At 66.7% G+C, this 102,155-nt stretch carries 86 protein-coding genes and 3 pseudogenes; 30 read left to right on the top strand and 59 right to left on the bottom strand.

Features of this window, described 5'->3' with window-relative positions:
- Both LJE61_RS01065 and LJE61_RS01060 read left to right on the top strand, forming a co-directional pair.
- The coding region (locus tag LJE61_RS01065) for a DNA polymerase III subunit chi (RefSeq protein ID WP_296917133.1) at positions 1–247 on the top strand (247 nt) is incomplete at its 5' end.
- Positions 248–500: 253 nt separating this feature from the next.
- A complete protein-coding gene (locus LJE61_RS01060) occupies positions 501–845 on the top strand; it encodes a TusE/DsrC/DsvC family sulfur relay protein (protein WP_296914067.1) in 345 nt (114 codons plus the stop codon).
- 299 nt (positions 846–1,144) lie between these two features.
- Here the strand turns inward: LJE61_RS01060 and parC are convergent, their stop codons facing one another.
- Together parC and LJE61_RS01050 are read right to left on the bottom strand one after the other, a co-directional pair.
- A complete protein-coding gene (gene parC / locus LJE61_RS01055) occupies positions 1,145–3,394 on the bottom strand; it encodes a DNA topoisomerase IV subunit A (protein ID WP_296910857.1) in 2,250 nt (749 codons plus the stop codon).
- 77 nt (positions 3,395–3,471) lie between these two features.
- Positions 3,472–3,978, bottom strand: coding sequence for a GNAT family N-acetyltransferase (locus tag LJE61_RS01050; protein WP_296910859.1), 507 nt, complete (start codon positions 3,976–3,978; stop codon positions 3,472–3,474).
- Between the two features lie 176 nt (positions 3,979–4,154).
- On the opposite strand from LJE61_RS01050, the gene LJE61_RS01045 reads away from it, so the two are divergent.
- Together LJE61_RS01045 and LJE61_RS01040 are read left to right on the top strand one after the other, a co-directional pair.
- Entirely contained in the window at positions 4,155–4,751 is a 597-nt protein-coding gene (locus LJE61_RS01045) for a uracil-DNA glycosylase (RefSeq protein WP_296910874.1), read from the top strand.
- 111 nt (positions 4,752–4,862) lie between these two features.
- Positions 4,863–5,519, top strand: coding sequence for a protein-tyrosine phosphatase family protein (locus LJE61_RS01040; RefSeq protein WP_296910861.1), 657 nt, complete (start codon positions 4,863–4,865; stop codon positions 5,517–5,519).
- Positions 5,520–5,561: 42 nt separating this feature from the next.
- Here LJE61_RS01040 and LJE61_RS01035 read toward each other — a convergent pair whose 3' ends face one another.
- The 5 genes from LJE61_RS01035 to LJE61_RS01015 form a co-directional block, all read right to left on the bottom strand.
- A complete protein-coding gene (locus tag LJE61_RS01035) occupies positions 5,562–7,733 on the bottom strand; it encodes a cation:dicarboxylate symporter family transporter (RefSeq protein ID WP_296910863.1) in 2,172 nt (723 codons plus the stop codon).
- Positions 7,734–7,753: 20 nt separating this feature from the next.
- Positions 7,754–8,863, bottom strand: a complete 1,110-nt coding sequence (locus tag LJE61_RS01030) for an NTP/NDP exchange transporter (RefSeq protein ID WP_296910865.1) — start codon at positions 8,861–8,863, stop codon at positions 7,754–7,756.
- 448 nt (positions 8,864–9,311) lie between these two features.
- Positions 9,312–9,719, bottom strand: coding sequence for a metallophosphoesterase family protein (locus LJE61_RS01025; protein WP_296910867.1), 408 nt, complete (start codon positions 9,717–9,719; stop codon positions 9,312–9,314).
- A gap of 57 nt (positions 9,720–9,776) precedes the next feature.
- Complete coding sequence (locus LJE61_RS01020) at positions 9,777–10,442, bottom strand: metallophosphoesterase family protein (protein WP_296917131.1); 666 nt, start codon at positions 10,440–10,442, stop codon at positions 9,777–9,779.
- A gap of 66 nt (positions 10,443–10,508) precedes the next feature.
- The gene (locus LJE61_RS01015; protein ID WP_296910870.1) at positions 10,509–11,882 is read right to left on the bottom strand and encodes a hypothetical protein; all 1,374 of its coding nucleotides are present in this window, start codon (positions 11,880–11,882) and stop codon (positions 10,509–10,511) included.
- A gap of 253 nt (positions 11,883–12,135) precedes the next feature.
- Between LJE61_RS01015 and LJE61_RS01010 the strand changes: the two genes are divergently transcribed.
- A complete protein-coding gene (locus tag LJE61_RS01010) occupies positions 12,136–13,137 on the top strand; it encodes a sodium:calcium antiporter (protein WP_296917129.1) in 1,002 nt (333 codons plus the stop codon).
- A gap of 125 nt (positions 13,138–13,262) precedes the next feature.
- On the opposite strand, the gene LJE61_RS01005 is transcribed toward LJE61_RS01010, so the two are convergent.
- The 3 genes from LJE61_RS01005 to LJE61_RS00995 are packed head-to-tail and all read right to left on the bottom strand — an operon-like array spanning position 13,263 to position 15,209.
- Positions 13,263–13,601 (bottom strand): SUMF1/EgtB/PvdO family nonheme iron enzyme, encoded by a 339-nt coding sequence (locus tag LJE61_RS01005; RefSeq protein ID WP_296917127.1) that lies wholly within the window; start codon positions 13,599–13,601, stop codon positions 13,263–13,265.
- Between the two features lie 40 nt (positions 13,602–13,641).
- Positions 13,642–13,914 carry a hypothetical protein gene (locus LJE61_RS01000; RefSeq protein WP_296917125.1) on the bottom strand — a complete coding sequence of 91 codons (273 nt, stop codon included), beginning with the start codon at positions 13,912–13,914 and terminating at the stop codon, positions 13,642–13,644.
- Between the two features lie 35 nt (positions 13,915–13,949).
- Positions 13,950–15,209, bottom strand: a complete 1,260-nt coding sequence (locus LJE61_RS00995) for a multifunctional CCA addition/repair protein (RefSeq protein ID WP_296911760.1) — start codon at positions 15,207–15,209, stop codon at positions 13,950–13,952.
- Positions 15,210–15,401: 192 nt separating this feature from the next.
- Here LJE61_RS00995 and LJE61_RS00990 point away from each other — a divergent pair, with 192 nt between their 5' ends.
- From LJE61_RS00990 to LJE61_RS00980, 3 genes are all read left to right on the top strand, one after another.
- Complete coding sequence (locus LJE61_RS00990; RefSeq protein WP_296911762.1) at positions 15,402–15,884, top strand: DUF2939 domain-containing protein; 483 nt, start codon at positions 15,402–15,404, stop codon at positions 15,882–15,884.
- A gap of 102 nt (positions 15,885–15,986) precedes the next feature.
- Positions 15,987–16,517: a hypothetical protein gene (locus LJE61_RS00985; protein WP_296917123.1), complete on the top strand. Its 531-nt coding sequence runs from the start codon at positions 15,987–15,989 to the stop codon at positions 16,515–16,517.
- 152 nt (positions 16,518–16,669) lie between these two features.
- Entirely contained in the window at positions 16,670–17,086 is a 417-nt protein-coding gene (locus tag LJE61_RS00980) for a YajD family HNH nuclease (RefSeq protein ID WP_296911787.1), read from the top strand.
- A gap of 25 nt (positions 17,087–17,111) precedes the next feature.
- Here LJE61_RS00980 and LJE61_RS00975 read toward each other — a convergent pair whose 3' ends face one another.
- The 9 genes from LJE61_RS00975 to LJE61_RS00935 form a co-directional block, all read right to left on the bottom strand.
- Positions 17,112–17,720, bottom strand: a complete 609-nt coding sequence (locus LJE61_RS00975; RefSeq protein WP_296911768.1) for a V-type ATP synthase subunit D — start codon at positions 17,718–17,720, stop codon at positions 17,112–17,114.
- Positions 17,717–19,132 (bottom strand): V-type ATP synthase subunit B, encoded by a 1,416-nt coding sequence (locus LJE61_RS00970; RefSeq protein ID WP_296911770.1) that lies wholly within the window; start codon positions 19,130–19,132, stop codon positions 17,717–17,719. Before LJE61_RS00970 ends, LJE61_RS00975 begins: the two co-directional genes overlap by 4 nt.
- The gene (locus LJE61_RS00965) at positions 19,129–20,919 is read right to left on the bottom strand and encodes a V-type ATP synthase subunit A (RefSeq protein ID WP_296911772.1); all 1,791 of its coding nucleotides are present in this window, start codon (positions 20,917–20,919) and stop codon (positions 19,129–19,131) included. The genes LJE61_RS00970 and LJE61_RS00965 overlap by 4 nt, the downstream gene beginning before the upstream one ends.
- Positions 20,916–21,545: a hypothetical protein gene (locus LJE61_RS00960; protein WP_296911774.1), complete on the bottom strand. Its 630-nt coding sequence runs from the start codon at positions 21,543–21,545 to the stop codon at positions 20,916–20,918. The genes LJE61_RS00965 and LJE61_RS00960 overlap by 4 nt, the downstream gene beginning before the upstream one ends.
- Positions 21,542–21,838 (bottom strand): V-type ATP synthase subunit F, encoded by a 297-nt coding sequence (locus tag LJE61_RS00955; RefSeq protein ID WP_296911777.1) that lies wholly within the window; start codon positions 21,836–21,838, stop codon positions 21,542–21,544. The genes LJE61_RS00960 and LJE61_RS00955 overlap by 4 nt, the downstream gene beginning before the upstream one ends.
- A 13-nt stretch (positions 21,839–21,851) precedes the next feature.
- Positions 21,852–22,208, bottom strand: coding sequence for an ATP synthase subunit C (locus tag LJE61_RS00950; protein ID WP_296911779.1), 357 nt, complete (start codon positions 22,206–22,208; stop codon positions 21,852–21,854).
- A 309-nt stretch (positions 22,209–22,517) separates the two neighbouring features.
- Positions 22,518–24,341, bottom strand: a complete 1,824-nt coding sequence (locus tag LJE61_RS00945; protein ID WP_296911781.1) for a V-type ATPase 116kDa subunit family protein — start codon at positions 24,339–24,341, stop codon at positions 22,518–22,520.
- Positions 24,338–25,102 (bottom strand): hypothetical protein, encoded by a 765-nt coding sequence (locus tag LJE61_RS00940; RefSeq protein WP_296917121.1) that lies wholly within the window; start codon positions 25,100–25,102, stop codon positions 24,338–24,340. The genes LJE61_RS00945 and LJE61_RS00940 overlap by 4 nt, the downstream gene beginning before the upstream one ends.
- Positions 25,099–25,482: a hypothetical protein gene (locus LJE61_RS00935; RefSeq protein WP_296911785.1), complete on the bottom strand. Its 384-nt coding sequence runs from the start codon at positions 25,480–25,482 to the stop codon at positions 25,099–25,101. Before LJE61_RS00935 ends, LJE61_RS00940 begins: the two co-directional genes overlap by 4 nt.
- A 260-nt stretch (positions 25,483–25,742) precedes the next feature.
- On the opposite strand from LJE61_RS00935, the gene LJE61_RS00930 reads away from it, so the two are divergent.
- The 9 genes from LJE61_RS00930 (at position 25,743) to LJE61_RS00890 (ending at position 34,966) form a co-directional block, all read left to right on the top strand.
- The gene (locus LJE61_RS00930) at positions 25,743–26,060 is read left to right on the top strand and encodes an ATPase (protein WP_296914307.1); all 318 of its coding nucleotides are present in this window, start codon (positions 25,743–25,745) and stop codon (positions 26,058–26,060) included.
- Positions 26,061–26,121: 61 nt separating this feature from the next.
- Entirely contained in the window at positions 26,122–27,192 is a 1,071-nt protein-coding gene (locus tag LJE61_RS00925) for a V0D/AC39 family V-type ATPase subunit (RefSeq protein WP_296914303.1), read from the top strand.
- Positions 27,193–27,248: 56 nt separating this feature from the next.
- Positions 27,249–29,117: a V-type ATP synthase subunit I gene (locus LJE61_RS00920; protein WP_296914298.1), complete on the top strand. Its 1,869-nt coding sequence runs from the start codon at positions 27,249–27,251 to the stop codon at positions 29,115–29,117.
- 331 nt (positions 29,118–29,448) lie between these two features.
- Positions 29,449–29,901 (top strand): ATP synthase subunit C, encoded by a 453-nt coding sequence (locus tag LJE61_RS00915; RefSeq protein ID WP_296914296.1) that lies wholly within the window; start codon positions 29,449–29,451, stop codon positions 29,899–29,901.
- 65 nt (positions 29,902–29,966) lie between these two features.
- Positions 29,967–30,305 carry a V-type ATP synthase subunit F gene (locus tag LJE61_RS00910; RefSeq protein ID WP_296914310.1) on the top strand — a complete coding sequence of 113 codons (339 nt, stop codon included), beginning with the start codon at positions 29,967–29,969 and terminating at the stop codon, positions 30,303–30,305.
- Between the two features lie 58 nt (positions 30,306–30,363).
- Complete coding sequence (locus LJE61_RS00905; protein WP_296917119.1) at positions 30,364–31,005, top strand: V-type ATP synthase subunit E; 642 nt, start codon at positions 30,364–30,366, stop codon at positions 31,003–31,005.
- 4 nt (positions 31,006–31,009) lie between these two features.
- On the top strand, positions 31,010–32,806 hold the full coding sequence (locus LJE61_RS00900; RefSeq protein WP_296914291.1) for a V-type ATP synthase subunit A: 1,797 nt from the start codon (positions 31,010–31,012) through the stop codon (positions 32,804–32,806).
- Positions 32,807–33,107: 301 nt separating this feature from the next.
- Positions 33,108–34,487, top strand: a complete 1,380-nt coding sequence (locus tag LJE61_RS00895; protein WP_296914289.1) for a V-type ATP synthase subunit B — start codon at positions 33,108–33,110, stop codon at positions 34,485–34,487.
- Between the two features lie 287 nt (positions 34,488–34,774).
- Complete coding sequence (locus LJE61_RS00890) at positions 34,775–34,966, top strand: YgaP family membrane protein (protein WP_296914286.1); 192 nt, start codon at positions 34,775–34,777, stop codon at positions 34,964–34,966.
- A gap of 211 nt (positions 34,967–35,177) precedes the next feature.
- On the opposite strand, the gene LJE61_RS00885 is transcribed toward LJE61_RS00890, so the two are convergent.
- From LJE61_RS00885 to LJE61_RS00865, 5 genes are read right to left on the bottom strand one after another with little or no spacing between them, the layout of a single operon-like run.
- On the bottom strand, positions 35,178–35,912 hold the full coding sequence (locus LJE61_RS00885; protein WP_296914284.1) for an LrgB family protein: 735 nt from the start codon (positions 35,910–35,912) through the stop codon (positions 35,178–35,180).
- The gene (locus tag LJE61_RS00880; RefSeq protein ID WP_296914280.1) at positions 35,905–36,279 is read right to left on the bottom strand and encodes a CidA/LrgA family protein; all 375 of its coding nucleotides are present in this window, start codon (positions 36,277–36,279) and stop codon (positions 35,905–35,907) included. The genes LJE61_RS00885 and LJE61_RS00880 overlap by 8 nt, the downstream gene beginning before the upstream one ends.
- Positions 36,280–36,303: 24 nt before the next feature.
- Entirely contained in the window at positions 36,304–37,413 is a 1,110-nt protein-coding gene (locus LJE61_RS00875; protein WP_296914277.1) for an osmoprotectant NAGGN system M42 family peptidase, read from the bottom strand.
- A gap of 5 nt (positions 37,414–37,418) precedes the next feature.
- Entirely contained in the window at positions 37,419–39,155 is a 1,737-nt protein-coding gene (gene ngg / locus LJE61_RS00870; RefSeq protein ID WP_296917117.1) for an N-acetylglutaminylglutamine synthetase, read from the bottom strand.
- 5 nt (positions 39,156–39,160) lie between these two features.
- Positions 39,161–40,936, bottom strand: coding sequence for an N-acetylglutaminylglutamine amidotransferase (locus tag LJE61_RS00865; protein WP_296914271.1), 1,776 nt, complete (start codon positions 40,934–40,936; stop codon positions 39,161–39,163).
- A gap of 612 nt (positions 40,937–41,548) precedes the next feature.
- Between LJE61_RS00865 and folE the strand changes: the two genes are divergently transcribed.
- The gene (gene folE / locus LJE61_RS00860; protein WP_296917115.1) at positions 41,549–42,187 is read left to right on the top strand and encodes a GTP cyclohydrolase I FolE; all 639 of its coding nucleotides are present in this window, start codon (positions 41,549–41,551) and stop codon (positions 42,185–42,187) included.
- A 194-nt stretch (positions 42,188–42,381) separates the two neighbouring features.
- Here the strand turns inward: folE and ilvC are convergent, their stop codons facing one another.
- From ilvC to LJE61_RS00840, 4 genes are all read right to left on the bottom strand, one after another.
- Positions 42,382–43,398: a ketol-acid reductoisomerase gene (gene ilvC / locus LJE61_RS00855; RefSeq protein ID WP_296911710.1), complete on the bottom strand. Its 1,017-nt coding sequence runs from the start codon at positions 43,396–43,398 to the stop codon at positions 42,382–42,384.
- Between the two features lie 308 nt (positions 43,399–43,706).
- Entirely contained in the window at positions 43,707–44,198 is a 492-nt protein-coding gene (ilvN, locus tag LJE61_RS00850; RefSeq protein WP_296911708.1) for an acetolactate synthase small subunit, read from the bottom strand.
- A gap of 37 nt (positions 44,199–44,235) precedes the next feature.
- Positions 44,236–46,017: an acetolactate synthase 3 large subunit gene (locus LJE61_RS00845; RefSeq protein WP_296911706.1), complete on the bottom strand. Its 1,782-nt coding sequence runs from the start codon at positions 46,015–46,017 to the stop codon at positions 44,236–44,238.
- A 282-nt stretch (positions 46,018–46,299) separates the two neighbouring features.
- Positions 46,300–47,364 (bottom strand): PilZ domain-containing protein, encoded by a 1,065-nt coding sequence (locus LJE61_RS00840; protein WP_296911704.1) that lies wholly within the window; start codon positions 47,362–47,364, stop codon positions 46,300–46,302.
- A 209-nt stretch (positions 47,365–47,573) separates the two neighbouring features.
- Between LJE61_RS00840 and LJE61_RS00835 the strand changes: the two genes are divergently transcribed.
- Complete coding sequence (locus LJE61_RS00835; RefSeq protein WP_296911702.1) at positions 47,574–49,295, top strand: proline--tRNA ligase; 1,722 nt, start codon at positions 47,574–47,576, stop codon at positions 49,293–49,295.
- 166 nt (positions 49,296–49,461) lie between these two features.
- Complete coding sequence (gene fabA, locus LJE61_RS00830; RefSeq protein ID WP_296911700.1) at positions 49,462–49,977, top strand: 3-hydroxyacyl-[acyl-carrier-protein] dehydratase FabA; 516 nt, start codon at positions 49,462–49,464, stop codon at positions 49,975–49,977.
- 77 nt (positions 49,978–50,054) lie between these two features.
- Here fabA and LJE61_RS00825 read toward each other — a convergent pair whose 3' ends face one another.
- Complete coding sequence (locus tag LJE61_RS00825; protein ID WP_296917113.1) at positions 50,055–54,218, bottom strand: hypothetical protein; 4,164 nt, start codon at positions 54,216–54,218, stop codon at positions 50,055–50,057.
- Between the two features lie 313 nt (positions 54,219–54,531).
- Between LJE61_RS00825 and LJE61_RS00820 the strand changes: the two genes are divergently transcribed.
- The 5 genes from LJE61_RS00820 (at position 54,532) to LJE61_RS00800 (ending at position 65,073) form a co-directional block, all read left to right on the top strand.
- A complete protein-coding gene (locus LJE61_RS00820) occupies positions 54,532–57,906 on the top strand; it encodes a hypothetical protein (RefSeq protein WP_296917111.1) in 3,375 nt (1,124 codons plus the stop codon).
- An 87-nt stretch (positions 57,907–57,993) separates the two neighbouring features.
- Complete coding sequence (locus LJE61_RS00815; protein ID WP_296911694.1) at positions 57,994–59,715, top strand: ABC transporter ATP-binding protein/permease; 1,722 nt, start codon at positions 57,994–57,996, stop codon at positions 59,713–59,715.
- A gap of 15 nt (positions 59,716–59,730) precedes the next feature.
- Positions 59,731–62,820: a galactose-binding domain-containing protein gene (locus LJE61_RS00810; protein ID WP_296917108.1), complete on the top strand. Its 3,090-nt coding sequence runs from the start codon at positions 59,731–59,733 to the stop codon at positions 62,818–62,820.
- Between the two features lie 230 nt (positions 62,821–63,050).
- A complete protein-coding gene (locus LJE61_RS00805; protein WP_296917106.1) occupies positions 63,051–64,361 on the top strand; it encodes a DUF3422 family protein in 1,311 nt (436 codons plus the stop codon).
- A gap of 40 nt (positions 64,362–64,401) precedes the next feature.
- Positions 64,402–65,073: a small multi-drug export protein gene (locus LJE61_RS00800; protein ID WP_296917104.1), complete on the top strand. Its 672-nt coding sequence runs from the start codon at positions 64,402–64,404 to the stop codon at positions 65,071–65,073.
- 188 nt (positions 65,074–65,261) lie between these two features.
- On the opposite strand, the gene LJE61_RS00795 is transcribed toward LJE61_RS00800, so the two are convergent.
- The 3 genes and pseudogenes from LJE61_RS00795 to LJE61_RS00780 all read right to left on the bottom strand — a co-directional run bounded on the left by LJE61_RS00795 (position 65,262) and on the right by LJE61_RS00780 (position 67,556).
- Positions 65,262–65,702 (bottom strand): AAA-type ATPase lid domain-containing protein, encoded by a 441-nt coding sequence (locus LJE61_RS00795; RefSeq protein ID WP_519972877.1) that lies wholly within the window; start codon positions 65,700–65,702, stop codon positions 65,262–65,264.
- 79 nt (positions 65,703–65,781) lie between these two features.
- Positions 65,782–66,215: pseudogene (locus LJE61_RS15260) on the bottom strand (sigma-54 factor interaction domain-containing protein); the annotation flags it as partial.
- Positions 66,216–66,458: 243 nt separating this feature from the next.
- Positions 66,459–67,556 (bottom strand): hydrogenase small subunit, encoded by a 1,098-nt coding sequence (locus LJE61_RS00780; protein WP_296911679.1) that lies wholly within the window; start codon positions 67,554–67,556, stop codon positions 66,459–66,461.
- Between the two features lie 517 nt (positions 67,557–68,073).
- Between LJE61_RS00780 and LJE61_RS00775 the strand changes: the two genes are divergently transcribed.
- The gene (locus LJE61_RS00775; protein WP_296914858.1) at positions 68,074–68,466 is read left to right on the top strand and encodes an OsmC family protein; all 393 of its coding nucleotides are present in this window, start codon (positions 68,074–68,076) and stop codon (positions 68,464–68,466) included.
- Positions 68,467–68,679: 213 nt separating this feature from the next.
- On the opposite strand, the gene amrB is transcribed toward LJE61_RS00775, so the two are convergent.
- The 9 genes from amrB to LJE61_RS00730 all read right to left on the bottom strand — a co-directional run bounded on the left by amrB (position 68,680) and on the right by LJE61_RS00730 (position 78,870).
- The gene (gene amrB, locus LJE61_RS00770; RefSeq protein WP_296914855.1) at positions 68,680–69,663 is read right to left on the bottom strand and encodes an AmmeMemoRadiSam system protein B; all 984 of its coding nucleotides are present in this window, start codon (positions 69,661–69,663) and stop codon (positions 68,680–68,682) included.
- 10 nt (positions 69,664–69,673) lie between these two features.
- Entirely contained in the window at positions 69,674–69,862 is a 189-nt protein-coding gene (locus LJE61_RS00765) for a hypothetical protein (RefSeq protein ID WP_296914853.1), read from the bottom strand.
- Positions 69,859–70,866: an AmmeMemoRadiSam system radical SAM enzyme gene (amrS, locus tag LJE61_RS00760; protein WP_296914850.1), complete on the bottom strand. Its 1,008-nt coding sequence runs from the start codon at positions 70,864–70,866 to the stop codon at positions 69,859–69,861. The genes LJE61_RS00765 and amrS overlap by 4 nt, the downstream gene beginning before the upstream one ends.
- Entirely contained in the window at positions 70,863–71,120 is a 258-nt protein-coding gene (locus tag LJE61_RS00755) for a hypothetical protein (protein ID WP_296914847.1), read from the bottom strand. Before LJE61_RS00755 ends, amrS begins: the two co-directional genes overlap by 4 nt.
- Positions 71,121–71,191: 71 nt before the next feature.
- A complete protein-coding gene (locus tag LJE61_RS00750) occupies positions 71,192–74,824 on the bottom strand; it encodes a fused MFS/spermidine synthase (RefSeq protein WP_296917100.1) in 3,633 nt (1,210 codons plus the stop codon).
- Positions 74,825–74,959: 135 nt separating this feature from the next.
- Positions 74,960–75,622 (bottom strand): SIMPL domain-containing protein, encoded by a 663-nt coding sequence (locus LJE61_RS00745; RefSeq protein ID WP_296910249.1) that lies wholly within the window; start codon positions 75,620–75,622, stop codon positions 74,960–74,962.
- A gap of 411 nt (positions 75,623–76,033) precedes the next feature.
- Complete coding sequence (locus tag LJE61_RS00740) at positions 76,034–76,603, bottom strand: copper-binding protein (protein WP_296910250.1); 570 nt, start codon at positions 76,601–76,603, stop codon at positions 76,034–76,036.
- A 200-nt stretch (positions 76,604–76,803) separates the two neighbouring features.
- On the bottom strand, positions 76,804–78,489 hold the full coding sequence (locus tag LJE61_RS00735; protein ID WP_296910251.1) for a SulP family inorganic anion transporter: 1,686 nt from the start codon (positions 78,487–78,489) through the stop codon (positions 76,804–76,806).
- 126 nt (positions 78,490–78,615) lie between these two features.
- Positions 78,616–78,870, bottom strand: a complete 255-nt coding sequence (locus LJE61_RS00730; RefSeq protein ID WP_296910252.1) for a hypothetical protein — start codon at positions 78,868–78,870, stop codon at positions 78,616–78,618.
- 307 nt (positions 78,871–79,177) lie between these two features.
- Here LJE61_RS00730 and LJE61_RS00725 point away from each other — a divergent pair, with 307 nt between their 5' ends.
- Positions 79,178–79,303 (top strand): hypothetical protein, encoded by a 126-nt coding sequence (locus tag LJE61_RS00725; protein WP_296910253.1) that lies wholly within the window; start codon positions 79,178–79,180, stop codon positions 79,301–79,303.
- 25 nt (positions 79,304–79,328) lie between these two features.
- Positions 79,329–79,676, top strand: coding sequence for an alkaline phosphatase family protein (locus LJE61_RS00720; protein WP_296917097.1), 348 nt, complete (start codon positions 79,329–79,331; stop codon positions 79,674–79,676).
- A 442-nt stretch (positions 79,677–80,118) separates the two neighbouring features.
- Here LJE61_RS00720 and LJE61_RS00715 read toward each other — a convergent pair whose 3' ends face one another.
- From LJE61_RS00715 to LJE61_RS00705, 3 genes and pseudogenes are all read right to left on the bottom strand, one after another.
- Positions 80,119–81,123 carry a hypothetical protein gene (locus tag LJE61_RS00715; protein WP_296917095.1) on the bottom strand — a complete coding sequence of 335 codons (1,005 nt, stop codon included), beginning with the start codon at positions 81,121–81,123 and terminating at the stop codon, positions 80,119–80,121.
- Between the two features lie 385 nt (positions 81,124–81,508).
- Entirely contained in the window at positions 81,509–82,246 is a 738-nt protein-coding gene (gene aqpZ, locus LJE61_RS00710) for an aquaporin Z (RefSeq protein ID WP_367114891.1), read from the bottom strand.
- Between the two features lie 262 nt (positions 82,247–82,508).
- Positions 82,509–82,779 (bottom strand): annotated as a pseudogene (locus LJE61_RS00705) (transposase); the annotation flags it as partial.
- A 1,002-nt stretch (positions 82,780–83,781) separates the two neighbouring features.
- Between LJE61_RS00705 and LJE61_RS00700 the strand changes: the two are divergent.
- A complete protein-coding gene (locus tag LJE61_RS00700; RefSeq protein ID WP_296910261.1) occupies positions 83,782–85,713 on the top strand; it encodes an acyltransferase family protein in 1,932 nt (643 codons plus the stop codon).
- Positions 85,714–86,065: 352 nt separating this feature from the next.
- On the opposite strand, the gene LJE61_RS00695 is transcribed toward LJE61_RS00700, so the two are convergent.
- The 14 genes and pseudogenes from LJE61_RS00695 to LJE61_RS00630 form a co-directional block, all read right to left on the bottom strand.
- A complete protein-coding gene (locus LJE61_RS00695; protein ID WP_296910263.1) occupies positions 86,066–86,449 on the bottom strand; it encodes a hypothetical protein in 384 nt (127 codons plus the stop codon).
- Entirely contained in the window at positions 86,446–86,820 is a 375-nt protein-coding gene (locus tag LJE61_RS00690; protein ID WP_296910265.1) for a P-II family nitrogen regulator, read from the bottom strand. Before LJE61_RS00690 ends, LJE61_RS00695 begins: the two co-directional genes overlap by 4 nt.
- The gene (locus tag LJE61_RS00685; protein ID WP_296910267.1) at positions 86,817–88,406 is read right to left on the bottom strand and encodes a DUF1538 domain-containing protein; all 1,590 of its coding nucleotides are present in this window, start codon (positions 88,404–88,406) and stop codon (positions 86,817–86,819) included. Before LJE61_RS00685 ends, LJE61_RS00690 begins: the two co-directional genes overlap by 4 nt.
- 825 nt (positions 88,407–89,231) lie before the next feature.
- Complete coding sequence (locus tag LJE61_RS00680; protein ID WP_296917093.1) at positions 89,232–90,089, bottom strand: alpha/beta hydrolase; 858 nt, start codon at positions 90,087–90,089, stop codon at positions 89,232–89,234.
- A gap of 676 nt (positions 90,090–90,765) precedes the next feature.
- Complete coding sequence (locus LJE61_RS00675; RefSeq protein ID WP_296917091.1) at positions 90,766–91,614, bottom strand: HlyD family secretion protein; 849 nt, start codon at positions 91,612–91,614, stop codon at positions 90,766–90,768.
- Between the two features lie 51 nt (positions 91,615–91,665).
- Positions 91,666–91,995, bottom strand: coding sequence for an HlyD family secretion protein (locus LJE61_RS00670; protein ID WP_296917089.1), 330 nt, complete (start codon positions 91,993–91,995; stop codon positions 91,666–91,668).
- A complete protein-coding gene (locus LJE61_RS00665; RefSeq protein ID WP_296917087.1) occupies positions 91,965–92,441 on the bottom strand; it encodes a hypothetical protein in 477 nt (158 codons plus the stop codon). Before LJE61_RS00665 ends, LJE61_RS00670 begins: the two co-directional genes overlap by 31 nt.
- A gap of 101 nt (positions 92,442–92,542) precedes the next feature.
- On the bottom strand, positions 92,543–92,917 hold the full coding sequence (locus LJE61_RS00660; protein ID WP_296917085.1) for an LOG family protein: 375 nt from the start codon (positions 92,915–92,917) through the stop codon (positions 92,543–92,545).
- Between the two features lie 2 nt (positions 92,918–92,919).
- Positions 92,920–93,753, bottom strand: coding sequence for a polyphosphate kinase 2 (gene ppk2, locus LJE61_RS00655; RefSeq protein WP_296917083.1), 834 nt, complete (start codon positions 93,751–93,753; stop codon positions 92,920–92,922).
- A 410-nt stretch (positions 93,754–94,163) separates the two neighbouring features.
- Entirely contained in the window at positions 94,164–95,441 is a 1,278-nt protein-coding gene (locus LJE61_RS00650) for a sulfatase-like hydrolase/transferase (RefSeq protein WP_296917081.1), read from the bottom strand.
- Positions 95,442–95,520: 79 nt separating this feature from the next.
- Positions 95,521–95,781 (bottom strand): annotated as a pseudogene (locus LJE61_RS00645) (arylsulfatase); the annotation flags it as partial.
- 378 nt (positions 95,782–96,159) lie between these two features.
- Positions 96,160–96,612, bottom strand: a complete 453-nt coding sequence (locus LJE61_RS00640; RefSeq protein ID WP_296910174.1) for a hypothetical protein — start codon at positions 96,610–96,612, stop codon at positions 96,160–96,162.
- A 594-nt stretch (positions 96,613–97,206) separates the two neighbouring features.
- Positions 97,207–98,865, bottom strand: coding sequence for an MFS transporter (locus LJE61_RS00635; RefSeq protein ID WP_296910173.1), 1,659 nt, complete (start codon positions 98,863–98,865; stop codon positions 97,207–97,209).
- 39 nt (positions 98,866–98,904) lie between these two features.
- The gene (locus LJE61_RS00630; protein WP_296910172.1) at positions 98,905–99,603 is read right to left on the bottom strand and encodes a pirin family protein; all 699 of its coding nucleotides are present in this window, start codon (positions 99,601–99,603) and stop codon (positions 98,905–98,907) included.
- Positions 99,604–100,115: 512 nt separating this feature from the next.
- Between LJE61_RS00630 and LJE61_RS00625 the strand changes: the two genes are divergently transcribed.
- A complete protein-coding gene (locus LJE61_RS00625; RefSeq protein ID WP_296910171.1) occupies positions 100,116–100,985 on the top strand; it encodes a LysR family transcriptional regulator in 870 nt (289 codons plus the stop codon).
- Positions 100,986–101,286: 301 nt separating this feature from the next.
- Here the strand turns inward: LJE61_RS00625 and LJE61_RS00620 are convergent, their stop codons facing one another.
- On the bottom strand, positions 101,287–101,901 hold the full coding sequence (locus tag LJE61_RS00620; RefSeq protein WP_296910170.1) for a transposase: 615 nt from the start codon (positions 101,899–101,901) through the stop codon (positions 101,287–101,289).
- Between the last annotated feature and the right edge of the window lie 254 nt (positions 101,902–102,155).

Below are 102,155 nucleotides of genomic sequence, written 5' to 3'. Positions count from 1 at the left end.
GCATGGGCTCGTCGGCCGGAGCGACCCGGCGTTGACGCCCATCCTGATCAGCGCAGACGGCAACCCGGTGACCGAGGATCAGGTGCTGATCAATCTGGCGCCCCAGGTTCCGGCCTTCTTCGGGCGCTTCGAGCGGCTCTGCGAGCCCATCGATCATGATCCCGCGGCTCGCCTCGCCGGACGGCAGCGCTTCCGCTACTACCGCGACCGCGGCTATCCGCTGGAGCATCACCAGATTCGACTCTGAGCCGGCTCGTCGGGCCGAATCGGTGCGCGAGCGAAGCCGCATTCCCCGAGCCGGCCGGCCTGTCGGCGGCGCCCGTGAAGACGCCTGGCAGCAGGTTGAACAAGGCGAGCGGCAAGGTCAGCTCGGGCATCCGTTGATTCTGCGAGAATTGGATTTGACGCGTGTCTAATTCTGACTATATTTATCAGGCAAGCGCCGTGTTTTATGTCGGCATAAATCGTTTAGATTGACCCCACGCCAAAGGAGATCAGACATGACGCAAGCAGCCATCCATCAGCAATCCCGGTCCGCACGCCGCCCCCTGCCACTCGACGAGGAGGGGTTCCTGCTCGATCCGACCCTCTGGAACGCCGGCATGGCCCGGGTCATTGCCGAGCTCGACGGCGTCGGCCCGCTCGCGCAAGACCACTGGTCGATCATCTATTATCTGCGCGAGCACCGCATGACCTACGGCGCAATCCCGCCGGTCTCTCAGATCTGCCGCACCCACGGGATGGACAAAGATGCCGTGCGCCGCCTCTTCGGCTCCTGCCGTCAGGCTTGGCGCATCGCCGGATTGCCCCACCCGGGTGAAGAGGCTCTGAGCTACATGTCCTGAGCGCCGACGCCGCGCAGGGATCTCGGACCGAGTCAGCCCCGGGCCCGGACAGCGCAAGGGGATAAGGCCGGACAAAGCAAAGCGAAATGGAGCCTGGTCGAAGCGAAGCGGAATCCAGATTCCCTGGAATCACTCTGTTTCCCCATCCGTTACAAGGCCTCTACCGGTTTCCGCTCGCGCTCCATCCGGGCGACGCGGACACGCCGGTGACGCCTTGGCCCTCGCCTTGTGCGTGTGATGCCCTGGCCTGGGTTCCTGTCTGACTTGGGCGATCGTCGCGAGCCGAAGGGGACAGGCTTCTAAGCCGTCGCCAAGGCCTCCACCCGCTGAAAACCGCGGGGAAGCAGGCGTCCGCGCCGTCCGCGCTCGCCCTGATAGAGATCGAGATCGGCGGGCTTCAAGGTCAGGGTCCGCTTACCCGAGATGACCAGGAGACTGGCCCCAGTGGGCAGCACCGCAAGCGCCGCCACCCATTCCTCGCGGGCCGCGACCCGGGCCGCGGGCACACCGATGATCTTGTTGCCCTTACCCCGCGGCATCTCCGGAAGCTCAGTGACCGGAAACAGCAGCAGATGACCGCTGCTGGTCGCCGCGGCAACCCGCGATCCGGCCTGCTCGGGGACAGGCACGGGCGTCAAGACCTCCGCCCCCTGGGGCAGCGTCAGCACGGACTTTCCAGCCCGGGGCTTGGCATAGAGATCCTCCACCCGTGCGATGAAACCGTAACCGGCATCCGATGCGATAAGGACCCGGGCGTCGGGTGGCTCACCGAGCGCGGCGACGAAACGCGCACCTGGCGGCGGGTCGAGCCGACCGGTCAGGGGCTCGCCCTGACCCCGCGCAGACGGCAGGCTATGGGCCGGCAAGGAGTAGCTGCGGCCGGTCGAGTCGAGAAACGCCAGTGTCTGATTGCTCCGCACCCGGACCGCCGTGAGGAAGCGGTCGCCGGACCGATAGCTGAGCCCCGTCGGATCGACCTCATGTCCCTTCGCGGCGCGGACCCAGCCCTTCTCGGACAGGACCACGGTCACCGGCTCACTGGGGGCCAGGTCGATCTCGTCGATCGCCGTTGAGCTGGCGCGCGCCACCAGGGGCGAGCGCCTGTCGTCGCCGTACTTCTCGGCATCAGACTTGATCTCTCCGGAGATCAGCCGCTTGAGCGCCCGCTCATCGCCCAGGATCCCCCGCAGCCGGTCGCGTTCCTCGGCCAGCTCGGTCTGCTCGGCTCGGATCTTCATCTCCTCGAGGCGCGCAAGCTGTCGCAGCCGGGTGTTGAGGACATACTCTGCTTGGGCATCGGAGAGCGCGAACCGGGCCATGAGGACGACCTTGGGCTCGTCCTCCGTCCGCACGATGCGGATCACCTCATCGATATTGAGGAAAGCGATCAGCAACCCGTCGAGGAGATGCAGACGCTCGAGCACCTTGTCCAGACGATGCTGCGAGCGGCGACGGACTGTCTCGGTGCGGTAGCTCAGCCACTCGAGGAGGATCTCCCGCAGGTTCATGACCCGCGGCCGGCCGTTGAGCGCGATCAGGTTCATGTTCACCCGGAAGCTGCGCTCCAGGTCCGTCGTGGCGAACAGGTGCGACATCAGGCGCTCGACGTCGACCCGGTTGGAGCGCGGCACGATCACCAATCGGGTCGGAAACTCGTGATCGGACTCGTCGCGGAAGTCCTCGACCATCGGCAGCTTCTTGGCATTGAACTGCTGGGCGATCTGCTCCAGGACGCGGCTCCCCGAGACCTGATAGGGCAAGGCCGTGATCACGATCTCGCCGCGCTCGAGCTCGTAACAGGCCCGTTGCTTCAGACTGCCCCCGCCGGTCTCGTAGATCTTCACCAGATCCTCGGGCGGGGTGACGATCTCGCCCGCGGTCGGGAAATCGGGGCCGGGAACGAAGCGCATCAGATCGTCCAGGGTCGCATTCGGATGGTCCAGCAGGTGGATGCAGGCGCGCGCCACCTCGCGCAGGTTGTGCGAGGGGATGTCGGTCGCCATGCCGACGGCGATCCCGGTCGCCCCGTTGAGCAGGAGGTTTGGCAGACGCGCCGGCAGCAGCTTGGGCTCCTCCAAGGTGCCGTCGAAATTGGGCTGCCAATCGACCGTGCCCTGATCGACCTCGTCGAGCAGGACACCGGCATAGGGCGCGAGCCGCGACTCGGTGTAACGCATGGCGGCGAATGACTTGGGGTCGTCCGGCGACCCCCAGTTGCCCTGCCCGTCGACCAGCGGGTAGCGGTAGCTGAACGGTTGGGCCATCAGCACCATGGCCTCGTAGCAGGCCGAGTCACCGTGCGGATGAAACTTGCCGAGCACGTCGCCGACGGTCCGTGCGGACTTCTTGAACTTGGCCGCCGCGGACAGCCCCAGCTCGGACATGGCGTACAGGATACGCCGCTGGACCGGCTTGAGGCCGTCGCCGACGTGCGGGAGTGCGCGGTCGAGGATGACGTACATGGAGTAATCCAGGTACGCCTTCTCGGTGAAGTCCTTCAGCGGCAGGCGCTCGAGCCCCTCCGCGTTGTAGGTCGTGATCTCCGTCATGCCGGCGTCTGATGCTCCCTGAATGCTCGGTCGCGCATGATGCGACAAGATACGATCCACGACAAACTCGCGCACCTTCAGTGGCCGATACGCTTCTCCAGGAACCGATATTGAGCGGGCCGGCCAGCCGCGCTCCCGGGGCCGAAACCGAGCTTGCGATAGAGGGCCTCGGCGGCGGGGTTGTCGTCGCGGACCTCGAGGGTGAGCTTGCAGCAGTCCCGGCGCCTGCCCTCGGCCTCGACCTCGGTCAGCAACGCGGTCGCGACACCGCGGCGCCGATACCCGGGCCGCACCGCGAGATCGTGGACGTTGAGCAGACAACGGGCACGAAAGGTGGAGAACCCCTGAAAGCAGACCGCCAAACCGACGGCCTGCCTGCCATCGAAGGCCAGCAGTACCAGATGACCGGGCACGCGGCGGAGCGCGGGGATCAACCGGGCCCTGACCCCCGCCGACAGCGCCTCGCCGGCGCCCATGGGGTCGGCGGCATAAGCATCCAGCAGCGCCAGCACGGCCGACGCGTCCTCGGACCGGCGAAGATCGGCAGCGCGAACCTGGACTCGAAGGTCGGGTTGGTGTGTCATGTCCAGATGGATCCGGCTTTGATTGTGCGCATCGCGTGACCCGCCACCCTCGTGCTGGGACCTCGGACAGACGGGGCCCTGAGGACACCGCTGGACCCGAGCAGCGACGCGGCGCCAGCGACCGGCCCGCGACGGCAGCGCGGACGTTCGACCCCGGCTGCCGCGACTGTGCCCGTCTGGCCGGCTTTCTGCTGAGCGTCCGAGCGGACAACCCAGGCTACCACTGCGCCCCGGTCCCACCGTTCGGCGACCCCGGCGCGCGGCTGCTGATCGTCGGCTTGGCCCCGGGGATGCACGGAGCCAACCGCACCGGCCGTCCCTTCACCGGCGACCACGCCGGGATCCTGCTCTACCAGAGCCTACACCGCTTCGGGTTCTCGACCGCCCCGGAGTCCGTCGCTCGCGACGATGGTCTGCGGCTGATCGACTGCCGCATCACCAACGCCGTCAAATGCCTGCCACCGCTCAATAAGCCGTTGCCCGAGGAGATCCGCCGCTGCAATCGCTATCTGGCCGGCGAGATCCACGCCTTGGCCGGGCATTCTTCGGCGCTGGTGCTGGCACTGGGGCTGATCGCGCACCAGGCGGTGATCAGGGCGCTCGGGGCGAAGCGATCGGCATATCCCTTCGGGCACGGCGCCGAGCATCGACTCGGCCACCTGCGCCTGCTCGATTCCTACCACTGCAGCCGCCACAACACCCAGACGGGGCGCCTCACGCCGGCCATGCTGGAGGCGGTCCTCGGCCGGGCGCGCGTCTTGCTCGGTCCGTAAGGACTGTCCCAACACGGGCACCACGCGCGCCGGGGCCACCAGCTGTCGAGGCAATGTCAGCGCCGACGAAAGCCGGGCCACTGACACACCCCACACCCTGGAGCCACACACATGCACGTGCGAACCCGCATCATCGTCATGACGCTCGCGTCCCTTGTCGCCACCGCCGCCGCCGGCACCGAATTCGTTCGCCGCGATGGCGGTCCAAGTGAATCACAGATGCTCGCGAAAGGCGATGGCAGGATTCCGGGGATGGCCTATGTACGCCCGGTGCTCGGTGGCGTCCTTTACCGCGCGGGCTTCAAGGGCGGGGACAAGGACAACAGTGGGCTGGACAACACACAGCGCGCGGCCCTTTGCGAAGCGGGATTCTCCGGCGTGCGCTATGTCGATTTCGGGTCCAAAACGCAGTTCGGCAAGACCAGTTGCGGATCACACACGATGGACTACGCGAAGGGCTCGTCCGGGAATGCCCACGACATCCTGCGCGAGATCCACTCGGTCATCGAGGACCCGAGCAAGGGACCGATCCTCGTCCACTGCATGTGGGGTGTGCATTCCTCGGGGGCGGTGTCTGCGATGGCCCTCATGCAATTCTGCGACTGGCCCGAAAGCAAGGCCAAGGCTTACTGGGAGAAGGCGCGCAACGACGCTCCTTGCTCCGGCGGGGGATGCGAGAAGTGGATCGATGGCAAGCTCGCCCGCTTCCGGTCGGATCCGGCTCTGAAGATCAACGCCGAACAGCAACGCAAGATCTGCCCCAGGTGACGCGGTCCACTCCGGCCAAAGCAGATCTCGGTGGAGACAGGATCAGGGGCCCCAGCCAAGCACGTCGCGCAGGATGGACCAGCGCGGCGCTTGGTCCTCCGCCCCCTGGCCGAGCACCCAATAGTCGTGGGCGCGCTTCACCGAACCTTCGCTGGTCGCGAAGACCACCCACTCATCGACGGCTTCGGCCAGGTCGCGCGCGCCCAGCGGCAGACCGAACGCCGTCGGGATCTTTACGGGATCGGGCTGGGGCACGGCAACCGTGAACTGCGGATGCAGCAGGGTCCAGGCCGACGCCCCCTCGGCGGGCATCAGATAGCCATCGAGATCGCCTTGGCGCCCCTCGAAGAACGGCACCGCGGTGGGCAGAGGGACGAGCTCCACCGGCGTGTTGCCGAAGTAGCGGGCGATGCTGGACGCGACCTGGGATCGGTCCAGCGGGATACCGATCCGGAGTCCCCGGCTGCGATGCAACGCCTCGATGCGCATGAACTCGTGCCGGCGCTCGTCGCGCACGGCGATCCCCATGGTCTGGTAGTGGTAGGGCTCGCTCAGTCGCAGGGAGGAGAACCAGTAGGGCCGGTACCAGACGCCCGGCATCAGGTCAATCAGGCCGTCGGCAACCACGGCGGCGAGCTCGGGCCATTCAACGGGAACGAACTCGGCCGTCACCCCGAGTGCCTCGGCGAGGGCGACCGCGAGCTCGACGTCGAATCCGACCAGCTGTCCCTCAGCATTGAAGAAGCTGAAGGGCAAGTTGGAACGCTCGTAACCGACCCGCAGCGTGCCCCGCTCCCGAATACGCTCCAGCGTCGTTAGGTCGGACAAGACCCCGGAGCGGTCCCTGTGCACGATCGTCTCTGCCACATGCCGCGCCAGGTGCATCCGCCTCAGGACGTCGTCCTTGTGATACCCGGTGTCGATCAGAGCTCCCAGCAGCAGCTGGACCGCAAGCACGGTGACCAGGATACCGGCGATGATCGCGATGCCGGCGCGGATCAACGCCGCGCGCCGCAGCACCAGGAATCCGCCCATCGCCGCGGCGCCGAGCAGGGCGAAGGTGAGCAGGTTCATCGCCGTCACCAGGGAGTCGAATTTGCCCCCGATGATGGTCGTAGGGATATAGAGCTGGAACAGGTCGTGGGGGATCTCGAACAGGTCCAGCAGGAAGGGCAGCGCCACCTGCGCCTTGGCGAAATAGCTCGGCACGCCAGCCGCGAGCAGGACCCAGTAGTCGCTGGAGGTCAACGCGCTGCCCGCCAGCCAGGCGGCGAAGGGGACAAACAGGAGAGTCAGCAGCCGGCCCGCATTCGGGAAGTTGAACAGGATCGGCATCAGGACGTCCGCGGCAGAATCGCTCTCCGGGCTCAGCAGGCCACGCTCGCGCAGCAGGGCCTTGGTGCGCTCGACCAGGATCGGCAGGACGATGAAGGCGCTGCCCGCCAGGAAGGCGGTCAGCAGGGCGTCGCGCGCCACGCCCATCACCTCCCGATAGGTGAAGGGCGTCAATGCCGTCACCAGCAAGGGCAGGATCCAGAAAGCGAGCAGCAGGGAAGCGGCGATCAGGACGAGGAAATAGGCCTCGAGCCGAGCGAAGGTCTCAGGCGCCATGGTGCCCGCCGTCACCGCGCCGATCGCAAACACGCCGACGGGCGTGAGTCCGACGACGAACTGGGTGATGCGCACCAGCGAGGCGTTGAAGACCCGCAAGACCTTCAGGACGGACTCCTTGTCCTCCAGGCCGATGAGCCCGATCCCGATCATCGTGCTGAAGAGCACCACCGCAGGCACCACGGCATTGGCGAGGGAATGGAAGGGGTTCGCGGTGAAGTAGAGGTCCGCGATCGAGAAGGGCTGGCGCGGCTCTTCGAGCGCATGACTGAAGAAAGTGGCGCTCTGCATGCTGGGGAAGGCGGCCGGCATCGCAGCGACGACCGCAAACGCGAGAAGTAGGGTCACCAAGTAGAGCGCGCCGCCACGCAAGGCCAGGTTTTTCGCCTGAATGGCCTCCAATTGACCGAAGCCGACGATCAGCGCCATCAACAGATAGGGCAGCACCGTCATCTGCATCAGCCGGATGTAGACATCCGCAAGCGGTTGCAGAGCCGCGGCCGGCTCACCGAAAAAGAGTCCGACGAAGACGCCCAGGGCGAGTCCGACGAGGATCCGGCTCGACAGGCTGGTGCGCGCCAGCCTGGCGAGAACCGGACTCATTCTGGCTGGATCGGCAGGGGTCACGAGCCGGACGAAGCCGTCAGACGCTTGTATTGCCGGCCAATCAGCAAGGCAATGCCGAGCCAGACGGTCACCAGCACGACATTGACCAGGGCGAAACCCTGCGTCGACAAGGCGAGCCAGCTCGTGCCAGCGTACACGAGGGCCGCCGAGAGCACGTCGCCCGCCCGCACGAAAAAGGTGTCGATGGCCTGCTTGGCCTTGTACTTCTCTTCGCGGGTAGTCGGGAGGAAGAGCACCTGCCGCACGGTATTCTGCACCGAGTAGTCGGTGGCGTTCTCCGCCGTCTTGGCCCAGCGCACCATCGCGAGGACTGGGTAGAAGGCCGCGATCAGATAGCCGCCGAGGGCGATGAGCGGGAGGATCACGATCGCGACTCCGACACCAAAGTACTTCAGCACCCGGGACACCACGAAGAGTTGGAGCAGCAGCCCCGCCAGATTCACCACCGTGAAGAACCGGGCATAGAACTCGCCGACGTATTCCTCCTCCGTCAGCCCACCGGCGGTGCCCTGCGCGACGGCCCGCTCCGCCGCCGACAACACGGTTCGCCCCAGGATGTACTCGCCCGTCGTGTTGACCCAGTTCAGCACCAGCATCAACAGCGCGATCAGCAGCAGGTAACGGCTGCGGAAAACCAACGCGAAGGCGTCGCCCTTGCGCAGGGGCTCGTCTTGGACGGCACCGGCTCCGGTCGCGACTGCTGCGATCGGGCGGCGTCGCTCCATCTGCTCCACCGCGTTGGTGATGACCAGACTCAGTGCCAGGATGCCGGCGGCCACCAGCATGAGCTGGTAGACACCGAGCGGGGCGATGAGCTCGGAGTCGATGAAGCTGCCGGCGACGGCGCCCAAAGAGGCCCCGAAGGCGACGATCACGAACAGGCGCTTGCCGGCCTCGGGGCTATACAGATCGTTCGCGAAGGCCCAGAACTGGGCCGGCACCATGAGATTGAAGATCCCGACCCAGAGGAAGAAGACCACGCCAATGCGTACCTCCATATGCGCCAGGACGTAGAACACCAACAGGCAGCCGGCGAAAAAAAGCGTGACCCCGTTGATCAACAGGCGTCGCGGCACATGGCTCGCGAGCCAACCATAGAAGGGCACGGCGGCCAGCAGCAGCAGGGCCTGTCCCGCCGCGGCGTAGCTTTTGATCTCGGCGCCCCCCCACCAGGATCAGCGCCTCCCGCACCGGCTTGAGGACGTAATAAGCGGTGAGGATGAGGAAGATATTCAGGGCTAGGAGGAGAGCCGACGCCGCCTCGCCGCGTCTGACCTCGGTGAAGATATTGAGGAAGCGCTCGAGCGGGCGGGGGGCTGGAACAGCATCCATGGCGCGGTCCTGTGATCGGTCAGGCAGCGAAGCTTCGCAGACGCCGTCCCAGAAGACGTATCCGCGGGACATCGGCGAGCAACGAAACGCGCGCGGCTCCAAAACGGCGCCAACGGTGAGCCCCGACCGGCTGCCTCGGTGATGCGTTCAGGCGCCAGGGTCCACGGGACGGGGCCGCAAAGGCCGGTTCAGCGAGGGCGGGCAGAGCCGCGGCCGCGCTTGTCAATGCGGCCCCCGAGGCGCCCTGTCTTCCGGCTGGCGGAGGCGGATGAGCGAGAAACCCTCCCTCCCCTTCCCGCCCCGCGGGGTTTCCTGCCGACTTCCGTCCAGCGCACCATCGACCAGGTCGGCCCGAATCAACTCCGCGGTTTCGGAGCGGATGCGCACGGGTAGGCAGGCCCAGTCGATAGGGCGTGTAAAGGAGGGGGATTGCAGGGCGGCGATCCGAATCTGCTGCCCGTCAAGCTCGATCAGGGTGAGGCTGCGCCGCGATCGCTCCGCGCTGCCGATCAGTCTGCGCGGACCGGCGCCGAGGCAGGACTGGCTCACGTAGTGCACCCCGTCCTCGTGGCCGGGGTAGAAAGCGTGGTGGTGTCCGCTGAGATACAGGTCCACGCCGCGCTGGCGCAACTGCCGCTCCAGCTCGGGGTCGCCGATGAAGTCCCGCTCACGCCCTTGGGCGAAGGGCTACAGGGGCACGTGGCTGAAGACCACGCGCTGCGCGTAATCGCCCCCGTGCCGCTCGAGCAGGTCCCTCAGCCAGTCCATCTGCTCACCGGGAAGGCCGCCAACCGTGGTCGCATCCAACGAGATGAAGAGGGCGTCGCCCGCCGCGAAGGCGTAGTAGAACGGATAGTGGGCATCGTCCAGGAAGCGCAAACCAGGCTTTCTCGCTCCCCACTGCTCGCCATAGATACGCCGCTCTGCCTCGAAGCCACCATAGGCCGAGCCGTCGTGGTTACCCGGAGTCACCGCCAAGGGGATGCCCGCGGCAGCAAGCGGCTCGCTCACGTGCGCATGGAAGGCCTGCCACATGGCCGCGACCTCGGGCTTGGTGAGGTGCGGCTTGCGCTGACCTGCCACCATGTCGCCGGTGCTGATGACCAGATCCGGCTTAAGCGCGAGGATGCGCTCAAGCGCCCGATCGACGCTCGCCTCATAGCGGGTGGAGCCGTAGGACCCGTTAAGATCCGAGATCACCGCGACTCGCAGGGGGCCCGCCGCTGCCTGACCCAGCGCAGCCAGCAGCAACAGCGTCGTGCTGCCAGCGAAGCGGAGAATCGCAGGCAGGGCGCGGACCCCGGCGGCACGCCGCCGTTCGAACGAGGGGCGTAAAGGGGCAGCCGTGGTCAAGGGCTGGCGCAATCGAGCTCGGGCGCCGGCACCTGCCGGGTGATCAGCAAGGCACCCGGGCCCAGGTCAAACCGGAGGTTGCCGTCCTTGCAGGTGGCGCGCAGGATGTCCGCCGCCCCGTGCGTATTGGTCACGAGCTGGGCGAGCTGCCGGTCCGTCAGCCCGAAGGTCGCGCGCGCATAGGCGTAGAGCCTCCCGCGCTCCCTGAAGTCCTTGTCCAGGGCCATGAGCCGGCGATAGGTCTCGGGGTTGTAATGGCGGAGCTTCTCCAGCATCGCGGTCTTCTTGGTAAAGTTCGCGTACTTGATCTTCCCCCCCGGCATCATTGTCGTTGAGCCAAGTCCGCTTGATGAGCAGTGGCTTGCGCCCGGCGATCGACGCCGGGGGGCTGTTTCCCTCGGCCTGCTGCTGCTTGACCCTGCCCCCCTCGACCCAGAGCCAGGCGGTGACGTAGTCGATGTTCCCGATCCGGTCCTGCTGGCTGAAGATGTAGTCGAGCAGCGTGATCTCCGTGAGGTCCTGCATCCAGTAAGCTATCTGCTTTTTGGAGACACCGCCCTTCATCGCGCTCTTGAGCGCCGGGTCGCGTTGGGCCGTCGCCAACCCCTCCGCGATGGCCTCCTGGAGGGGCCTGTCGCTGCGCAGGGCGAGGAACGGCGCCGTCTCCTGGAAGTCACGGTTCTGGCCTTCGCCCCAACCCGACTTGCGCGTGCCGTTGAGCTCCGGCCCGTAGCGCTTGCCCCGCACATGCTGGAAAACGCCGTGAATGCGGCCGCGGTCCGATGTGAAGAGCTCGTCGGTTTCCGGGTAGGCCGCGGGGTCCTTCTCCACCGCATCGAGCGCCTCCCAGGCCGCGTGGTTCATCGCAAGCGCCTTTTTGCCCGCCGACAGCTCCAGGCCGCGACGGGTGACCCGCTGCTCGTGGGTCGCGCGGTCGATGCTGCGGTAGACGCTGACCGGAACATGCACCGAGGCGCCTAGATAGCGTGCGAAGTGATAGTAGAGGAGCGAGGCGCTCGCAAAGGTCCCGCTCGTGCCCTTGGCGTTCATGGTCACCTTAAAGCCAGCCGGTGGCCCGTCCGCCTCGGGGACCAGGATCTCGCCACGCGGGCAGACCTTGGCTTCGAACCCACCCTGATCGTTGGTGAAAGGCCCGCGCGTGAGCTCGTAGACGAAAGTGCCGGGGCTCGTGCTCTTGAGCTTCGGGCAGATGGCGACATGGGTGTCGTAGATGTCGAGGGCGCAAAGCGCCTTCTCCTGCGCCAGGTCCTCGACCGAATAGACGCCGCCAGGCATCTTGGCGAGGGCCACACACGTCTCGGTGATGCCGTTCGGCGAGCGGAAGGCGTGGCGATCACCGACGACCTTGTCGGTCGCCAGAACGGCGCCCGGGAGTGCGACGGCCAGGAGGATCGCGGCGTGTCGGCGTCTGGGGTGCATACAATCTAGGCTCCATCACACGGGTTCGTTCGGGGAGGGACCCTGTCTCCAGGTTCATCGACGCGTTGCAGCGGCGCCCGCGATGTGTCGTGGCCCTAGGAAGCCGCCCTGCACTCTCGATTGGTCGAGCCGAGGCTGGACGGGCGGCGGCGCTGCGGATGATGGCCGCAATCAGCCTGCCGATCAACCCGGCACAGACAGCATGCCGTCGCGTTAGAATCGCGGGCACTCACTGGCAAACGAGGCCCTTGCCTTGATCGCCTGGCTCGAGTTTATGATCTGCACTGTCATGATCGTCATCGCGGGCGCCCGGCTGACGCGATACGGAGACGCGATTGCGGACAAGACAGGCCTGGGCGGCACCTGGATCGGTGTCGTTCTGATCGCCGCGGTCACCTCCCTCCCGGAGCTGGCCACCGGCATCAGCTCGGTGACGGTGGTGGGGGCGCCGGACATTGCCGCCGGCGACATCTTGGGCAGCTGTGCCTTCAATCTGCTGATCCTCGTGGCGGTCGACGTCCTGAACCGTCCCGACGGGGTCTATCGGGCGGCAAGCCTGGGCCACCTCGTCTCCTCCGGGTTTGGCGTCATCCTGCTGGCCGTGATCGGCCTCGGTCTCGTCCTGTCCCTCGCCGGCCTGCCGATGGGCCTCCGGCACGTGGGGGCCTACAGCGTCGTGTTGTTGGTCCTCTATGCCATGGCCGTGCGGACCGTCTTCCATTATGAAAAGCTCCATGTCGGTCAGTTCGCCGACAAGGAGCCGGACAGCTACCCCAACATCACGCTCCGTCAGGCGTCGCTTCGCTATGCGCTGGCCGGGGTCGTGGTGGTACTCGCCGGCATCGCGCTCCCGTTCGTGGGGCGTGCCCTCGCCGAGCAGATGGGGTGGAACGAGAGTTTCGTCGGCACGCTCTTCATCGCCTTGGTCACCTCGCTCCCGGAGGTGGTGGTGACGATCGCGGCCGTACGCCTTGGCGCGCTCGATATGGCGGTCGGCGGCTTGCTCGGCAGCAATCTGTTCAACACCGCGATCCTGGCCGTTGACGACCTTCTCTTCATGCCGGGGCCGCTGCTCGCGCATGTGGCCCCGACCCATTCGGCCTCCGCCTTCACCGCCATCATGATGACCGGCGTTGCGGTGGTCGGCCTCATCTATCGCCCGCACCGCATCCGCCACGTCATCGGCTGGGCCAGCCTGACCCTCTTGGCCATCTACCTGCTGAACGTCGTCGTGCAGTACCGCTTTGGAGGCTGACCTGGTCAGGCGCCGCGTCCACCATGACGTGACCGCAGAAGCGGGAGCGAAGGCCTCGGCGCATGAAGGCGTGCCGCGCCGCCCCCTGATATGGGCGGCCCACGGCCCCTCGCGCCGGCCATGCGTTATCGCCGTAACCGGTTTTCGGCATGCCTTGTGGGCTGATGCCGGCGGCGCCGCACCAGCCGAGCCGCCGCGCATCCGTCCGAGACCAGGTTGGTGGCGAGCATCTGGTGCAGCCATTGGCAGTAGGCCAGCGCCTCGCGCCAGGCAACATGACGCACGGGTCGCGAGTCCGGATCCGCCAAGGCGCGGGCGTCGCCCGGCTCAAAGCCGCTCGCCTCGACGAAGGCCCGAAACTGGGCGACGGTGACCGGATAGCGGGCGATGTAGAAGTCCGGGGTCGGCGTGGGGACATCATTGATCTCGTCCTCCGGGACCTCATATCGGACGATCGTCGCCACCCGCTTCGCGTCCCCCCTGCTCGCGATCGGGCCCGCCAGGTCAGGCATAGGGCCTGGCGGTCAGCAGGAAGCGGCACTTGGGCTCGGCGGTGCGCATGATCGCGTTGACCGCGCTCAGCGCCCGTTCGCGTGCGGTGCTGCTGCCACATTCATCCAGACCGTGCAGGAGCAACAGGGCACCGGTGGTGCCGGCGCCGGGCTTGCCGAGCAGGGTCAGCGCCCGGTCGGCGGCCGTGATCGGGACGTTCGGCCGCGGCCCGTGTTGGTGGGTACCGACGCCGATAAGCAGAGCATGCCCTTGGGTGAAGGACATGGGAGCCAGCAGTTGGGTTGTGGCGTGTCAGGCTCCTAGGACCTCGGGCGCTGCGAGCGCCCCGCGCCGGCGGTCTTCACGGCCGCGACGCGCGCCTCGTGTGTGCGTTGGCGGATGAGCCGCGGCTCGCCGGCGGCCCGGGCGATCGCGCCGACGTCCACCGCGGCGGCGGCCGCGTGCAGCCGCCGCAGGGTCTCACCCTGGGGGTAGGCGCGCTCGGCATAGCCGGTGCGGCCCCGATAGTCCGCCTCGCAGGCGGTCAGCATCCGATGGAAACGCTCGGGACGGCGGAAGGCGTCGGCACCCTCGAGCAGATCGACGACGGTCGCCGCGCGCAGCTCGTCGACCTTGTGGGTGAGGCCGTGATAGCGGGCGGTGATCCGCGCCAGCTCACGGAACCGGGCGGGGATCGGAAACCGCTCGCAGATGAACTCGAGCAGGGCGACGCCGCGTTCCTCATGACCCTTGTGGCTCGGCAGGATCTCGGCAGGCGTGGTGCCTTTTCCGAGATCGTGACAGAGGGCCGCAAAGCGGATCTCGATCAGCGGTGAGAGACGTGCGGCCATGTCGACCACCAGCATCGTATGGACACCCGTGTCGATCTCAGGGTGCCACTTGGCGGGTTGGGGCACGCCCCAGAGCCGATCGAGCTCAGGCAGCAGACGGGCGAGCGCGCCGCACTCGCGCAGGACCTCGAAGAAGCGCGACGGACGGTCTTCCCCGAGCGCGCGCGCCCATTCCTGCCAGACGCGCTCGGGCACGAGGGCATCGACCTCCCCGGCGTCGACCATCGAGCGCATGAGGTCGAGCGTCTCGGGGGCGACCCCGAAGCCCAGGGCGTGGAAGCGGGCGGCGAAACGGGCGACGCGCAGGATTCTGACGGGGTCTTCGGCGAAGGCCGGCGAGACGTGCCGGAGGACGCGTGCCCTGAGATCGGCCAGCCCGCCGTAAGGGTCGATCAAGACGCCGGAGGGATCCTCGGCCAGCGCATTGATGGTGAGATCGCGGCGCTGAAGGTCCGCCTCGAGCGTGACGTCGGGCTCCGCGTGGACGGCGAACCCGTGGTAGCCGGGCGCAGTCTTGCGCTCGGTGCGAGCCAGGGCATACTCGTCCTTGGTCTCTGGGTGGAGAAAGACCGGGAAGTCTTTGCCGACCTGCCGGAACCCGCGGGTCAGCAGGTCATCGGCGGTCGCGCCGACCACCACGAAATCGCGCTCATTCACCGGACGGCCGAGCAGGCGGTCCCGAACGGCCCCGCCGACCAGATAGGTCTCCAGGCCCGCCGTGATGCTCATGCTGCGCGCCCCGCCCTTGGCTGGCTCAGACCTGCGTGTCGCCCGCCGCCGTCAGGGTCGACGGCGGGGCGCTCCGGGGGGTCAATCGTTGTCTGCACGCGTCTCTCGGCACGTCTGTGGTCATGGGATTATACCGGGTGCCCGCTTGCGGTTAGAATCCAGGATCCGCCACGGTGAGGAGACACGAGGACGATGCGACTGTTCGGCTACCTGGTCCTGTTCGCGCTGATCGGCTACGGCGTCTGGCCCTATTTCACGGTCTACCGTCTCGATGAGGCGATCAGTCAGGAGGGCACGGCGCAGCTCGCGACCATGGTGGACCTGCCGGCGATCCGTGCCAACTACAAGGCTCGCGTCACCGCTGGGGTGGGCGGGTTGTTCCCGTCGGACGATCCCGACAGCGTGATGAGCTGGCTGCGGCAGAACGTCGAGCGTCTCGGCGACTCCGCGCTCGATCAGGCCGTCACCTTGCCATGGGTGCGAGACACGTTGCGCAGCGCCGTCACCCAGGCCACGGGCCAGACGCCGCCGTACCTGATTGGGGGGATCGACTTTGCCTTCTTCGAGTCCTATAACCGCTTCCTGGTTCGGATCGGCGAGCTCGGCCGCGCCCCGACCCACGTACGGCTGACCCTGCAGGGCACCGACTGGAAGATCACGGACATCATCCAGTAGCAACCGCCTCTAGGATGCTGATTGATCGGCCATCCTGGCCGCCAATCAGCACGGAAAACCCTGACTTCTTCACCGCTTCCCTAGCCGCGAGCGCCATGCCCCTTGACCGGTCGGCTGCGCCGCCTGCCGCCCGGCACCTTCGACATCCGTGTTGCCCCGATGCGCGCCGGGCAGGACACGCGCATTCGGCTCGTCTATCTCCAGCCGATCGCCATCGATCACGGCATCGGACGCTATGTCTACCCGTTGGAGGAAGGCGGCGTGGACGAGGCCAAGCTCGCCTTCTGGACGGCCAGCACCGAGGTGCAGGAGCGCTTCCGGTTCGACCTGCGTCTGCGTTCGGGCTATCCGGTCGAGACGGTGCTCCGGCCCGACGACCGCTTCCGGGTCGTCACCTTCAACAACAGCGCCCGCGAGCTCACCCGCGGCTATACCCCGGCGACCGCCGAGGCCGCGCGCGCATGGGCGGACCGGGTCACCGCCGAGCAGCAAGCTCACCCATGCGGCATTGCATGGCGTCCGGCTCGAGATCGAGGGGGTCCGCGTGGCCGACATCACCCCGACCCGCCCGGGGTCGCTCTGCGGACCGCGCACTCTTGCTGTTCGCCGCCGCCGTCGCCGACAAGACCCTGATCGAGGGGCGCACCGGTCAGGCTCTCTTCAGCGACACGGCCTGGCCTCCGGTGTACCCGGCACACGCCACGGGTTTCCTTGTTGGGGTCATGCTGGAGGCGGCCAGACGGATTAAGATGAGGCGCATCGCCAACCTTCTCGAGGACACTGCTATGGCTTCCCCCCATGGCCCACGTCACCCCAGGACCGGCAAGCCCATCGACAGCGCGAAGCTGGACCGGGTCGTCGCACAGGCACGCAAGGCGAGTGATGAGCGCGCCGCCGGCTATCGCGAGCAGGCCCTGAAGCTCTACCCCTGGGTCTGCGGACGTTGCGCGCGGACCTTCACGCGCGAGAATCTCCGTGAGCTCACCGTCCATCACAAGGACATGGACCACGACAACAATCCGCCCGACGGCAGGAACTGGGAGCTGCTCTGCGTCTATTGCCACGACAACGAGCACCAGAAATACGAGGAGCACCTTGCGGCCATCGCCGCCGGACGCGGCACCAAGCCTGGGGCGACCAGCAAGCAGGCCACCCACAACCCCTTCGAGGGACTCGCGGAGCTGCTGAAGAAGGGCGAGTGACGGGCCTGCCGCCGATCGGCTCGGCTCAGGCGTGCACCTGGCGTGCACGCGCGACCTCCTCGCGCTCGAGCTCTTCGAGGGCGGCCTCGATGCCGCGCAGGGTTTCGTCGATCTCGGGGAGCAGCACGTCTTCAAGGGCACGGGCCCGACGCGCAGTCCGCGCATAATCCGCGCGCAGGCGCTGCAGGTTTCCCACCATGGCGCCGAGACGGGCCGCGAGCGGGATCAGTGCCTGAAAGGCCCTGCGACAGGCCTCCGCCTCCGGACTCGCGGCGACGCTTGCGGGCGCCTCCCGCGGCTGCGTCTGCGGCCCCAACAGGTCGTAGAGGATGACCCCCAGCACGCGGCGCGGGGTGAGCTCCAGCCCGGTCTCCATCGCGGGGGTCGGGGGATAGACGGACAGGCCCTCCAGACCCTGGCGCGCGACGGCAGCTTCGAGCGCGTTCCCGGCCTCGCGGTACGCGTCACCGAACAGGGCGAGCTCCTGCTCGTAACGACCGAGCTCGGCCAGGATCTCGGCGGCCAGGATCAGCCGCTTCTCGTCCAGGAAGCGGTAGCCTTCCTGCATGCTCGCGCGTTCGTCCTTGAGCTCCAGGAAGGCGCTTTGCGTCGGGATGGGGACGCGCTCGCTCACCGGGGGGGCTCTCGCTGACTGCGCTCGCCGAGCAGATGCTCGCGGATCTGTCGGTCATCGAGCCGGTGCAGCTCACCGCGCGGCAACCCGCGCAGGACCGCCCAGCCCGCGGCCATGCTCTCCTCGAGCGTGCGTGCCTCCACACCCTGGTGGATCACACGCTGCTCGAATTCGTCGCCGAAGACCAGCAGCTTGCGGTCGTCCTCGGACAGGCCGTCCTCGCCGACGACGCTCGCGAGCACCCGCGTCTGCTGCGCCTGACTGTAGGAGGCATAGAGTTGGGCGGCGAGCGCCGGGTGGTCGGCGTGCGTTCGGCCTTTGCCGATCCCGTCCTTCATCAGACGCGACAGGCTCGGGAGCACCCGGATCGGCGGATAGAGGTCGCGGCGGTGCAGGTCCCGATCGAGCACAACCTGCCCCTCGGTGATGTAGCCCGTGAGATCCGGGATCGGGTGCGTGATGTCGTCGTTGGGCATAGTCAGGATGGGGACCTGCGTCACCGATCCGGCCAGCCCGCGGATCCGCCCGGCACGCTCATAGATGGTGGCCAGATCCGAGTACATATAGCCCGGATAGCCCTTCCGGCTCGGCACCTCGCCGCGACTCGCCGAGACCTCCCGAAGCGCCTCGCAGTAGTTGGTGAGGTCGGTCAGGATCACCAGGACATGCTTGCCCTCGACGAAGGCGAGATACTCCGCGGCGGTCAAGGCGAAGCGCGGCGCCAGCAGGCGTTGCGCACTTGAATCACTTGCGAGGTTGAGAAAGAGGACCGTGCGCGCCAGCGCCGCGCTCTTCTCCAACTCCTCGCGGAAGAACTCGGCGCTGTCGTGAGGGATACCGATGCCGGCGAAGACGATCGCGAACTCCTCCGTCTCCTCGGGCTTGCCGGGCAGTCGTGCGTTGCAGGCGATGTCGACCGCGATGCGGTCGTGGGGCAGCCCCCCGCCCGAAAAGAGCGGCAGCTTCTGCCCCCGCACCAGGCTGTTCATCAGATCGATCGCGGTGAAGCCGGTCTCGAGGAACTCGCTCGGCGCCTCTCGGGCCGAGGGCTTGATCGGCAGACCATCGACCCGGTATGCCTGCTCGGCGGCAAGCGGAGGCCCGCCATCGATCGGTCTGCCGATCCCGTTGAAGACGCGCCCGAGGAGGCCCGGCCCGACCTGGAAACGCAACGGCTCGCCGAAGAAGCGGACGCGGGTGCCCGCGAGGGCGAGTCCGGCCGTGTCGTCCAGCATCTCGACCGTGATCGAGTGCTGATCCAAGGCGGCGATGCGCCCCAGCCGCACCGAACCGTCGCTTCCCTCCACCTCAACCGCCTCGTTCAGACCGACGTCCAGGCTGCGGCTCAAGAACAGCAATGGCCCCTCGGCACGGTTGGCAATCTCTTCCCCAACGAGTCTGGCGTATGTCATGTGCTGACTTCACTCGCGCCGGCATCCTCCGCGCTCCCGGCCCGGGATTGGTTGATCAGCCGACGCAGCGTGGCGGTCAATTCCTGATCGAGGGCAGAGAAGGCCTCCCAATCGCCCTCAGGGATCTCCTCGCCCATCCGCATCAGGTGTCGAAAGATCGCCTGGTCACGGATCGCCTCGGGCGGCACACCGACCTCCAGCAGCCGCTCCGCGCCCTCGATGAAGCTGCCGATGAGGCGCATCATGACCGCCTGACGCGACGGCGTGGCATAGCGATCGTTGGTCGAGAAGGCCGACTGGCGCAGGAAGCACTGGTTGATCAGCTGGGCGCACAGCAGCACCAGACGCTGACGCGCCGGCATCGCATCCCGCCCGATGATGCGCGCCATCCGCTCCAGACGGGCCTCCTCCTCGAGCAGCGTCAGGAAACGCCGGCGCAGCTCCTGCCAGCGCGTGCAGCCTATGGCGTGCCACCAGCGCACCAGGCTGTCGGCCGCCAAACTGTAGGACTGCAGCGGGTGGATCGCCGGGTAGAAGCGCGCCTGGGCGCGCCGGACGTCGAGCCCCCAGAGTGAGCCCACATAACGCTTCGTATGGGTCGTCACGGGTTCCGAGAAGTCGCCCGAAGGCGGACTGACGGCACCGAGGAGGGTCACCGACCCGATCTCGCCGCCCAGGGTGCGGACACGCGCCGCACGTTCGTAGAAGTCCGCCAGCCGACTGCTGAGATACGCCGGATAACCCGCCTCGCCGGGCAGCTCGCCGAGCCGCCCGGAGACCTCGCGAAGGGCCTCGGCCCAGCGGCTGGTCGAGTCAGCCATCAGGGTCACGTTCATCCCCTGGTCACGGAAATACTCTGCCACGGTGATGCCGGTATAGATGCTTGCCTCGCGCGCTGACACCGGCATGTTCGAGGTATTGGCAATCACGACCGTGCGTTCGAGCAGGGGCCGTCCGCTGCGCGGGTCCTCCAGCTCGGTGAGCTCTGCCAGCAATCCCGCCAGCTCGTTGCCCCGCTCCCCGCAGCCGACATAGACGATGACATCGGCGTTGCACCACTTCGCCACGGTCTCCAGCAAGACGGTCTTGCCGGTACCGAAACCGCCCGGGATGGCGCCCGTGCCGCCGCGCGCGACCGGGAACAGGCAGTCGATGATGCGCTGGCCGGTGAGCATGGGCTCGTCCGATGCGAGGCGCGCCTGCACCGGACGCGGCACCCGCACCGGCCAGCCGTGGGTCATGGCGACCGTCAGGCGCCTCCCGTCTGGGGCCTCGAGCCAACAGATGGCCTGGTCGTCCGAATACTCGCCCGCCTCGGCGATCGCGCTGACCCGGCCGCCGGGCAGGTCGGGCGGGACCAGACAGCGCTGGGGGATGCCCGCGCCGCTTGCGATCTCACCGATCGCCACCCCTGGGTTGAGCAGCTCGCCGACCCGCACGCTCGGCGTGAACCAGAGTCGCTGGGGGGCCTGCACCTGCATGCCCGGTTTGACGTACGGATCGCTTGGATCTCCCACGGGTCGCAGCAGACCGTCGAAGATCCGGGACAGGATCGCCGGACCGAGACGGATCGACAGCAGCTGGTCCGACCCCGTGACCTGCACGCCGGGGCGCAGGCCGCTGGTATCCTCGTAGAGCTGGACCGTAATCTCGTCGCGGGCGATCCGGATCACCTCGCCGAGCAGGGATTGCTCGCCAACCGTGACCGCCTCACGCAGGCGGAACGGGCCGTCCGGGCGCGCGCGCAGCACCGGCCCGCTGATCCAGATGGTTGCGGCCGTGCTCACGGTCGAGCCCCCTCGCTGTCCGGGCGCCGTGCCAGGAGCGCCAGCAGACGCGCCTCGACACGCCGGCGGTCGCGCAGCAATCCGGCGAGAGTCGCGTCCAGCAATGCCCCTTCGGTCTCGATGATCAGTCCGGCACTCAAGCCGCCGTCGGCCACGAAATGCGGCGCCTGACCCAGGAACTTGGTCAGACCCGCGGCCAACGGCGCCCACTCCGAGGCGGGCCAGTCGGGCGGATGGCGCACCGTCCAGAGACCGCGAGGAAGCAGGTGCCGCGCCTGCTCGAGATAGTGTCCCGCCCAAGTGCGGCGGACGTCCGGATCCGTCCAGCGGGCGGCCAGGGTCTCTCTCAACTGAGGCCAGGCCAGCTCCAGCAGGCGCGTATTGGCCCGGTCCCCGGTCGCGCGTGAACGGGTCTCGTGCTCGGCGCGCGCCGCATGGAGCCGGGCGCGCGCATTGGCGCGCTCCGCGAGCACGCGTTGGTGGAGCTCGGTCCGCGCGCGGCGGTACGCCGCTGCGGTGAGCGTGGCGGCCTCCGAGCGGGCTCTGCCCAGCAACGCGCGGCACTCTGACTCCCCGTACTCCTCGATCAGATCGAGGAGCCTGCGCTCGCGTTCGTCGAGCTTCATTCGGCCATCCCCAGGTGGCGGCGCACGACGGCGACGAGGTCCGGAGGGACAACGCGGTTGCGGACATCCGGAATCACCAGGACCAGGGGCCACCGCTCCGTCTCGACGCGCTGGAGTAGATCCTGCGGCAAGGCCGCTGCGACCTCCGCCGTCAGGATGATGAGCTGTACCTCGCCGCACAGGCGCGCGAAGAGCTCCCGAACCTCATGCGCTCGCGGCTGATGGACCTCCGCGCCGGCGAGCCGAAAGCCGAGACCACTGACCTCATCGCCGAGAAAGGCACAGACCGACATGGGCCTCGAAACCTCAGCCAAGCCGGTTGAGGATCAGCACCGAGATGATCACGCCATAGATCGCGATGCCCTCGGCGAGCCCCACCAGGATGACCACCCGCCCGAACAGCTCGGGTTTCTCTGCCAGCGCACCGACTGCGGCGGTCCCGACGGTCGCGACGGCATAGGCCGCCGCGAGCGAACCCACCGCCGTCACCAGCGCCGCCGCCAGATAACCCCAGCGCAGGACATCCGGATCTGCCGCCGCGACCTCCAGCGCCAAGACCTCCGATGCAATCGCGCCCGGCTGCCAGAACAGCAGACCGGACAGGCCGACGAGGACCGCGACACCCAGGACCATCAAGCCGACGAGCAGGACTTGCCGGTTCATAACTCCACTCCGAATCCGATTATCGTTCCGGCGTCCGCCGCTGGAGCGACCCCGCCACATCCGCGGCCCGTCAACTACCGAGCCGCCGTCCGATCGCGGGTCCTCGCGTCCGCCCGCCAGACACCGCCAGCTCCGGGACCCCGGATCAAGAGACGCCGCAAGCGGCCCGGTCAAGCGCATTCTACGAAATCTGCGCGGCACCAGGCCGGGACCGGGAAGCCGGCGGCCCCGGTGGAGCCGAGATGCCAGATATCCCTGCGCCTTCTGTGCTTTCCTCTCGGCCCGACTGCTCAGCGCCACCGCCGCGTCTCAAACAGCCTCCTGCACCACCGCCGGTGGCGCCGGCAACGGCCGGAAGACCCGGCCCGTCCCGCGCAGGAAACGATTGAAGAACTCGAACAGCACGAGCCGCGTGGTCTGGATCGAAACCACCAGACCCTCCAGAGCAATGATCAACAGGTTGCCCAGGAACATGATGAGGATCCCGGCCCAGAGCGGCGCTGCATCCGCCATTGTGACCACCGCGACCGAGAGGCTGGAATGAGCCAGCGCGAACGCCCCGACCCGCGCGAACGAGAGTGTGTTGACCAGGATCTGCATCACGGACTCCAGCAGGTGGCCGATCGCGGCGAGTGCACCGATCAACGCGCGATGGACCATGAAGGCGCCGACCGCATACCAGGCCAACCCCAGCAGGGCCACCCACCCGAGCGCGGGTCGGAACACCATCGCGATCAGCCCGAGGTAGAGCACGAGGAAGCCAAGGTCCCTCATCAGCCAGTGCCCGAGCTCGCCGCGCCAAAGCGCGCTCAGGCCCGACAACAGATGACCGAGACTCAGCAGAGCGATGGCGAAGATCAATGGGACCGCGAGCAGGGTGATGGGATCATGCAGCGGATGCAGCCAGAGTGCCGGGATGATGTCTTCGCGCCCGAACAGGCTCCCGAACAACACCCCGAAGAACATCGCCGAGACACCACCCAGGACCAGCAGCCGAGCCTCGGCCCAGCGGCGCTTCAACCCAAGGCCGACGCCGAGCAGCACCCCGCCTTGACCGAGATCGCCGAACATGTACCCGAACAGTAAGGGCACGACGACGAGCAGGACCGGGGTCGGGTCCGCCTCGTCGGAGTCGGGGACACCAAAGGCTCGCGCAAAGAGCTCGAACGGCCGCATCCAAGGCGGGTTGTCGAGGATCTGCGGCGGACGTTTCCCCGCCGGTGGCTTGGTCAGACGCAGCAGGGCGCGCGTGCGGGCGGCCTCCAGGGCGGCCCGGAGCCCGTTGCCGGACAGGTCATCGGTCCAGCCCGTGATCCAAACCAGGTGCTCGCCGGCGCGCTCCAGGCCGCCAACATGGTCGGCGAACCAGGCCAGTCCGGCGACCTCCCCGAGCGCATCGCCGAGGTCGAGCTCGTCGAACAGGGTATCGAGCTCGGCGTTGAGATAGACGATGCGGGTCGCGAGGAACTCGCGGCGCGCGCCGATTCGCGCCAGTGCCTCGCGTGCGTCGCCTCGCAGCCAGGGCGGTCGCTCGATGATGCGCCCCTTGACCAACTGCACCTGATGCTTGACCGCGTCGAGCCGATCGAGCGGACCCAGGATCATGGCGCAGAATTCATCCCCCCACGGGATCGGGCGCTGGATGACCCAATCCGGCAGGTGCGGATCGGCGTCCTTCGGCAGGACGACGCAGAAGGTTCCCAGCACCGGCCCACTGCGCGCGACGGCTGCGAAATCAAGGTCACGATCGACAATCTTTCCGATCACCTGTGCCAGCCACTTGAGGCGGACCGCTTCCTCCTCGCAGGATTGAAGGATGTCGATCAAGGGATCCGCCTCGCGCCGCCATGCCTCGATGCGGGCGAGCGCGCGCTCCAGCACCGCCTCCGGCGCCTCGACCAGGACCTGACGTCGGAGTCGCCCGCGCTCCCAATAGCGACCGTAACGCGACCCGAGGGTCGCGTAGACGCCGAGTCCTTCGCAGAGGTGTTGGACCGGGAAGTCCGCCGGAGTCTCGTCGCGCAGCTCGATCTCGACCGCGCCGGTGCGTGCGAGCTCGGTGACCGTGCGCACGCTCTCGCCACGCGGGCATAGGACCTCGAACCAGCGTGTCGACGCGGGCCGCAGCATCATCCCTCCCGATCCGCGCTGAATACCGCGCGGGTCAGGAGCGCAGCCCGCAGGCGCTCGAGGTCCAGGAACACCAGCGCCAGATAGCCGAAGAGTGCGGCCGGCTGCAGGAGGTGCTGGTGAAGATGCAGGCGCAGGCGCTCACGAAGGGCCTCGCGCAGGGCCCAGGCAGACGCGGGCGACACCTGGCGGAACGCATCCAAATGCCTTGGCACGAGCACCGCGAGCCACTCGAGGTTGCGCCGCTTCTGCCGGCCGCAGGCCGGCCAGCGCTCGCGCCAGCCCGTCAGCCAGCGGGCACCGAGCCCACTCGGCTCGGGGAGGCGAATCAGCGCAGCGAGTCCAGCGGACTCGAGCGCGGCTGGATCCAGCGCGTCGCCCTCACCGATCAGGCCCCCGAGCTGATCATCCCGCCGCACCCAGTCCGGCAGTCCGTCCCCGCGGGAGACGTGCTCGAACAATGGCAGCCAAGGCAGCCAGCCCACCCACTCGATCGCCGGCCGCCAGGGGCGCGGCGCCCATTCGGCGGTGGTCAGAGCGGACTCGCGCGCGAGTGCACGAAGCCCGCGCTCCAGATCATGGGGCTGACTCAGCCCCGAGAACCCTCTGACCCACTCGCTCAGGCCGCTGACCCGCGCCTCTTCGAGATAGGCGGCGAGCGTGCGCGCGCTCGCCAGCCGCTGCCAGTCCGCGGGAGAGGGAAGGCGCGATACCCGGGCCAGTATGCGTGCCTGAGCGTAGGCGAAACCGCAGCAGCAGGTCATGTGGCCCCGCCCCCGGCAGGCGATGGAGGGACCCGCCCGTCGACACCCGTCATCTCGTCCACCAGGGCCTCGACAGCGGCGGTCAGGCGGTCCCGGGACCGCCCATCGATGTCCTCCTCGGCGCGGACATCCGAGGCAGCGTCCAGAAGCTCGGCGAGCGCCCGTTGGAGACTCAGGTCGGCGGTCCGTTGGACCTGCAGGATGCGATCGTCCGCCCGGCCGACAATCCGCCGCGCGCGCTCGTCCGCCGCCGCCAACAGGCGCTCGGCCTCACCTCGGCAGGCCTCGACGCGCTCGCGTCCGGCCGCCTCTGCGGCCAGCACACGGTTGAATGCGGCGTCGATCCGCTGGACGTCGGCATCGGACGGCCGTTTGCTCACCCCGCCCCTCGCTCCGCCCGGCCGAAAGGGCTCGCCCCCGGTCAGGCGGCTTAGTTAGAATCTGCTCATATTCTAGTCGGGCGCCCCGCGGATGGGTCGGCTGGCGATCTCGGGGGCTGACCGGCGTCAGTTTCCCAGATGATCGGCCTGCGGAGCGAGGCCGATCTGGCGCAACACACCCTCGATCGCACGCGCTTTTTCACGGATCTTCGCGTAAGGTATTGGCTTTGTCACTCTTGTAGAATGCCTGGAAGCCAACGATGGATGACACCCTCCAACGACTCCTCGACGCGGAGATGCGGGCCGAGAAGATCGCGCAACAGGCCGAGGCGGAGCAGGAACGTATCATCCAGAAGGCAATGGCGGACGCCAAGTCCGAGAACGATCGCTTCACCGCGCGCATCCCGGACCTGCATCGCGCGTTCATCAAAAAGGCCGAGGAGCGCGCCGAGCAAAACATCGCTGAGCTACGTCGGCGCTATGACGAGCGGCACGTCCAGTTGCGCGACCAAGCCGAGCGCCGCGAGTCCGAAGCACTCGGGGCCGCCTTTGAGGTGCTGGTCGACCCCGAGCGTTGACATCGGCTCGAGTCCCGGCCGACGTCACACCCGATCCGTCCCGATCCAGCTCCGTCCCAACATGACCCTCGCCGCCGAACATGCCTATCTGAACACACGCGTCTCGGTCATGGCGACCCGACTGCTTGAGCCGACCGCGATCGGTCCGCTCTCGCGGCTCCCATTGTCCGACCTGGCGGAACGCTTCCGCCTGAGCGCCATCCTCGACGAGCAACACTCGGCCCGCGCCCGCAGTCGCGCGGTCGAGCAGAGTCTGATCCAGGTCCTGCTCGCCGAGCTTCTGATCCTGGTGCGGCCCATGCATACCGCCGAGCGCCGGCTGGTTCTCGACTGGGGCGGCAAGTATGCCCTGTTCAACCTCAAGACGCTGATCCGCGGCAAGCTCCACAACCTGGATCAGAAGGAGATCCGCGACAATCTGTTCGAGCTCCCCGAGCAGATGCGACTCTCCGAGCAGGTGAGCGCCGATCTGTTCCGGGCGGAGAATGTCCTGGAGCTGTTGCGGCAATTGGAGGCGGGGGCGCACCGAACGATCGCGCGCCAGGCGCGCGAGATCTACGAGCAGCAGCGCGAGCCCTTCGAGCTGGAGGCCGCGATCGATCAGCGTTATTACGCCGGCCTCATCCGCCAGGCCATGGCGTTCACGGACCACCACCTGGATCCGTTGAAACGTCTGATCGGCGCCGAGCTCGACCGGATCAACCTGCTTTGGCTCCTGCGCTTCCGGTTCTCTTACATGCTCTCGCCTTCGGAGACCTTCTATCATCTCGTCCCCTCGATGCGCCTGTTAACGCGGGATCGCCTGCTCCAGCTGGTCAATCTGGAGAGCTTCCAAGGGGTCATCGACGCCTTGCCGCCACCGCTCGACCAGCTCCTGGCCGATAGTCGTAACATCGTCGACGTCCAGAAGCGGATCGGCCGCTACGCGGCGGGCGAAGCTTATCGGGTGCTCCACCGCACCCAATCGGCCGTGGCGCGTGCACTCGCATACCTCATCTTGCGCGAACGCGACCTGCTGTTTCTGTTCGCATTGGCTCAAGGACAGATCCTGAATCTGCCTGCCGCCGCCATCGAGATCGCGGTCGAGCTGGCAGAGCCCGGCTGTCACTGGGCCGGGACGCAGGCGGCCTGATGGCGGTGGAGCAACGTCGGACGCAGGGTGACTAGCGCATGTTGAGACCGACGCCGATGAAACACGTCCGCCTCCTGGTCCTCACCGAGGATCTGCCCCAGGCGTCGCTCGCCCTGGCCGACATGGAGAGCTTCCACCCCGATACCCGCCCCCCCGCCGAGAGCCGTCTGGATGGGTTGCCGGCGCGCGAATACCGCGAGGTCTTCACGCAGGCGAGCGCGCGTCTGGAGAAGATCGCCAAGCTGATCCCGAACGAGGAGACGCCGTACATCGAGGAGGTCCGGGTCGTCGACTTCGCCGAGCTGCAGGGCCTGAACGACTGGTTGGGCAAGGTCTGGAACGAGACATCCAGCTACGAGGAAGATCTGCGCCGTCTCGAAGACGAAGAGCGGCTGGTCAAGGAGCAGCAGGCCGCATTGGCCAACTTCGCCGATCTGAACATCGACCTAGGGATGCTGCACAGCAAGATGCGTTTCCTGGACTTCTACGTAGGCTTGGTGCCGCGCGAGAACCTGCGTCAATTGCAGGGAGCGGTCGGCCTTGCGGACCATATCCTCCACGTCTACATGCAGGAGGGGGAAAACGCCCACGTGGTCATCGTCGGTCCCACCGGGAGCAAGGAGGCCCAGCTCTCCGCCGTGCTGGATGCCGCGGGTTTTCAGAACCTCCCGATCCCGCAAGGACTCGACCGCAACCCGGCCGAGCTGGGGCGTGATCTCGATGCACAACGCCTGGCCATCGCCGCGCAGCGGAAGACGCTGCAGGAGACCCTGAAGCGGTGGTCGGAGCCCTTCGAGGGACCGCTGCTAGAGGCTCGCCGTACCTTGATGCTCGCCGAGCCCCTCGTCGGCCTCGATCCGTCGATCCGCAGCGCCGGCTATCTGGCCTACTTGGCCGGATGGGTCCCGGCCCGCTCGGTCGAGCGGCTGGGCGCACGGCTGCGCGAGTCGCTCAACCACCCGTTCCAGATGACCGTCCGCAACCCCGCGGCGGAGGAGCGCGCGCTGGTCCCGACCGTGCCGGCGGAGAGCTGGGTCCTCACCCCTTTCGCGATGCTCGTCAGGCAATACGGGGTACCCGAGTACGGCGAGGTCGATCCGACACCCCTGTTCGCGGTCACCTTCATCCTGATGTTCGGCAGCATGTTCGGCGACATCGGGCAGGGCGCCGTCATCGCGCTGGCCGCCTGGCTCTTGCGCAGGAAGCTGGGTCGTTTCTGGCCGTTCGGACTCATGGCCGGACTCTCCTCCATGGTCTTCGGAGTGCTGTTCGGCAGCCTCTTCGGCGTGGAGCATCTGCTGCCCGCGCTCTGGATGAGTCCGCTCAGCGACCCGCTCCTGATGATGCGCATCGCCCTGGGCTGGGGCGTGGTCTTCCTGACGCTCGCCTGTCTGCTTGGGATCTACAACCGGCTGGTGATCAGGAACTGGTCAGGGGCTGTCTTCGGCCATCACGGCATCATCAACCTAATCTTCTATCTCGCGCTGATCACCGGCGGTTTCAACATCGCCAACGCCGGCGCATTCGGCGCCGTTCCGGCCGGTCTGGTGATCGCCACCCTGGCGGCGCTCGCCTGGCACAGTTGGCGACGTCAACAGGCCCCGGCGGGCGAGAAGGTCCTGGTGGTTGTCATCGAGACCCTGGAGACGCTCATCGGCTATGTGTCCAATACCTTGTCTTTCCTGCGTGTCGCTGCCTTCAGCCTCAACCACGTTGCATTGTCGATCGCAATCTTCACCCTCGCGGATATGATGGGGGCCTTTGGCCATGTCGTGACGGTGATCCTTGGGAACCTCTTCGTCATCGTCCTGGAGGGTGGCATCGTCATGATTCAGGTGATGCGCTTGCAGTATTTCGAGGGATTCTCCCGCTATTTCTCTGGCAACGGGCATGAATTCGCGCCGCTCAGGTATCGTCGAGGGTAGCCCGCCAGATGGAGATGTGCGTCGCATCTGGTATGGCGGAGCGCGGGGCGACGATCGTCCCCGGGAGCGAGACGCGACGACGTGGAACAGCGGGCCCCATTGCGAGCCGTCACAACGCGGCGATCGGGTGCGAGAGACGTGTGTCGCGGCGGACAATCCATCTGGGACGGCTAAATCTCGTCATCGGACAGGCGTAACCGATGGGACGCGGATACCCCGGCATCCCTGAAGGACCAGAACGACAACCGCGTCGGCTTGGGATTCGATTCGAGCCGCCGACCCGACCACCGCAAGATCATCAACCAAACCAAACACAACCTTGGAGCGCCCCATGCACTGGCTCGTTGCCCTCATGTCCGTTGCAATCCTCGCCCTCATCCTCATCGGCCTCGTGCTCGAGTTTCGGCCCCAGCTCGCGACCCGGGCGCGCCCCTGGTTCAAGCCGGCGATAGGGACCCAGCTGGTCGCCTTCGTCGGCGCACAGCTCGGTTTGCTGGTCTTCGGCATCAATGATGTGTTGGCCACCGAGATGGTCTCCGAGCCCGGTGCCGCGGCGGGTGAATTGTCCATCGGCATGGGTTTGGCGATCATTGGTGCAGGGATACCAACCGGACTCTCGACCATCGGTGCGGGTATCGCCGTCGGCCCAATTGGTGCCGCCTCGCTCGCCGCGATCACCGAGAAGCCGGAGAACCTCGGTCGCACCCTCATCTATCTCGGGCTCGCCGAGGGTATCGCGATCTACGGCCTGGTGATCTCCATACTGCTGCTCAACCGGATTTGACGGCGTCGCACAGGGGATCCGGCGTGGACGCAGAGAATCACTACGAGCACGACCACCCAACGCGAATGCTTTTCCTCGGCGAGGAGCGGCTCGCGGATGGTTTTCGCCTCATCGGCTTCGAGACCCATCCCAACCCCGAGCCCGACGCAGTGGACCGGATCCTCCGCGACCTGCTGCGTGGGCGCGAGAAGGCCTTCGTCGTGGTCGACGACGCCGTCATGCAGCAGGACATCCCGAGTCTCAAACGGGTGCGCCGTGAAGGCGGGCGGATCGTCGTGATCGCCGTGCCGGCGCTTGGCGAGGGTCCCAAGCTCGGGAGCGAGGTGGCAGGTCGGCTGGCCGCCCTGTTTGGCAGCGCCGTTATCCATACCAGAGCAGACGCAGAGCCGGAACGCAGCGGTTGAACCGCAAGGGCGCGCGGAAAAACGACGTGTCGGGAACTTCGATATCCGGGGATCAACCGTGAATCAGGTACAAGAGCTCGAGCAGGCCATCCTGGCCCGTGCGGAACGACTGGCGAATGAGTATCGCGAGCGGGCAAACCGCAGCCGCGACAACATCCTTCGCGAGGCCGCGGATCGGCTGCGCATGCGCGAAAGCCGTGAGGAGAGCATCGCCAAGACGCTCGCCGACCGGACCTTCCGCGAGCGGGTGCAGTCCAGCGAGCTCCAGATGCAGACGGATCTGGACCGCATGCGCTGGAATCTGGTGCAGGACGTCGAGCAGGCCCTCGCCGGACGTATGAGGGCCTTCAGCGAAGACCTTCCGCGCTACGATCCCTGGTTGGATAGGCTGATCGCGGGGGCGGTGGCACTCATCGAGGACAAGGTCCTGATCGTCTCGGCCAACTCCCGTGACCAGAAGCGCCTGTCCGAGCGCTGGGAAGGCGTTCTCGAGGCACTGCCCGCGGACAAGACCGCCACCCTGGCCGACGAGCCGCTGGACACGGTCGGGGGCGTGCTCGTCACCAACGCCGATCGACGCATCCGGGTGGACAACACCTTCGAGGGCCGGCTCGAGCGGCTGCGTCCCAACGTCCAACGGGTCATCCTCGAACGGCTGCTGCCGAGCGGGTTCGACACGGGCAACCTCTTTTCCGGATGAGACCATGAGTGAAAGCAAGAGAATCGGCGTCATCCGTGACATCAACGGTCCGATTGTCACCGTCGAGCTGCCGGGAGTGCGCAGCGGCGAGCAGGTCAAGATCGGGGAGCTGGGTCTCTTCGGCGAGGTGATCTCGCTCCGTGGTGAGCGGGCAGTCGTTCAGACCTACGAATCCACTGACGGGGTGCGGCCCGGAGAGCCTGCGCTGGGGCTGGGTTGGCCCCTCTCGGTCGAGCTGGGGCCGGGCCTGATGGGCGGTATCTTCGACGGCGTGCAGCGTCCGCTCGAAAAGATCGCTTTGGAGTCAGGCGACTATATCCGCCGAGGCATTTCAGTACCGGCGCTCGACCGCGCCCGCGAGTGGGAGCTCGAGCCCAATCGGGAGCTCAGCCCGGGCGCGAGGATCGGTCCGGGGACCATCCTGGGCACCGTGCAGGAGACCGAGACCATCGTGCATCGGATCATGGTCCCGCCCGGCGTGGAGGGCGAGCTCCTGGAGGTGGCGCCCGCGGGTGCGTACGACATCGAATCGACCATTGCCCGCGTGCGCGATCAGCGCGGCATCAGCCATCGCCTGAGCATGTATCAACGCTGGCCGGTGCGTAAGCCTCGCCCCTATCTGCGGCGTGATGACGGCGTGTCGCCGCTGATCACGGGGCAACGGGTGATCGACACCTTCTTTCCGCAGCTCAAGGGCGGTAAGGGCGCCGTACCCGGACCCTTCGGTGCCGGCAAGACCGTTGTCCAACAGCAGATCGCACGCTGGTCGAATGCCGACATCGTGATCTATGTGGGCTGCGGCGAGCGCGGCAACGAGCTGGTGGACGTGCTCGAGAGCTTCCCCGAGCTGGACGACCCCTATACGGGCCGCAAGCTCATGGAGCGCACCCTGCTGGTCGCCAATACCTCGAACATGCCGGTGGTAGCCCGCGAGGCATCCATCTATGTCGGGATCACCATGGCGGAGTATTACCGCGACATGGGCTATGACGTGGTGATGCTGGCCGATTCGACCAGCCGCTGGGCCGAGGCCCTGCGCGAAGTCTCGGGGCGGCTCGGCCAGATGCCGGTCGAGGAAGGCTATCCCGCCTATCTGGCCTCCCGTCTCGCGGCGGTCTACGAGCGCGCCGGGCGCGTCGAGACGTATGGCGCCGGCTCGGGATCGGTCACCCTGATCGGCGCGGTCTCGCCCCCCGGCGGCGACTTCTCCGAGCCGGTCACCAGCCACACCAAGGACATCATCGAGACCTTCTGGGCGCTCTCCAAGGAGCTCGCCGATGCACGCCACTATCCCTCGATCGACTGGGTGACCAGCTTCTCCAAGCACGTTCGCACCGCTGGCGAGTGGTGGCACAAGGAGGTCGACCCGGATTGGGAAAAACGCCGGACCGCCGCACTCGCCCTCCTCGCCCGTGACGCCGAGCTCTCGCGCATCGTCAACCTGGTCGGACCCGAGGCGCTTTCCGACGCACAGCGCTGGGAGCTCGAGGGCGCGTCGCTCATCAAGGAGGGCGTGTTGCAGCAGAGTGCGCTGGACGAGATCGACACCTTCTGCTCACCCGAAAAGCAATACGCCTTGATCGACCTCGCGATCACCATCTACAAACGCGGCGCCGCGCTGATCAAGCTAGGCGTCCCGGTCTCGGAGCTGCAACAGCTCCCGCTGATGGCCAAGATGCGACGCCTGAAGTCGCTGTACTCGAGCGAGCAGATCGACCAGGTCCACGCCTTCCGCGCCGAAGTCGATCAGGCCATGGAGTCCGTGCGGATGGAGTACGCCAAACACGGTGAGCAGGTCTAGGAGCCTGTCGGACTTGAGGCCGATCTATTGCGCCGGCGGGGGGCGGCCCATTTTCAGTCACCTAAGCGACCGATCATGAAGCAAAGCGGAAATCGCACGTTCGCTTTGCGTCTTGCGGGATTGCGGAGAATGCGATTTCTCAAGGTCCCCTTCAGTCGCCCAGGGGGATGCCGACTATGACCAGGATGGCCAATGGATCAGGGTCTCCGTGAGCGCCGTCCGGGGTGAAAGACGGCAGTCGTGGACCGATACGAGGTCGAATCGATATGACACCAATGAAGAGCATGCTGGACGCGGTTGAATGAGCATCAAAGAATATCGCACGACTGTCGAGGCCCGGGGCGGGCTGCTGCTTGTCAAGGACACATCGGCGGTCGCCTTCGGCGACCGTGTGCAAATCACCGACCATGGCGGCCAAATCCGCAATGGGCAGGTCATCCGAAGCGCCGACAACGAGGTCCTGATCCTGGTCTTCGAGGGCACGGACGACCTCGACTTGGAGAACACCTGGGTGCGTTTCCTCGATGAGCCGGTCGAGATCGCACTGTCTCCCGAGATTCTCGGGCGTGAGTTCAATGGGCTGGGCGTCCCGCGCGACGGTCGCCCCCCGGTCCTGTCGAGCATCCGCCGCCCGGTCGGCGGGTCCGCCATCAACCCAGCCGCACGCACCTATCCACGCGAATTCATTCAGACCGGGATCTCCACCATCGACGGGCTGAACAGCCTGGTGCGCGGACAGAAGCTGCCGATCTTCTCGGGCTCGGGACTCCCGCACAACCGCCTGGCGGCCCAGATCGGGCGGCAGGCGAAGCTGGTTGACCAGGAATCAAGCTTCTCGGTGGTCTTCGCCGCGATGGGCGTCTCCTATTCCGACGCCAAGTTCTTCCGGGACGAGTTCGCGAGCTCGGGCGTGCTGCGCAATGTGGTGATGTTCGTCAACCTGGCCGACGACCCGCCGGTCGAGCGTCTCACCCTCCCGCGCACCGCGCTGACCGCCGCCGAGTACCTGGCCTATGACCTCGACCGTCATGTCCTGGTCATCCTCACGGATATGACCAATTATGCCGAGGCGCTGCGCGAGGTCGCGACGGCGAAGGGCGACGTCCCTGCGCGCAAAGGCTACCCGGGCTACCTCTATTCCGACCTCGCCGAGATCTACGAGCGCTGCGGGCGCATCCACGACCGCCACGGCTCCATCACCATGATGCCCGTGGTCTCGATGCCCTCCGACGACATCACTCACCCCATCCCGGACCTGACCGGCTACATCACCGAGGGGCAGATCGTGCTATCGCGCGAGCTGCACAACCAGGGCATCTATCCGCCGGTCCATATCTCCCCGAGCCTGTCCCGCCTCATGAAGGACGGGATCGGCAAAGACGACACGCGCGAGGATCATCCCCGCGTCGCCGCCCAGATCTACGCCCTCTATGCGCGTGCGCAGGAGACCCGCAACCTTGCCTCCATCATCGGCGCCGACGAGCTCTCCGAACGCGACCGCCGCTATCTTGCCTTCGCCGATGCGTTCGATGAACGCTTCGTCGGCCAAGGCGATGCCGAAGACCGCTCCATCGAGGCCACACTCAACCTCGCCTGGGAGCTCATGAGCATGTTCCCCCGCGATATGCTCACCCGTCTGAAGGAGACGGATCTCGCGAAGTATTATCAGCAAACGGATTGACCGGGCACGGTCAAGGTCGCCCCGGCGCCGCGTCCCCATCAGACTGCGCGCGCCCGACCTTCGACCAATGGGCCGGAAGCCGTGTCGCACCTTGCGTTAGCGCTGCCACGGCGATCGGCATGGTCGCTCGCCCGATCAGTCGGCGGGCTTTCATATAAACCATCACCCGTGTATGGTTACGGCGCGTGACATTGTCACGGAGCAGTCTCATCGATCCAGCCCGCCCGTCGTTTGAGTGGACCGGCATCGGACAATTCACCCGAACAATCGTGCAAGAGGAGCTTCTTATGGAATTCTCGAAGAACATCGGCGAGTACGATCGCAAAATCCGCTTGGTCGCCGGCGTCGTGATCGCATTTTGGGGTGTTTACGCCCAGAGCTGGCTCGGTCTGATCGGCGTGGTCCTGCTTGTGACGGCCTTCCTGCGCACATGCCCCGCCTACAGTGTCCTGAAGATGGACACGCTGGAGAAAAAATAGCCCCTGACAGCGCGGAAAGGGACCTCTCGCCCCGCGCGCCGTGCCGTGCACGGCGCCGCGACGCGGGCAACCTGGGGATTCACCGCAAGAGGCAGCGCTTCCCAGCGGGCAGGGTACCCGGATGACAGCTCCGCCGCCCGACCCGGTCAAATACCGGCGCTCCCCGCCCTGCGGATAGCCAATCGCTGATCACGTCTGGCTCCGCGCCCGATCACTCGCCGACCAAGCCCACCCAGGTCAGCAACGACGGCAGCAGCGTGGCGGTCAGGAAGGCCGAGAGGGCCATCGCCAGACCCGAGAAGGCGCCCATGGTCGCACTGACCTGGAACGCACGCGCGGTCCCGATCCCATGCGAGGTCGCCCCCATGGCGATGCCCTTGACTGCATCGTCGCGGATACCCAACAGCCGCAGGAGTCCGGTTCCGAAGACCGCCCCCACGATCCCGGTGCTGACCACCAGCACCGCGGTGAGCGAAGGGATCCCGCCCAGCTTCTCGGAGATCCCCATGGCGACAGGGGCGGTCACCGACTTGGGGGCCAGGGACACCTGAGTCGCGACGTCGGCACCGAGCAAGGCGGCGAGGCCGACGGCACTCAAGCTCGCAGTGAGCACGCCGGCCAGGAGGGCGGCACCGATCGGCAGCGCCAGGGCACCCAGACGCGCGCGCTGGCGATAGAGGGGGATGGCCAGTGAGACGGTGGCTGGACCGAGCAGAAAATGGACGAACTGTGCACCATCGAAATAGACCCCATAAGGGGTGTCCGTGGCCACCAAGATGGCGATCAACAGGGCCACCGCGATCCCGACCGGGTTCAAGAGGGGATTTCCGCGGCCGAGGCGATAGAGCCGGTCGGCCAAGAGGTAGCACACCAGCGTCGCCGACAGCCACAAGAGTGGCGAGGCCGCAAGATAGACCCAGATCTGCGTCAACGGGGTCTCAGTCATCGACCTTGCTCCGGCGCGTCAGACCCATCGACATCAGCCGGCGCACCCCGACCATCGTCAGGGCGGTCGCCGCGAGCGTGACCAGGGTCCCCAGGACGAGTGACGTCGCGATCGCCAACCACTGACCTTGAATCCGCTCCCAATGGAGCATCACGCCGACCCCGGCGGGAACGAACAACAACGAAAAGTGCGCAAGCAGGGCGTCGGCGGTATGTCCGACGTCATCGGACACGCCGCCGCGCAGGAACAGCCAACCGAGCAGGAGCAGCATTCCCAGCACGGGGCCGGGGATCGGCAGACCGGCGAGCAGCACGGTGGTCTCGCCGACGAGCTGACAGAGCAGGATCAGGGTCAGGGCCTGGAGCATCGTCTCGGTCGGTCGGAACTGCGCTCACCCTGGCTGAATCGGAAAGCCGGCGCGCGGGCCGATCTCGTAGCGATCCCGGCGGTAAAGGGGCGGTCCCTGCATGTAGACCGTGACCAGCTTAGCCAAAGACTCCAGCGCGTCGAGATGGATCCGCTCGTAGCCGTGCGAGGCGTCGATCCCGAAGGTCACCAGTGCGGTGCGCACGTCATTGCCCGCAGTCAGCGCCGCCGCGCTGTCCGAGCGATAGTACTTGAAGACGTCACGTTGGTGCGGGATCCCGAACTCCTGACAGAGCTGGATGATGCGATGGGTGAGGTGATAGTCAAACGGACCGACCTCGTCCGCCATGGCGATGGTCACGCCGAACTCGCTCGAGTTCTGCCCGGGGGCCGTCGTGCCGTTGTCGATGGTGAGCATCTCGGCGACGTCCTGATGGAGGGCGGCGGACGCCCCGGAGCCGACCTCCTCGGAGACGGTGAAGATCGGATGGCAGTCCACCGGCAGATCGAGCCCTTCGCGCCGGACCGCCTCGATCGCCGCCAGCAGGACCGCTGTCCCGGCCTTGTCGTCGAGATGACGGGAATTGATGAAGCCCGTGTCGGTGATCTCCGGATTGGCGTCGATGGCCAGGAAATCGCCGACATGGACACCGAGCCGCAGAAGATCGGCGACATTGCTCACCTGTGCATCGACCCGAAACTCCACGAAGTCCCAGCCCCCCGGCTGGTTGTCGATCTCGGGGGCGAAGGTGTGGCCGGAGGCCTTCAGCGGCAGAATGGTCCCCCGCCATTGGCAGGTGTCGGTGAAGAGGGTACCGCGCGCACCCTCGGCAAAGCGGGCGTTCCAATGGCCCACCGGGACCAGTTGCAGACGGCCGTTCTCCTTGAGCGACTTCACCATCGCCCCGAGCGTGTCGACATGAGCAACGAGCGCCCGATCCGGCTGGGAGACCTCGCCCTTCAGGTTGGCACGGATGGTCCCGCGGCGCGTTAGCTCAAAGGCCACCTCGAGCCGTTCGAGCTCCTCACAGACGAGATGGACGACACGATCCGTATATCCGGACGGGCTGGGGGTGTACAGCAGCTTCAGCAGGATTTCAACCAGGTATCGGCCATCGATCGTCGGCAGCTTCAATAGCTCTACTCCCGGGCGGCAGTCTGTGGGAACAGGAGGTCGACGAAGCGCTCGGCGGTCGGTTGCGGCTCGTGGTTCGCCAGGCCGGGTCGTTCGTTCGCCTCGATGATGACATAGTCGGTGCCACTGACCGAAGGCACAAGAAAATCCAGTCCGGTGACCGGGATCGCGAGGGCCCGGGCTGCCGCGACCGCCGCCTCGGCCAAGACGGGGCTCAGTTCCGCGGTGACGTCATGGATCGTTCCCCCGGTATGCAGATTGGCAGTCTTGCGCACCTGCAGCGACACGCCCTCCGGGAGGGTCGTCTCCAGGTCATAGCCTGCCTCTTGGACGCAGCGCCGGGTCTCGTCGTCCATCGGGATGGCGCTCTCACCCCCGGTCGCCGCGCGTCGGCGGCGGCTCTGGGCTTGGATCAGGTCGCGGATCCTGTGTTGGCCGGTGCCCGTCACATGGGCCGGCCTTCGGATCGCCGCCGCGACGACCTTGCAGTCGATGACGACGATCCGCAGGTCGTCACCCGCAACGTACTCCTCCAGGATCACCTGCTCGCACACCCGCCGGGCAGCGGCGATCGCCCGCTCCAGGATCTCCGGATCCCGTACGTCGACACTGATCCCCACCCCCTGCTCGCCGCGCGCCGGCTTGACCACCAGACGGCCCAGCCTGGAGAGAAACGCCTCGGCCTGATCGAGGGCCTCGAAGCGGGTCTGCTCCGGGACCCGCAGGCCGGCCCGTCGCAGCAGACGGTGCGTCACCGACTTGTCGTCGCAGCGGCTCATGGCCACCGCGCTGGTGAGCTCACTCAGGCTCTCGCGGCAGACGATGCGGCGACCCCCGAGCACCAGGGCGAAATAGCCGGCCTCGGCATCCAGGACCTCGATGCCGATCCCGCGGCGTCGCGCCTCGTTCACGATGATGGTGGCGTAGGGGTTGAGCCTGGCCTCCGGCTGCCGTCCGATGAACAACGGCTCGTTATAGGCGTTCTTGTTCTTGAGAGCAAAGGCGGGGATCCGCTCGAAGCCGAGCTTGCGGTAGAGCCGAATCGCACGGGTGTTGTCGTGGATCACCGAGAGGTCCAGGAACCCGCGTCCACGCGCCTGGTAATACTCGATCACCTGTCGGACCAGCGCATCCCCGATGCCCGGATAGGGTGCCTGGGCATCGACGGCCAGCGCCCAGAGACTCGCCCCGTTCTCCGGGTCGTCGAAGGCCGCGACGTGGTCCACCCCGGTGACGGCCCCGACGATCATGCCATCCTGCTCGTCCTCCGCCACCCAATAGCTCAGCACCTTGGACGTGCGATGGCCCCAGACGAAGTCCGGAGTGGGCGGCACCATCCGGCGAGCCGTATAGAGCCGATGGATCGCCTCGGCATCCTGGCGGCTGTTGAGCAGGCGGACATGAAATCCTTTCGGGCGCCGCGGCGAGCACTGATAGCGCTCGAGCCAGAGGCGAAAGGTATGGGACGGATCCAGGAAGAGATCCTGGGGCGCATAGGACAGCACCACATGCGGATCGCTCAGATAGAGCGCGACGTCGCGCGTCCCGGGCCGCTCCTCCCGAAGCGTTTCCGCCAGTGCCTCGGGATCGGCGAAGGTCTGGCCGAAGAGTAGCCGCCCCCAGCCGCAGTCGACGACCGCTGGCCGCTCCAAAGCCTGATCGGCCCGTGGCCGGCGGTCCCAGTTCTTGAGCGAAGGGGCGCGACTGCGCTCGAGACGTTGATGGACTCGGTCTCTGTTCATGAGAATCAGACCCCTTGTTCCTGAAGCCACATCTCCAACAAGGCGACCTGCCACAATTTGGATCCCCGCAGCGGGGTGATGTGCTGGTCCGGCGCCGTCAGCAGCTCCTCCACATAGGCCGCCTGGAATAGACCGCGGTCGCGGGCGCGCGGCGAGTGCAGCAGATCCCGCACGGTCGTCAACACCTCCCCGCGCAGGTATTTGAGGGCGGGCACCGGGAAGTAGCCCTTCGGTCGATCGATGACCGAGCTCGGGATCAGCCGCCGGCCGATTGCCTTGAGCACGCATTTTCCATCGTCGCAAAGCTTGTGCTCATCGGGCATGCGCGCGGCCAACTCGACCAGCTCGTGGTCGAGAAAGGGCACGCGCGCCTCCAGGCCCCAGGCCATCGTCATATTGTCGACGCGCTTGACCGGGTCGTCGACCAGCATGATCTGCTGATCGAGCCGCAGTGCCTTGTCCACGGGCGCATCGGCGCCAGCACGGGCGAAATGTCGCGCAATGAAGGCACGGCTCTCGTCCTCGCCGTGGAACCGGGGGTCGGCCGCACGGCGAAACTCATCGTGCGTCCGATCACAGAAGGCCCGGGCATAGTCGGCGACCGGCGCCTCGCTTCCGGCCATGGGCGGATACCAATGATAGCCCGCGAAGACCTCGTCAGCGCCCTGCCCGCTCTGCACGACCTTGACGTGCTTGGCCACCTCCTGCGAAAGCAGGTAGAAGCCGATGACATCATGACTCACCATGGGCTCGGCCATGGCGCGCACGCAATTTGGGAGCTCAGGCAGAAGTCGCGACGCCGAGTCGACCCGAATCTTGTGGTGTCGGGTCCCGAAGGCCTCAGCAATGATGTCCGAGTACTGAAACTCGTCCCCGACCTCGGACCCGACGGTCTCGAAGCCGACCGAGAAGGTATTGATACCGCGCTGGCCCTGCTCCGCCAGGAGGGCCACGATGAGACTGGAATCCAGGCCGCCGGACAGCAGGACGCCGACGTCGACGTCCGCCACCAGCCGGCGCGCGACCGCCTTACGCAGACCGTCGAGGACCCGCTCCTGCCAATCCTCGAAGGAGAGCGCTCGCTCCTCCGGCGTCGTCGCGAAGGAGAGATCCCAGTAGCAATGGTCGTGCTGCCGACCGTTCGGCTCGATCGTGCGGATGGTCGCCGGAGGGAGCTTGCGGACACCGCTCAGTATGGTGTGCGGCGCCGGCACCACCGCGTGGAAATGCATGTAGTAGTGCAGCGCCACCGGATCGATGTCGGTCGAGACCCTGCCTGCCGCGATCAGGGCGGGCAGGGTGGAGGCAAATCGCAGCCCCCCCGGCACCTCCGCGTAGTAGAGCGGCTTGATGCCGAGGCGGTCACGCACCAGCGTCAGGCGACCGGAGTCCCGTTCCGTGACGGCGAAGGCGAACATGCCGTGGAAGCGATCCACACAACGGGCCCCCCAGGCATGAAAGGCCTTGAGGACGACCTCCGTATCGCCGTGCGAGAAGAATCGGTAACCCTGCCCCTCCAACTCGGCCCGCAGCTCCTGGTAGTTGTAGATGCAACCGTTGAAGGCAATCGAGAGGCCCAGCTCGCTGTCCACCATCGGCTGTGCGGCGTGATTGCTCAGATCGATGATCGACAGGCGCCGATGGGCGAGCGCGACCCGACCCTGCTGCCAGATGCCATCGCCATCGGGGCCGCGGGGGATGATGGCCGCGCTCATCGCGCTCAAGGCGCCCAGATCGATCGGGCTGTCGTCGAAGCGGATCTCACCGCAGATACCACACATGACGGATTCTCCGGGGGCTGCGGAGCGCGCGGCCTGTTGGGGCGAGGAGCGAGGACACGGGTTCGCGAGATCGCGTCGCCCTGGCTCTGCCGGCGCGCTCCGATCGAGCGAATCGATTGGAGCTGGGCGGGTACGGGGTTTGACCGAGGCTTATGGATCGCAACCGACGGAGGGACTCGAGGCACAGGCGCGCCGCCGTGGACAGGCGACGCGCAGGCGGGCTGGATCGATCGGCTGGTTGGACATGGCCTTTTGTCCGCAGATCCAAAGACGCCGACGTGCCAAGCGATGAGACGAGGCTGGCCAATGCAGCATTTCCCTCGGCACACGGATGTGTCGTCGTTTCAAGGCCCGCAAGCGCCTGAACCCGAGGCGATCCGGAACACCCGTCCTCGAATCGCGAGCTGATTCGTTCCAGGGGCGGAATACATCAGCGACTGCTAAATTCTAACCAATGCGCTTGCTGCTGACCAGTTGGGCGGCGTTCGACCGCCCCCCTTTAGCGGATCCTCGGTTCCATTTGTCCGAAGCAGCCCCACTGTTCTGACCAGCGTCTGTTCAAGTCCAAGGTCGGCGTCTCGCCGCCCATTCCCAGCAACACCAGGTGGAACCATGGCAGAGAAACCGAAGCTCACCCAAGTCTTCGCGCAGAGCCACTATGCCTCAAGCTTCGAGGCGGAATCCGAGGATGAGGTCTACGACGAGCGCAAAGAGGCGCTCGTCAAGGGCATGCTCACCGAGATCGGCGAGGACCCCGATCGAGAGGGTCTGCGCCGCACGCCCTTGAGGGTCGCGAAGGCGATGGACTTCTTAACCAGCGGCTATTCGATGTCCGCCGAAGAGATCATCAAGAAGGCCGTCTTCGAGGAAGACGTCAAAGAGATGGTGGTCGTCCGCGACATCGAGTTCTATTCCATGTGCGAGCACCATATGCTGCCCTTCTTCGGCCACGCCCATGTCGGCTATCTTCCGAATGGGAAGGTGGTCGGGTTGAGCAAGGTCGCCCGCGTGGTCGACGTCTTTGCCCGACGGCTGCAAGTCCAGGAACGTCTGACGAACCAGGTCGCCGACGCCCTCATGGAGCACCTCGGCGCACACGGCGTCGCCGTGGTCATGGAAGCCAGCCACACCTGCATGATGATGCGCGGGGTCCAGAAACAGCGCAGCAGCACGGTCTCCAGCGCCATGCGCGGTGCCTTCGACACGGATCCGCGCACCCGGTCGGAGTTCATCTCCTTCATCAAGAGCTGAAACGCCGCCGGAAGGTCGGCTCACGGCGGCCGCAAGCCAACCCGACGGGGAACGTATAACCCAGCCTAATCCAGCGCAGCGGAATCTAGATCTCCCGGCATCGGGCGTCGCGGCGTGTAACCGCTCACAAGATAAGGGCCGCGTGCATCGGCACGCGGCCCGTTCGGCGTCGGCGGATCTCGGGGTGCGGGCGATCAGTTACGGGACTTGTCGACCAGCTTCTTCTCGCGGATCCAGGGCATCATCTCGCGCAGGCGCTCGCCGACCTCCTCGATCTGGTGCTGCTCGCCGAGGCGGCGCATGGCCTTCATCGAAGCGGCACCGGCCTGATTCTCGAGGATGAACTCCTTGGCGAACTGGCCGGTCTGGATCTCGTTGAGGATGCGCTTCATCTCCGCCTTGGTCTCGCCCGTGATGATGCGGGGACCGCGGGTCAGGTCGCCGTACTCGGCGGTGTTGGAGATGGAATAGCGCATGTTGGCGATGCCGCCCTCGTAGATGAGGTCGACGATCAGCTTGACCTCGTGCAGGCACTCGAAATAGGCCATCTCGGGGGCATAACCTGCCTCGACAAGGGTCTCGAAGCCGGCCTGGATCAGCGAGGTCAGCCCCCCGCACAGCACCACCTGCTCGCCGAACAGGTCGGTCTCGCACTCCTCGCGGAAGCTGGTCTCGATGATCCCGGCGCGTCCGCCGCCGTTGGCCGAAGCGTAGGCCAAGGCAATCTCGCGCGCCTGCCCGGTGGCATCCTGGTAGACCGCAATCAGGCTGGGCACGCCACCGCCCTGCGTGTAGGTCGAGCGCACCAGGTGGCCGGGGCCCTTGGGCGCGATCATGATCACGTCGAGGTCCTCGCGCGGGACGACCTGACCAAAATGGATGTTGAACCCATGGGCGAAGGCGAGTGCCGCACCTTCCTTGATGTTGGGCACGATCTGCTCGCGGTAGAGCGCCGCCTGATGCTCGTCCGGGGCGAGCACCATGACGACGTCGGCGCCCCTGACCGCCTCCTCGATCGACCGGACCTCCAACCCGGCGTTCGCGGCCTTCGCCGCCGATGCCGAGCCAGGCCGAAGGCCGACGACCACCGACACCCCTGAGTCCTTCAGGTTGTTGGCATGGGCATGGCCCTGCGAGCCGTAACCGATGATCGCCACCTGCTTGCCCTGGATGAGTGAGAGGTCGGCGTCTTTGTCGTAATACACATTGATGGTCATTGCGATGGATCCTAAGGTGCGGGGATGAAGAAAGGATCGGTCAGCGAGCAGGCGTCGGCCGAATCGGATGGCAGGCCGTCACGCCGCTGTAGTTACACGACTCTTGGGGCTGAAACGCGTGGAGACTGAAAAGCGGCGTTTGATCGGAGACCCCCCATGGACAAACCCAGGCATCTTGCCGTTTAAGCGGCTTGACTCGATAACATCGGAAACCTGAACCGCGCCTGCCAGGGTGTCCGCCGGCAAAGGCAGGGCCCGGGCCATGCCCGGAAAGCGCCTGTTGCGCCGGCGCCGGATGCGGCTCAGACCGTCAGACCCTTGTCACCTCGCGCGATGCCGGTCGGGCCCGAGCGGACGACCTCGACGATCAGGCCCTCCGGCACGGCATCGATGAAGGCGTCAAGCTTCTTCGAGGCCCCGGTCAGCTCGATGACATAGCTGGTATCCGTCACATCGATGATCTTGGCGCGAAAGATCTCGGTCAGACGTTTGATCTCCTCGCGATCCTCCCGCACGGCACGCACCTTGATCATCATCATCTCGCGCTCGATGTGCGGGCCCTCGGAGAGGTCCAGGAGCTTTACGGTATCGATGAGCTTGTTCAACTGCTTCTTGATCTGCTCGACGATGTCGTCGTTGCCGGTCGTGACCAAGGTCATCCGCGACAGCGTCGGGTCGTCGGTCGGGGCAACAGTCAGGGATTCGATGTTGTAGCCACGCGCCGAAAACAGGCCGGCGACCCGCGACAGGGCGCCCGCCTCGTTCTCCAGCAGAACGGCGATGATGTGTCTCATATCTCAGTCTCTGCGCTACCGTTCGAAATCGTCAGGGTCACGCCAACTCGCGGTCCGAGAGGCTCGGGGCCAGATGCATCTCATGGTGCCCCTTGCCGGCCGCGATCATGGGGTAGACGTTCTCGGTCGGATCCACGACGATATCCATGAACACGAGGCGGTCCCGCAGACCGAATGCCTCGGTCATGGCGGCCTCCAGATCGGCCGGCTGCTCGACGCGCATGCCGACGTGCCCGAAGCTCTCCGCGAGCTTAACGAAGTCCGGCAGGGCATCCACATAGGAGTGCGAATAGCGGCTTTCGTAGAAGAACTCCTGCCACTGCCGCACCATGCCCATGTATCCGTTGTTGAGCAGGATGACCTTGATCGGCAGGCCATATTGCAGGCAGGTGGCAAGCTCCTGGATACACATCAGGATGCTGGCCTCTCCCGAGACACAAGCCACCTGGGCATCCGGGAAGGCCAACTGCACACCCATCGCCGCCGGGAGGCCGAACCCCATGGTCCCGAGGCCGCCGGAGTTGATCCAACGCCGCGGCTTGTCGAACGGATAGAACTGGGCGGCGAACATCTGATGCTGACCGACATCGGAGGTCAGATACAGGTCGCCGTGGGTTACCTTGTAGAGTGTCTCGACCGCATATTGCGGCTTGATCGACAGGCTGCTGCGGTCGTAGCGCAGACAGTCCATGCCCCGCCACTCGTCGATCTTGGCCCACCAGTCGGGGAGCGGCGGCGCGTCCGAGCGCGGCACCTGCTCACGATAGAGCTTCAGCATGTCTGCCAGCACATTCGAAACCTGCCCGACGATCGGGACATGCACCTTCACGTTCTTGGAGATGGACGAGGGATCGACGTCGACATGGATGATCTGCGCATGGGGGCAGAAGTGCTCGATCTTGCCGGTGACGCGATCGTCGAAACGGGCGCCGACGGCGACCAAGACGTCCGTCTCGTGCATCGCCATGTTGGCCTCGTAGGTGCCATGCATCCCGAGCATGCCGATGAACTGAGGGTCGGTCATCGGATAGGCCCCCAGCCCCATCAGCGTGCTGGTGATGGGAAACCCGGTTGCTCGCACGAGGTCGGTCAGTTGCGCCGAGGCCTCGCCCAGCACGACACCGCCGCCCGTGTAAAAGACCGGCCGCTTGGCCTGGACGATCAGATCGACGGCCTTACGGATCTGTCCGGAATGGCCCTTCTGGACCGGATTGTAGGAACGCAGCTTGATCTCGTGCGGGTACTCGTACGGGATCTTGATGTTCGGATCCGTCACATCCTTCGGGATGTCGACCACCACGGGCCCGGGGCGGCCGGTGGTCGCGATGTAGAAGGCCTTGCGAATGGTCCTGGCCAGCTCGCGCACGTCCTTGACCAGGAAGTTGTGCTTGACACACGGCCGCGTGATGCCGACGGTATCGACCTCCTGGAAGGCGTCGCTACCGATCACGGGGGTCGGCACCTGGCCGGTGAGGATCACCATGGGGATGGAGTCCATGTACGCGGTCGCGATGCCGGTGACCGCGTTGGTGGCCCCCGGACCCGAGGTCACCAGGCAGACGCCGCACTTCCCGGTGGCGCGCGCATAACCGTCCGCCGCATGCGAGGCACCCTGCTCGTGGCGGACCAGGATGTGTTTGACCGCTTCCTGCCTGAAGAGTGCATCATAGATGTGCAGGACGGCGCCGCCAGGATAGCCGAAGACGAACTCGACACCTTCGTCGACGAGCGCCTGGACGACGATCTCGGCGCCGCTCAGCTCCTTGCCACGCTTGTCCGGCCGCCCCGACTCGGGCTCGTGCGCTCCACTCAGTGCCACCTCGGTGACCTCCGAATCGGCCCCTCCAACAGGTCGGATCGTGCCGGCGCGACTCGGCCGGTGCCGACGACTCGACCCGGGATGGACCCGAGTGCGCCGCCGACAGGTCTCCGGCCTCCGCGGGGCGGGCCCGCGACTCGGGGAGGGACAGCTAAAAGGTTGAAAAGGGATTGACGGTACAGTGATCGGCGCGATGGGTCAAGACAGCGATCCCGGCGCTGAGCACTCGAGACCCGCAGCAGGTTCCTGGCGGCCCATGCGCGGGCTGGAGGCCGCCGGATGTCATAGGTGGCGGCTGCGATGCGCCACACCCTCTGCGCGGCTTGGCGCCCCATAAACGGCATCATGAACGCTCTGCAGGAGACGCAGCTCGTCCAAGGCGTCCTCGGGCCACCCTCCCGAGCCGGTCTCGCTCGCGAGCCTCAGATCCAGCAGGCAGGCATCGAACGCATCCGGGTCTCCCCAAACCGCTTCGAGCGCCTTCAGGCTGTCGCGATAGCGCGATTCCAAGACGGACAGGGGTGCTCCGTCCTGCCGGCGGATGGCCCGACGCTCCCCGATCGGAGTTGCGAAATGCAGGTCCCGCAGCCAATCCCCGGCACCGGCGGAGCTCGCTTCGGCGTCTCGCGAGGCGGCCTGGAGCGGACCGATCAAGCGATCGACGATACCCTTGAGCGCGGTCGGCGGGTGCTCGAACCCGAGCTTCAGGCTGAACAGGCGGCCCAGGGGGAACATCTCGGTCTCGACCCGGGCGACCTCGAGCACACGCGCCCGCAAGCGGATGGCGGGCATCTCATCGGTGCCCCGGATCACCAGACGGAGGCTCTGTTGCGTGTCATACGTCTCGAGGACCACGACGGTTAGGCTTCCGCCCGCAACCTGCTCGAGAACCTCCCTCATCGCGGTCGAATCATCGATCCGCACCTCGAGCCCGCTGAACAGATCAGCCGATTCGCTATCCGGCGGTCGCTCGGGTGCATCGAGCATCCTCAGCAGCCTTTCGAGCCTGGACTGACTCCTGGGAGAGAGGCTCGCGAACCGCACCGAGACCTGCCAGTGGCCAGTGTCGAGGCGCTCTGCGCGGACGACCTCGGCCTCCACCGAGATCCGATGTCCCGACTTCCAGGGATACAGGAGGCAAAGTCTCCCGGACAGCTCGGAGCCCGGATAGGATGTAATGAACTGTGCGCCGCTCCAGGAGATGTCCTGATTCATGGCGGTGATCGGCTCGCTCAGCCCGGGCACGACCAACTGGATCGGGATCCGCACGCCGATGCGTCGCTGGGTACGACGGTTCCGAACGCCCGATTCGGGCAGGTCTTTCGAGGGATCAGATTGAATCGTCATCGCTCGAACCGATCTACGGCCCGCGCCCGAGTACTCCCGGCATCGCAAGGGCTCAGGGCTAGCAGGCACCTCCAAACCCGAATCACCGCGATCACCCGAAATCCTTGAGCAGGTCCGATGCCTCAGCCGCGAGCTCGACCATCGGGCGGTTGTCTCGCCATGGGTTGAACAATACACTGCCTGCCTTTGACCTGCTCCCTGCCTCGCCGATGCGCACGTCTCAGTTCCCGATCCAAACCCTCAAAGAGACCCCCGCCGACGCGGAGATCGCCAGTCACCGGCTGATGTTACGCGCCGGGATGATCCGCAAGCTGGCGGCCGGCCTCTATACCTGGCTGCCGATGGGGTTGCGGGTGCTGCGCAAGGTCGAGGCCATCGTCCGCGAGGAGATGGACCGCGCCGGGGCACTCGAAGTTTCGATGCCCGCGGTGCAACCCGCCGAGCTCTGGCAGGAATCCGGCCGTTGGGACCATTATGGACCCGAGCTCCTGCGTCTGCGCGACCGACATCAGCGCGACTTCTGTTTCGGTCCGACTCATGAGGAGATCATCACCGACCTCGCCCGCAACGAGCTCAAGAGCTACAAGCAGCTGCCGGTCAATTTCTATCAGATCCAGACCAAGTTCCGCGATGAGATCCGACCGCGGTTCGGCGTGATGCGGGCACGCGAGTTCCTCATGAAGGACGCCTACTCGTTTCATCTGGACGATGCCTCGCTTGCCGAGACCTATGGGCAGATGCATGCGACTTACAGCCGCATCTTCACCCGTTGCGGTCTCGACTTCCGTCCGGTTCAGGCCGATACCGGCAGTATCGGCGGCAACACCTCGCACGAGTTTCACGTCCTGGCGGATTCCGGCGAGGACGCCATCGCCTTCTCGGATGCCGGCGATTACGCAGCCAATGTCGAGCTGGCAGAGGCCCTGCCCCTGGCCGACGTCGCCCCGACGCCTTCCGAGACGGCACGCCTGGTGGACACCCCGAACGCGCGCACGATCGCCGACCTGGTGCAGCAATTCGGCCAGCCGATCGAGCGGACGGTCAAGACCCTGGTCGTGGCTGCCTCCGCGGAGATCGCGCCCGACCTGGTCGCCCTGCTGGTGCGCGGCGACCATGATCTCAATGCCGTCAAGGCCGAGAAGCTGCCCCAGGTCGCCTCGCCGCTGCGAATGGCCAACGAGGCCGAGATCCGCGAGACGATCGGCGCCGGTCCCGGATCGCTCGGTCCGAAAGACCTCCCGATCCCGTGCGTGGTGGACCGCAGCGTAGCGGTCACGGGCGATTTCAGCGCCGGCGCCAACCGGGACGGCAGGCATTGGTTCGGCTTGAACTGGGGCCGCGACCTGCCACTGCCCGAGGTCGCGGACCTGCGAAACGTGGTCGACCGTGATCCCAGTCCGATGGGCACGGGACGTCTGCGAATCGCACGGGGGATCGAGGTCGGGCACATCTTCCAGCTCGGGCGCAGATACAGCGAGGCCATGAAGGCCACCGTGCTGGGCGAAGACGGGCGCGCCACAACGCTGACCATGGGCTGTTACGGAATCGGGGTGTCGCGTGTGGTCGCTGCCGCGATCGAGCAACACCACGACGAGCGCGGGATCTGCTGGCCCGTCCCCATCGCCCCCTTCCAAGTGGCCTTGCTGCCGATGAAGCTCGGCAAGTCGTATCGTGTCCGCGAGGCGACGGAGCAGCTCTATGCCGACCTGAAGCAGGCGGGCATCGACGTCCTGCTCGACGATCGAGACGCCCGTGCAGGGGTCATGTTCGCCGACATGGAGCTGATCGGTATCCCGCATCGCATCGTGGTCGGAGACAAGGCGCTCGACGCGGGAGAGGTCGAGTACAAGGGCCGCTCCGACAGCGAGACGCGGTTGATCCCGATCGAGGAGGTCGTCGCCTGGCTGCACGAACGCCTGCGTTCGGCCTGAAGAGGCCTGCCCAGACGCACGACGCGATCCAGACAGAGCGCATCGCCCGCCCAGCCAGCCCGCCATTGCTGAGACACCCGCCGTCCGACCACCCGCTCGGGCGCGCGACCCCGTGACCCCGCCGGCCGTTCGCAGGGTCGCCCACCCCACCCAGAACCCATTCGACATGCACAAAGAAGCCTCTTTCGATCGCGACGCGCTCTTGGCCTGCGGCCATGGCGAAATGTTCGGCCCGGGCAATGCCCAGCTGCCCGTTCCGAACATGCTGATGATGGATCGCATCTTGAGGATCGCCAGCTTCGGCGGCGCGAACGGCAAGGGCGAGATCCTTGCGGAGCTGGATATCAAGCCCGAGCTCTGGTTCTTCCAATGCCATTTCCCGGGCGATCCCGTCATGCCCGGCTGCCTCGGCCTCGACGCGCTTTGGCAGCTCGTGGGCTTCTACCTCGCCTGGATAGGCAATCCGGGGCATGGGCGCGCACTCGGGGTCGGCGAGGTGAAATTCACCGGCCAAGTGCTCCCGACCGCGAGCAAGGTCACCTATCACATCGACATGAAACGCGTGATCACCCGTAAGCTGGTGCTCGGGATCGGCGACGGCGCTGTCCAGGTGGACGGGCGCACCATCTACACCGCAAAGGACCTGCGGGTGGGCCTCTTTACCTCGACAGAGGGTTTCTGACGGCCAGCGCCGCCCCGCCTGAACCCATCATCCTCGACCCGCAGCCCGGATGAAACGCGTGCTGAATCCGAGACAGCTCAGGTGTCGGTGGGCAGCGGTTCAGGGGGCGGCTCGCGTTTCATCGGGCTCGGCCTGTGACCCGCCAGCCGGGTCTCGCGCCAGAGCACCGGCTTGGAGAGACCTTCCCAGCCCCAGCGAAGCCAGTCGAGGAGCCGCATGGCCAGCCACAGCGCCCAGGCGAGCATGAGCGCGCGGTAGACCCACATGGGGACCGAGAGCACCCACACCTCGGGCAGCCTGGGGCCGCCCCGGTCCTGGTACCACTGGAGCGTCGTGGCGGTCGAGCCGTTGCCCATGATCTGCATGTGGGGCGGGCCCAGCAGGCCCTGCTGGACGGCCCCGATGAGACCGCTGAGGGCGACGACCGTCAGGATCAGGAGACCCACCTGCAGCAGGTTGAACCGCCAGGGCGGACCGGCGTGCGGCTCCACCCGATGGCGCAGGCCGAGCGCGAACAGCCAGCCGACGACCAGCAGCACCACCCAGACCTGTGCCAGGATCAGGCCGACGCCGAGCAGAAGCCAGTCGTGGACGCGCAAGGGTGTCAGGCGGCTCCGGCCCAGACCCGCGGCCAGCCCGACCAGGACCAGGAGCAACCCCCAGAAGAGGACGGCCGGCCCGATGCGCGGACCCCAGGTCCAGAGGACCCAGCGGTCGTCGGGCAGGTGCAGCGACAGGTTCAGGTTGACCGCGGGGCTGCGCAGATCGGGCGGGCTGGGCCGGTAGCCGAGCACCAGGGGCCGCGCCTCGCGCCAGGTCAGGTCCACCCGCGCGCCCCCCGGGGTCAGGGGCAGCTCCAGATCGGGCGCCGTCGCAGGCAGGGGAAGGCTCCGACCGTCGAGGTTGAGGTCGATCAGCTCGGCCCCGTCGGGCAGCCGAATCACATGGCTGCCCCCCTGGCTGCTGCGGACCGCCAGGGTCAGGGTCGACTGGGTCCCGCGGCGTCCCGGCTCGACCCGGACCTGAGCACGGTCGATGGTCAAGGTCGGCCCAGGGACGCCCGGTGGCCGGGTGAGATGCAGAACCAGGGTCTCACCGGGCAGCGGCCGCCAATTCGGCAGCCGGCGATCGGCCGGCCCGAGGCGATGGACCGGGGCGATGCCTGCGTGCTCGAGATGCCAGAGCGGACCCACGTCGAGCCGCCAATCCTCACTCAAGCGCGGATCCATGGATGCCTTGAGACGCAGCTCGCGGATCGGCTCGAGACGCGAGGCCCAAGCCAGCTCAGCGCGCCCAGCCGGCAGGTCCGCCAGGACGGTGTCGCGCCCGGCCTGGACGGCCGGCGTCTGCACCGACTCACCGGGCAGCAGCGGGACCGGGATCAGGATCGGAAACTCGCTCGGCGAGAGACGGTGCACCCGGGTCTCGACCCGCCAATCGAGCCCCATCCGCAGGGTGCGCTCGACACGCAGCAGAGGCGGAAGGGCGCCCTGCGCGAGGGGCTCTTCGGCCGGGGTCGCCGCCTCGGATGTCCGGACCAGTCGGATCTGGCCGCCGGCCCGCCCGGTCGCATCCAGGCCCTCGACGTCCCACCCGTCCACCCCGGACTCAATCCGTCGCGGCGGCATGGGAAGCGGGATCTCGAGCTGATCGCGCCCGCTCAGCGGCCCACTCAATCTGACCTGGTGCCGGCCGGTCGGCAGGGCGAGCAGAAGCTGCCCGCCCTGCCCCCGGCGCAGCCCGTCAGCGACCTCGCCATCCACACGCAGATCGACCGGCAGCCAGCCACCTGCACCGCCGGGGATGGGGGCCGCCACCGCAACCGCTGCGTCGATCGTCAGATCCAGGACCAGCCGGTCCGGATCCGCTGTGAGGATCATCAGGGGAAGATCGACGCAGTGGGGCAGACAGTCCGGCGGCTCGAGCAGGCGGGCGCGAAGCTCCTGGAGCAGCTCCGGGCCCGGCGGATCCGCGGCCGAGGCCGGCCCGCTGCCGCCCATCGCCCCCAAGCCGAGAGCGGCCAGAAGCGCGAGACCGGCCCGCGGCGCGCCGACGGCCCCGATGAGACCGGCCAGACGCAGACCGAGCAGCACCAGCAGCACGGAACCCGTGAGCGACAGGACCAGGTTCCAGGCCGGCGTCAGCAGCCAGAGTCTTGCCGACTCACGCTCGCCGACCGGCCCGGTCCAGCGCAGATCGAAGCTGCTCCAACGCCAGTCCGGGATCCCCGGCCCGGTCTGGAGACGTGCCGCGGGGTCCAGGACATCGACGGCCTCGGGGGCCGCAGCCGTGGGCTCGGAGAGGGCGTCGCCGATCCGCTCGCGCTTGGACACGGCATCCAGACCGCTCGCACCCTCCAGCTCGAACGCGCTCGCTGGCGTTGGTGGCGCGGGGGCGCCCATCATGGACCGGCTCGCTCCCCCATCGCCCAGGCTCGCCCAGGGGCGCTCCAGATGCGGGAAGAGCCCGTCGCGGACCTCAGTGACCAGGAACGGCAGTCCGATCACCACCAGCGCCAGCAACGCAAGGCGATAATAGGCGGTCACGAAGGCACGCAGTCGGCGCAGTCCGGTTCGGGCCGGGGCGAGCGGGATCAGGCGCAGCAAGGCCGCGGCGGCGAGCAGGTGCAGCCAGACGAGGCGTGGCGCACCCGGGGTCTGCCAGGCCAGCCCCAGCGCGACGAGGGCGAGCAGCGCCCAACCCCAGCCCCAGAGTCGGCCGACGCCGAGGGCGACGATCAGCACCAGGAAGAGGTCGAGCAGGCTCCAGCGACCGACCCAGGTGTTCGGCAGGTTGTCGACGCCCTGGACGGTCAGCAGGTCCCAACCTGGCGGCAGATACAGCCGCGCGCTCACATCCTCGAATTCGGGCGCCCATCCCGAGGCCGGCAAACGTCCCGGCGCCGATTCGAGACGGGCGTCGGCGACCACATCGAGGCGCCCGCGTCTGACCTCGACGCCCGGCGGTGCCTGGTCGTCGAGGCGGGTGATGAGGACCGGGTGGCCATCGACCCGCACCTGCCCAAGCGCGAGCGATGGACCCGCATCGAGGCGCCAGCCGCGCGACAATTGGCCGCTGATGCGATCCTGCACGCTGTAACCCGCACGGTCGAAGTCGAGCCAGAGCTGGCGCTCCAGACGCAGGCGGTCCGGCCCCGGATCGGGATCCCCTCGGACCTCCTCGGCCAGCTCGAGGACACCGCCCCGCCCGACCCGATAGACCGGGAGGCGCATCCAGTCCTCTGGGATGCCGGTCTGGCGCGGGTCGATGGCCTCGACGCCGGAGATCTCGACCCGACGCAGCTCGGGGCGCGCCGCAAACGCCCAGACCTCCTGCTCGGGCCAGGGTGCGGCGGCCTCCCCGCGAGACAGCTCCGCGACCGCACCCGGATGATGAGCCGCGACCTCGAGCACCCATCGGCCCGGCCGCACCTGGACCCGCAGAACACCGTCGTCCGCCAGTCGCGCCGGCAGTGGACTGGCGATCCGCAACGGGATTCCCTCGGGCAGCAGGACCGGACCCAGGCGCACCTCTCGGGCACGCCCGGAGACCTCCAGCTCGAGGCGAGTCAGGACCTCGAGCGGCAGGCTGTCCTCGATTCGACGATAGACCTCCAGGCCAAGGCGATCGCCCATCTCCTCCGTCTCGGGCCCGGCAGGATCGCGGAGCCAGAGACGATTGGCCTGATCGAGCCGAGGATTCGGTACGACCCGACCTTCGCGCGCCAGCGCAACCAGGCCAATCGACGGCGGGATCGCCAAGGCGTCCGGGGGGCGGTCCCAGGCGAAGCGACCGGTTACCCGGTGCACCCCCGGGCCGAGCTTCACCGCGGGCCGACCGTCGCGCGGGACCACCGGCAGACCAAGTGAGCCGGCCACGACATTTTGTGGCCAGGCGCCGGGGTCACCAGGCAGCGGCACCCAGCTCTCGGCGAAGACCTCCCAGGCCTGCACGAACCCCCCCCCGCTCGGGTCGAGCGCCAGCTCCAGGCGCCCGGGCCAGGCGCAGATCCGTTCCCCGTCCCCCGGATTGATCGGGCAGGCCCGGCGATCCTGTCGCTCGGGGCCGCCCTCCAGGACCCAGGGCACCCAAGGCCGCAATGCCTCCGGGATAGCCGGCTCGCTGACCCCCGCCATGCCTTGATCCGGCCGCGAGCCGAGGGGCTCGTCCTCCAGGGCGTGGAGCGGCGTGACCAGGATGAGAGAGAGCACCAGGGTCCGTGTTAGGCTGACCGGCATCATGTCGAACCGCCGCAAGGTTGACTCAGGCTGGCAGAGGATAGCGTCGATCGGGCAGGGACGGCCAGCGTAACGCCCCGGCCGCGGATGAGGGGGACCAGCGCTCGCGGAGAGAGGCGCGACCGTTGCGCCTGCTCCACACATCGGGGCGACCAAGATCCGCGGGGTGCAATTCACCTTCCCGCGGCCTAAGCTTCAGCCCGTCGAGCGACACCGCGTCGCTGACCGTGCGGGAAACGCAATCAATCCGCGTTTTCGCTGGGCGCCAAGAGCAAGGATCAGGACCTCGACGCGGTCCGTTGAGAAGGAGCAGCCCATGACCCGACTGACCAGTGACCATCCTCGGCGCCTCGCGAGTGCGGGCGGCCTGACCCTGGAGGTGAACGCCAACGGCTCGATCCGGCGGATGGACCATGAGGACATCATTCTTAACCTCTTTCTCGGCAACGAGCTCGAGGGGGGGCCAGCCAACCTCTATCTGCGCCGCCACGGCGAGCAAGTCGAGTCCGTCGCGTTGCTCGGCCCGGGCAGCCCGGCGCGGGTGCATTGCGACGCAAGGGGACTCTCGCTCGCCGGTGTCTGGAAGGGTGTTCGGTTTGGCGTTGAGCTCGTACTGGCCGAATCGGCCCCGGCCTGGTTCTGGCACCTGGAGCTCGAAAACACCAGCGACCACGCCGTGACACTGGATCTCATCCACACCCAGGATCTGGCGCTGGCCCATTTCGGCGCCGTGCGTCTGAACGAGTATTACGTCAGCCAGTATCTCGACCACACGCCGCTCCAGCACCCTGAGCGGGGTTGGGTGCTGGCGACGCGGCAGAACCAGGCGATGGGCGGTCTCCATCCCTGGTGTCTGATCGGCTCACTGGGACGGGGTGTCAGCTACGCTACCGACGCTTTGCAGGTGCACGGCCTGGCCACCCGCGCAGGCCGAGAGCCGATCGCCTTGAGCGAGGGCCTGCCCGGTGCCCGACGCCAGCACGAGCACGGCATGGCGGCCATCCAGGAGGCGCCGCTGCAGCTGGAGCCGGGCGCGCAGGTGATGCGGGGATTCTTCGGCTGGTTCCAGGCCGATCATCCGGAGGCGACCTCCCCCGTCGATCTGGCCGCCGTCGAGCGGGCGCTTGCCCTGCCCGAGGCCACCCCGCGCTCTATCGCGATCCCCGAGGCGGCCGCGCCGGCAACGGCTAGCCTGTTCGCCCCCGTGCTCCCGCTGGAGTCGCTGGATCTGACGCCGAGCGAGATCACCGATCGGTTCGGCGCGAACCTGCGTCATCTGGAGACCGACGAAGGCGTGCCGCTGTCCTTTTTCACCGACGACCGAACGCATGTTGTGCTCAAGGCCAAGGAGCTGGCCGTGCTGCGGCCGCACGGTCAGATCCTACGCACCGGCTCCGAGCTGACGCCGGACGAGGCGGGGCTGACCTCGACCGTCTGGATGGCCGGCGTCTTCCACTCGCTGGTGACCCAGGGGCACGTCAGCATCAACCGGCTCCTGTCCGCCACCCACGGCTATCTGGGCCTCTTCCGTTCGCACGGCCAGCGACTGCTCGTGGAGCTCGACGGCGACTGGCGGTTACTCGATGTTCCGTCCGCCTTCGCCATGACCCCGCAATGTTGCCGCTGGGATTACCGTCACGCGCGCGGCTGGATCCAGGTCACCAGCCGGGCACCCACCGACCGCCATGAGCTGACCCTGACGGTCGAGGTGCTCGCGGGTCCGCCCGCGCGTTTCCTGCTGTCCAGCCATGTCGCGGTCAACGGCGACGACGGCGCGTCCCCGGTGCCGGTGCACTTCGCCAGGTTCGGGGAGCGGTTCCTGATCCGGCCCGTCCCCGACTCCGACGTCGGGCGGCGCTTTCCCGATGGCGATTTCCGTCTCGCGCCCTTCCCCGGGACCCGGATCGATCGGTTCGGAGGGGACGAGCTTCTCTTCACCGACGGGTGCTCCCGCGATCAGCCTTTCCTCTGTCTCGTCACCGAGCCGGCGACCTCCATCGGCTTTCGCCTGACCGCGCACCTGGTCACCGACGAGGGGCCAAGCGGCCTGGACGAGGAGACTTACTGGCTGCGGATCACGGCCGGCTTGCAGCTGCATCCGCCTGCGGGCAGCACCTTGGCCGACGACGCGGCGCGGCTGGGCGAGATCCTGCCCTGGCTCGCCCACGACGCCCTCATCCACTATCTGAGTCCGCGCGGGCTGGAGCAGTATTCCGGCGGCGGCTGGGGCACCCGCGACGTGTCGCAGGGACCCGTGGAGCTGCTGCTCGCCCTCGGATACCACGAGCCGGTGCGCGATCTGCTGGTGCGGCTGTTCAGGAACCAGAACCCGGATGGGGACTGGCCCCAGTGGTTCATGTTCTTCGAGCGGGAGCGCACCATCCGCCCGGGCGACTCGCACGGCGACATCGTCTTCTGGCCGCTGCTTGCGCTGGGGCAGTATCTCGCCGCTTCCGGCGACCGCGCACTGCTGGACGAGGTGGTTCCCTTCTTCCACCCGGAGGGGGACGAGCGGGCGGAGCGCGCGACCATCCATGCGCACCTGGCGCGGGCCCTCTCGGTCATCCGCGAGCGGCGTATACCGGGCACCCGTCTCGCCGCCTACGGCAACGGAGACTGGAACGACTCGCTGCAGCCGGTCGACCCGAGCATGCGGGATCATCTGTGCAGCGCCTGGACCGTAACGCTCCATCATCAGACGCTTGTCACCCTGGCGACGGCCTTCCGGCACCTGGGGCTCAGCGGTCCGGCGGCGGTTCTTCTCGCCGAGGCAGACGCCGTGCGCGCGGACTTCCAGCGGCTCCTGATCGTCGACGGCATCCTGACCGGCTTTGCCGATTTCAAGGACAAGGACGCCGTCGCCTATCTGCTGCATCCGCGTGACACCGCGACGGGTCTCTCCTACAGCCTGCTGGCGATGGTGCATGCGATCAGCGACGGCCTCCTGACGCCGGAGCAGGCGCGCCGGCATCTGGGCTTGATCGAGGCGCATCTCCTGGGTCCCGATGGGGCCAGACTGTTCGACCGGCCCATGGCCTATCGCGGCGGACTGCAGCGCCGTTTCCAGCGGGCGGAGAGCAGCAGCTTCTTCGGCCGCGAGATCGGGCTCATGTACACCCACGCGCATCTCCGCTACGCCGCGGCGCTCTGGCGTGTCGGCGACGCCGAGGCCTTCTTCCGCGCGCTCTGTCAGGCCAACCCGATCGGTATCCATGGATTGGTCCCCGCGGCCACGCCGCGCCAGGCCAATTGTTACTATTCCAGCTCAGACGCGGCATTCGCAGACCGCTACGAGGCCTGCTCGGAATACGAGCGGGCGCTGCGCGGGGAGATCCCTCTGAATGGCGGCTGGCGGGTCTATTCGAGCGGGGCGGGGATCGGTATGGGGCTGATCCTGTGTTGCCTGTTGGGGCTGCGGATCGAACGGGGGCGGCTGGTGATCGACCCCGTGATCCCGGCAAGCCTGGGTGGCCTGCGGGCCAGGCTGGAGCTGGCGGGACATGAGCTGGAGGTCACCTATATCGTCGGAGACGCGGGGTGCGGTCCGGTCGCCGTGACCCTCAACGGGACCGGTCTCGATTTTAGCCGGGGTGCATCCCCCTACCGTGTCGGGGCCGCGGAGATCACCCTGGAGACGTTCCGCGCAGGTCTGACCAACGGCCTGAATCGAATCGGGGTCGAGACCGGATAGGGCGACCAACCCCGCAGGCATTGCCTGCATCGTGCCGGTTCCGGGCACCGGACCTTCCTTGAACCGGCGAACGCGGGGCATCGAGACATGAAACACCAGCCGATTCCGCATCGCGTGACGGGGGCGCGATTCGTTCAATCGGTCCGCGACTTTGTGACCTCGGAGGTCGGTGGGAAGGCCCGATGGATGTTTGCGGGGCTGATCGCTTTCCTGTTCGCGATCAACGGAATGAACGTCGTCAACAGCTATGTCGGCCGGGACTTCATGACCGCGATCGCGGACCGCGACGAGGCCGAGCTCATGCGGCAGGCCCTCTTCTATCTCGCCGTCTTTGCCGTCTCCACCCTGCTCTCGGTGTTCTCGCACTTCACCGAAGAGCGCCTCGCGCTGCTATGGCGGGAGGTCCTGACTCGGCGGTTTGTCGATCGCTATCTGGCCGATGGAACCTACTATCGTCTGGAAGCTTCCCGGACCCTCCCCAATCCGGACGAGCGCATTGCCGAGGACGTCCGATCTTTCACCGTGACCACGCTGTCCTTCATGCTCATGGGGCTGAACAGCAGCTTCACGGTATTGGCGTTCTCAGGGGTGCTCTGGTCCATCAGCCCCCCACTGTTCATGGTGGCCGTACTCTACGCCGCAGGCGGCTCGTTGCTGACGATCCTGCTGGGTCGTCCGCTGGTTGGTCTCAACTACGACCAGCTCGATCGGGAGGCCAATTTCCGCGCCGGCCTCATCCACGTGCGCGAGAACGCCGAGGAGATCCTGCTGTCCGGCAGCGAGCCGCGGATCTCGGAACGTCTGCGGGATCGTCTGGCGGGCCTGGTCGGCAACTTTCGTCAGATCATCTGCGTCAACCGCAACCTCGGTTTCTTCACCACCGGCTACAACTGGCTCATCCAGATCATTCCAGCCTTGATCATTGCGCCGGCCTTCATGGACGGGCGGGTCGAGTTCGGCGTGGTGACACAGTCGGCGATGGCCTTTTCGACCCTCGTGGCCGCCTTCTCACTGGTCGTCACCCAGTTCCAGTCGATCTCGAGCTTCGCCGCCGTGGTCGAGCGGCTGAATTCACTGACCGAGGCCGTCGAGCACACCGCGCCCGTATCGCGATCGGCCGTCGAAATCCATACAGCGGGTCCGCAGCTGGCGTACGAGCGGCTCACCCTGCGCTCACCCGAGGACGGCCGGATCCTGGTCAGGGATCTCTCGATCGCGATCCCCCTGAGCAGCCGGGTCCTGATCCGGGCCGAGGACGAGGCGGCGACCCTGGCCTTGTTCAGGGCAACGGCGGGCCTCGACGTCAGCGGCGACGGATGTCTCTTCCGACCCGGCGCCCAAGACCTGCGCTTTCTCGCCGAACGGCCCTACCAGCCGCCCGGGACCTTGCGTGCGGCGCTGGTCCCCGCCGGGGCGGACACGACGGTCGCCGACGCGGAGATCCTCAAACTGATCGGGGACTGGGCCCTGGACTCGGTGCTGGCGCGGGCAGGCGGGCTGAGCACCGAGCAGGACTGGGAGAGCCTGCTGTCGCTCGGCGAGCAGCAACGCCTGGCCTGCATCCGCGTCATACTTGCCGCCCCCCGCCTCGTCCTGCTCGACCGACCGCAAACCGCACTGGGCAGCGAGCATATCAGCATGGTCCTGAAGCGATTCTCCGCGGCCTCCATCGGCTATGTCCACCTCGGCCGGTCCAATGGGCCGGGTGATCTCTACGATACGATCCTGGACATCCGCGCGGATGGCAACTGGAGCTGGACGGGCGATCGGGCGGCGCGGATCGTGGGGGAGGACTCGCGCTCGACGTAAATTGGGAGCACTGCAATGAACAGCGACATCTTGGATGACTTCGCGGATCTGTCCGGCTGGAGCGCCATCACCTCGGGACAGTCCAGCCTGCGGATCTCCCCGGAGCGGGGGCGACACGCGGGCGCGATGCGCCTGGACTTCGATTTTCAGGGCGGCGGTGGCTTCGTGGTCGCGCGCAAGGCATTCGACCTGACCCTGCCGGAGAGCTACCGCTTCGATTTCGGCATCCGCGGCAGCGGACCCAGCAACATCCTCGAGCTCAAGCTGGTGGACGCCTCCAACCAGAACGTCTGGCGTTATCGCGAGGAGGCATTCGAGCCGCCGGATGACTGGCGGGATGTGCATATCAAGAGCAGCCAGATCGCCTTCGCCTGGGGACCGCTGGGCGGGGGCCCGGCGCACCGGATCGCCGCCATTGAGCTGGTGATCGCCGCCGGACCCGGAGGACAGGGGACGATCTGGATCGATGATCTTCGCCTCGAGGACACCAGCTACTACCTGACCCCACACGTGGAGGCGACCAGCTCAATGCCCGGCTGCGACCCATGGCACGTCTGCGACCCGTCTCCCGCGACCTGCTGGCGCAGCACCTGCACGGACAAGCCACAACGGCTGGTGATCGATTTCCGGTGCGAGCGGGAGTACGGCGGCCTGGTCATCCGCTGGGACGACCAGCGACGGCCCCGAGTCTTCAAGGTCAGGCTCTCCAGCGACGGAGACGACTGGCGAACCTGTTACGCGAGCGATCACGGGGTCGGCGCGGAGACCTATATCTACCTCCCCCAGGCCGCTTCCCGCTATGTCTCGCTCGAGTTGCAGCGCAGTCAGGGCGGGGCGGGGTTTGGCATCCGGCGCATAGAGGTCAAGCCCTACGAGTTCTCCCGCTCCATCAACGACTTTTTCAGCGCCATCGCCGAACGGACAAGGGCCGGCCTCTATCCCAAATACCTCCTGGGGCGCCAGACCTACTGGACCCCTGTCGGGACGGGAGAGGACGTCACCCAGGCGCTCTTCAACGAGGAAGGCCTGGTGGAGGTCGACAAGGGCGCCTTCTCGATCGAGCCCTTTCTCTTCGTCGACGGCCGACTCCTGACCTGGGCCGATGTCTCCCTGAGCCAGGCCCTCGAGCGTGGGTATCTGCCGGTCCCCTCCTGCGAATGGCAGGCCGGCGACCTGAGACTCCACATCACCGCCTGGGCGACCGGGGCGCTGGGGGACTCTTGCCTCTTCATCCGCTACCGTCTCGCGAACGACTCGCACAGGGCACGACCGCTATCCCTCTTCGCCGCCATCCGCCCCTTCCAGGTCACGCCGACCTGGCAACACTGGAACGACTTCGGCGGTGTCAGTCCGATCCGCACCCTGACTTACGCGTCAGGCCAGGTTCGGGTCGATCGCGGCAAGTGGGTCATTCCCCTCGCGGAACCCAGCGGGTTCGGCGCGGCGACCTTTGGCCAGGGCGGGGTTACCGAATCCTTGAGATCGGGACGACTGCCGGATCGGGCGCAGGTGGACGACCCTTTCGGCTATGCCTCCGGGGCACTGCGGTTCGATCTGGAGCTGCCGGCGCACTCGGCGCACGAGATCGATCTTGCAGTCCCCTTCGGCGAGCCGAATCCGGGAAAGACGGCGCGGTGGTCCACCGGTCTCTCCGGCACCGGGAGGCTCGGGCGCGCCCTGTCCGAGTGGGAGGACAGGCTGGGGGCTTTCGACATCCAGTTGCCGTCACAGGGCGCAGCAGTCGTGCACACCCTCAAGACCGCCGCTGCGCATATCCTCGTCAACCGCGACGGTCCCGCGCTCCAGCCCGGACCGCGCCGTTACGCGCGCGCCTGGATCCGGGACGGTGCCCTGATGGGCGCGGCCCTGGCGCGGGTCGGGCGCGCCGGGGAGGGACGCGACTTCGTCCGCTGGTATGCGGGCTATCAGAGTGCCGACGGCAACCTGCCGGACTGCGTGGATCGCGACGGCTGCGAGTGGCTGCCCGAATATGACAGCTGGGGCGAGCTCATCTTTGCCGTGATGGACCACTACCGCTTCACCGGCGACCGCGAGTTTCTGTCCGAGATGTGGCCGTCGGTCCTGAAATCCGTCGACTTTCTCGTCTCGCTGCGGAACCAGCGGCTGACCCCCCAATACCGGGCGCCGGAGCGACGAGCCTGCTACGGCCTCCTGCCCGAGTCCATGAGCCACGAGGGCTACATGGCGCATCCGGTGCACGCCTACTGGGACGATTTCTGGGCGCTGCGCGGCTTCAAGGACGCCGCGGAGATGGCCGGTCTGCTCGGCGAGCGGGCGCAGTCCGGGCGCATCGCCGCGCTGCGCGACGCCTTCCAGGAAACGCTCTACGCCTCGCTGGACCTCGTCATCCGGGAGCGCGGACTGGATTTCGTGCCCGGCTCGGTGGAGCTCGCCGACTTCGACCCATCGGCCACCGCCATCGCCATCGCGGTCGCCGACGAGCTGCATCGCATGCCGCGCCCTGCCATCGATCAGACCTTCGACAAATACCTTAGCGGGTTCCGCGAGCGGATCCGCGGAGAGATTCCCTGGGCCAACTACACCGCCTACGAGATCCGCATCATCGCCGCGCTGGTCCGGCTCGGCCGGCGGCGCGAGGCGCATGAGCTCCTGGACTTCTTCCTGGCCGACCGACGCATCCGGCCCTGGAACCAGTGGCCCGAGATCTCCTGGCGCGATCCGCTTGGCCCCAGCTTCATCGGGGACATGCCGCATAGCTGGATCGGCGCCGAGTACATCCTCGCAGTCCGCAGCCTCTTCGCCTACGAGCGCGAGGCCGACCGGAGCCTCGTCATCGCGGCCGGGATCTCCGAGGACTGGCTAAGCGACGGCGGGGAGGTCCGGGTGCGCGACCTGCCGACGCATCATGGCCGCCTCAGCTACCACCTGCACCGTGAGGGGCCGGACGCCTTGCGCGTCTCGCTCTCGCCGGGCCTTGTCGTCCCTGCCGGCGGCATCCTCGTCATGCCCGCGCTGCCGCGTCCTCTGGCCCGGGTCGAGATTGATGGCCGCAGCAGCAACGCATTCGGCCCGGACTGGGCAAGGTGCCGCGAATGCCCCGCGGAGCTGTTGTTACGCTGCTGACTGGGCGCCTCTCGCGCTCGCCATCGTTCGGGGTTTCGCGGCGCGGCAAGAAGGGCCGAACGACATGTCAAATGACGTCAAAGCCGCACGTCGGGGCGTCGACAGCCGCCGGTCGCAGACCGCGAGCATCGGTGCCGGCACGGTTCAACGGCGACCAACGCCGGTCCGCCCAGGCCTTTCGTCATGAAGCCCGGTTATACTCGGGCTTCGCAACACGGAGCATCGCAAACATGCCCCTTCCGTTCCGAGAGCATCCGCTCCGCCGTGCCGTCGCGGCCGAGCTGCACGCCCGGACCTATGATCCCCTGCGAGCCCCGGCACGCGTCGCTCAGCTCGCAGTGATGTTGGGCGAGCAGGGTCCCGAGGCCAGCATCGAGCATCTCCAGCGGCTGCTGGAGACGTTCGGCGGGCCCGTCCCGGACACATTCGATCAACACTACGCGGCCGATGTGGGGCCCCTTCGCCTGGGCTGGGAGCGTCACACCGAGTTCGTCACCTACACCTTCAGCAGACAGGGGGCCTTCGATCACCCTTTCGCCGCGTCCGTGCTCGATGAACTGCCCGCGCAGTGGCTGCGAACGCTGCCCGGCGAGACGATCGCCGCGGTCACGATGGCGATTGAAGCCTGCGATGCGCCGGAGCGCGATGCCGACACATTGACCGCGTTGTTCGAAGGAAACCCCGTCATCGGCTCAGAGGTGGTGGCCGGGTCGGCACGCGCCTGGTCGGATCTGCGGATTCATTCCGACGGATTCTTCCACATCCTCATTCGCGACTGCAGCATGTCCGACAACCAGGCCGGGCGGCTCGCGAAACGCATCCTGGATATCAACTGCTATCGGGCGCTCGCATTGCTCGGGTTGCCCCTGGCGCGTGAGGTGTCGCCGGCACTCAGCGAGGCCGATCGCCGACTGGCGCTGGTGGCATCGCGCATGACCACCCCGGCCAGTTCCAGCTCCGAGAGCGACCTGCTCGCCGAGTTGACCAGTCTCGCCACCGAGATCGAGGCGCTCACCGCGCGCACGACCTATCGCTTCGACGCCGCGCGCGCCTATTACGGCATGGTCCAGCAACGGCTGGAGCAGCTGCGCCAGCAGCGCATCGAGGGCCTGCAGACCTTCTCCGAATTTCTCGACGCGCGCCTGGCACCTGCGATCGCGACCTGCGAGGCGACCCAACACCGGCAGTCCGACCTGGCCGAGCGCGCCGCCCGATTGACCAGCCTCTTGCGTGCCCGGGTGGAGGTCTCGTTGCAGCAGCAGAACCGTCGACTCCTGGAGTCCATGGATCGCCGCGCCCAGCTGCAGCTTCGCCTCCAGGAGACGGTGGAAGGACTGTCGGTCATGGCGATCGGCTATTACGGTGTCGGACTCGTCGGTTATGCGCTGAAGGGTCTGGAGAAAGGCGGTCTCCCGCTCGACGCGACGCTCGGCATGGCCATCGCCCTCCCCTTCGTGGTCGGCTTCACCTGGTTTGTCCTCAGGCGCACGAAGAAGCGCTTGACCGGCTCGACCGAATCGGCTTCACGCGACTTGGCTTAAGTCGTCCCCCCGGGCTGCGATGACGGCGTCCTGGAAAGCCTTGCTGCGGACCCCTGAAGGCATGGTCCTGGTGGCCGGACTGGCCCTGTCACTTGCCCTGGTTGCGACACTGGCTATGAGCGCGATGTGGTCCGTGGGATACGCCCGATTGCTCGCGGCCGTCATCGCGACCAACCTGGTCTTCGGGCGCGTGACCGCCATGTCACTCGGCTACGCCGCCGGGCTCGATGACGTCACGGTGGTGCTCGCCAACCTGCTGGTCGAGACCATCCTGGTCCTGGCGTTTTACCCGCTGCTCGTGCTCAGCTGGCGCCAGCTGTTGGAGGTGAAGGCATTGCGGCCGTCCCTGCGGGCCGCCCGCGCGGCGGCGGAACGGCATCGCGATCCGATCCGCCGTTATGGGCTGATCGGTCTGTTCATCTTCGTCTGGTCGCCGTTGTGGATGACCGGTCCGGTCGTCGGCTGCGCCCTCGGTGTACTGATGGGGCTCACCATGCGGGTCACCTTGACCGTCGTCCTCGCCGGGACCTCGGTCGCCATCCTGGGCTGGGCGGTGGCCATGCGGGAGCTGCACGAGCAGGCCGCACGGTTCAGCCCGCTCGGCCCGCTGATCCTGTGCGCCACCCTCGTGGTGATGATCGCGGGGGGCTATCTCCTCAGACTCCGGTCAAGCCGGCATCCTGGAACCTCCGGTGGCAAGCGCACCGACTGAAAGGCGAATAGGGTCAAGTCCTTACTCTTGCCTCGCGCATTGCAGAGTCGGCTGCTTGAACCTAGAAACGGCAATTGGCCGCTTCGCCCTGCGTGCAACCTGCTGCTATCAGAAGGCTCTTGGCAATGCTCACCGCTCATCCGTCGGGTGAAGGCGGCTACGACCCCTGGCGCGACCCGTGTATCGGTTCAGCCGGCCGGTCCGGGCGCGGTGGCCTCCGGCGTGTCCGGATCCAGCCCGTAGCGCGCGAGCTTGTTCCGCAGACCGACACCGGAAAGGCCCAGCTCGGCGGCGGCGCGGGTCTTGTTCCCGTCGCAGCGGGTGAGGGTTTCGGAGAGGATGCCGGCTTCCAGGGCCTCGACGCGCTCCTTGAGGGTGCCGGTCGTGGCGGCGGGGTGGTCCGGCACGGCGGCGCGGGCGAGAACCTTGGCGCTCAGGAGCTGCGGGCCGAGCACCGAGCTGCGGTCGCTGAGCACCACCATGCGCTGGAGCTCGCTGCGCAGCTCGCGGACGTTGCCGGGCCAGTGGTAGCCCTGCAGCAGCGCCAGGGGCCTCCGGGGCGAGGCTCTGGCGGGGGGTCCCGAAGGCCTCTGCCGCCTCGCGCAGCAGCCGCTCGCAGATGGGGCCAAGGTCGCCTAAGCGCCGGCGCAGCGGCGGCAGGTGCAGGGTGACGCCGGCGAGTCGGTAGTAAAGGTCGTGGCGGAAGATCCCGGCGAGCATGGCCTGCCCCAGGTCCTTGTTGGTGGCGGCAACCACGCGCACGTCCACCTGGCGGCGCTGCACGCTGCCGATGGGTCGGATCTCGCCTTCCTGCAGGACCCGCAGTAGCTTGACCTGGAAGGCCGGCGAGACGTCGCCGATCTCGTCCAGGAATACGTTGCCGCCGTTGGCCTGCTCGAACAGGCCGACGTGGTCCGAAACCGCACCAGTGAAGGCGCCCTTGCGGTGGCCGAACAGCTCGCTCTACAGCAGTTGGTCTGGCAGGCCGCCGCAATTCTCGGCGACGAAGGACTGCCTGGCGCGCGAGCGAGCAGCTCCTTGCCGGTGCCGGACTCGCCGGTGATGAGCACCGGGATGTCGCAGGGGGCGATGCGCGTCAGCTGGTCGCAGATGCCCTCGATGGGGCTGTCCGGACCGCGCATGACCGCCTCCAGGCACCAGTTGCGCCGCTGGCTCGCGGGCTCCGGTGCGAGTTGTTGATGCGCCTCGGCCCGCGGCGGCTGACGCCGGAGCCTGACCGGGTCTCCGACACTCTAGCCGCCGCGGGGCTGGTGTTGGCGGCCGCTGTGTCGATGTGGCTCCGCAGTGCCTCGGCCGGGTCCGCGGCGAGCCGTTGGCCGACGGCGGCGACGCCATCGTCGGGGCCGGTCGCCGCGTGGGGGGTGTCAGTCCAGGACAAGGAACATCGCCAGCGCGGCGCCTTGATCCAGGAGTACTTGGCGCCTTCGATGATGGGCGCCGATGGCCGCACCGACCACGCCCACCGCGCCGAGACCCACCTTGTCGGCGTTCGCCTCGATGCCGAACACGTGCGTGTCGGTGGTGTGCTGGTAGAAGCTGCCCTTGTCCCAGAAACCGTCCTCGGAGCAGCCGATGCAGCCATGGCCGGACTGGATCGGGAAGGACACGCCGTTGTTCCAGCGCACCGTGGAGCAGGCGTTGTACGTCGTCGGCCCCTTGCAGCCCATCTTGGACAGGCAGTAGCCCTTGCGCGCGGACTCGTCGTCCCAGTTCTCGACGAACTGGCCGGCGTCGAAGTGCGGCCGGCGGTAGCACTTGTCGTGGATGCGCTGGCCGTAGAACATCGCCGGGCGGCCCTGGCGGTCCAGCTCCGGAATGCGGTCGAAGGTGAGCATGTACGTCAGCACGCCGGTCATCACCTCGGCGATGGGTGGGCAGCCCGGCACCTTGATGATGGGCCTGTCGTGGATCACCTGGTGCACCGGCGTCGCGCGCGTCGGGTTCGGGCGCGCGGCCTGGACGCAGCCCCAGGACGCGCAGCTACCCCTGGAGGTGATCGCCTTGCAGTCCGCGGCCATCTCCTTGAGCTGCTCGACGAAGGGCCGGCCGGCGATGATGCAGCTCATGCCCTCCTGGTTCAGCGGCGGATTGCCCTCCACGGCCAGGATGCAGTTGCCCGTGTATTTGTCCTTGATCTCCGCGAGGATCGCCTCCGCCTGGTGGCCGGCGGAGGCCATGATCAGGTCGTCGTAGTCCAGCGAGATCATCGACAGCACCACGTCCGAAACCAGCGGATGCGCGCTGCGGATGAAAGACTCCGAGCAGCAGGTGCACTCCAGCCCATGCAGCCAGATCACCGGCGTGCGCGGCTTGGTCTCCATGGCGTGCGCGATCCTGCCGGCGAAGCTCGGCGCCAGACCCAGCGCGGTGGCCGTCAGCGAGCAGAACTTGATGAAGCTGCGCCGCGTGATTCCCTGGCGACGCATGACCTCGTAGAAGGTCTCGGGCGTGGATCTGGGCATCACTGCTTGGTCCCCGGTTGGCGGTCGGGCGCGACACCGGCCGGGCCACGGACCCGGCAACCGGCACGGCGCTCGTGTTGGCGTTCCGGTAAACGCCCGCACAGACCGGACCAGATTTCGCTTCACCCGCCCGGCCAACACGTTGCGCTTTCGTTGTTGCGCTGCATCAATCGCTGCTGCGAAGTTGCTTTGCAGTGAGACTGCAATGCTGCAAAGCAAGTGGACGCTTTAGTCGTCGAGTGTTGGACCGTCGGCGACCGTTCCGCACAGCGGACCCGCTGCGCGGCCAAGTGGCACCTCAAGCTGACTGACGAAGGGGTCCAAGCCCATCGGAGCACGCCCCCCGCTCATCGAGCAGCTCCAGCATGCGCTGGCGGTTGGCCTGGATGGATTGGTCCCGCTCGCTTGACGCCGGCACGTTTCGACGGCTGAATAGCGGCTGCGTGACCGATCCAGTCCAAGAACCGACGGAAGGGGGGAAGAGATGCCTTCAGTGAAATCCCGGCATGTAGCTGATATGGTCTTCGCGACTCAGGTAGGGGATCACGAGATCCTGAACGACGTCCCGCCAACACCCGAATGGGGCGGCAAAGGTCGTCACCCGACACCGCCGGACTACTTCGTCGCCTCGCTTTCATCCTGCATCGCCGCCTTCGTGCAGCAGTACTGCAGCAAGTCCGGAATCGACGCCAGCGGCCTGTACGTAGAGATCCACTACGAGAAGGCCATCAACCCCGCTCACCTCAGGGAGCTGATGGTGGAGGTGCATCTGCCGAACGCCTCCGTCGGTCAGCGTGCCGATGCCATCCGACGCGTCTCGGGGCACTGTACGGTGCACGAGACCATCTGCAAGATGGAGGGGCTGCCGATCAGCATTCACGACAAGACCGGCGAGGTTGGAGCGGCCTGACGCGTGGCGCCGACGGTCTGCCAAGGTCCTCTCAATCCAGCACTTGAGAAAGCCTTGAACGGAGGCGGCCGGTGGCCCGCTGGCGGGGTCCGGATCGCCTGGCCGCAATGGGTCGCGGCCCGTCCGCCGCCCCTCTCCCGTGTTGAAGGCAATCAGGCCGAGCTGGCCACGACGCTGCGAGCGACAGGAGCCACGTCCTGGTGGATGCGCGGTCTAGTCGTGAATCTCGGCGTCGGCTGACAGCGGCGCCGGCGCGGTTACCGCGAGCGCCGCGTAGCTCACCGAGTGGCGCCAGTCGCCGGTGAGCGCACCGCTCGCGGCATAGGAGAGCCGATGCACCGCTGCGTCCGCCGGCAGCAGGCGCAGCAGCAACGTCAGTGGCCAGACACCACAAATGGTGACTCCGGTCTCCTCCCGGTACCGGAGCAGACCGGGGGCATCGTGCGCGACGATCCGTGCGATCGCGCCGTCGTCGAGGGCGCGTATCCGCTCCGTCACCCGCCGGTCCGGCGGGAAGGGGACATAGCCGAACCTGGGACCGTAATGGGTGAAGTCGCTGGAGACGACGATGAGCGTGCCGTCGTCGAGGAATGGCCGGATCAGGTCGGCGAGCAGCCGGTCTTCGTCGCCGTCGAGCAGACCCACCAGGATCGGCACCAGCCGCCAGCCAGGCGCCAGGGCTCGCTGGAGGAAAGGCAGCTCGATCTCGATCGCATGCTCCCGCTGGTGGGCGGCGGGCTCGGCGCGCACCAGCGCAGATGCCCTCAGGCGGGCGATGGTCTCCGCATCCAGCGGGACCGCACCGAGCGGCGTCTCGTAGGCATCGACATCACCGATGGAGAGCCCGTCGAATCCGGCGTGGTGGGCCGGCGCGAGCACCATCACACGCCGGTATTGCGCCCCGCGGATCAGCGCGAAGGCGCTCGCCGCGACCAGACCGCTATAGGTATAGCCGGCATGCGGCACGAGGAGCGCCCTGATGCCCCCCCCGGGGGGCTCGGATACAGCTTCGGCCAGCAGCGCGTCGACAGTCTCGGCCAAGGTCTCGGCGTCGGCCGGATACCAGGTACCGGCCAAGGCGCTGGGCCTGATCCGTTCGCCTCCTGCGTCGTCGTTGCCGGCCCAGCAGACAGCGGTCGTGCACAGACCCGCCCCGAGCCACCAGAGCACGGCGGCCACGGGGGCACGCCTTTTCATATCTCCCGCCTCAGCCGGCCAGCTCGTGCGGGCGATAATAGTCGGCCTCGCGGAGACTCGGCAGCCGCTGGACCGGCCGTGCCTGCGACGGCCGCCGCGGCCAGGGGATCGCGAGCCCGAGCGCACCCAGACCGGTGATCAGGCCCAATGCGCGTCTGCGCCCTTGCCGCACAGGGCCCCGTTCTGCTGTCGTCGTCATCTTCGGTCTCCACTCAGGTCTGCGGATCGCCAAACACCTGGAACCCGCTCGTTGCAGCTGGGACAACGGCCATCCGCGGTCAGCGCATAGTCGGTGATCATGAAACCAACCCGGCCGATCAGGAGTGTGCCGTCCCGCGGACAATAGGTGGAGTTGCCCGCATGTCCCAGCACATTGCCCACATAGACATGCTCCAGTCCCGCATCCTGGGCCTCCCGTCTCGCCCGGTCCAGCGTTTCGACCGGTGTGGGGGGCAGATTGCGCATCCGATATTGGGGCTGGAAGCGGCTGAAGTGCAGCGGCGTCTGGGCGCCGAGCTCGGCGCGGACCCAGCGTGCCAGGCGCCGGATCACGGCCGGGTCGTCGTTCAGCGTCGGGATGACGAGATTGGTCACCTCCAGCCACACGCCCTCCTCCCGCATGGTGACCAGGGCGTCCAGGACGGGCTTCAGCGTCGCGCCGTTCACCTGCCGATAGAAGCCGTCGTCAAACGCCTTGAGATCCGCGTTGGCCGCATCCAGCAACCGGCACAGCTGCCGCAACGGATGCTGGTTGATATAGGCGGCCGTGACGAAGCAGTTGGCGAGCCCCTCCTGGCGCGCCAGCTCTGCGGAGTCGTAGACGTATTCGTAGAAGACGACGGGATCGGAGTAGGTGTAGGCGATGCTGCGACAGCCCTCGGCCTTGGCCGCGCGGATCAGCTCCGGTGGGTCGAGCCGGTAGACCTGCTCCATCTCCTCGCCGCCCCGTTGCGAAAGCTGCCAGTTCTGGCAGTTGAGGCAATGCAGATTGCAGCCCGCGGTGGCGATTGAAAAGACCGGTGTCCCCGGCAGGAAGTGGTAGAGCGGCTTCTTCTCCATCGGGTCGATATGGACCGCCGACGGCCGGCCGTAAGTCGTGGCGCGCAGCCGCCCGCCCAGGTTCACCCGGATACGGCAGTCCCCGGCGCCCCCCTCGGGGATCACGCAGCCGCGCGGACAGAGCTCGCAGGTGACCGCGCTCATGGCGCGGACCCCGCGCGGGCCGCGCGCGCCTCGTCGTTGCTGAGCGGGTGGTACCAGCTCGCCTCACGGTCGCTAAGCTCACCGGACTCGATCCGCCGCTCCACGGCCTGACGGTCGATGACGCGCCAGCCCGAGCCCGACAGGCCAAGCGGCCGCAGGCTGTCGACGAGCTGCAAGGCGATCACCAAGCCCGTGATCAGGACAAGCCCGAGGAAACGGAGCTCGCGCTCGTGGATGTGTCGAAGCTGATGCATCGCATGCCATCGCCGGCCGGACCCGATGATCAAACTGTAGACGATGGACGCGGCGGGATCGTTCCGCTATCTCAGCCATGGGGCCGGTGCCGGAGGCGGGTATCGGCGCCGCCGAGGCAGCGTCCGCAGCGAATGCAGTCCAAGTCGTATTCGCTCCGCACACCCAGGTCGCAATGCTCGAATCGGCGCTTGGGCGCCATCCGGCCGAGCCACGCGAGCTTGTTGCCGAGGGCGAGAACAGCGCCCAGCGGACAGAAATAGCGGCACCAGAAGCGCACGTAGACCAGGGACCCGAGCAGCACGGCGGCGGCGAGCACCAGCATCCAGCCCCCGATGCGCCCGCCGAACAGCTGCTGCATCGGGTCGAAGGCCGCCCACAGCGGATCGCCGCTGAGCCAGACGGCGATCAGCATCAGCGCGAGCAGCAGATACTTGAGGTAGCGCGCAGCCTGATCGACGCGGCGATCCGGATAGCGGCGCAGTCCGAGCAGCCGGCCGGCTCGGGAGACCAGCTCCTGCAGCGCGCCGAACGGGCACAAGATACCGCACCAGATCGGACCAAACAGCAGCGCCGTGAGTCCGGCGAAACCGAGCAGCAACCAGCGCTGCGGGTTGTCTGTCGGCGCGGGCGCATGTCCGACGCTCAGATTGACCAGATCGACCTCGGTGATCGGCGAGTTGAGCCAGAGCCCGAGCACGCCGATGGCGGTGACGAGCAGCAGCAGGCGCACCCCCTGTCGGCCCGACACATGGACCATCAGCGCCGCGATCAACAGGGCGAGGGTCGCCCAGAACGGCGCCTCGAGCGAGGCTGGCGGCGGCGTCCGCAACGGCGGGATCGCGGCGCCGAAGGCCGCCTCGCCAAGCCGGCCCGCGGCCAGGTTGATGGCCTCCAGCGCGGCCCGGCTCGTGACCGTGGCACCGCTCAGCGCGTCGACCCGGTCGAGGCTCAAGCGACCGGCGGTCAGGTCCGCACCGGCAAGGCCGGTAAGCCAACCCTCGATGCCGGCGATATAGGCCGGTGTCTCGTTCGAGCTCAGGTAGCGCACGCCGGCCAGCGTCCCGTTCCGGTCCACGGCAAGCAGCAGGTTGATCGGCCCGCCGTACCCGCTGACCTCGGGCGCCGCGGCCATGCTGGCCAGGGCCGCGGTCGAGGGCTCGGTCTGACCGATCGGCGTGCCAAGATAGTGGATGAAGGGCCGCTCCACCGGCTCGAACCGGAGGTCTCCGGCCAGCTCCGTGAGCCGCGACGGCTCGAACCGGACCTGCGGCCCCGGCGTAGCCCCCTGCTGGAGCAGATGCCAGCCGTAGACCAGCAGCACTGCGTAGGCCAGTGCCCAGCCGACGCCGGGCCACGGGAACGACGGAACGCCGCGGATCCTGGGTCCGGGCGAGGCCGGCAGCAGCCGGGCGACCAGCAGCGGGACCAGCGCCAGCAGCGCGAGCACGGCCAGGACCCGAGAGGCCGCCGCGCTGCCCAGCAGCGGGAGCATGAGCGCCCCGGTGACCAGTCCGCCGAGGGCGCCGCCCAGATTGTCCGCGGCGGCGGTGAGGCCTCCGCTCTGGACGATCTCCGGGCGGTCGCGATGGGTGAGCGCGACGCCGAGCGGAAAGCCGGTCCCGGTCAGCAGGCCCAGCAGCAGCGCGAGTGTCACATAGCCCGGCTCCTGCCAGGGGCCGGTTTCGGCGCCGAGCGCGCGGAGCCCGGCAGGCAGGGCCAGCAGCATCACCGCCACCAGGCCCATCGTCGCTGCGAGCGCCGCCCCGGGCCGGCCCGTGCGCGTGAGACGGGTGCCGAGGCCGGCGCCGAGCGCGAGCCCCGTCATGAAGACACCGTTCAGCAGCGCAATCCGCTCGAACATGAAGCCCACGTGGGACTGATAGCCGAGCAGCAGCGTAAGCTGGGCCGCCATCGCGATCATGCCCAGCAGCGTCAGCACGAAGACCGCCCCCCCTCGCTCCCCGGCCCGCCGCGGTGTGCCCTCAAGCGCGGTGCGCAACAGCCACAGGACGACCAGCAGCGCCGGCGGCAGCAGATAGGGCCAAGACCCCATCTCGCGCAGCGTACTGAGCCAGTCCACGACGCCGGAGCCGCTGAAGCGGCCCCAGAGCAGCATGTTCAGGTAATAGGTGACGGGCCGCTCGTCGGTGTTGATCTCGGCGCGCGCCTGATCGAGCTGCCCGCGCACGAAGGCGACCTCGCGAGGGTCGAGCAGGTTGGCGAAGGCGCCCTCGGGCAGATCATGGGCATCCAGCGCGATGGCGCGGTAGCGCCGGAGGAGCTCGGCCGGGTCCTCGCTGACCCGGTTCGCAGCGGCCGACGCACACAGGGTCTGCTCCTCGCCCGGCACAATGGCGACATGGGGCAGCACCGACCCCAGGGTATGATAGACGGAGCCCGCGTAGCCCGCGACCTCGCGGCCCAGATAGCTCGCGGCGCTGCTGACACGGGTGCACAGCACCCCATCCGGCGTCAGGCGCTCACGGGCCCGCACATAGAACTCCCGCGTGAAGAAGCGGTTGCCGTGGGCGCTGGCGGGGCTGGCCGCGAGGATCAGGATCAGGTCGTAGCCGGCCCCCGGAGGTGGTCGCTTGATGAAGCGCCGGCCGTCCTCGAAGCGCAGCCGCAGGCGTGGATCGGCCAGCGCGCGCTCGGTTTCCTGATCCAGGAAGGGCCGCACCGCATCGAAGGCGCGCCGATCGTCCTCCACCACCTCGATGCGCTCGATCGGATAGCGGGCCAGCTCCGCCGGCAGTCCGCCGGCCAGCCCGCCGAGGACCAGGACGCGCCTGGCATCCGCTGCCTGGGCGGCGAAATAGGCCGCCTCACGCCGGACCTCCAGCGACTGCGGGAAGCTCTCACGGATCTGTCCGTCGGCGACGACCGAGGTCTGATCGCCGAGCCTGGCCACCGCCACGTGCCCGTATCGGGTCTCGACCGAGCGCAGCAGCTCGAGCCCCGGCTGCAGATTCGAGAAGCGCAGCACTTCCAGTCGCCGCTCCACTTCCTTCGTGAACGGGAAGAGCGTCAGTGCCAGACCGAGCAGCGCCAACAGCAGAGACGCCCACCCGCCCGGTGCCCGCAACGGCCGCGGCGGCAGTGACCAGGCGGTCACGGCCAGGACCAGGGTCAGAACCCCCAGGGTTCGCGCCAGACCCAGCCACTGCACGAGTACGAAGGTGAACAGCACCCCGCCGAGCAGCGCCCCTAGCGCGTCGGCGACATAGAGCCGACTCACCAGGGTGGCAGCGTCCCGCCGAGTGGCGCTGGCGTGGCGGGGTTGGTCGGCCAGCGCCTTGCAGGCCAGCGGAAAGCTGATTCCGAGTGCGAGGCCGATCGGGAGGGTGACGGCCAACAGCGACAGGAACAACTCGCCAAGCGGGACCAGCCCGCTTGCGGGGATATCGAGCAGCACCCGGACCGAGCGCAGTGCCAGCACCTGCACCAGCAGCAATAGCGGCAGCAGGACCAGCAGCAGCCGCAGCGCCGGCAGCGGGTTCCGCACCCAACGACGCCCCCGCAGCGCGATGACCACGAGCGCGCCGGCCGCGAGCCAGAGCAGCCAGCTCCCGTAGAAGGCCCCCAGGCTCAGCTCGTTGCCTTGGAAGACCACCATGCCCTCGCGGATCAGCACCGCCTGCATCACCTGCGCGCACGCGCCCAGGATGAGGATGGCGACGAAGAGTCGGTGCTTGATGGCCACGGGGACCGGTCCTGCCGGCAGCGCTTTCGGTTGCTTAGGCAAGCGGGAACGGCGGCATCTGCGGGAAGCACGGGGTTATGCGGCGCTCTCCTGCGGTTCTAGACGCCTTCTGCACCACCCGAAGAGCCACCACGGTCAGTCGGAAAGGTAGTACTCGACCGTCGAGACCACCCGCACCTTCTTGATGTGCGGGGTGTTGCTGTCGCGGTCTTCGATCGAGAACTGGCCCTGGCTGGCGCGGCGGATCTTGCCCAACCGGCTGTCGGAATCCTGGGCGAACTTGGTGGCGACTTCGCGCGCGTTGCGTGTCGCCGCCTCGATCATCCCCGGTTTGATGTCGTTGAGCCGCGTGAACAAGAACTGAGCACGCGCCTCGAGGTCGGCACCTCCGATCGCCAGACCCTGCTTGCCCAAGTCCACCAGCCGGGTCATGGCGCCGCGCACCTGCTCGACGCTGGTGGTGTAGACGGTGATGGTGGAGGTCGCCGCGTAGCGGAATTTCATCTCCGCGGAGCTCGCGTAGGGCTGCGCCTGGCGGTCGACCACTGCTGGCGGCGACACACCGATCTCCGTTTCGCTGAAGCCCGCCTGCCGAAGAAAATCCACAACCTGCCCGTTATGCTCCTGCACCGACTGATACAGCCCCACCAGGTCGTTGCCCGCTTCGCTGAAGCGGATCGGCCAGATCGCGACGTCGGCCGGCACTTCCTGCTCGGCAAGACCCTTGACCGTGACGCTGCGTTCCAGTGCCTTGACCTTCAGGACGCCGCTGCTCGCCCAGTAGCCGAGCCCGATCAAACCCGCGCAAACGAACGCACCTAGCACAAAGGCTGCGCCAAGACTGCGATTGTGATTCATGTCAGCTCCACCTTCAGGTGTCGGTCGTCGCGTCGCCTTGTCTGGGCTGCCTTCTGTTGGGCTCCTGCCAATTCCGCGAGTCCGGCGACCGGACAAGGTCATGTCCCCTCCTCCGCCCGCGAGACATGGGTGGCCGGAACGATGCGGACCCGAGCACGGCGTCCCCGACCGTCCGGCCAAGGCCGAACAACAGCGCTTTCAGCTCGGAGCCCAGGCGCGTCCGCGTCCAATGGATGGGCAGCTGCGTGCGCGCCGTGGTTTGATGGCCTGCTGGGAGGCAGACGTGTGCCCCGTCCCCTGGTGCTCATCCCCCGCCCCAACGCGCAACTGCCATCCCACCGTCGGCGGAGACTATCGGGACGTCACTTCTCCGCTGATTGCCCGAACGTAAGAGGCGCTGACCCCGTCGCCTGGGGCCACCGACTCGAGCACCGCCGGATCCCGGACGTCAAAGGTCATCGTGCTTTCCGGCCCCTTGATCGTCACGGTGGATTTTGCCTTATCGACGGACTCGACGATGCCGTTGATGGTCATAGCTTCGACGATCGAGCCGGCTGGCTTTTCCCCCGGTTCCCGAAACACGGCGGAGTCTTTGGTGACACCCAGCGAGCCTCCCTCCGGCCCCTTTTGGAGATCGACCAGGATCAGATTGGTTTCGGTGATGGTCAGGGTGTTTCCGACCTTGATCTCATCGAGGCGCTTCACCTCCTCGGGAACATGAAGCACCTCGAAGCGTCCCTCGGGTGTCTTGATGGTCAGCATACGCTTGTCCTGATTGACGACGGTCACGGTGCCGGTCAGCGCCGAGGAGACCGCGACCTCCGCGACCGGCACTGTCTCGGCGTATGTCATGGGCATGGAACCCAGCATGCCCAGGCTCGTGGCACAGGCAAGGATGACCGGGCGTGGCATCTTGGACATGGACATTCTCCTCTCAGTTGGCGTGCTCGAAGACAAAAAGCGAGGCAAGCTCGCGGTCGCATGAGATGCCGATCCTTGTGGCCATCCCGGCCAAGAATCAGCACCGAGCAGCAAAACGCGGTTCTGCTGCGCCTTCCTTTGCAGTCGCCAAGGCGGCTGCACAGCGGACGGGGGCTCCCTGCCCCGCGGACATCGATGAATCAGTCGGCGCCTGCGGTCTCGATTCCCCCCTGGGCGGCGTCCTGAAAGCGGAATCGATCGACGGCCGTTTGCAGGTTGAAGAGCAGCCGCTCGCGGCCTAGGGTCTCACCGAGCGAGGAGCGTTGGACCATCCCGAGGACCTCCGGGTTGAGCGCGACGAGCCACAGCAGGACACCGCGCTCGCGCAGCCTTTCCTCGCCCTCGATCAGCATCTTGAGGGCCGAGTACTCGATATCCGGCACGGCGCTGAAGTCGATCGCCAGCACTCGGGGCCCGGCGGCCTCGACAAGCGGCAGGAGCTGCTCGCCGATACGTTGGGCATTGGCAAAGAAGATGCGTCCCTCGGGCCGCACCAGCAGGAGCCCGAGAACGCTCTCGTCCTCTGGGTGCTCGGCCGACCTCGGCCTGAAGACGTCGGTGCCGGGCTTGCGCCCGAGGACGTAGACGCGCGGGTGGGCCGCCTGATAGGCAAGAGCGACCAGCGACACAATGATCGCCACAACGATCCCCTTGAGCGTCCCAAGCAGGACCACCCCGGCGAATGCGGCCAGCGCCCAGAGAAACTCCATACGCCGGATCCGCAGGATGGCGCCGAACTCGGCGGGCTGGATCAGGCCGATCGAATAGACGATGACCACGGCGGCCAGGGTCGCCTGCGGCATCAGCCCCATCAGGGGTGAAAGGAAGACCAGAGTCGCCAAAGCGGCCGCGGCCGTCACCAGACCGGCCACCCGGGTGCGGGCGCCGGCACGCCGATTCACGGCTGTTTGCGAGGTGCCGCCCCCGGCGGGCATGCCGCTGAACAGTCCGCCGACCGCATTGCCGACACCTGTCGCCAGAAGCTCCCGGTTCGGCTCGGGCCTCGGCTCGCCCCGGATCGCGAAGGCCCGCGCCGCGGCAATGGACTCGGTGAAGCTCATGAGCGCGATGCCGAGCGCGCCGGGCCAGAGCTGCGCGATCAGATCGAGTCTGGGGGCGGTGAAGGGCGGCAGCCCCTGGGGGATGTGGCCAACCGTTTCCACGCCGTGCCCTTGCAGCGCGAACAGCGCCGAGGCGGCGATGCCGAGCCCGACCGCGACTAGTGGTGCCGGGGCGCGCGGGACAAACCGCTCCATGCCGACCAGGATGGCCAGCATCGCAATTCCAACCACGAGCGTAACGACGGATGTCTCGGGCAGTTGCTGGATGAGCGCGAGCAGGTTCTCCAGGAAACCCCCCTTCTCGAAGTGGATGCCGAGCAGCTTCGGCACCTGGTCGAGGATGATGACCAGCCCGACCCCCGCCTTGAAGCCGGTCAGGACCGGCTCCGAGATGAAGCTGGCGACCACGCCCAGGCGCAGAACCGAGGCCAGGATCAGCATGATTCCGACCAGGAAGGCGAGGGTCGCAGAGGCGGTCAGCAGCGCAGCCGGATCTCCGCCCGGCGCGACCAGCGCGAGCTGCGTCCCGGTCAGGATCGCCAGCGTGGTGGTGGTGCTCACGCTGAGCGGGCGCGACGTCCCCAGGATCGCATAGATCACCATGGGGACAAAGGCGGTGTAGAGCCCGACCTCCACCGGCAGCCCGGCGACCGTGGCATAGGCCATGGCCTTGGGGACGACCACCGCGGCGGTCGTCAAACCGGCGACGAGATCCGGACGCAGCCAATGCCTTCGGTAGCCCGCCCCCAGGCCGAGTGACGACATCCCCACCCTGCGAGTTGGGTGGCCCTGTGGGCCAATCTCGTTGTCAGTCTTCATGCATTGCCACCTGCACCGGCGATGACTTGTGGCGGCCGTCCCACAGGTGCCGGTGTCCGCCCGCCCGTGCATTTAGTGCACGTAGCGCCGGCCGACGCAGACAAGTACCTGCGGCACGCGTATGGCGTGCTCGGGTGTCAGTAGCAAGCCCACGTGGTTCATGATCAGGACATAGGCGTGCAGCCGGCAGCGCTCGCGCGCCCCGCGCAGCCACCCGAGATACGCGAGCGAGTCCTGGTCGTCAATCAAGCAGGTCGCGCGGTTATGCCTGCGCTTCACGATGCGAAGCGGCAGGCCGTCGATGTGGACAGGTGTTCGCCTGGGCACGACGGCAGCCTAGCAGAAATCGAGCCCGGCCCCGTCTTCTATTTCCGGCGACGCCGGAGCCACAACATAACAAAGAAAAAGAAAGAAAAAGAAAAAGGGCCAGGCTCAATTCAGGAATTCCTTAACGGCCAGTTCGCCCAGTAGCCTTTCCCGTTGAACCCGCCGTCCTCTGATTGACGCGGCCTGCCCCGTTTTGCGCAACTGCCTTCGCTGACCAGTCATGGCTTCGATCTCCCGGTAGTACCGGTCGTTGCCAACAAAGACGGATCCTTTACTGTCTGGTTCGGTCTCGAGGCACCGAAAGGGCATGAAGGCAACCGGGTCCAGATCTTGCCGAAACAAGCGCTTCGGCGTGATCCTGCGGATCTACGGTGCGCCCGAAGCCTGGTTTGACGAGACCTGGAAACCGGGCGATCTTGAGCTCATCGACTGAACAATGGATTAAGCAGGATCGACCGATGAAGCAAAATCCTACCCGCCTGGCGCTAACGGCTCTGGTGGCTTGCATGGCCGTTGTCACCGGCCGTCCCGCTTCTTCCCAAACGAGCGGCGACACCCTCGATGCGGCAGGGGCGACGCCACCTCCGCGGCTGATCCTCCAAATTACGGTAGACGCGCTGCGCGGCGATCTACCGGGACGCTACGCCCACGTGTTCGGCGACGGCGGGTTCCGATACCTGATGGGCGAGGGCGTCCAATACACCAATGCCCATTACCAGCACGCCAATACCGAGACCATCGTCGGCCACGTGTCGCTTGCGACCGGCACGGTGCCCGCCGCACACGGCATGGTGGGAAACGTCTGATTCGACCATGCGGACGGCCGGCTCGTCTACAACATCGAGGACCCGAACCACCATCTGATCACCGCCGGCGCCGACGCTGGCGAACTACCTCGGCGTCAAGCCGCCTTCGGGCGCGATTGGCAATCCGCTGGTTGAGATCGTGCCCGATTGAAATGGGTGCACAGAGAATACCGGTTTGCTGCGACGACTCGATGTCGTATCTGCGACCGATTTGTCAGTATGCATTCGATCAATGTCCCATGACGAAGGGAAAGAAACGCTGCAGTCGTTGACAATCGTCCTGTCTGTCGACCAGCGGATGAGCCAACCGCCGACAGCGCTTACAGCACCTGACACGAAGGCAGCGGCACAGTAGTGCTGAGAATCGGCGGCCCGCGCCGTTCTCGGAGCGTCGCCGTCCCGTGCCAGGACATGCCCAGTCGCCGCGCGCCGAGCCCTCCATTCAAAGATAGCGCTGGGCCGCGGTGACGAAGTCCTCACGGCGGGGAAGATCCAGCGGGACGATCGCGACGGGCAGCATGATGGCGCGGGCACCGCGCGCATTTTGGAGCTCTTGGAGGACGATCCGGCGCGACGATGGGTCGGCAGGATCCTGTCGGATGTTCATCGGCCCCAGACAGAGGTCGATCTCTTGTGACCAGACCTGGCGCTCCGCCTGCCCAAGACGCTCGGCAACCACCTCCAAGTGGGCCTTCAGGACGCCCGCATCCGCACCCAGCGCCTGCAGTTGTTGCGAGACGGCGTCGAGCTCCGCCTGCAGGCCGGCCTCGTCCGCTCGACTCGCCTCCGGCCGATCGAAGCTCAGGGTGCCGCGCTTCATGGCCTGGAGCTTGCGCTGCAACAGGTCACGCTGGCGTGTGAGGTCCGCCCGCTCCACCCTTGCCTCGGTGATCTCGGCCAGGGCCAGGGCGAGCAGGTGATCGAAGGCACGCCGCTTGAGAAATCGCCTCCACTCCTCCTCGAGGGTCCGGGGCTCCAGCAGGCGGTGCCCCGAGAAGCTGACCGATACCTGGGCCACGTCGCGCCTCACCTGGTCGCCCACCAGATCCATCCCGAGGATGCTCCTCTCCTCTCGGCGCGCCAAGAGCAGAGCGGTAACACGCTCGGCACCCAGCCCGTCGCTGCCGGACAGGTAATCCGACAGGGCCCTGTCCCGGCCGAAGAATTGCTGCATCTCCTCGATCGAGGCAAAAAGGGCCGCGAGTCGGAAGTCGTTGCGATAGCCGTCGGGTCCGACCGCCACGGGGGCGGGGATGCCGTCCACAAGGGCCATGACGTGATCGATCGCGTGGATCACCGGCTCGCGCAGCCGCTTGCGGTAACCCGGGACCAGCCGGAGCCGGGGGTCGGTGCCGTCCACCGCCCGTTCGATGGCCATTTCGATCAGGGTCTCGGGGTAGCCCCCGACGGGCTCGCGGCGACCGAAGATGGACTGGAACAGCTTCACCCTAGTGCCTCCTTCGAGAGAAATCGCCGCCTCGGCCCAACGTCCCGAATGGGGCGGTCCGACGAAAACTTGCCGCAGCGGGCGGTGTTCAGGATCAACCTGCGCCTCGCCATCAACCAGGATCAACCCATCGGCAACGACCCCTTGTGACGCGAGATTGAAGCGACGACAGGTCAGCGCCGGGAACTGCGCAAGCGTGGCAGGCCGCGCAAGCAGGAGGAGCAGCCCTCGGCCGAGGATGCGGCACAGGGCGAACTGCCTAGTTGAATTAATTGAGCCTGGCACCTTTTCGCCTTGATCGGACTCGATTTTTCTCGATCGATCTGGTTCCAGGGCGACTCCGCGGCGCCGATCATGGCGACGCCGCGTAGCGTCGAGGGCAGGTTCAAACTGCCTTTTCATCCTCAAACATGCGGTAGACGACGCCCGCCAGGACGGCACCGGCAATCGGAGCGACCCAGAACAGCCAAAGCTGGGCCAGTGCCTTACCCTCGCCGTTCAGGGCCAGCACCAGCGCCGGTCCGGTACTGCGGGCCGGATTCACCGAGGTATTGGTGATCGGAATCGAGATCAGGTGGATCAGCGTCAGCGCGAATCCGATGGCCAGGCCGCCAGCCACCGCATGGGCCTGCTTGTGGGTCGCGCCAAGGATAATGAACAGGAACATGAAGGTCATCACGATTTCTGTCACCAGCCCGGCGATCATGCCGTAACCCTGCGGCGACAGCTCGCCGTACCCGTTTACGGCCAGGCTGCTGGCGGTGAGTTCAAAGGTCGCCTGACCTTCCTTGTACAGACCCATGTCGCTCGCGACATAGAGGATAAGAAGAGCGGCGGCGATGGCGCCGAGGGTCTGCGCTATGACGTACATGGGCAGGTCGGCCCAACTAAAGCGTCCGCCCACGGCAAGACCTACCGAAACGGCCGGGTTCAGGTGGCAGCCCGAGATATGGCCGATGGCATAGGCCATCGTCAGCACCGTGAGGCCGAACGCGAAGGCCACGCCCAGATAGCCGATGCCAACCGTCGGAACGCCGGCCGCGAAAGCGGCGGCGCCACAGCCGCCGAGCACCAGCCAAAAGGTACCGATGAATTCTGCGATGGACCGTTTCATCATTGACATGAGATGGTTCTCCAATAGTCATCCGATCTGCAAATGCACCCAAGGGCGCAGCATCAATGTCGCGACGCCGGCCGGCGCCGGCGCCGGATTATACTGGCACCGGACTCGCGATAATCAGGAAGATTGCCATCAAGCCCCTTATTCTGGCTCCCACGCTCCAGAGATTGTGCAGGTGTTCGGCGCCGCCGCCGGGTGGCGCCATCGGTGGGCCTCAGGGCGCCGTGGCGGCAGGCGGTGGGGCGACCTCGCTGGGAGGCTCACGCCCATAGGCGGTGGCAGCGGCACGCAAGGGTGAGTTGGGTGCCAGAACGCCGTGATAGCGATGGCGGTGCAACTTCGGCGGTGGCCACTCTGTGAACAAGCTGGGCCGCAAGATGACCGATCAGCTCCAGCGACGTGAGGGACAGCGCCGTGGTGCCATCGCGCTGGGCTCTCGGCAAGCCGTAGATGACGTGCTGATCGTCGACCAGATAGAGACGCTCGAGCGCCAACGGCGGGCGCGCACAGTAGCGCAGCAACCGCTCCAGGCCCGCGCCCCTTGCACAAGAAGGCGACCAGGAAGTCATGCCCGCCCCCTGTGTGAACAATTCGGGACAGCGGGCGCGGGCGAAGCCGAGGCCAAGATGCCGCATTCGAGATAATGCCGGAATTCCCGTTCCCCGTGGGCCGGCACGCGTTGCCCGTCCGAGTCGTCTTCCCTGACCAGCGCGAGGCGACTCTCCAGGTGCTGCTGAACGACCTGGTACAGGTGGGTTTTCTCGGGATGGCGGCGGCTGTAAGGAACCGATCGGCATCCCTGTGACGCGACGGCCATGTGCATGTCGGTGTCCGGCTGGAATCCAACGAATCGCGGATACTGTTTTTATGCACAAAAAAGCAGCCGGTCTGCTCACGGACGGGGATCGGGCGCTAACACGCTGGGCGTTCGGAGCGGTCTTCATCGGCTTATCCTGACGGTTCGCACCTCAGAGTACGTTCACTGTGGGGGCGCCGCCCTCGGCGCGATCGGCGCTGGATCACTGGCTCTCCCCAACCTCGTGTCTCCGTTCACTCTGGGCTCGCAGAGTCGCTTGGATTTCCTTCTATCCCTCGCCCGAGACCCGAAGTGCCATTGTCGCCCCAGTCGGCTGCCGGCCAGGAACGATGCGGCTGTTCCTAAGCCTCAAGCCGGACCGCGACAGGCCAGCGTTCGAGGCACAAACAGGGCTTTTCGCACTCAAGCACCAAGGAGCCGCTGTTCCGGCAGCCGGTGCAGGCTTCGCCGCCCGTCGGCGACGTACCTCGATCTGCGGGTCGTCGCTCGGGCCCTCGATACCACAGTTCCAGCTCCGGTTGTCGTCGCTGCCGCCGCGATTTTCGCGGATCGGAAATGCGGAAGAGAAATCGCAGCACCCCTGCGAGCCGAGGGGTGCCTGAAACGCGAGGTTAGCGACGGCCGGGGCTGGAGCTGCGGTCAAGGCTCGAGCGTGGGGCTCGCGGGCATCTCGATATGAGAGCGGCCGACACCACCGGCGGCTAGGGAGGACGCATTCCTTATGATCGAGTCTCACCCCTATCGCGCCGACATCGACGGGTTGCGCGCCCTGGCCATCGTGCCGGTGGTGCTGTTTCATGCCGAGGTTCCCGGTTTCGGGGGCGGCTTCGTCGGCGTCGATGTCTTCTTCGTGATCTCCGGCTACCTGATCACCTCGATCATAGCGCATGAGCTACGGACGGGCCGCTTCTCGCTCGCGCGCTTCTACGAGCGCCGCGTGCGGCGCATCCTGCCGGCCTTGTTCGCGGTCCTGCTGGCCAGTGCACTGGCGACCGCCCTGATCCTCTATCCCGGCGAGGCGCGCGGTTTCTCCCGATCGCTGATCGCCGCGACCCTCTTCGTCTCGAGCATCTTCTTCCATCGCGAAAGCGGCTATTTCGATCAGGAGGCCGAGCTCAAGCCCCTGCTGCACACCTGGTCGCTCTCGGTCGAAGAGATCTTCTACATCCTGTATCCGGTCCTGCTCTGGCAGGTCTGGCGCCGCGGTCAGCGGTCTCGAATCGCCCTCGTCGGCGGGATCGCCGCGCTCTCCTTCGCGGCCTCCGTGATCGCACTGCGGCTCGACCCTGCCTCGACGGCCGCCTTCTTTCTGCCGCATCTTCGAGCCTGGGAGCTGCTGATTGGCACGATCGTGGCCTTAGCCCCCCTGCGTCTGCCGCGCGGAAGGATCTTCTCCGACGTGATCTCGATCCTGGGCCTGATACTGATCGCCTGGCCAGTCCATGCCTATTCGCAGGACACCATCTTCCCCGGGCTCGCCGCCCTGTCGCCCTGTCTCGGCGCGGCGCTGCTGATCCTCGCGGGCCAGCGGCGGCCGTCGCTGATCGGACGGGGCCTGTCCTGGCAGCCGATCGTCCTCATCGGCCTGATCTCCTACTCGCTCTATCTCTGGCATTGGCCGATCTTCGTCTTCGCGCGCCACCTGATGGGTCCGGACCTACCTCTCGGGGTGTCGCTGCTGCTGGTATCGGCGAGCCTAATCCTGGCGATTCTCTCCTGGCGGTGCATCGAGCGTCCCTTCCGGGGCCGCTCCGGCGTGCTGCCGCGTCCCCTGCTTTTCGGCGCGGCGGCCCTCGCGGCCGTCATCCTCGTCGGCATCGGCTTGCACGGCGAGCGCACGGCCGGCTGGCTCGGCCGCTATCCTCCGGAGCTCGCGGTCATCCTCGCCGCGGCGGATGACCGCGATCCGCGTCAACCCGAGTGCGAGAGCGTCCGCGCCGATACGCCCGGCTGCCGCTACGGAGATCCGGACGCCCCGCCGGTCATCGCACTCTTCGGCGACAGCCACGCCGCGACCTATGCAACCCTGCTCGGCGAGCTGGCGCGCGAACGCGGAACCTCCGTGCTAAGCCTATCGATGCCGATCTGCCCGCCGGCCCTGGGTTGGCAAGGCGAGCCCTTGTCCTGGCGGGAGGATTGCGAGCGCTTTCAGCAGCTCGCGCTCAAGCGAATCATCGCGACGCCGAGCATTCACACCGTGGTGATGTCGGGCCGATATCGGATCTATCCGTTCGATGATCCCGACGCGGGACTCATCGAAGCCATGGATGCCGCCATCGACGCCCTGGTCGCGGCCGGCAAACGGGTCGTGCTCGTCTATCCGGTGCCCGAGCCCGGCGTGGATGTCCCGACGGTGCTGGCCGAAGCCGTGCTGGAGGGGCGGGATCCGGAACGGGTCGGTCAGCCGCTCGAGCAGCTCATGCACGACGATCGGTGGGTCACGGCCGCCCTGGACGGCCTCGGCGCGCAGACGCCGCTGATCCGTCTTCATCCGCATCGGATCCTATGCCGGGACACCCTTTGTCTCTTCTTGCGGGACGGGCAAGTGCTCTACTACGACGACAATCATTTGAGCGTCAGCGGAGTACGCCTGTTGCGACCGCTGTTCGCGCCCTTGTTCGATCGCCGAGACGGACGCGCTTGGCCGGATTGATCTCGATATCGTGGGTGCTTAGGAGACCACGGCGCGCACCGCGGGCCAGGTGCTGCTGACGGTACTGCCGGTGTTCCTCGGTTATCTGCTGCCGGCCCCACTCCTTGCTTGGTTGCTCGCACGGGTGTTGCGGCTGCGCTTCGATCGCAGGAGGCGGCGGTGGCAATCATCGGTCCGCGCCGGGTCGGCAAGACAACCCTCGCCCACGAGAGATCGCCGGAGGCCGACGGTCTCGAGCTGCATCGGGCTCTTGGTCGACCTGCTGCCCGTCTGGCGCCTGCAGCCCTTCCATGCCAACGTCGGCAAGCGCAGATCGTCCGTGCATCCCTGACACCGACTGACAGAGATTGCCTCAGACCTCGCTCGGCTCGGCGGCGACCCCCTCGGGCAGCGCGAAAGGCGTGGCCAAGGTCAGCGGGGTCATGAACATGGCGCCGCCGCCGGGGCGATGGATCTCCGCCTGCTCGTAGATGCGATCGAAGAGTGCTTTCGCTTCGTCCGCATCGACGACGATCTGGACCAGCCGCACCAGATTCGGCTCGGGGAGCTTGCCCCGCCGCGTGACGGCCTCCCGCAGCATCGAATGGCCGCGACAGTAGACGCTGTCTGCCCGATTGATCCCCTGGTCCCGCAGCCACGCGAGCAGCCGCCGCTCGGTGCCGTCGTCCGGCAGGATACAGGAGATCAGCCTAGCCGCCCGGCCCGGCACCCCTGCGTCTACCTGCGCCTTGCTCACTGCGCGTCCCCCCGGTCCGGGACCCGGGCGAGGACCTCGCGGGGGACATAGGTGGCCATACGCTCCACCGGCGTGATGTAGACCATGCCGGCGCCGGGCACGTCAAGCCCCGCGGCGCGATAGACCGCCTCGAAGACGACGTCCTGATAGTCGGTGGCGACCAGGATGCTGACGACATCCTTCTCCGCCTCGATCGCGATGCCCAATAGCCCGAGTCGTTCCCGCGGACCGATGCCGCGGGCGTGGTAGACCAGCGCACCGGCCGCCCCCATGCTCCGGGCGGCCTTGATGACCGCATCGCCGCGCCCAACGGTGACGACGCAGGTGATCAGCGCCACGTCGGTCAGATAGGTGATCTTGGCGTCTTTCATAACACTGCTTGGACCTCTTGCTCGCGGTGGATAGCCGGTTGGTCGCGGGCGGCCCGTTCCTGGCGGCCGGCCTGCACGCGCGCCCAGAGCCCGGTCAGCAGCACACTGATGATCGGGCCAATGGAGGCAAGGCACAGGATGCCGAAGCCTTCGACGGCCTGGGTTGCGTTGCCGAGCCCGAGTCCCATCGCCAACACCAGCGGCACGGTGATGGGCCCGGTGGTAACGCCGGCGCTGTCCCAGGCGACGTTGACGAAGGCCTCCGACGAGACGGCCGTCAGCAGGGCGGCGAGCAGATAGGGCGGGACGACGAGCCAGACCAGGGGAAGGTCCAAGACGAGCTTGGTGACGCCCAGCGCGATGCCGCAGGCCACCCCGGCGGAGACGGCCAGGATCAGCGTCCGCTTCTTGAAGAAGCCGTTGGTGAGCTGCTCCGCGGTGACCCCCAGCGCGTTCAGCGCCGGCTCGGCGATGGTGGCCCCGAACCCCAGTACCCAGGCGAAGACCAGCGCAATGGTCACGCCGACCGCATAGCGGTATAGCGGGGAGCCGTCCGCTCCTGGGATCTCCATGAAGGCGGCCGGCACCAGCGAGCCTGCGCTGCCGCCGAGCTTGGACAGCCCATAGGTCAAGCCGAGGTTGAAGATACACATGCCGACCACCGTCAGCCCGATTCCCAGCATCATCTCCCGCGGGCGCGGCAGATTCTCCTTCAGCACCAGCTTCAGGATCAGCAGCAGAAACAGCACTAGCGGCAGGATCGCGCGGATGCCCATCACCACCTCCAGACCCGGGCTGCGCTCGTACCAGGTGAGCGTCTCCTTCTCGGCGCCCGTCGTCGCCGCGGCGGCGATGATCTCGGCGGGGGTGACGGTCCCGGCGACGTAGAGTGTCAGGAGCAGGACGCCGATGATCGGAAACAGCGAGGCCAGCGTCACGATGCCGAAGCCGGATAAACCGGAATCGGCCCTGCCGGCGGCGGCCGCGATGCCGATGCCGAGCGCCAGTACCAGCGGCACGGTGACCGGCCCGGTGGTCACGGCGCCGGCATCCCAGGCCAGCCCGAGAACTGTGGCCAGCTCCGGATCGGCCGAGGCGTACAGGGTCAGGCCGAGCACCGGCACCAGCGACGCGTAGATCAGCGGCTTCAGGCTCCAGCCGTGCAGGAAGCGCAGGGTGCCCAGCACCGCGGCAAGGCCGACGCTCGCGCCGATCACAAGCACCAGGGCCAGCGTCCATTGGTTGAGCAATGCCCAAAGATAGGGTGCCTGCTCCGGTGCGATGTTCTGCCCGGCAGTCTTGAGGGCACCGATCGCCGGCTCCGCGAAGGTCACGCCGATGCCGAGCAGCAGCGTGATGAAGAGCACCAGCGGCAGCGGCGACTTGCGCGGCAGCGTATGCCCGATCAGCTCGCCGAACGGCATCAGCCCCAGCTTCAAGCCTTCCATGAAGAACATCAGACCGACGATCACGGCGAAGAGCCCGCCGGTGACGACCCAGGAGTCCGCGATGAGCTGGCGCAGGATCAGGATCTGGAACAGCGCCAAATAGAGCGCCAGCGGCACCACCGCCTTGACCTGCTCCATGAAGCGCCCGGAGACATAGGGCCGCAGCAGCGCCGCGATCTCGTCGGGCTGCAGTCCGATCGGGCCGGGTGGCGGGGGCGGTATCGGTCTCCCCTGAGCGTCGCGTCCCACCGGCGGCGCAATGGCGTTGAAGCTCAGCTCCCGCCGCCCGGCGCCGATCGCCTGGAGATAGTCCCCGTATCTTAGTTCGGGTTTCATGTGGCGATCTTGCGTTTCATTCACGGTTAAGGTCCCGATTCAATATGAGAGTCTGCCAGCTCGATGATCCGCAGCAGGGGAGCCGAATCATCGCGAACCGGTGCACCGGGGGGAGGTGGACCTCGGCAGGCTCTGCTGATTCCAGTCCGAACCGATCGCCCGCTGACATCGCTGCACCGCGGGACCGTCGATCCGGAGCGCGGCGGCCGCCCACAGGAGCGCGAGCCCCAGGACCAGGGAGACGGGAACACGCAGGAGGACCCGGCCCAGTTTCAGGGCGGCGCTGGGTGTGCTCACGGACGATTGAGCGCGTCGTCCGGCCAATAGCGCGAGCCGGTCAACTTGGCCGCAACCTTCCAGCCTTGGCCGGTCAGCACGAACACCGCCCTGCCCTCATCGAACCCCAGGGCGAATACAGGATGGATTCTAATGGTTTTGCAGTCTTCGATGAGAAGGTCATGGATCAGCCGGAGAAGGTGCGTACCGCGTGCGCCGGGCGACCGAGTTGTGCGCGGCTGCCGCTCCCGGGCTGAGGTCTTGCGACCGGTGCGGCTGCATGGATCGGATGCTCCCCGACCGCCAAGAGCCCCTGAACCACCAGCCGGGACACAATGGGGATGACCTTGCTCACCGGCTGCCGCCGTCGATCGGAAACCTCCAGGTGATCGGCCCCGTCCTGATCAGCTCCCGCCCCGGCTCCCCCAGCCGCCTGCCGTAGCGGATCAGCTGGATGAGGTCGGAGCTGACCTGGGGGTTGCTGGTGAAGTAGGAGTGCCCGAAGAAATCCGTGCGCTTGCCCTGGTAAGAGATCAGGTCCAAACGTCCCAACTCCGCCATGTAACGCTGGCGCTCCTCAGGGATGTCCTCGGGCCGCAGCTGGCCGACCCGCTGCCGGCTGCGAAACAGGATCCGCGAGACCAGGAGCGCCCGGTCCTCGGGCGACGCATAGACGGTCAGCCGGCCCTTCAGCACCCGCGGCAGCTTCCCCTCGGGCCAGACCGTGACCAGGTCCGGGTCGGAGATAAAACCGGTGATTTGCAGGGTAGCGATGTCGATGTCGATGTCCGGCGAGAGCAGCACCAGGTTGTCGATCTTGTAGAGGTCGACGGCCTCTTTGCCGGCAGCGATGGCCTCGAGCCCCAGCTCGCGCACAGCCTTGAGGGTCAACGCCGTGCCGCGGCTATGGGCCAGGATCTGCATCCCCTCCACCCCGGGCGTCGTGGCGAGCAGGCGGATGGTCTTCTTGAGGTGCTCCACCGCGTGGTCCCCGGACTCGGTGGTGGCGGTGTAGGAGATCAGGAAGTTGCCGGTGGTGGAGGCGGGCCACGTAAAGAAGGCGCACACGTGCTCACGGCCGAGGAAATGGCACAGCTCCGCGGTGGTGAAGGCGGCGGTGGCGAAGGTCTCATTGAAGCCGTGCACATAGAGCAGGACCTCCTTGCTCGGCGCCGCAGCGAGCCGGCGCTGGACCTCCTCCTGGAGCATGGCCTTGGCCTCGGCGTGGCGCGCGAGCTCGGCGCAATTACGCCATAGCCGCCAGCGCCTTCCCCAACAGCGACATTCGTCTGCAAGGTCGGCAGCCGCGCCAACCGTTGGGCATTCAGACGGTCGAGCAGCGCCAGCATTCACGTACGCATATGCCCATTGATGGGTCGATCATCAGGGGCTGGATCCGGGGACGTCACGGCATCGGCAGTTGGCAATATACTTGCGCGAAGCGCAAGAGCCGAGCTGTTATTCAAGATTTCAAAAAGCTCGGCTGCTCAGCGCCCTCAACGAGGCGCGAAACGCGACGACCGCCAACCTGAGCGCCGGAAGTGCGAAAATTCTCGTGCCCAACTTGATGGATCAACCCCGTTGCAGGAGGTTGCCTGAGGGTAGGCCAATCAGGTCAGGCCGCCCCCAGGGCGCGTCAATAGCCCGTCGGACTTAAGACTGATCTACGGCGCCGGCGGAATAATGGACCTATTCCAACGAGTTGCAGCGCCGCTGGACGCCGCCTGGGGCGTCTACCAGGGGCGGGAGTGGCCTTCACCCGGCGGGTGGCCTGGGACAGGACGCTCAATGCTTGAGAATCCAATCTCTTGCACAACTTGCGGCGCGGTCAACCGCCGTTGCTAGGTTTAGCGCTGGCCCGGCCGCCATTGTCCTGGGGGACCGGTCAATGCCCGCCCAAGACCAGGGTCTGGAACGGCAGCAACAGGGCCTGGATGCGCAGGATCAACGCGTGCACCAGACCGACGGTGTCGATGGCGTGCAGCGCAAAGCGGCGCAACGTGCCGATGTCAGAGCCCTTAAGGGCCTCGTGGCTGCTGGTGTAGAGGTTGGCGATGCAGTTGCCGCCCTGGGGCAGGTCGTCGAGCTGACCCAGGAAGAGCGGCTCCATAACCACCGTGATGGAGCCGGGACGGCCCATCTGCTGGATATCCACCAGGGTGTCGGTCGGCTTCACCTGGCCGGAGGCGACGACGGGCTGCACGCCCCTCACCACCATCGGGACGATCTGCCAGGGCTTGGCGATGCAGGCGACCTCGCCGATCATGCCCACCTTGATCACCTGGGCCTCGATCTGGCCGAAGCCGGCCAGGAGGGCCGTGGTCGGGCGCTCCGGCACCAGGATGCCGGCGGGTCTGAGCATGGGATTGACGATATCGCCGGGGCGCAGCGCGAACTGCTGTACGATCCCGTTGGTGCCGGCGACCACCAGGGTCTTCCCGAGGGCAACGTCGGCCTCTTTGAGCGCTGCCTCGGCGCTGGCCTTCTCGGCCGGAAGCTGAAACTCGATCTCTGACTTGATGGCCTCGCGGCCCGCCAGAGCCGCGTCAACGGCGCCCTGCGCGGTCTCGACCTGCACCTGCATCCGTTCGACTTCGGCCTCGGAGATCGAGCCCGGGCTGCGGCGCTGGACTTCCGCCCGCCTCTCGAGCTCATCGACGGCCTGCTGGAGCGCCCCACGCGACTGGACGATACGCGCATCCGCTTCCGCGAGCTTGGACTTCGCCGTCACCATGGCGGCCTCGATCTCGGCGATCTTGCGCTTGGCCGTCTCAACCGCCGCCTCCTACTGGGTGCTGTCGAGCCGGAACAGGGGCTGCCCTTCCGTCACCTGTTGGTTGATGTCGACGAAGGTCTCGGTGACGCGGCCGTTGGTCTCCGGCAGGATGGTGACGGTCCGGAACACCGAGGAGGCGGCCTTGGTTGAGGGATGGAAGTAGAAGACCGTCGTGATCAGGCTCACGGTCAGGATCAGGCATAGGGTGATCCCCCAGCGCAGCTCATACCAGACGGTGAACAGGTTGATCTCGCGTCCTAGCCGCTTGCCCTGGACGAAGCGGCGATAGAGGTAGTCCGGCAGGATGGTCAGCATCGAGCAGAGGAACAGCTCCAACATGGGTCAGGCCCCCCGTTGCTCGGGCTGATCGTTGGTCGGCCGAGGCGACTCTTGTGCCGACGCCGGCTCAGGCGGCGGGGGGGCGCCGGAGCGTCGGGCGCCGCGCCTGCGGCGATCCGGTCGAGCGAGCTGGCGATGGACGTCAGCGGCGTCGTGAAGTCCGGCAGCGGTATCAGGGCGAGCAGCAGGCCGGCGACCCAGAACAGGTGGTTGTGGGTGAAGAGCGCTAGCAGCGCCAGCACCGCGACGATCTCGAACTGGATCTTCTGGCCGCGGTGGGCCATCTGCTCGGGCAGGGCATGGAGCTTGAAGTAGAAGACCCAGATGCCGATCACTGCGAGAAGCACGAAGATGCCCATCGAGATGAACAGCCAGTCGGTCTCCCCCGGTGCCGTGACGAAGAACGGCAAGTGGTGCGTCGCGGCCGGGTGTAGCGGCTCCGTCATCTGCGGATCTCCTACTCGATGTGGTCGAGGTCAGGCGCCCTGCGGCGGGATGGAGCCTAGCAGCGGCATTGCGCGGATCGTTGCCTTCGCACAGCAGAGGATCAGGTCTGATCTTTGCCCGTCGCCTCGTCGCGCGGCCGATCGACCAGGCCCTGCCGGCGGGCGTGCTGTTCCTTAAGGATCGCAATGGCCTCGTCGGCGGTCTTGACGCAGCGCGGGATCGCCTTGTCCTCGGGGTTCACCAGCTCGAAGCCGGGGCGCTGCACGTTGCGCCGCGCCCAGTCCACGAGCTCGCTCCACATGGCGCCGACAAGGATCAGCGGCGTCTCGTGGAGGAGGCGCACCTGCAGCAGCTGCCACACCAGTGAGGCCTCGATCACGGTGCCGATGCCGCCGGGGACCCCCACGTAGGCGTCCGATAGGAGTACGGAGTGGTGCAGGCGCGAGAAGAAGGTCTGGCGCGAGCGGGGCGACACGCTCAGTAGATCTCCGGGACCATCTTGAACGGATAGTCTGGCTCGCGGTAGTCGTCGGGCTTCTGCCGCTTGGGCAGCTCCACCTTCTCGCGGGGCAGCTTCTCGTAAGGGATCTTGGAGAGGAGATGGCTGATGATGTTGAGGCGCGCCCGCTTCTTGTCGTCGGAGCGGGCTAGATACCAGGGCGCCCAGGGTGTGTCTGTGGCGGCGAACATGGCATCGCGGGCGCGCGAGTAGTCGTACCAGCGACCGTAGGACTTGAGATCCATCGGCGAGAGCTTCCAGATCTTGCGTCCGTCCTCAATGCGCGCCTCCAAGCGCCGGGTCTGCTCCTCGGGGCTGACCTCCAGCCAGTATTTGATCAGCACGATCCCGGCGTCGACCATCGCCCGCTCGAACAACGGGGCCAGCCCCAGGAAGCGCTGGGTCTGCTCTTCGGTGCAGAAGCCCATCACGGGCTCGACGCCCGCGCGATTGTACCAGCTGCGGTCGAAGATGACGACCTCGCCGGCCGCCGGGAAGTGGGCCATGTAGCGCTGCACATACACCTGCGATTTTTCGCGCTCCGTCGGGGCGGGCAGGGCCACCACCCGAAACACCCGCGGACTCACCCGTTCGGTGATCGCCTTGATGGTGCCGCCCTTGCCCGCGCCGTCTCGGCCCTCGAAAACGACGCAGACCTTGAGCCCTTTGTGGCGCACCCACTCCTGCAGCGTCACCAGCTCTTCGTGCAGCTTGCGAAGCTCCCTGTCGTAGGCCTTGGTCTTCAGCTTGCCCGAGGCGGGCGCTCCCTCGACGTCCGCATCGGCCTGTTCTTTCTTGGACTCTTTGCGCATTGCCCGGTCTCCTCTGGTTGGCGGCCGCCGAGGACGGCCTTCACCTTGACACGCTGAACGATCAGAGAACGTCTCAGCAAAGGACAGCCAGATGTTACAGGAGTATGGACAGGGCGAAGGGCTAAGCAACCCTCTCGCCAAATCATCGGCTTCCGGACCAAGCCGCGAACGGATCGCGCGAGATCGTAGAGCAGCGTCACGGGGATGTCGCTGCTGACCCAGGGACTCTCGCGAAAAAAGCTGTGGCCGCTGCCGGCAGTTCCCGCCCCAGCGTTTGTGACGTCGACAATGCGTCGCTGAGGATGCCGTTCAAAAAAATCCTTGACGCCTGAACGGGCGGCACAAGACATCGACGGCTAGGCTCGGTGCACTTCCTTCGGGCGCCATCCCTGGCGCTTGTGAGCCGGGGCTCAGCCGCCGGGGGGCGACAGCTTCTCCATGACCTTATCCAGGCTGAAGCTCGCCGCCTTCTGACGCGGCGGGAACTCCTGGAAGGTCTCCAGGAACTTGGCCACGTACGCTTGGGCCGGGACCAGCAGATAGGCGCGGTCGAGCAGCCATTCATAGTAAGAGTTGGAGGTGATGGTCGCCCGCTCGTAGGGGTCGCGGCGCAGGTTGTAGACGAAGGGTACGCGCATGGGCACGAAGGGCTGCTGCCAGACGCGGAAGGTACCGGCCACCGGTTGCTCCATGAACATGACCTTCCAGTCTCCGTAGCGCAGGGCGGTCAGGTCGCCGTCGTCGGAGAAGTAGAAGACCTCCTTGCGCGGGCTCTTGGCGATCTCGCCGGTCAAGAGCGGCAGGACGTTGTAGCCATCCAGATGCACCTTGTAGTCGCGGTTCATGGCGTCGTTGTGCACGCCCGCCTTGAGCTCCGCGGTCACGTTCGGGTCGCCTGCGGCGGCCAGGAGGGTCGGGAACCAGTCCATGTGGTGAACGATCTCGTTGGTCCACTGACCCGGCTCGATGTGGCCCGGCCAGCGCACCATGGCGGGCACGCGCCAGCCGCCCTCCCAGTTGGTGTTCTTCTCACCGCGGAAGGGATTCCAGCCGGCATCCGGCCAGGTGTTCATGTGCGGCCCGTTGTCGGTGGAGTAGAAGACGATGGTGTTCTCGGCGATGCCCAGATCGTCGAGCAGCTTCAGGAACTTCCCGATGTGCCGGTCGTGCTCGACCATGCCGTCGGCGTACTCGTCCTGGCCGGAGATGCCGCGCAGCTCGGGCTTCACGTGGGTGCGGAAGTGCATGCGCGTGCCGTTCCACCACACGAACCAGGGCTTGCCGGCGGCCTGCTGCTCTTTGATGAAGGCGATCGCCCGATCCGAGGTCTCGTCGTCGACCGTCTCCATGCGCTTCTTGCTTAGCGGGCCGGTGTCCTCGATGGTCTGCTTGCCGATCTTGCCGAATCGCGGATCGGCCGTCGCGTCATCCTCGACTGTGGCCTTGGTCTCGAGGACGCCGCGCGGACCGAACTTGGCCCGGTATGCTGGGTCCTTCGGGTAGTCAGGCAGCTCCGGCTCCTCCTCGGCATTGAGGTGGTAAAGGTTGCCGAAGAATTCGTCGAACCCGTTGACCGTGGGCAGCGTCTCGTTGCGATCGCCGACGTGGTTCTTGCCGAACTGGCCGGTTGCGTAGCCCATATTGCGCAGCAGACCGCTGATCGTTGGATCCTCCTGGCTGATACCCATCCGCGCCCGGGTATCCGACCTTGCTCAGCCCGGTGCGGATGATGTGCTGGCCGGTGAGAAACGCCGAGCGTCCCGCGGTGCACGACTGTTCGCCGTAGTAATGCAGGAAGCGGATGCCTTCCTTGGCGATGCGATCGATGTTGGGCGACTCGTAACCCATCAGACCGCTGCTATAAGCGCTGATGTTGGCGATCCCGATGTCGTCACCGAAGATGACGAGGATGTTGGGTTTTGTCGACGGTTTTTCGACTGGGCCAGCACAACCCCCGGAGCTATCAGCGTCAAGCCAGGCAGACCGAGGATCAGTAGGTTTCTCTTCACGGTGCTCCTCCTTCGCCAACGTATGCTCGCCAGCTAACGTTCACCGACTTGCCTAGCCGGCCCAAAACTGCGCTAGCACGATGCTGAATATTGCCACTAAGCCCTGTGCGCTGTCTCGGGTCGGCGCTTATGCAATTGTTATGCAGCTATTTCCACGCAGTCGGGATCGGAATCGATCATTGGCGTGGGCTCCCGGCAACGCGGGCACAGCGCCTGCGGGCACGCACCCTATGCCACCACCGCTGGCGGGTCCGCCCCCACACGGTGTTGGCGGGCGTGATCACGCCCGCCCCCGGGCGTTCGCCGGGGAACGAAACCGAGTGGCGCGGGAAGTCGCCGGAGAAAGGCGGCAGCGATTTGCCGCAATGCGCCCAGTTCCGCGCCAACCCCGAGGTGCTCAGCGAACGCCGTCAAGGTCCGGCCGGCACGTGGCGAGTAGGTCCGGGCAGAGACCTTTGAGGAGATGCAGCGCGGCGTGCACGGCCTGCATGCGTCGGCGCACCGAACGCAGCGCGCCGGGCAGCTCGATGTCCAGGCGCAGCCCCTGACAGGCCGCCTCCAGCCCCGCGGCCCGCTCGGCCGCGCGCACCACCGTTTCGACCTCGGTCAAGGTGCCCGAGAGTCGGGCCGCCAGGCAGTCCGGCAGCAGACTGAAGGTACGATGCCCTGCCGGACAGTACCAGCGGGCAATCCGAGTGCCGGGCGGGGAGACGCGCTCGTAGGTGCCGTGGCGGGCGAATCCGCACCCGCCCTTCGGACGCGGCGGACACCTCGGCAGGCTTGCATCCCGCCACGCTTCTTGTCTAACGAACTCCTCGCCGGTGAGGCTACATTCAAATCGCAGTTGCACCGGCCACAGGCCCGCACGGCGGCTACCGTGGCGGGCCTCTCTGTATCCAGAAGTCCCACTATTCTGCCGCAAACCTCCACCGGTGAACCAAGCGGGAAACCGCGACCGAGTACCTGTCCGTGCTACGCCACCGGCAAACGCCCAACACCGGTGCAATAGCCTTCCCGGAACTTGCCAATGAAACGCGGATTAGGGAGAGGAACTACAATCGGATAGTGCCGCGCTCCCGGATGCCTGCGGCGGTGCGCTGAGGGGACAGATCGAAGCGGCAAAGCGCGTTCGCGCAGCGGATCTTGTCGATGGCTATGGAAAGATGTCAATGCCGCTTGCGCTGAGCCGGCGCTTCCCGAATGCAGCAACCAACGAAGGATGGTGGTATGTCTTTCCATCGATTCATCGCGCGTTGGATCCGATCTCCGGCAGCGCCTACACCCCTCGGAGAAGACAGGCACGCCGGCAACCGGGGTGGCAAATCGGTGCGGACAAGCTCGGGGCTCCGGATGAAGACTGGCTGTGCGGCGCGGTTCATCGGAACCGGATCGGCCGGCAGATGACGCCGATCAGGACTGTGATTCGACAAGCTGATGCGGGTTCTCATCGTTCCGCCTCGTTGTCGTCGGGCGTAACCGCGACGTCGGGTGCTGACCGCCCACTCGGCGCCACGTAGTGCGAAACACGGGGGGCGCGGCCTTCCGCCAACAGACCGCGAATGCGATCCTGCAGGGCGCGATCGTCATCGGTGACCCGTTCGTGCTGTCGCAGGTGCTCCAGCCACGACTCCACGCAGAACGACTCGATGAAGTGGTTGGGCCGCTCGGTGTCTTCGTATATGGCCCAGGCAATGGCGCCGTCGCGGCGGCGGCGCTGGCCCAGCATGCGCAACGAACTGAGGAAGGCGTCGACCCGATCCGGCGCCGCCTGGTATTGAATGGTGACCAGGACCGGCCCGCGATCGTGAGTCACGCCCGCGTGCACGATCGGCGCTGGCCAGTGCATCGACGGGGACAGGCTGACTGTCTCGAAGCCGCTGATGCGCCAGTGCCAGGTCAACGCAACGGCTGCGACCAACCCGACAGCGGCAATCTGCAATGACGTCGCGATCCCAGCGAGATCGGCGACCTTGCCCCAAAGAAGGCTGCCGAGCGCCATGGAGCCCATGAACGCGGCCATGAAAACGGCCAAACCGCGAGAGCGAACCCAGTCGGGCAGCGCCATTTGCGCCGCCACTTGAAGCGAGGACAGGATCGAGATCCAGGCGACGCCGGCCACGACCATGGCGAGCGCGAGCAGCCAAAGCCTGTCAAGGGAAGACAATGCCAGCATCGCAACCGCATAGAGCACGGTAGCCCCGGCCACGAGGGCATCGCGCGAAACGCGCTCGTGCAGTCTCGGAAGCAACAAGGCGCCAGCGACTGCGCCAACTCCGACCATCGCCACCAGAATGCCAAAGGCCTGTGGGCCACCGTTGGCAAGACTGCGGGCAACCAACGGGAGCAGAGCCCAACTGGCACTGGCGAACAGGAAGAATCCCAGACCGCGGATCACCGCCGCCTGTAGCGCGGGCGCATGGCGTGCGAAGCGCAAGCCCGCGCGCAGCGCCCCGAGAAACCGTTCACTGGGTAGCACGCCCGGCGGAGCCTGGCGTCGCCACCGGACCAGCACCCAGATCACGCCAACATAGGACAGCGCGTTCAGCGCGAATACGGCGCCGGTACCCCAGAGCGAGACGATCACGCCGGCCAATGCCGGGCCGATGGCCCGCGCGACGTTGATCCCCAGGCTGTTGAGCGCGATCGCCGGTTGCAACTGAACGCGCGGCACGAGCTCGGGGGTGACAGCGGCCCAGGCCGGCATCATCATCGCCGTGCCAACGCCCATGGCGAACGTCAGCGCAACCAGTGTCCACGCCGTGACTTCATCAGTTAACGCGAGGATGGCGAGGAAGGCCGCCACCAAGGCCATCCAGACCTGCACGACGATCAAGTAACGGCGCCGGTCGACGATGTCGGAAAGTGCCCCAGCCGGCAGGGCCAGGAGGAAGATCGGCAGCGAGGTCGCCGTTTGCACCAAAGCCACCATGACGGCTGAGGGCGATAGCGAGGTCATCAGCCAGCCGGCGCCGACGTCGTGCATCCAGGTGCCGATGTTGGATGCCAGTGTCGCGATCCAGAGCCAGCGAAACACCGATAGGCGTAACGGTGACCAGGCGCTCGCTGGCCCCTGGGCGGACGCGACGGATGTGATCGATGCCATGTGCCAAGGGCCTGAACAGCGAACCGTCCGAACCGCTGATCAACGCAGATCGAACAGCAAGACTTCGGCCTGCGAAGCGCCGGTCAGGCTGAGAGTCTCAGGACCCGCAAGTGCGACACCGTCCCCGGCTTGGAGCCGACGGCCGTTGAGGATGACATTGCCTCGCGCAACGTGGATCCAACCCCTCCGGCTGGCCTCCAATGCGTGGCTGACGCGCTCTCCCTCATTGAGCCTGGTCGCGTAGAGGTCGACGTCCTGATGGATGGTCACCGAGCCATCGCGACCGTCACGTGAACCGATGAGCCGAAGGCGACCGCGTTTCTCTTCGTCGGAGAAGGCTTTTTGCTCATAACTCGGCTTGAGCCCCGTTTGCTCTGGCAACACCCAAATCTGTAAAAAATGGACCGGATCCGTTTTCGAGTGATTGAACTCGCTGTGGCGCACCCCGGTGCCAGCGCTCATGCGCTGCACATCCCCTGGACGGATCACAGAGCCGTTGCCCATACTGTCCTTGTGCTCAAGGGTGCCTTCCAACACATAGCTCACGATCTCCATGTCGCGGTGGCCATGAGCGGCGAAACCGCCACCGGGTGAGACGGTGTCGTCATTGATCACCCGCAGGTCGGAAAAGCCCATATGCTCAGGGTCGTAGTAGCTTGCAAACGAGAAGGTGTGGTAGCTGTCCAGCCAGCCGTGATTGGCGTGGCCGCGTTCAGAGGCGTGTCGGATCGCAAACATGTCCAGCTCCTAAAGTTTCGAACCGAACCTGAACCTGGTATCTCGCTCGGGCCAGATAAACGCGGCTTGGCGTAATGGACCTTTACGCCGAGGTCAAAAGATGGCCGGGTACACTGCGGCGGCTCCGCCTTCGTGCGGCGCGGAAACTCGGTACGCCGCTGCGGGAGATGGAGAGCGGACACGAAGGCTAGCAGCCCCCAGAAAAAGGGTGGACGCGGGCAATTTGCCGCCGTAGCGAAGGGGCGCCAGACACGAAGCCGCGGAGCGAACAGGCAGGCCGCCTCCGGGACGCCGTCGAGCGATTTGCGCTAGGACGGCGCGCCGCTCCTGCGCGTCCGCTGAGCGCTGCTCGTCGCGGAGCGCCGGGCAGGAGCAGCGTGTAGCGGCGCGACACCAAGGTTGTCGCCATTGCGCGAGACCTGTCGTCGGCAGGAGGCCCGGGCATCTATCATGAGTATTGACGCGCACTCCGGCTTACAGCGCGCATCAACTTGTCGTTGGCGGCAACCTCGATGGATGAGCTCGAAGTCTTCGTGACAGTGGTCGAAGGTCAGGGGTTTAGCGCTGCGGCAAAGCGGCTCGAAACGACGCCGGCCGCGGTGAGTCGGCGCGTCAAGGCTCTCGAGGAGCGCTTGGGTGTCAGACTGCTGCAACGGACAACCCGCAAGATTCAGCTCACGGAGGCGGGTGATCTCTATTTCAGGGAGGTCAGCCGACTCCTGGGCGACCTGAAGGCGGTCGAACAACAGCTCGAAGCGGTCACCTTGCAACCGACCGGCGACTTGCGGATCGTCGCACCGATGTCCTTCGGCCAGCGGCGGCTCGCCCCAGTGGTGGCGCGATTCGCGGCGATGCACCCCAAGCTCCGCGTGACCTTGAAGCTCGAGGATCGCGAGACGGATATTGTCAGCGAGGGATTTGACCTGGCGATACGGATTGCGTATCCGAGCGATTCATCCCTTGTGGCCCGGGCCATCCGGACGGTACCCAGATACTTTTGCGCATCACCGGAGTATTTGGCGCGACGTGGTGCGCCGCGCACGCCGCGAGATCTGCTGCAGCATCACTGTCTTCACTACAACGTCATATCCGAACGCGAGGAGTGGACTTTCGGCGGTCCGAAAGGAGACGAGACGCTCGTAATCAAAGCCGCATTTTGCTGCAATAACGGCGAAGTATTGGCGGAAGCGGCGATGCATGGGCTCGGCATCACGCTGCTTCCCGACTTCATCATTGAGGATGCGCTTTCCGATGGGCGGTTGGTGCGCGTCCTTGAAGGGCGAGAGCGTTCGCCCCTCGTACTCTCTGTGCTTTATCCGTCGAGAAGACACGTCCCCGTAAAAACTCGTTCGTTTATCGACTATGCTGTCGAGCAACTTTGATGGTCGGAAATTCCGCATGCGCGCCTGAGCGACCGCTGGTTGATCCGCTGCAGACTCCACTTTCGCAACCGCCGGCAATCGCCATCTCCAGCGACTCGAATCTGACACACCTTGGTGGCCGTGACAGATGTTGGGACCTATGTAGAGCTCGCGTTTATGTAGAGTTTCGGCGCCGACCCCGGTACCAACGGGTATCGGCGCGATCGTTCCTCTACATAAATTACAGATCCTGAAGGAACTGCATCAGCGCGTCGGGCGGCTGGAACCGTCCCGGTTCCACTCCAGGTTCTCGTGGACGGGGTCAGGTCCCCCATGTCACACCACCGACGGCGGCAGCGTGCTCGCCGCGCTTCACCGCGCGACTGACGGCCATCCGGCTGACGGCGAAGTGCTCGGCGATTGCCTGCATGCTGTATGCGCCGCTGCGGTGCGCCTCGGCAAGCGCGCGGTCCCGGTCGCGATAGCGCGCGGCTCCAACCGTCGCGCGGTAGCTGCTCCACGGCCAGTCCCCAGGTGCAGGCACCATCCCGGCCCGAACGGGATTGAGCACCACAGAGCGGGCCAGCTCAAGCAGGTCGCTCTCGCGCTCCACCAGGATGGCCTTGAAACGCCCTTGAAACAGGTGCCCGACACGCCCGTGACTGCGGTTGACCCTCTGGGTATACACGCCGTTGAGCTGGCGCATGCCCTTGGAGAGATTCCCATCCGGCGTCTCAACCAACAGGTGGTAGTGGTTGGTCATCAGGCAGTAGGCGTGACAGATCCAACCGAAGCGCTCGCAGGTCTGCGCAAGGACCCCGAGAAACGCAGCCCGATCGCCATCGCCGTCGCCAAGAAAGATGCTGCGCCGCTCGTTGCCGCGCGCCGTGACCTGATACAGGGCGCCGGCAAACTCCAGCCGAAGGGCCCTCGCCATCCGTCCGGTCCTGGCCGCTACCACCCGAATCCACCATAGACCAGGGCTGACAAGTGGGCAATGCAAGACCTGAGAATCATCTACCCGACCCCGCCCGTGAGCCTACAGTTCAGGTAGGGGAAGAATCTCAGCTGGAGACCCAGCGGGAGGAGTCGGCGATGAAACTCTACGGCGGAATCGACCTACATTCCAATAACAGTGTAGTTGCCCTTTCGGACGAGCGGGACCAGGTGGTCTATCGGCGACGGTTACCG

Source organism: Thiocapsa sp. (assembly GCF_022340925.1).
GTDB lineage: Bacteria > Pseudomonadota > Gammaproteobacteria > Chromatiales > Chromatiaceae > Thiocapsa.
This window is presented reverse-complemented; position numbering and strand designations above follow the sequence as displayed.

Bases quoted from the DNA above. Each gene is read 5' to 3' on its own strand.
- LJE61_RS01060 (WP_296914067.1), top strand. From the start codon at position 501: ATGACGCAAGCAGCCATCCATCAGCAATCCCGGTCCGCACGCCGCCCC.
- parC (WP_296910857.1), bottom strand. From the start codon at position 3,394: ATGACGGAGATCACGACCTACAACGCGGAGGGGCTCGAGCGCCTGCCG.
- LJE61_RS01050 (WP_296910859.1), bottom strand. From the start codon at position 3,978: ATGACACACCAACCCGACCTTCGAGTCCAGGTTCGCGCTGCCGATCTT.
- LJE61_RS01040 (WP_296910861.1), top strand. From the start codon at position 4,863: ATGCACGTGCGAACCCGCATCATCGTCATGACGCTCGCGTCCCTTGTC.
- LJE61_RS01035 (WP_296910863.1), bottom strand. From the start codon at position 7,733: ATGAGTCCGGTTCTCGCCAGGCTGGCGCGCACCAGCCTGTCGAGCCGG.
- LJE61_RS01015 (WP_296910870.1), bottom strand. From the start codon at position 11,882: ATGCACCCCAGACGCCGACACGCCGCGATCCTCCTGGCCGTCGCACTC.
- LJE61_RS01000 (WP_296917125.1), bottom strand. From the start codon at position 13,914: ATGTCCTTCACCCAAGGGCATGCTCTGCTTATCGGCGTCGGTACCCAC.
- LJE61_RS00995 (WP_296911760.1), bottom strand. From the start codon at position 15,209: ATGAGCATCACGGCGGGCCTGGAGACCTATCTGGTCGGCGGGGCCGTT.
- LJE61_RS00990 (WP_296911762.1), top strand. From the start codon at position 15,402: ATGCGACTGTTCGGCTACCTGGTCCTGTTCGCGCTGATCGGCTACGGC.
- LJE61_RS00980 (WP_296911787.1), top strand. From the start codon at position 16,670: ATGGCTTCCCCCCATGGCCCACGTCACCCCAGGACCGGCAAGCCCATC.
- LJE61_RS00970 (WP_296911770.1), bottom strand. From the start codon at position 19,132: ATGACATACGCCAGACTCGTTGGGGAAGAGATTGCCAACCGTGCCGAG.
- LJE61_RS00960 (WP_296911774.1), bottom strand. From the start codon at position 21,545: ATGAAGCTCGACGAACGCGAGCGCAGGCTCCTCGATCTGATCGAGGAG.
- LJE61_RS00955 (WP_296911777.1), bottom strand. From the start codon at position 21,838: ATGTCGGTCTGTGCCTTTCTCGGCGATGAGGTCAGTGGTCTCGGCTTT.
- LJE61_RS00950 (WP_296911779.1), bottom strand. From the start codon at position 22,208: ATGAACCGGCAAGTCCTGCTCGTCGGCTTGATGGTCCTGGGTGTCGCG.
- LJE61_RS00945 (WP_296911781.1), bottom strand. From the start codon at position 24,341: ATGATGCTGCGGCCCGCGTCGACACGCTGGTTCGAGGTCCTATGCCCG.
- LJE61_RS00940 (WP_296917121.1), bottom strand. From the start codon at position 25,102: ATGACCTGCTGCTGCGGTTTCGCCTACGCTCAGGCACGCATACTGGCC.
- LJE61_RS00930 (WP_296914307.1), top strand. From the start codon at position 25,743: ATGGATGACACCCTCCAACGACTCCTCGACGCGGAGATGCGGGCCGAG.
- LJE61_RS00925 (WP_296914303.1), top strand. From the start codon at position 26,122: ATGACCCTCGCCGCCGAACATGCCTATCTGAACACACGCGTCTCGGTC.
- LJE61_RS00920 (WP_296914298.1), top strand. From the start codon at position 27,249: ATGAAACACGTCCGCCTCCTGGTCCTCACCGAGGATCTGCCCCAGGCG.
- LJE61_RS00915 (WP_296914296.1), top strand. From the start codon at position 29,449: ATGCACTGGCTCGTTGCCCTCATGTCCGTTGCAATCCTCGCCCTCATC.
- LJE61_RS00910 (WP_296914310.1), top strand. From the start codon at position 29,967: ATGCTTTTCCTCGGCGAGGAGCGGCTCGCGGATGGTTTTCGCCTCATC.
- LJE61_RS00900 (WP_296914291.1), top strand. From the start codon at position 31,010: ATGAGTGAAAGCAAGAGAATCGGCGTCATCCGTGACATCAACGGTCCG.
- LJE61_RS00895 (WP_296914289.1), top strand. From the start codon at position 33,108: ATGAGCATCAAAGAATATCGCACGACTGTCGAGGCCCGGGGCGGGCTG.
- LJE61_RS00890 (WP_296914286.1), top strand. From the start codon at position 34,775: ATGGAATTCTCGAAGAACATCGGCGAGTACGATCGCAAAATCCGCTTG.
- LJE61_RS00885 (WP_296914284.1), bottom strand. From the start codon at position 35,912: ATGACTGAGACCCCGTTGACGCAGATCTGGGTCTATCTTGCGGCCTCG.
- LJE61_RS00880 (WP_296914280.1), bottom strand. From the start codon at position 36,279: ATGCTCCAGGCCCTGACCCTGATCCTGCTCTGTCAGCTCGTCGGCGAG.
- ngg (WP_296917117.1), bottom strand. From the start codon at position 39,155: ATGAACAGAGACCGAGTCCATCAACGTCTCGAGCGCAGTCGCGCCCCT.
- LJE61_RS00865 (WP_296914271.1), bottom strand. From the start codon at position 40,936: ATGTGTGGTATCTGCGGTGAGATCCGCTTCGACGACAGCCCGATCGAT.
- folE (WP_296917115.1), top strand. From the start codon at position 41,549: ATGGCAGAGAAACCGAAGCTCACCCAAGTCTTCGCGCAGAGCCACTAT.
- ilvN (WP_296911708.1), bottom strand. From the start codon at position 44,198: ATGAGACACATCATCGCCGTTCTGCTGGAGAACGAGGCGGGCGCCCTG.
- LJE61_RS00840 (WP_296911704.1), bottom strand. From the start codon at position 47,364: ATGACGATTCAATCTGATCCCTCGAAAGACCTGCCCGAATCGGGCGTT.
- LJE61_RS00835 (WP_296911702.1), top strand. From the start codon at position 47,574: ATGCGCACGTCTCAGTTCCCGATCCAAACCCTCAAAGAGACCCCCGCC.
- fabA (WP_296911700.1), top strand. From the start codon at position 49,462: ATGCACAAAGAAGCCTCTTTCGATCGCGACGCGCTCTTGGCCTGCGGC.
- LJE61_RS00825 (WP_296917113.1), bottom strand. From the start codon at position 54,218: ATGATGCCGGTCAGCCTAACACGGACCCTGGTGCTCTCTCTCATCCTG.
- LJE61_RS00820 (WP_296917111.1), top strand. From the start codon at position 54,532: ATGACCCGACTGACCAGTGACCATCCTCGGCGCCTCGCGAGTGCGGGC.
- LJE61_RS00815 (WP_296911694.1), top strand. From the start codon at position 57,994: ATGAAACACCAGCCGATTCCGCATCGCGTGACGGGGGCGCGATTCGTT.
- LJE61_RS00810 (WP_296917108.1), top strand. From the start codon at position 59,731: ATGAACAGCGACATCTTGGATGACTTCGCGGATCTGTCCGGCTGGAGC.
- LJE61_RS00805 (WP_296917106.1), top strand. From the start codon at position 63,051: ATGCCCCTTCCGTTCCGAGAGCATCCGCTCCGCCGTGCCGTCGCGGCC.
- LJE61_RS00780 (WP_296911679.1), bottom strand. From the start codon at position 67,556: ATGCCCAGATCCACGCCCGAGACCTTCTACGAGGTCATGCGTCGCCAG.
- LJE61_RS00775 (WP_296914858.1), top strand. From the start codon at position 68,074: ATGGTCTTCGCGACTCAGGTAGGGGATCACGAGATCCTGAACGACGTC.
- amrB (WP_296914855.1), bottom strand. From the start codon at position 69,663: ATGAAAAGGCGTGCCCCCGTGGCCGCCGTGCTCTGGTGGCTCGGGGCG.
- LJE61_RS00765 (WP_296914853.1), bottom strand. From the start codon at position 69,862: ATGACGACGACAGCAGAACGGGGCCCTGTGCGGCAAGGGCGCAGACGC.
- amrS (WP_296914850.1), bottom strand. From the start codon at position 70,866: ATGAGCGCGGTCACCTGCGAGCTCTGTCCGCGCGGCTGCGTGATCCCC.
- LJE61_RS00755 (WP_296914847.1), bottom strand. From the start codon at position 71,120: ATGCATCAGCTTCGACACATCCACGAGCGCGAGCTCCGTTTCCTCGGG.
- LJE61_RS00740 (WP_296910250.1), bottom strand. From the start codon at position 76,603: ATGTCCAAGATGCCACGCCCGGTCATCCTTGCCTGTGCCACGAGCCTG.
- LJE61_RS00735 (WP_296910251.1), bottom strand. From the start codon at position 78,489: ATGTCGTCACTCGGCCTGGGGGCGGGCTACCGAAGGCATTGGCTGCGT.
- LJE61_RS00725 (WP_296910253.1), top strand. From the start codon at position 79,178: ATGAAGGCAACCGGGTCCAGATCTTGCCGAAACAAGCGCTTCGGCGTG.
- LJE61_RS00720 (WP_296917097.1), top strand. From the start codon at position 79,329: ATGAAGCAAAATCCTACCCGCCTGGCGCTAACGGCTCTGGTGGCTTGC.
- aqpZ (WP_367114891.1), bottom strand. From the start codon at position 82,246: ATGTCAATGATGAAACGGTCCATCGCAGAATTCATCGGTACCTTTTGG.
- LJE61_RS00700 (WP_296910261.1), top strand. From the start codon at position 83,782: ATGATCGAGTCTCACCCCTATCGCGCCGACATCGACGGGTTGCGCGCC.
- LJE61_RS00690 (WP_296910265.1), bottom strand. From the start codon at position 86,820: ATGAAAGACGCCAAGATCACCTATCTGACCGACGTGGCGCTGATCACC.
- LJE61_RS00685 (WP_296910267.1), bottom strand. From the start codon at position 88,406: ATGGAGCAGGTCAAGGCGGTGGTGCCGCTGGCGCTCTATTTGGCGCTG.
- LJE61_RS00680 (WP_296917093.1), bottom strand. From the start codon at position 90,089: ATGCTCCAGGAGGAGGTCCAGCGCCGGCTCGCTGCGGCGCCGAGCAAG.
- LJE61_RS00675 (WP_296917091.1), bottom strand. From the start codon at position 91,614: ATGGTGACGGCGAAGTCCAAGCTCGCGGAAGCGGATGCGCGTATCGTC.
- LJE61_RS00670 (WP_296917089.1), bottom strand. From the start codon at position 91,995: ATGTTGGAGCTGTTCCTCTGCTCGATGCTGACCATCCTGCCGGACTAC.
- LJE61_RS00665 (WP_296917087.1), bottom strand. From the start codon at position 92,441: ATGACGGAGCCGCTACACCCGGCCGCGACGCACCACTTGCCGTTCTTC.
- ppk2 (WP_296917083.1), bottom strand. From the start codon at position 93,753: ATGCGCAAAGAGTCCAAGAAAGAACAGGCCGATGCGGACGTCGAGGGA.
- LJE61_RS00650 (WP_296917081.1), bottom strand. From the start codon at position 95,441: ATGGGTATCAGCCAGGAGGATCCAACGATCAGCGGTCTGCTGCGCAAT.
- LJE61_RS00635 (WP_296910173.1), bottom strand. From the start codon at position 98,865: ATGGCATCGATCACATCCGTCGCGTCCGCCCAGGGGCCAGCGAGCGCC.
- LJE61_RS00630 (WP_296910172.1), bottom strand. From the start codon at position 99,603: ATGTTTGCGATCCGACACGCCTCTGAACGCGGCCACGCCAATCACGGC.
- LJE61_RS00625 (WP_296910171.1), top strand. From the start codon at position 100,116: ATGGATGAGCTCGAAGTCTTCGTGACAGTGGTCGAAGGTCAGGGGTTT.
- LJE61_RS00620 (WP_296910170.1), bottom strand. From the start codon at position 101,901: ATGGCGAGGGCCCTTCGGCTGGAGTTTGCCGGCGCCCTGTATCAGGTC.